This is a genomic window from Roseicyclus salinarum (assembly GCF_029624655.1).
Classification (GTDB): domain Bacteria; phylum Pseudomonadota; class Alphaproteobacteria; order Rhodobacterales; family Rhodobacteraceae; genus Roseibacterium; species Roseibacterium salinarum.
Genome location: NZ_JARRSA010000014.1, coordinates 1 through 97,569, shown reverse-complemented (window position 1 = coordinate 97,569; position 97,569 = coordinate 1). Strand labels below are relative to the sequence as shown.

The window sequence follows — 97,569 nt, the reverse complement described above, 5'->3', positions numbered from 1 at the left end:
ATCGCTGCCGTCAGCGTCGTCTTGCCGTGGTCGACGTGGCCGATCGTGCCGATGTTCACGTGCGGCTTGTTACGTTCAAACTTTGCCTTTGCCATCTGCCCTGGCGCCCTGTCCGTTCGGGGGCCCATCCTGCGCGAACGCTTCGGGCCCGGTTCAACATCGCGGGCGGACTATTGCGCTGGCGCAGAAAAATCAAGCGGTCAGTTGACGACCGGCTCAGGGCAGGGCGCGTCCCCGGTCGGCACGCAGTCCCCGGCCGCCCCGGCGTCGGGCCCGGCATCCGCCGCGGCATCGGCGGACGACGCGCCCTCGGGCAGTTCGGCGGCCTCGTCATCGTCATCTAACTCGGCCAAGGCGGCCTCTGCCGCGTCCGGGTCGATCTCGAACCATTCGGGGTTCTGCAGCATCCACAGCTGGATCCGCCGCGCCGCGTTGCGGGCGAGCACCTGCATCTGCTCCTCGCGCGTTCGCGTGTAGCCCGAGCCCACCAGCATCGTCTCGGCGCTCGCGCCCTCGAAGACCATGATCTGCTCGGGCTCGTCATGAAGCTTGCGGCCCAGCGCGTCGTCCCAGACGTTGACAGACAGCACGAGGACGGACCGCGGGTTCAGCACGACCGGGATGCCCGGCGGCGCCAGCGCGTAGCCATCGACCGCGATGCCGATGTGATAGAGCTTGTCGCCCTCATAGGCGCCGAAGCGGCGGTCGATCTCGGCGACGAGGATCTCCTCCCACTCCTCGGGCGTCGCGTTCCGGCTGGGCGGCACCTGCTGCATGTTGTCGGCGACCACGATGTTGTGGGAAAGCCGGAAGGCGCCCATGTCGGGCAGATCCTCCTCCAGCGGGTCGCCGGCCGCGCATGCGGCGAGGAACCCGGCCATCGCCAGCACCGCGAGGCGCGGGAGGCGGGCGAAGTTGAGGCTTTCTGAATTGGGCCGCGTCGCGTCTGTGCGCATCTGGTCGTCTCCCCGATCCGGTGCGGTACTGCTCCGGTCCCGGATAGCGCAGCAGGGCCACCCTTGCAAACCCGGAGGCCCCATCACGTTTTGGACAGCGTGTCATCGATGCCTATCTGTCCCCCATGGGTGGCCCCGGGGCCGCCGACCGCGATGGAGGCCGACCGCGATGGAGGACCGTCACTTGCCGTCGATGCCCACGCGCACGCGACGCCCGGACGCCGGTGGGGCCAGCGGCGGAGATGCGCATCTCCCGGTTCGCGCCGCGCTTCCCGAACGGCCCATGGGCCTTCTCGAAAGCTACCGCGCTGCGCGGCGGAACCTGCTGGAGATCATCCCTCGCCGCGCGCTGCATCAGCCCGTCCTGTCGGGGCGCACGGGTCCGCAGCGCTGGCACATGCTCATGGATCCGCCCGCCATCCGCCGCGTCCTTCTCGAGGCGGTCGACGGCTACCCCAAATCCGTCGCCACCCGCGCCGTGCTCGAGCCCGCGATCGGCGACAGCCTGTTCCTCGCCGAGGGCGAGGACTGGCGCTGGCAGCGGCGCGCCGCGGCGCCCGCCTTCTCGGCGCGAAGCGTCGAGGCGCTCGCTCCGGTGATGACCCGCGCCGCCGAGGCCGCCTGCGCCCGCCTTGAGGGCGCGACGGGGCGCGCGTCCGACATGGTCGCCCTGATGACGGGCGCGGCCTTCGACGTGATCGCGGACGTGACCTTCTCCGACGATCAGGGCGTGGACCGCGCCGGGGTCGTCGCCGCCCTCGAGGCCTACATCGACCAGGCCGCGCGGATGAGCCTTCTGGACGTCATCGGCATTCCCGCATCCGTCCCCCGCCCGGGGCGGGCGGTCGCGGCGCGCCGGCTGGGCGCCATGAAGGCCGAGGCCGACGCCGCCATCGCCCGCCGCAGGTCTTCGGGACCCGGCGCGACCCCCGACCTTCTCGACCGGCTGATCGCCGCGCAGGACCCCGAAACGGGCCGCCGCATGAACGCGGACACCCTGCGCCAGACGCTCCTGACCTTCATCGTGGCGGGCCACGAGACCACGGCCCTGTCACTGTCCTGGGCGCTTTATCTCTGCGCCTTCGACGAGGGCGTGCAGGCCCGCGCCCGGCACGAGGCGCAGGCCGCGCTCGGAGGACGCGCGGCGGAAGCGCGCGATCTCGACGCCCTGCCGCTGATCCGCGCCATCGTCGAGGAGGCGCTTCGCCTCTATCCGCCCGGCGCCTTTCTGTCGCGCACGGCGCGGATGGCAGACCGTCTCGGTGCCGCGCTGATCCGTCCCGGCGACACGGTCATGATCCCCGTCTGGGCCCTGCATCGCCACCGCCGCCTGTGGGACGCGCCCGACGCTTTCGACCCGTCGCGCTGGCTGGGCGCGGCGCGGCCGGACCGCTGGGGCTACCTTCCCTTCGGCGACGGCCCGCGCATATGCATCGGCCAGCGCTTCGCCCTGCAGGAGGCGACCGTGATCCTCGCGACCCTGCTCGCGCGGTTCCGCTTCACCGCCGTGCCGGGGCGGTCGCCGAGGCCGGTGACGATCCTGACGACACGCCCCGAAGGCGGCGTCTGGCTGGAGGTCGCCCCCGCCTGATCCGGCTTCATCCTTGCCGAAAAACTCTCGGGGGGAGCGCGCGGAACGCGCGCCGGGGGGCAGACAGCCCCCCGTGCGACACAGACTGCGGGGGCGGGCGTCCCCGCTCAGGTGAACCGGTTGTCCCGCGGGAAGCCGCGCGGCGCCATCCGGCCAGACGACGCCCGCTTCGCCGTCCATTCCGCAAGGTCGGCCTCGGTCCGTGTCCGGCCCGCCGGATCGCGCCATGTCAGACCCTCGGCCAGCCGGAACGTCCGGGCATCCGACAGGCCGCCATCCTTGTATTTCTGCAGCCGGACGCCCTTGCCGCGCGCCAGTTCCGGCAACTCGTCCAGCATGAACACGAGCAACTTGCGGTTCTCGCCCACCACGGCGACCGCGTCGTCTCCGGGCGCCACCGCGACACAGGCCTTCGCCGTGACGCCGGGGCGCACGTTCAGGACCTGCCGGCCCGCCCGCGTCTGCGCGACGATCTCGTCCTCCGACACCAGGAAGCCATCCCCGGCGGAACTTGCCACCAGGCGCTTCGCGCCGGGCCGGTGCACGAAAAGGTCGGTGATCTCCACCTCGTTCGGCAGGTCCACCATCAGGCGCACGGGCTCGCCCAGGCCGCGTCCGCCGGGCAGGTTGGAGACCGGAAGCGTGTAGACCCGCCCCTGCGCGCCCGCGATAAGCAGCTTGTCGGTCGTCTCGGCGTGAAACACGAAACGCCCCGCGTCGCCGTCGCGGTATTTCAGCTCCTGGCCGAGGTCGATATGGCCCTTCATGGCCCGTATCCACCCCATCGCCGAGCACACGACCGTCACGGGCTCGCGCTCGATCATCGCCTCGAGCGGGACGTCCTCGGCCTCGGGCGCCTCGGCGATCACGGTCCGGCGGGCCCCGCCCCCGGACCTTGCGCCGAAGGTCTCGCGCACCGCGCGCAACTCCTCGCGGATGCGCTCCCACTGCAGGTCCTCGCCCGCCAGAAGGTCCTCGAGCCCCGCGCGCTCCTCCATCAGGGCGTCGCGCTCGCGCAGCAGCTCCAGCTCCTCCAGCCGCCTGAGCGAGCGCAGGCGCATGTTCAGGATCGCCTCGGCCTGCACCTCGGACAGCTCGCCCTCGCCCTCGGGCGGGCTCGCGTAGTCCTTCTCGGAGGTCGCCCGCACGAAATCCCGGCCCCAGTCCTCGCGCATCAGCGCCGCCTTCGGCGCCTCGTCGTAGCGGATGATGTCGATCACCCGGTCGAGGTTGAGGAAGGCGATGATGAACCCCTCCAGCACCTCGAGCCGGTGGTCGATCTTCTCCATCCGGTGGCGCGATCGCCGCAGCAGGACCTCGCGGCGGTGGTCGAGGAAGGCGCGCAGCACCTCCTTGAGCGAACAGACCTTCGGCGTTCGCCCGTCGATCAGCACGTTCATGTTGAGCGAGAACCGCGTCTCGAGGTCGGAGTTGCGGAACAGCGTGCCCATCAGCACCTGCGGATCGACGTTCTTCGACCGGGGCTCCAGCACGATGCGGATGTCGTCCGCGCTCTCGTCGCGGACATCGGCGAGGATCGGCACCTTCTTGGTCTGGATCAGCTCGGCCAGCTTTTCGATCAGCTTGGACTTCTGCACCTGGTAGGGGATCTCGGTGACGACGATGGCCCAGGTCCCGCGGCCGAGGTCCTCGACCTCCCATGTCGCGCGGACCCGGAAGGCGCCGCGCCCGGTCCGGTAGGCCTCGGCGATGGTCTCGGCGGAATCCACGATCGCCCCTCCGGTCGGGAAATCCGGCCCCTTCACGTAGTTCAGCAGCGTCTCGTCGCGCGCGTCGGGCGTCCGTACCAGGTGGTCGCAGGCGCGCAGCAGCTCGTCGAGGTTGTGCGGCGGAATGTTCGTGGCCATGCCCACGGCGATCCCGCTCGACCCGTTGGCCAGAAGGTTCGGGAACGACGCCGGCAGGACCTCGGGCTCGCGCAGCGTGCCGTCGTAGTTGTCGCGATAGTCGACCGCGTCCTCGTCGAGGCCGTCCATCAGCGCCTCGGCCATCGCGGTCATGCGCGCCTCGGTGTAGCGGGAGGCGGCCGGGTTGTCGCCGTCGATGTTGCCGAAGTTGCCCTGCCCGTCCACGAGCGGATAGCGGATCACGAAATCCTGCGCGAGGCGTGCCATCGCGTCGTAGATCGCGGCGTCGCCATGGGGATGGTAGTTGCCCATCACGTCGCCCGAGATCTTCGCCGACTTCCGATATCCGCCCGTCGAGGACAGCCTGAGCTCGCGCATCGCGTAGAGGATGCGCCGGTGCACCGGCTTGAGCCCGTCGCGCGCGTCCGGCAGCGCGCGGTGCATGATCGTGGACAGCGCGTATTGCAGGTAGCGCGACGCGATCGCCCGCGACAGCGGCTCGGCGGTCAACCGCTCCTCGTCCGGGCGGTCATCTTGTGGGGGATCGGGTTCGCTCATACCACGCATGGTGATACAAGCGGGGGCGAGGGGCGGCAAGGACCCATCATGCGCCGGCCTGCCGATCCGGTCCGGTGCGGCACGAAATCCCCACCTCGCCGAATCGGTCGCGGTCCGGGTAGACCCGGCGGAAAGCAGGAAGGCAGGCGCGAAAGCATGATCCGACTGACGCTGATCCTCGCGGTGGCGATCTTCGCGATCCTCGTGATCGTTCCCGGCGAAGACCCGGCAGAGCCTGCGCGGCCCGACGCCGGAACCGAACGCGCCGTGCGCGCCGCCCTCGACGAAAGCGCACTGCGCGAGACGGATCGCGGCCTCGTCCTCGTCACGGCCGAGGGCGAGGAACTGCGCATCGACCGCGTGGTCGAACCGTCCGACCTCACCGAGAACGACGCCCGCGTGAACCTGCCGCCCGCCCAGACGTCAGGCGGCGCACCCGCCGCCGAGGCGTCGCGGCCAGCGGCCCCGGATGCGCCCGAGGCCGGGGCCGATGCAACCGCCCAACCCGACGCCACCGCCCAACCCGACCCGCCGGCCGCCGCCGCGCCGCTCGGCGCCCTCCTGCGCGTCACGGGCGACCGGGTGAACTTCCGCGCCGGCCCCTCCACCGACGCCGATATCCTCGCGGCGCTCGATTTCGGCTCGGAGGTCGTGCTCGTGGAACGCGCCGCCGACGGCTGGGCCCGCCTGCGCGTCGCGGGAACGGACCTCGAAGGCTACATGTCCGAGGATTTCCTCGAACCCGTCAACTGAGCTTGCCCTGTCCTGTCGCCTGACCTACGCAGGGGCCGCGACAGCACGGGGACAGGACCCATGACCCGCAGCATTCTGATCACCGGCTGCTCCTCTGGCATCGGCCTCGCCGCCGCCGAGGGCCTGCGCGGCCGCGGCTGGCGCGTGATCGCGGCCTGCCGGCGCCCCGAGGACGTCGCAGCGCGCCGGGCGGAGGGGTTCGACAGCGTGCGGATCGACCATGGCGACGCGGAGTGCGTCGACGCGGGCTGGGCCGAGGCGATGGAGATCACCGGCGGCCGCCTCGACGCGTTGTTCAACAACGGCGGCCACGGCATGTCCGGCGCAGCCGAGGACGTTCCCCGCGAGGCGATGGAGCTGGTGTTCCACAGCAACGTATTCGGCGTGCACCAGCTGACCCGGCGCGCGATCCCGGTCATGCTGGCGCAGGGCTCGGGGAGGATCGTCATGCACTCCTCGGTCGTCGGCTACACGACGCTGAAATGGCGCTCGGCCTATGTCGCGTCGAAACACGCGATCGAGGGGCTCGCGAACACGATGCGGGTCGAGCTGCGCGGCACGGGGCTGCATGTGTCGATCCTCAACACCGGCCCCGTCGCCTCCGGGTTCCGCGAGAATTCCGCGCGCCTGTTCGAGCGCTGGATCGACGCAGACGCCTCGCGCCACGCCGAGTTCTACCGCGGCAAGTTCATGGCCCGCCGGACAAGTCCCCGCCCCGACCCTTTCGAGGGCACGGCCGCCGACGTCGTCGCCCGCCTCGTGCACGCGGTCGAGGCGCGCCGCCCCCGAACCCGCTACTACATCACCGCGCCCGCCTACGCCGCCGCGTTTCTCACCCGCGTGCTGCCGGATCGCGCGCAGGACTGGCTGGTGGCGAAGGTCTAGCCTTTGCCGGCCCCGCCCCTAGATCGACCCCCACGAGGAAGGGAAACCCGACATGACGAACGACCCGCTCCTGATAATCGCGGTCCTGGCCTGCCTCGCGGTGCTGGTGATCCTGCTCATGGGCATCAATTCATTCCGTCGCGGCGGAGACTATGCGCGACAGAACTCCAACAAGTTCATGCGCTGGCGGCTGATCGCGCAATTCCTGGCGGTGTTGCTGATCCTCGCCTTCGTCTTCATCCGCCGTCAAACAGGAGGCTGACCCATGGTCGTGCTGAACAAGATCTACACAAGGACCGGCGATCACGGGGAGACCGCGCTCGGCGACGGCAGCCGTGTCGCGAAGCATTCGATGCGCGTGACCTCCTACGGCACGGTGGACGAGCTGAACGCCACGCTGGGCGTCGCGCGGCTCGTGGCGGACGAGGACATCGGCGCCAAGCTCGCCACCATCCAGAACGACCTCTTCGATCTCGGCGCCGACCTGTGCACGCCCAACATGGAGCGTGACGGCGAGCGCGAATACCCGCCACTGCGCATCGTCGCATCGCAGATCGACCGGCTGGAGCGCGAGATCGACGCAATGAATGCGCAGCTCGAGCCCCTGCGCAGCTTCATCCTGCCCGGCGGCTCGGCGCTGGCGGCGCACCTGCATGTCTGCCGGACGGTGGCCCGCCGGGCCGAGCGGCTGGTGGTCGAGCTCGCCACGATGGAATCGGTGAACCCCGAGGCGGTGAAATACCTCAATCGCCTGTCCGACTGGCTCTTCGTCGCTGGCCGCATCGCCAACGACGACGGCCGCGCGGACATCCTGTGGGTCCCCGGCGCCAGCCGCTGACGCCACCGGCCCTCCGCCGCGGCTTCATCCTTGCAAAAAACTCTCGGGGGGCAGCGCGCGGCACGCGTGCGGCGGGGGGCGGACAGCCCCCCGAACTTCCTGGCAGAGGAAGTTTCCCGGCCCGTACTGGCCCGACGCCCCGTCACGCCACGTCAGGTCGCGCCTGCGTGTCGCGGCGTTTGGCGCGGACGGCGTATGGGACTATATTGCTGTCATGAGCCACGTCAGCGGATATCACCCATATTCCCGCGCCGAGTATCTCTCGGACGCCGCGATTCATCTGCTCGGCATCGCTTTCGCGCTGATCGCGGGCCCGATTCTCGTGGCCCTCGCGGCGATCCGCATCGGCGACGCCACGACGATCACCGCCGTCGCGATCTACGCCGCGACGCTACTGGCGATGCTGACCTGCTCGGCGCTCTACAACATGATCCGCGTGCCGCACTGGTCCGACCGTCTGCGGCGCCTCGACCAGTCGGCGATCTACCTCAAGATCGCCGGCACCTACACGCCCTTCGTCGTGCTCTTTCCCGGCTCGCCCGGCTTTCTCGCGGCAATCTGGGGCGTGGCGCTGGCCGGCGCATCGATCATCGTCTTCAGCGCGCGGCGCCGCACCGTGATCGCGCTGGCGCTCTACCTCGGGCTCGGCTGGGCCGGCGTGGTCTGGGGACAGCCGCTGATCTCGGGACTCAGCCCGGCGGGCATGGTGCTTCTGACGACGGGCGGGCTTCTCTACACCGGCGGCGTCGCTTTCCTTCTTTGGCACCGTCTGCCGTTCCACAACACGATCTGGCATGTCTTCGTTCTTGCGGCGACCTGCGTGTGCTACGCCGCCATCGTGGTCGAGCTTCTGGCCGCCATCCCGCCCGCAATGCTGCCCTGACGCAGCGTCGAAGCGACATTTGGCGTCGATTTTGACCTGTCGCGGCTGCCTGCGACGGGCTAACACTCCCCCTGACGCGGGGGCGTGCTATCTGCCCCGGCAGTGACCAGAACAGGAGGGAACGCCATGAAGGTGCTCGTGCCCGTCAAGCGCGTGATCGACTACAACGTGAAGGTCCGCGTGAAGGCGGATGGCTCCGGGGTCGATCTCGCCAACGTCAAGATGTCGATGAACCCCTTCGACGAGATCGCGGTGGAAGAGGCGATCCGCCTGAAGGAAGCCGGCGTCGCCGAAGAGGTCGTCGCGGTCTCCATCGGCGTGAAGCAGGCGCAGGAGACGCTGCGCACGGCGCTCGCCATGGGCGCGGACCGCGCGATCCTGGTCGTCGCGGCGGACGACGTCCACCAGGACATCGAACCGCTGGCCGTCGCCAAGATCCTCGCCAAGGTGATCGAGGAGGAGGCCCCGGGCCTCGTCCTCGCCGGCAAGCAGGCGATCGACAACGACATGAACGCCACCGGCCAGATGCTGTCGGCCCTGCTCGGCTGGAGCCAGGCGACCTTCGCCTCGAAGGTCGCGATCGAGGGCGACCATGCGCTGGTCACGCGCGAGGTCGACGGCGGCCTGCAGACGATCAAGGTGAAAATGCCCGCCATCGTCACCGTCGACCTGCGCCTGAACGAACCGCGCTACGCGTCGCTGCCCAACATCATGAAGGCCAAGAAGAAGCCACTGGATGAAAAGACCGCCGCCGATTTCGGCGTCGACGTCTCGCCGCGGCTGAGCGTGGTCAAGACCTCGGAACCCGAGGCGCGCAAGGCCGGCGTCAAGGTGGGTTCGGTGGACGAACTGATCGAGAAACTGAAGAACGAAGCGGGGGTGATCTGATGGCTGTTCTCCTTCTTGCCGAAGTGACGGGTGGCGAGCTTTCGATGGACGCCACCGCAAAGGCGGTGAGCGCTGCGGCGAAGCTGGGCGAGGTCACGGTGCTGTGCGCCGGGGCGTCCGCGAAAGCTGCAGCGGACGAAGCCGCGACGATAGAAGGCGTGACCCGGGTCCTCTGCGCCGAAGGCGACAGCCTCGGCCACCGCCTGGCCGAGACGACGGCGGACCTGATCGTGAGCCTCGCGGGCGACTACAGCCACATCTGCGCGCCCGCGACAACGGACGCCAAGAACATCATGCCGCGCGTCGCGGCGCTTCTGGACGTCATGGTGATCTCGGACGCTTCGGGCGTCGTCGATGCGGACACGTTCGAGCGGCCGATCTACGCGGGGAACGCGGTTCAGACCGTCAAGTCCTCGGACGCCAAGAAGGTGATCACGTTCCGCACCTCGACCTTCGAAGCCGCAGGCACCGGCAACGCCGCCCCCGTCGAGACGATCGACGCGCCCGCCGCCTCGGAGCTGTCGCAATGGGTCGAGGACAAGGTCGCGGCCTCGGACCGGCCCGAGCTTACGTCGGCCGGGATCGTCGTGTCGGGCGGCCGCGCCCTCGGCTCGGCCGAGCAGTTCGCCCTGATCGAGGGGCTCGCCGACAAGCTGGGCGGCGCCGTCGGCGCGTCCCGCGCGGCGGTCGATTCGGGGTACGCGCCGAACGACTGGCAGGTGGGCCAGACTGGCAAGGTCGTGGCGCCGGACCTCTATGTCGCCGTCGGGATCTCGGGCGCGATCCAGCACCTTGCCGGGATGAAGGACAGCAAGGTGATCGTCGCGATCAACAAGGACGAGGAAGCGCCGATCTTCCAGGTCGCGGATTATGGCCTGGTGGCCGACCTGTTCGACGCCGTGCCGGAATTGACCGAGAAGCTCGGCTGAACGGTCACGGCCTTCCTGCCTTCCAGGGGCGCGCCCGATCGGGCGCGCCCTTTCTTCATGGCGCCCGGGGCGCGCACCTCTTGTTCCGGGTCGAGCAACCATGTCGCCTGTGATATCGTGACCCTTGTCACAGGTGCGAGGCGATCATGTCCGGACCGAGCGAAATGCCCGGCGCGTCACCCGTCCTCCAACGGGAGGTCGTCGTGCGGCAACGGGGCCCTGCGGCGCCCATGCGCTGGGTGGCCGACTGGGCCGACGTGCAGGAACCCGTGCTGCTGCCGCTGTTCCACACGATCCTCGACCGGCTGGCGCCGCCACCGGGCACGCGCCATCTCGATATCGGCTGCGGCACCGGGCTGCTTCTGCGCATCGCGGCGGAATGCGGCCTTCACGTCGCGGGCACGGATCCGGCCGAGGCACTTCTCGACCTTGCCCGTGCGCGGCTTCCGTCGGCGCGGCTGGAGGCCGGGCCAGCGGAGCGCCTGCCTTTCGCGGACCGGAGTTTCGACCTCGTCACGATGCTGCACGCCGCCGATGACGACGCCGATAGCGGACCCGCGCTGGCCGAGGCCCGCCGTGTCGCAGCGCCGGGAGGCGCGATCCTTTTCGCGGTGCGGAAACTGCCTGCGGGCATCGTCAGCGCCATCGCGCCCGCCAGCCACCGCACGACCCCCGCGACCGGCGGGCCGCAGGGCGCCCGCACGTCGCGCCTGGAGACGCTGAGGGCCCTGGCGGCCGAGGCGAAGCTCGTCATCGCCGGCGCGTTCGACGTCGATTGCCGCTGGCACTATCCCGACGAGCAGACCGCATTGCGCGGTCTTGGCGCGTCGCGGGGCGCAATGCGCGCGGCGGAGGCGATCGGGTGGAATGCCGTGGACGCGGCGCACCGCGAGGCGCTGCTGCCGTTCCGGCACGACGACGGGTCCTATCGGATCGCCACCGTCACGCGCTGCCTGATCGCGCGGAGGTAGCGCCCGCGCCGCCCAGACGCGGGACGAGTTCCGCGCAGGCCGCGCCATGCGCCCCGGGTCCGGGCAGGACGCCTGCCGCGGCCTCCTCCCTCGGTGCGAAGAACATCCCGGTCGCGGGACGCGCGGCGCCCCCCCTCGGGTCCGTGACGATGCTGAGCGAGGCTGCATCGGCGGCTGCGTCCTCCAGCATGGCGCGGGTGACGAACAGGGGATCGGCGCCCAGCCCTTTCTCCGGCTCCGCCGTGTCGGGCGTCCTGCGCGATATCCACAACAGGTGGACCGGCGCCGGGGCTTCGGCGAGAAAGGCGCGCATCCGGGCGCGCCATGCCGCCTGCAATTCGTCCCGGAGGATCGCGAAACGGTCGGGCGACATCGTCTTGAGATGGTCGAGCAGGTGCCGCGTGAAATGGAACTCGGTGAAATCGACGTCGCGGTAGATGGTGCGCAGCATCGCACCCGCCTTCACGAAACGGTCGTTGCGGCGGGGATGCACGGCGTAGAAGCGGTTTGTCATGTTCGCGGCGCAGGGCACCTGAAGCACGATGGCGCGCGCCGTCCGGGCGGCGGCCGAGATGGCAGGATCGCGCAGGATGACGTCGAAGCCCGCGCTGGCGACGCCCATGTTCGTGACCGCGTCGCCCAGCCGCCCGGCCAGCAAGGCAGGATAGGGCGCGGGCAGGAAGCGGCCGAAGGTCTCGGTCCCGCCAAGGCACAGGACATGCGGTTTCGACAGGTCGGCGAGAGGGCCGCGAAAGCGCAGAACCGAGCCGGGATAGGTCACTGGCTGGTAGTCGAGCGGCATCGCCCGGCCCTTCTCGAAGCTCATGTGGTCGCTCGCCCTGCCGTGATTCACCTGCAGTCCAGACTTGCCACCGGTTCGTTTCCAAACGGCTAAACGCCCGAATTGACGAAACTTCGAACGAGCTCGGGGACGCCGCCCGTGCGCCGCTTTGGCGCGGGGCGGGACCGCCGGGGGAACGCTTGTGCCGGAAGCGCCGGCGGGCCTATTGTGCGGCGTCAGGGACGAATTGCGCAGACCGGGGCAAAGAGGGCGAACATGGACATCAGGACGATCGGCATCGTCGGGGCCGGCCAGATGGGCAACGGCATCGCGCATGTCTGCGCGCTGGCCGGATACGACGTCGTCATGAGCGACATCTCGCAGGACGCGCTGAACAATGCGCTCGCGCTGATCGACACCAACCTCGGCCGGCAGGTCGGGCGCGGCAAGATCACCGAAGACGAGAAGGCGGCGACGCTGGATCGCATCCGCACGACGCTGCGGCTTGCGGATCTGGGGCCGACCGACCTCATCATCGAGGCCGCGACCGAGCGGGAGACGGTGAAGACGGCCATCTTCGAGGACCTCCTGCCGCATCTGAAGCCCGAGACGATCCTGACCTCCAACACCTCGTCGATCTCGATCACCCGGCTCGCCAGCCGGACGGACCGGCCCGAACGCTTCATGGGGTTCCATTTCATGAACCCCGTGCCGGTGATGCAGCTGGTCGAGCTGATCCGCGGGATCGCGACCGACGAGCCGACCTTCGCCGCGTGCAAGTCGGTGGTGGACCGTCTGGGCAAGACGGCGGCGACTGCCGAGGATTTTCCCGCCTTCATCGTCAACCGCATCCTGATGCCGATGATCAACGAGGCGGTCTACACCCTCTACGAGGGCGTGGGATCGGTGGAGTCGATCGACCAGTCCATGAAGCTGGGCGCAAACCATCCGATGGGGCCGCTGGAACTGGCGGATTTCATCGGGCTCGATACCTGCCTCGCGATCATGAACGTCCTGCATGACGGCCTCGCCGACACGAAATACCGACCCTGTCCGCTGCTGACGAAATACGTCGAGGCGGGCTGGCTGGGGCGCAAGACCGACCGGGGCTTCTACGACTACCGGGGCGAGGTGCCGGTTCCGACGCGCTGAGGCTGCGCTTCCCGGGGGACCGTCACGGACCGTCGGGCGCGTCGCGAAGCGACAGCGTGCGCTCGCGGAGCCAGGCCATGAAGTCGCGGGGCCGCGCCACGCGGCCCTCCCATTCCTCGGGCGGGATCGGCGGGCCGATGATCGGCGCCTGCGGCTTGTCGAAACTGTGCACGACTTCGTGGATCAGGAGGCCCTGGCGCAGCACGGGCGAGATCCGGTTGGCGATCTGGTACCAGCGCGAGTTCGAGCCCGTGAAATAGCACGGCACGATCGTGGCGCCCGAGGTGCGGATCATCTTTGCGGTGAAGACGTTCCACTCGCCCTCGATCGCGGGGCCGAACATGGTGTCCGAGGCCGCAACCGCCCCCGACGGGAACAGCGCGATCAGGCCGCCGCCCTTCAGGTGGTCCATCGCCTCGGCCCGCATCGCCAGCATCTTGGCCTGCGCGTCGGGCTCGTGCGGGAAGGGCACGGGGATCATGAAATTCGCCGCGCTCTCGTCGAGGCCGGTCAGCAGCGCGCGCGTGAGGATGCGGTAGTCGGGCCGCCGCCGCCCGATCAGGTCTGCGAGGATCATCCCGTCGACGAGGCCATGGGGATGGTTCGCGACGAGGACGACCGGCCCCTCGGCGGGAATGCGGTCGAGCTGGTGCTTCGGCGTCCGGAGGTCGATGCCCATGACGCGCATCGTGGCCGGCCAGAAGTCCTGTCCCTTGACCTCGCCGAGGCGTTCGAACTGGCGCACCCGGCGGATGATCGTGATCTTGCCGGTCAGCCACTCGATCGCCTTGATCGTGCCGCGCAGCCATGGGTTCGGGAAGGTGTTGGCATAGGTCAGCGACCGGCGGTCGTAGACCCGCTGCGCCGCGTTCGGCAACAAGGCCGGACGCGCTCTCGATACGTTCCGTTGGCTGGTATCCGTCACGCGCCTTCGTCCCATGCCGTCGGTCCTTGGCGTCCCGGGGCGCCTCAGGTCGCTTCCCCGAACCGGTCGGCCACCAGCGCTTCGAGTGCGTCGGCCAGGGTTTGCGCGTCCGGGCCCGAGGTTTCGACCTCAATAGTGGTTCCCAGGGAGGCTGCCAACATCAAAAGGCCCATGATCGAGTCGCCGGCGGCGCTCAGCCCGTCGCGGCGCACGACCGCCTCCGCCTCGTGATCCTCGACCACTTCGACGAAGCGCGCGGCGGCACGGGCGTGCAGGCCCTTCACGTTGACGATGTCCAGGCTGCGCGTCACGCTGGCGTCCTCGGTCATTCCGGCGCTCCGTCGAAACTGTTGATGTAGCGGCGCCCGGCCTCGGCGGCGCGCGCCACGGCGTCCTGCACGTCGAGATGGCGGCACTTCGCGAGCTTGATCATCATGGGCAGGTTCACACCGGTCAGGATCAGGCGGTTCGAGGGACGGCAGGCGCGCAGGCTGAGGTTCGAGGGCGAGCCGCCATACATGTCGGTCACCACGACTACCCCGCTGCCGTCGTCCACGGCGTCCGCGGCCTCGCAGATCTCGGCGGTGCGCGCGGCGCGGTCGTCCTCCGCGCCCACGGGGATCGCGATCATGGCCGGCTGCGGCCCGACCACATGTTCGGTCGCGCGTTTCAGTTCCGCTGCGAGCCCCCCATGGGCGACGATGACGATGCCGATCACCTTTCCAGGCCTTCCGATCCCATGAGCCGGGCCGCCCCTTCCGTCAGTTGCGGCCGGGGCCCGGGTCGTCCCCGGGTGCTGCGGGGACGCGACGCTGTTCCACTTCCCTGTGCCTCTTAGACACCTGCCAACCTGCCTCTGCAAGGTAGGTCGCCACCTTTTCGGTCAATGCGACCGAGCGGTGCTTGCCGCCGGTACAGCCGAAGGCGACGGTCAGGTGGCTCTTGCCTTCGTCGCGGAACGCGGGAAGCAGAAGGTCCAGCATCCCCGTGATCTGCGCCTCGAACGGGGCGAGGCGGGGGTCCTCCTCGATGTGGGCGCGCACGGCCTCGTCTCGGCCGTCGAAGGGGCGCAGCGACGGCTCCCAGTGCGGGTTGCGCAGGAAGCGGCAGTCGAAGACGAGGTCGGCGCCCGTGGGCAGGCCGCGCCGGTAGGAGAACGACACGACGCTGATCGAGAGCTTCGCGTCCCCGCCCGGCGCGAACAGCCGCGTGATCTCGGCGCGCAGCTCGTGCGGGGTGAGGTTGGAGGTGTCCAGAAGGACCGACGCGCGGTGCCTGAGCGGGCCGAGCAGGTCGAGTTCGCGCGCAATGCCGTTCGCGGGATCGTCGTCCGGGGCGAGCGGATGGCGCCGGCGGGTCTCGGAATAGCGCCGCTGCAGAGTGTGCGCGTCGCAGTCGAGATAGAGAAGATCGGCCTCGAGGCCGGGCGTGGCGACGAGGCGCTCGTATTCGGCAATCAGGCGGGTCGCCGAGAAGTCCCTGTTGCGCGCGTCGGTGCCCAGCGCCATCGGCCGTTCGGGGGGCGGCCCCTCGAGAAGCCGCGGCAGGAGGCTGAGCGGGAGGTTGTCGATCGCCTCGAAGCCGACATCCTCGAGCGCGTTGATCGCCGTCGTCCGCCCCGCACCGGAGGGCCCGGTGACGAAGATGATCCGCGCGGCGGGCCCCGGCCCGGCAGGCGGTTTCGTGGCTTGGGCGTCCTTCCGTGTCATGGCGCGCTGGCGATCCTTCCTCCGGGCTCCGACCGGCCGTGCCTTATCATGTGGACGAGGGCCTCCGCGAGGGCCGGGTGCCCGGCGCCGAGGATCAGCGGCCTTTCGGCTGCGCCCGTCGTGATCACGCGCCGCGGCGGAAGGCGCTCGGGTTCCGCGCGGTCCAGATCGACGGCGATGGCGAGCGGCGCGCGCCCGCAGACGGCCCCGGCCCGCAATAGCCCGACGCCCCTGCTTTCGATGAGGTCCGTCGCGGTGTCGGGACGCTCGACAAAGGGGGCGTCGCCGGTGTCGATCCACAGCCCGTCATCGGCGATCAGCACCGCGCCGCGATCGAGAAGCCGAAGCGCGAGACACGACTTTCCGCTGCCAGCCGCGCCGCGGATGACGATGCCCTGCCCTTCGACCGCGACGCCCGTGGCATGAAGCTGAAGCCGCCGCCCATCGGCGGCGAGGGCCCAGTCGGACAGCGGGACGGAGGTGGGCGCAGTCATGGCAGGACCTCGCGGACCCGCGTCAGATCGGTAGGCCGACGACGAAACGCGCGCCGAGCGGCTCGGAAATGGCATCGAGGTCGGTGGGGCGGATGTTCTCGGCCCAGATCACGCCGCCATGCGCCTCCACGATCTGCTTGGAGATGGCGAGGCCAAGGCCGGAATGGTTGCCGAACTGCTTCACCGGCCGCTCCGAGTAGAAGCGGTTGAATACCTTGGTCAGCGCCTCCTCCGGGATGCCCGGACCGGTGTCCTCGACCACGATCAGGACGCGGTTCTCTCGGCGGCGGGTCCACAGACGCACCGCGTCGCCCTCCTCGCAGAACGAGATCGCGTTCGACAGGAGGTTCACGAAGACCTGCGCCAGCCGCCCCTCGAGGCCGGAGATGCGGATCGGCTCGGAGGGAAGGTCAGTGATCAGCTCCACGCCCTTCTTGCGCGCCTCCTCGCCGTGATACTGCGAGATGTTGGTCAGCGTACGGACGAGGTCGAATTCCTCTTCCTCCTCCTTCACCAGCTCGCTGTCGAGACGCGAGGCGTTGGAGATGTCCGAAACCAGCCGGTCGAGACGCTGCACGTCGTGCTCGATCACCTCCAGCAGGCGGTTGCGCTGGTCGTCGTTGCGGGCGACGCGCATCGTGCCCACGGCGGAGCGCAGCGAGGCGAGCGGGTTCTTGATCTCGTGGCTGACGTCGGCCGCGAACTGCTCGTTGGCGTCGATCCTGTCGTAGAGCGCCGAGACCATTCCGCGGAGCGCCCCCGAGAGCCGCCCGATCTCGTCGGGTCGCCCGGTGAGGTCGGGGATGCGCACGCGCGTCGGGCTCATCTTGCGTGCGTTCTTGTCGCGCCCGAGCTCGGCCGCAGCGGCAAGGTCGCTGAGCGGGTTGGCGATGGTCGAGGCCAGCACGAGGCTGAGGCCGATCGACACCAGAAGGGCGACGACGAACATCTGCAGGAGCTGCTCGCGCTCCGAGCGCACCAGCTGGTCGATCTCGCCGGCGGCCGTGGTCACGACGAGGACGCCGAGCGTGCCGCCCGGCCCCTCGATCGGGGTGCCGGCGGCGAAGGCGGCCCCCGAGCTGCCGTTGCTCCGGCGGATCACCGTGACGCCCTCGAGCGCGGGTTCGACCAGCACGCGGGCCATCGCCTCGGGGGACAGCCCCGATAGCTCGGCCCGGTCGGCCCCCACGAGGTTGGACAGGACGCCCCAGACGCCGTTGAGGAAATTCGTGATCAGCAGGGTCTCGTCCTCGCCCGGCGCAAGCCCGCGCACGGGCCGCGGGGGACCGCGCTGCGTGTCCAGCGTCGAGGCGACGAGCGTTCCGGAGGGATCGTATACGAAGACGTCCACCCCCGGCACGAGGCCGATCCGGCCAAGCACCGCAGCCGGGTCGATGCCGTCGCCGGTGAGCAGGTCGGCCGGAGCGCTTCGCGGCAGGCTCGCCTCGAAGATGTCGGCGATGTGGTGCGCCTCGACGGCCAGCGACCGCTCACGCTGTTCCACGAGGCTGTCGCGGAACGGGTTGAGATACATCACGCCCGCCACCAGCACGACGATGGCCAGCAGGTTGAACATGATGATCTTGCGCGCCAGCGGAGAGCGGTTGAGCGCGATCATCGACCGCCGCTGCCGCGCGGCGCGCAGCTCGGACTCGACGGAACCGGCGGGCCTGTCCCAATCCTCGCCGAGGACGATGTCGGCCCGGTCGCGCGCGCGCCGGTTGGTCATGGAAAGATCGGCCGGCACCTGCGTCGAACCCTATTCCTCGTTGTAGCGATAACCGATCCCGTAGAGCGTCTCGATCGCCGAGAAGTCGTCGTCCACGGCGCGCATCTTCTTGCGCAGACGCTTGATATGGCTGTCGATGGTGCGATCGTCGACATAAACCTGCTCGTCGTAGGCGACGTCCATCAGCTGGTCCCGGCTCTTGACGAAGCCCGGACGCTGCGCGAGCGCCTGCAGCAGCAGGAATTCGGTCACGGTCAGCGACACGTCGCGCCCCTTCCACGTCACCGCGTGGCGCAGCGGGTCCATCGAAAGGTTGCCGCGCTGCATCACCGCGCTTTCCTCGGGCGTGCCGGCGGCGTCCGAGGCGATCGCCTCCTGCCGGCGGAGGATGGAGCGGATGCGCTCGACCAGAAGGCGCTGCGAGAACGGCTTGCGGACGTAGTCGTCTGCGCCCATGCGCAGGCCCATGAGCTCGTCGATCTCGTCATCCTTCGAGGTCAGGAAGATCACCGGGAGCTTCGACTTCTGGCGCAGGCGCTGAAGCAGGTCCATCCCGTCCATGCGCGGCATCTTGATGTCGAACACACCAAGATCGGGGAGGCGGCGGTTGAAGGCGTCGAGCGCCGACTGGCCGTCATTGTAGGTTTCGACATCGAAGCCTTCGGCTTCGAGCGTCATGGACACGGACGTCAGGATGTTCCTGTCGTCGTCGACGAGTGCAATCCTCGGCATCGCTGTTTCCTTGTACTGCCCGAATATCTTGTTTTTTCGGGCATTGTCGGTTTTCCAGGTTCAAGAATCAATCTCAAACTGTCGAATCGCGCGGCATGACAGCTTAAAACTTGGTTCGTGTTGCCTTAACATCGAATGAAGCCGAGCCCCGGCAGGCCTTCAAATGACCCAAGGGCCGCCACGATCCCGCCTCGATCCCGACACTTTTCCGCCGTTTTTCCGGCGCGAGGCCCCGGGTGGCGCGAAATAAAATTTCGCAATGGTTGCGCTAACTGTGCGAAAGCATCCTGTTCATCCGCAAAACCGCCATGTTATACGGCCAGTCGATGCCTGCCGGAGGTTATCGGCCGGCGGACATGACCCCAGGCGGTGACGGCCGCGATACGGCCCAGGAGCGACAAGCATGACGGATGGACGTGTGAACCCGGCGCATACGCTGGAAACTCAGGGCATGACCGGTCTTGGAAGCGTTCACTACAACCTTCTGGAACCCGCCCTGATCGAGGCCGCCATCCGGCGCGGCGAAGGCAGGCTGGGACAGGGCGGGACGCTTCTGGTGTCCACCGGGACGTTCACCGGCCGCTCGCCCAAGGACAAGTTCATCGTGCGCAGCCCCTCGGTCGAGGGCGACATCTGGTGGGACAACAACGCCGCCATGGCCGAAGACGCCTTCGACCGTCTCCATGCCGACATGCTGGAGCACATGAAGGACGGCGAGTACTTCGTGCAGGACCTCTACGGCGGCGCCGATGCCGAACATCGCCTGGACGTGCGCGTGGTGAGCGAGCTGGCGTGGCACAACCTGTTCATCCGCCACCTGCTGCGCCGCCCCTCCCGCGCGGAGCTCGACACGTTCGTGCCCGAGTTCACCATCATCAACTGCCCCAGCTTCAAGGCCGACCCCGAGCGGCACGGCTGCCGCACCGACACGGTGATCGCGCTGAATCTCGACAAGAAGCTGATCCTGATCGCCAACACCGAATACGCCGGCGAGAACAAGAAGTCGGTCTTCACGCTGCTGAACTACATCCTGCCCGGCAAGGGCGTGATGGCAATGCATTGCTCGGCCAACCACGCCACCGGCGACGAGGGCGACTCGGCCGTGTTCTTCGGCCTGTCGGGCACCGGCAAGACGACGCTTTCGGCGGACCCGGCCCGGACGCTGGTCGGCGACGACGAGCACGGCTGGGCGGGCAACGGCATCTTCAACTTCGAGGGCGGCTGCTACGCCAAGACGATCAACCTCCGCGAGGAGGCCGAACCCGAGATCTACGCCACGACGCGCACCTTCGGGACCGTGATCGAGAACATGGTCTTCGATCCCGAGACCCTGGAACTGGACTTCGACGACGACAGCCTGACGGCGAACACGCGGTGCGCCTACCCGCTGGAGCAGATCCCCAACGCCTCGGCGACGGGCCTCGCCGGGCACCCCCGCAACGTCGTGATGCTGACCTGCGACGCGTTCGGTGTCCTTCCGCCCATCGCGCGGCTGACGCCGGCGCAGGCGATGTATCACTTCCTGTCGGGCTTCACCTCGAAGGTCGCGGGCACCGAGCGCGGCGTGACCGAGCCCGAGCCCACCTTCTCCACCTGCTTCGGCGCGCCCTTCATGCCGCGCCGTCCCGAGGTCTACGGCAATCTGCTGCGCGAGAAGATCGCGCATCACGGCGCGACCTGCTGGCTGGTGAACACCGGCTGGACCGGCGGCGCCTACGGCACCGGCAAGCGGATGCCCATCGCCGCGACGCGCGCCCTTCTGACCGCGGCGCTGGACGGCTCGTTGAACGCGGGACAGTTCCGCAAGGATGCGCATTTCGGCTTCGACGTTCCGGTCAGCTGCCACGGCGTGGACGACGGCCTTCTCGATCCGCGCCGGACCTGGGAGGACAAGGACGCCTACGATCGCCAGGCGCGCAAGCTCGTGAACATGTTCGCCGAGAATTTCGCCCGCTACGTCCCCTATATCGCGGACGACGTGAAGGATGCCGCCATCGGGTGACGGACGGTTCACGTCCCGGGGGGGCGCGGCGGGCGCGCCTTTCGTCATGACCGCGGGGGGCGGCGCATTTGCCGGAGACGGCGGGCCTGCTACACTGACCGGCGCGTGCCTTCCCGGCGAACCGGAATGCCCCATGCGACACGTCCTGCTGCAAGTCCTGACCCTTTGCGCCGCGCTGGTCATGCCGCCCGGCGTCACGGCCGCGCGTTCGCAGGACGTGGCGGACGGCGGGCTGGTCCGGATCGATCCCGACCTGATCGCAGAGCTGGTCTTCGGCATCTACTGCGCTGAGGATCCCGTTCGCACCGAGGACGCCCCCGAAACGGCGTCGGGCGTCATCAACATCGTCCCCGACCTGCCGCGCATCCGCTTCGCCCAAAACGTGGTGCCAGCCGCGCTCGACGTGGGCTTCGGCGTGCTCAGCCGCGCACCCGACGGCATGACGCACGACCCCGTGACGATCACCGTGACGCATCCCCCCTTTCCCGGAAGCGGCATCGAGGTGGAGCGCTGGACCACGCGGCTGGGCGACGGCGACTTCAATCTCACCGGCTTTTCCTTCGACGTGCCGCAGGAACTTGTGACCGGCACATGGACCTTCAGCGCCCATGCCGGCGCGTCGGAACTGTTCCACGTCGTGTTCGAGGTCGTGCCGCCGGACATGGCCGCGCCGGTGCTGGCGGAATGCCAGACGGGCTTCACCTCCTGAGACGTCAGCCCATCAGCCCGCGGCGCACGAGGTTCGCGCCCGCGACGGCCAGAACGACCAGCGTGACCTTGCGGAACACGTCCGGGTTGAGGCGGTCGGACATGCGGAAGCCCAGCTGCATTCCAAGGAAGGCCGGGATCAGCAACGCCGCCGAGAACGGCAGCGTGACGACGTTCAGGACCCCCGACTGGACGTGACCCGCAAGCAGGCTCACCGACCCGAGGCCGTAGACGACGCCCTGCACCAGGAACTGCTTCGCCTTGGGCGTGTCGAGCGCGATGAGATAGAGAACCGTCGGCGGTCCCCACGTCCCCGTCAGCCCGCCGAGCGAGCCCGCGAAAAGGGCCACCACCCACTCCGAGAAGCGCCGGCGGTGCGGCGGGATGTGGAACCGGACGCCAAAAAGCTGGATCAGCGACAGAAGCACCACGGGCACGCCGAGGATCAGGTAGAACGTCCGCTCGGGCACCACGTTGATGAACTGCGCGACGATCACGATGGCAAGGCAGACGATGAGGATGTAGCGCCAGTATTCCACGACCGCCGCCTTCACCTCGGGCAGTCCGAAGCGCAGAGCCTGAAGAAGGTTCGACATCACGATGGGCAGGATGATGCCCGCCACCGCGATGAGCGGGTCGATGAACAGCGACAGCCCCGAGATCATGATGAGCGGCATCGCGAAGCCGACCGCGCCCTTGACGAAACCGGCGGCAAGCGTGACCCCGCAGGCGGCCGCGAAGGCCCAGAGCGGCATGAGTGCAAGACTGTCCTGAAGCATGTTCGTCCCCTTCGCCGAGGTTCATATCCCGGCGCGAGGGACGCTGCAGCGCAAAAATGATCGCGACATTTTCGTGCGCGACGTAACAACTCAGGGCATTTTTGTTGCTCTGCACCTGCGAAGGCACTAAGTCCTCGCCCAGATGCGACAGACGACTTCGAGCGAAGGAGACCGACCATGCCCCGTGACGGACAGCCGCTCCAGGAGAGCCCCGTGATCCTGCCGGACCTGCTGGCGCTGACCGGTGCCGCCGTGGCCCCCGCCGAGACCCTGCTCGCACGCGCAACCGACCGGGTGCGCGCGGAAGTCAGCGAGGATGGCCGCGTCTCGGGCCGCCTGCTCGAGATGAACCAGACGGCGGCGCACGGGCTTGCGTGGCTCGCCACCTACGTCGAGGCGCTGCGCCAGATGCAGGGCTGGGCCGAGCGGCTGGAGAAGGAGGGCACATTCGGTGAGGTCGAACAGCTGATCCAGCAGATCGCCTTCGGGGAATACCTGTCGCAGATCCAGGGCGGCCTGCCCATGAGCCAGGGCGAGATCCTGCGGCTGCAGGACATGGGCCTGACGCAGGAGGACGAGCGCGCCCTGACGACGGCCGAGGTCATGACCCTGATGCGGTCGGGCAACACGCAGGCCGCGCGCAGCCGCCTCGTGGAGCTGATGCAGGAGCGCTCCGCCGAGATCACCGTCGGGCGCACCGGCCTTGACGACGAGTTGGAGATGATCCGCGAGCAGTTCCGCCGCTACTCGGTCGATCGCGTTATCCCCCACGCGCACGAGTGGCACCTCAAGGACGAGCTGATCCCGATGGAGATCATCGAGGAGCTTTCCGAGATGGGCGTCTTCGGCCTGACGATCCCCGAGGAATACGGCGGCCTCGGCATGTCGAAGGCGTCGATGTGCGTCGTCTCGGAAGAGCTGTCGCGCGGCTACATCGGCGTCGGATCGCTCGGGACGCGCTCGGAGATCGCGGCCGAGCTGATCATCGCGGGCGGCACCGAGGAGCAGAAGCAGAAGTGGCTTCCCGGCCTCGCCAGCGGCGAGATCCTTCCGACCGCCGTGTTCACCGAGCCCAACACCGGATCGGACCTCGGCGCGTTGAGGACGCGGGCCGTCCGCGACGCGGACGGCGACTGGATCGTGAACGGCAACAAGACCTGGATCACCCATGCCGCCCGCACCCATGTGATGACTGTGCTGGCCCGGACCGTTCCCGACACGACCGACTACACGGGCCTGTCGATGTTCCTTGCCGAGAAGACGCCCGGCACCGACGAGGCGCCTTGGCAGGACGCGGGCATCTCGGGCGGCGAGATCGAGGTGCTCGGCTACCGGGGCATGAAGGAATACACGGTCAATTTCGACGATTTCAAGGTGAAGGGCGAGAACCTTCTGGGCGGCGAGGAAGGCCAGGGCTTCAAGCAGCTGATGCATACCTTCGAAAGCGCCCGTATCCAGACGGCGGCGCGCGCCATCGGCGTGGCGCAGTCCGCGCTGGACGAGGGCCTCAGGTATGCCGGCGACCGCAAGCAGTTCGGCAAGGCCCTGATCGAGTTTCCCCGCGTGTCCGGCAAGCTTGCCATGATGGCCGTCGAGATCATGGTGGCCCGCCAGCTCACCTATTTCTCCGCGTGGGAGAAGGATAACGACCGCCGCTGCGACCTCGAGGCCGGGATGGCGAAGCTGCTGGGGGCCCGCGTCGCATGGGCCTGCGCGGACAACGCCCTGCAGATCCACGGCGGCAACGGCTTCGCGCTGGAATACGCGATCTCCCGCATCCTGTGCGACGCGCGCATCCTCAACATCTTCGAAGGCGCGGCCGAGATCCAGGCGCAGGTGATCGCGCGCAGGCTGCTGGGCTGACCGGTCCGCGCGACGGGACCGGTTGATCCCGCCGGAAGGGGCCCCATCTGTGCTGCATTCCCCTGAAGGAGGCTGCGCATGACGAAGCTCGTCGTTCTGACCGGTATCACCGGCTTCATCGCCAAGCGCATCGCGCTGGACCTGCTGGAAGCGGGCTACGAGGTGCGCGGATCGCTGCGCAAGCTCTCGCGGGCCGACGAGGTGCGCGACGCGCTTCGCCCCCGCCTGAGCGATGCGGCCGCGCTCGACCGGCTCGGCTTCGTGGAACTCGACCTTGGCCGGGACGACGGCTGGACCGAGGCCATGGCCGGCGCGGACGCGCTTCTGCACACGGCCTCGCCCTTTCCGATGGTCCAGCCGAAGAACGAGGACGACATCGTCCGCCCCGCCGTCGACGGGACGCTTCGCGCGCTCAGGGCCGCGCAGGCGGCGGGCGTCACGCGCGTGGTGCTGACCTCCTCGGTCGTCGCCATCGAGGCCACGGACAAGCGCGGCGCCTACACCGAACAGGACTGGAGCGACACCGACCACCCCAAGGCCAGCGCCTATTACAGGTCCAAGACGCTGGCAGAACGCGCGGCGTGGGACTTCGCGGCCGCGCATCCCGAAATGCAGCTGACCACGATCAACCCCGCGCTGGTCCTCGGCGAGCCGCTCGACCGGCACTACGGCACGTCGCTGTCGCTGATCGAGCGCATTCTCGCGGCGAAGGACCCGATGCAACCCGACATCGGGTTCGGTGTGGTGGACGTGGCGGACATCTCGGCGATGCACGTCGCGGCGCTTGAACGGCCCGAAAGCATCGGCCACCGCTTCATCGGGTCGAACGGCACCATGACGATGCCGCGCATCGCCCAGCATCTCGCCGCGCGCCACCCCGACCGAAGGATCGCCACGCGGGTCGCGCCCAAGGCGCTTCTGCGGCTCATGGCGCCCTTCGACCGCTCCATCCGCAGCGCCCTGCCCTCGGTCGGCGCGGCGCCGCAGTTCGACAACGCAAGGGCGCGCGAGATCCTCGGGATCTCCTTCGCCGCTCCGCTTGCGGCCATCGACCGCGCGGCCGACGCGGTGATTGCGCAACGCTGACCGGCCCGCAATGCGCGCGTTCCTGGCCATTCCGATGCCCGAGGACACGGCCACGGCCATGCTCGAGGTCCAGTCGCGCCTGCCCACCGGCCGCCCCGTCCCCGAGGACAATCTGCACCTGACCCTCGCCTTCCTCGGCGAGGTCGGCGAGGAGGTTCTGGCCGACATGGACGAGACGCTATCTGCCACGCGCCTGCCGGTCGCCGAAATCGCCTTCGGCGGCCTCGACACCTTCGCCGAGATGGAGCGGGGCCTCGCCTTCGTGTCCGTCCTGCACGACGACGGGCTCGCCGCGCTTCAGGCCAAGGTCGAACGCATCGCGCGCATGGCAGGGGCGGCGCTGCCCCGACGGCGCTTTCGCCCGCATGTCACGCTGATGCGTTCCAACCGGCAGCCAGGCGGCCCGGCGCGCGACCGCATGGCCGCGGCGCTGGGGATGCCGGTCGACATTCCCGGCTTCACGGCGACCGAACTGGTGCTCTACCGCTCGACGCTGCAGCCGGGCGGCGCGCTGCACGAACCCCTGGAAAGCTATCCGCTGTCGCCCTTCTGAGCGACCCGCGCGATCAGGTCGACGAGCCTTGCGCGCGCCGGTGGCAGCGGACGCTCGCCAAGCGAGGGCGCAAGGTGGTTTTCGAGGAAATGGCCCGTTGTGCGCAGCGCGGCGACCAGTTCGTCGGCGCTGCTGCCGGACATGCCCGCAAGGCAGGGCGGAAACGGCAGGAGCCTGTCGGCATAGTCGCCCGCGCCCGCCCGCGACACGGCCCGGCCCGTCCTTGGCGAGATGTAGGCGAGATCCTGCGTCGAGCCGGTGACGGCGCAGTGATCGAGGCTGAGGCCGAAGCCCATCTCGGACAGCAGCGCCAGTTCCCAGCCGAGATACGCCTCGGCCCAGCGCTCGGCGCCCAGACCGTCGAGGACCGCGAGGGTCCTGGCATGGAGCGCGGGATAGGGCGCGCGTTCCGGCAGGCAGAAGGACAGGAGCGCGCAGACCGCCCCGAGACCCGCAAGCGCCGTGCGGTCGCCCATCACCTCGGCCGCCCGCGACGCCACAGGCTCGACCCGGAAGCTGCCGATATGCTCCGACAGCCGCGCGCGCCACGTCACGTCCAGCTGGGTGCCGGGCTGCAGGACGGGCGCCATCTTCCGCGACGCGCCGCCGGGCACGACGCCGACATGACGCCCGTGCCCCTCGGTGAAGACCTCGAGGATCGCGGCATTCTCGCCGTGGCGCCGAACCGCCAGCAGGATCCCGTCCTCGCGCCATTCCATGCGCGGACTATCGGCAAGCCGCCTTGGCTTGTCCATGCGCAGGGTGCGTGGCAGGCTTCGGCCATGTTTCCCGTCCTGCCCCTTCATGCGCGCCGGCAGGCGCTGGCGGTCGCGGTCGCCGCCGCGCTCTCGCTGGCGGCGCAGTGGGTCTACCTGATGCAGTATCGCGGGACCGGGCCGGTCGAGACGCTGATCGACATGTCGCGCTTCTTCACCATTCTCACGACGTTCCTCGTCTTCGTGGCCTTCGTCACGATTGCGCTTGTGAAGAAGCGTAGCCTGGGCGCGCCGCTTCTGGCCGCGCTGACGCTGTCGGCGGTCGTCACGGGCGTCGTCTACCACGTCATGCTGTCAGCCATGTGGAACCCCACCGGCATCGGCCTTGCGGCGGACTGGGGCCTGCACACGGTCGTGCCCGCCGCGGTCCTCTTGTGGTGGCTGTGGCACGCGCCCAAGACCGGGCTGATCTGGGCCGATCTACCGGCCTTCGTGCTCTGGCCCTCGGTCTACGGCGCCTACGCGCTCGGCCTGGGCACGATCGACGGCGTCTATCCCTACCCGTTCATGGACCCCACCATCGCCGGCCCCTGGCCGGTGGCGGCGACGCTCGCGACGCTTCTGGGCGCGATGCTGGCCGGCGGCCTCGTGATGATCGCGATCGGTCGCTTCGCGGACCGCTAGGCTCACTCGAGGCCGGGCTCGTCCAGAAGGTGCCGCCCCGCACGGTCTTCGACCTCGATCACCCAGAGATCGGGGTCGAAATCGCGCTGGCGGGCGATGGCGGCATCGACCGCTCGCTCCTCGCCCTCGGCCAGCACCATCCAGGCGCGCGCGCCCGTCACCGGATCGAAACTCCGCTGGAAGGCGCAGGCCGTTCCGTCGAGCGGCGACTGCTTCACGAGGACCGCGCCCGCCGTCGCGTCGCCCCGCGCCACCACGAAGGCCGGGATGTCGGCAAGGCGCAACCGGGCGAGGTAGGCCTGCACCCAGAACTCCGCGGTCAGGCGCGCCACCGCGTTCAGTTCCCGTCGCGGAAGTTCAGCCCCATCTCCGAATAGCGCTCGGCCTCCTCCAGCCAGTTCGGCCGGACCTTCACCTGCAGGAACAGGTGCACCCGCCGGTCGAGGAAGCGCTCCAGCTCCTCGCGGGCGGCCTTCGACACCGCCTTGATGGTCTCGCCTCCCTTGCCCAGGATGATGCCCTTGTGCCCGTCGCGCGCCACGTAGACCACCTGGTCGATCCGGGCCGAGCCGTCCTTGCGCTCCTCCCAGTTCTCGGTTTCGACGGTCAGCTGGTAGGGCAGTTCCTGGTGCAGCCGCAGCGTCAGCTTCTCGCGCGTCATCTCGGCGGCGATCATGCGCATCGGCAGGTCGGCGATCTGGTCCTCCGGGTAGAGCCAGGGCCCCTCCGGCACCGCGCCGGCAAGCCATGCGCGCAGGTCGTCGACGCCATAGCCCTTCTCGGCCGAGATCAGGAAGGTCTTCTCGAAGGCAAAGCCCTCGTTCATCTCCTCGGTCAGCGCCAGCAGTCGCGGCGCCTCGACGCGGTCGATCTTGTTGATGGCGAGCGCCACGCGGCGCCCCTTCGCCTTCTCGTCCAGGGCCTCGAGGATCGCCCTGACGCCCTCGGTCAGACCGCGATGCGCCTCGATCAGAAGGACGACGACATCTGCGTCCGCCGCCCCGCCCCATGCCGCGGCCACCATCGCCCGGTCGAGCCGCCTGCGCGGCTGGAACAGGCCGGGGGTATCCACGAAGACCAGCTGCGCCTCGCCCTCCATCGCGACGCCCCGGATGCGCGTGCGGGTCGTCTGCACCTTGTGCGTGACGATCGAGACCTTCGCGCCGACCATGCGGTTCAGAAGGGTCGACTTGCCCGCGTTGGGCTCTCCGATCAGGGCGACGAAACCGGCGCGGGTGGTCATGGCGATGGGCCTCAGGATTCTGCGGTTCCCGTTGCATAGGCCTCCGCGCGCCGCAATGCCAGAGGGGCGGTCTCGCATGGCGACGTGGCGAGCCCTTGAAACATGCAGGACCCGGGCGATCGCCCGCCAAGGCGACACGCGGCCCCGCCAGACTGCCCGGGGGCTCACTGAACTGTTGCGCGCAGGGCGTGATCGGGAGTAGTCGATCGCACCACACATGCGAGGACGAGGACAATGACGGCAAAGGTGTTCATCGACGGCGAGGTCGGCACGACGGGTCTCCAGATCCGCGGGCGTCTCGAAGGCCGCGAGGACATCACGCTCATCTCGCTGCCCGAGCAGAGCCGCAAGTCGCGCCTCGCGCGGATCGGCGCGTTCGGCGAGGCCGACATCGCCATCCTGTGCCTGCCCGACGCCGCCGTGCACGAGATCGCCCCCGATCTGCGGCACATGCCCGTGCGCGTCATCGACGCCTCCACCGCGCACCGGACGGACCCGGACTGGGCCTTCGGCTTCGCCGAGATGGCGCCGGGCCAGCGCGCGCGCATCGCGGAGGCCAAGTGCGTCTCGAACCCGGGATGCTATTCGACCGGCGCCATCGCCCTGATCCGCCCCCTGGTCGACGCCGGCCTGATCGCGCCGGACCACCCGCTCACCATCAACGCGGTGTCGGGCTACAGCGGCGGCGGCAAGTCGATGATCGCCGAGTTCGAAAGCGGCGCCGTCTCGGGGGGCTTCGTCTACGCCACCGGCCAGACGCACAAGCACCTGCCCGAAATCGTGACCCATGCGCGGCTGGCACGGCGTCCGATCTTCGTGCCCCAGGTCGGTCAGTTCGCGCAGGGCATGATCGTGCAGGTGCCGCTGCACCTCGCCCCCGGCGGCCCCGCGGCGGCCCTCGCCGCGCTCGGAGCGCATTACGAGGGCGCGCGCTTCGTCGAGGTGGTCGAGCGCGCCGACCTCGGCGAGCGGATCGACCCGCAGCGCCTGAACGGCACGAACCGGATGCAGCTGACCGTCGACGGCGACGCGGCCACCGGCGCCACGGTCCTGATCGCGGTTCTCGACAATCTCGGCAAGGGCGCGTCGGGCGCCGCCGTCCAGAACCTCGACATCATGCTTGGCCTCGACGAGGGCGCGGGCCTCTAGCCGCGCCTGCGCCCGCAGCTTCATCTTTCCAGAAATACGCGGGGGTCCGGGGGCAAAGCCCCCGGCCGGTTGCCGTGCGCAGCACGGCGAAACCCCTCCGGCTAGGCGCCGAGCCGTTGCAGCAGCATTCGCGCGGCCGCCTGTTCCGCCAGCCGCTTCACCCGCGCCTCCGCGCGCGCGGTCTCGCCGCTGGCCATCCGCGCCTCCACGGTGAAGACCGGCGCGTGGTCGGGACCGGTCCGGCCGACCTCGACATAGGCGGGCGGGGTCTGGCCGCGGGCCTGCGCCCATTCCTGAAGAGCCGTCTTGGCGTCGCGCGCATCCGCCTCCACGCGCTCCACGCGCGCGCCCCAGAGGTTCAGCACCATCTGCCGCGCCGCCTCCAGCCCGCCGTCGAGGTAGACGGCGGCGATCACCGCCTCCATCGCGTCGCCCAGCAGCGCCTGCTTGCGGCGCCCGCCCGTCGCCATCTCGGACTTCCCAAGGCGCAGCACCGCCCCCAGGTCCACCGTGCGCGCGACGTCGGCGCAGGTCTCCTTGCGGACCAGCGCATTGAAGCGCGGCGCAAGCTGCCCCTCGCGCGCCGCCGCGTCCTGCGACAGGAGCGTCTCGGCCATCACGAGGCCGAGGACCCTGTCGCCGAGAAATTCCAGCCTCTGGTTGTCGGGCCGCGTCGGCGAGGACAGCGAGGAATGCGTCAGCGCGCGTCGCAGGAGGTCGATATCCGAGAACCGGTAGCCAAGCCGGTCGCAGAACGCGTCGAGCTCCCTCGCGACCGCCACGCCGTCACTCGATGGCTTCGAAGAACCGGTCGGCGCGCCAGGTCCAGAAGTAGACCATGCGCTGCCCGGCGGACGAGAAGATCACGCGGTCCGCGCGGCCCAGAAGGTTCTCCATGGGCACGAAGCCGACACCGCCGATCGACTGCGGAAAGCGCGAGTCGACCGAGTTGTCGCGGTTGTCGCCCATGACGAAGAAGGTGCCTTCGGGCACGACGTATTCGGGCGTGTTGTCGCCGCGGCTGCCGTCGTCGATGTTCAGGATCGAATGCGTCACGCCGCCGGGAAGCGTCTCGATCGCGCGCTCCTTGATGCAGTCGGCGCCTTCACCGACCGGCGCATTCGAGCAGCGCGGCAGGTGCCCCACCGGACCCTGGCGCTCGTAGGCCTCGACGAAGGGCTCCTGCGGCGTCACCTGCGCGGCCACCCCGTTGAGGTACAGCACGCCCTCCCGCACCTGCACCCGGTCGCCGGGCAGGCCGATCACGCGCTTGATGAAGTCCTGACCGTTCACCGGGTGGCGGAACACGACCACGTCGCCGCGCTCGGGCTCCGAACCGAAGATGCGGCCCGAGAAGGGGCACATCGAGAAGGGGCAGGAATGCTGCGAGTAGCCGTAGGCCATCTTGTTGACGAACAGGAAATCCCCGATCAGGAGCGTGTCCTTCATCGAGCCCGACGGAATCCAGAACGGCTGGAAGAAGAGGGTGCGGAAGACGCCCGCGATCAAGAGCGCGTAGACCACGGTCTTGACCGTTTCCCACACGCCGTCCTTCTTGGCCTTCGCTGCCATCGCGGTCCCGCCTTCGTTGCCTGCCCTTGCGTGCCGGTCCCGGCGCGCGCCCGGGGTTCATGGGCCGGGGCGTTCCATGTGTCAAGCGACGCTCAGGTCAGCCGGCGGGACGGGGCCCCTCCGGCATCGGGGCGCTCCGCGGCCTCCTCGTCGGGCGAGGCCTCGATCACGACGAAGGCCTGCGCCCAGGGGTGGTCGTCGGTCAGGCTGACGTGGATCGTGGCCGTGAAGCCCTCGGGCGTCATCTCGGCCAACCGTTCGCGGGCCCAGCCGGTCACCTCCATGACGGGCTGGCCGGTCGGCAGGTTCGTCACCGCCATGTCCTTCCAGGCGATTCCCATCCGCAGGCCCGTGCCCAGCGCCTTTGAGCACGCCTCCTTCGCGGCCCAGCGCTTCGCGTAGGTCGCGGCAGGGTCCTTCATGCGCTCGGCGCGCCTGCGCTCGGTGTCGGTGAAGACGCGCGCGCGGAAGCGGTCTCCGAAACGGTCGAGCGCGCTCCGGATCCGCTCGATGTTGGCGAGGTCCGTCCCGATTCCGAGAATCATCGTGGCCGCGCCCCGCCTGCCGCGCCGCCGCCCGCGGTCCCGGTCACGGCGCGGGGGGCGCGCATACGGGTGGTGGCAGGCGGAAGGGCCGCTGAGGTCGCTTCGCGGGGGGCGGCGTCGGGATTGCGCAAGAAAGCCTCCGGGTCTGGCGGCGGGCAGCCGTTCGCCCCCGCCATGCTCCATTTGACGAGCGATCGCAACGCCGTGCCAGCGGACGAGATGCCTCAGGTCCGCGCGGCGTCCATGGCGCGGCGCATCGTGCCGATGGCCTCGGGCAGCCCCACGAACAGCGCCTCGCCCATAAGGAAATGCCCGATGTTGAGCTCGGCCACCTCCGGCAGCGCGGCGATCGGGCCGACCGTGTCGTAGGTCAGGCCGTGCCCCATGTGCACCTCGAGGCCGAGATCGGCGGCGCGGCGCGCGCCGTCGATCAGGCGCTCGAGCTCGCGGGCGCGCCCCTCGAGATCGCCCTCGGCGTGAAGGTCGCAATAGGCGCCGGTATGCAGTTCGATCACCGGCGCTCCGACGCGGTGCGCGGCGCCGATCTGCGCGGGATCGGCGGCGATGAACAGGGACACGCGGATACCGGCATCGCGAAGCGGGGCGACGAACTGCGCGAGGCGCGCCTCGTCCCCCGCCACGTCGAGGCCGCCCTCGGTCGTGCGTTCCTCGCGCCGCTCGGGCACGATGCAGGCCGCGTGCGGCATCCGGCCCAGCGCGATCCCCTGCATCTCGTCGGTCGCCGCCATCTCGAAGTTCAGCGGGATCGAGATCGCGGCCATGATCGCCTCGACGTCGGCGTCGCGGATGTGGCGGCGGTCCTCGCGCAGGTGCGCGGTGATGCCGTCGGCGCCCGCGGCTTCGGCCACCTGCGCGGCGCGGACGGGATCGGGCAATGTGCCGCCCCGCGCGTTCCGCAGCGTCGCCACATGGTCGATGTTCACCCCGAGCCTGAGCCTGTCAGCCATTGCCGTCTCCGATGCCGTCCGTGTTCAGTCTGCCGCGCCCGCCTGCCGGCGCAGCTTGTCCATCTTCTTGCGAAGCCTGGCCGCGCGCCGTTTCTGGTAGGCGCGGATCACCGGGACGCTGAGGGCGTAGCACACCATCCCGCACAGGATGCCGGGCACGATGCCGCCCACCAGCCACGGCAGGAACACGTCCCGGTGGAAGATGGCAAGCTCGTGCCAGTCCGCCCTCTCGGGCGTGAAGACCGCGAGAAGGTTGTGCCACAGGTCGCCCGCGGCGCCCGAGAACTTCATGAAGACCGATTCGTCCACCTCGCCGCGCGGCGAGGTCCCCATGATGAAATGCCCCGTCTGCAACGAGATGACGGCGATCGGGACGTAGGTCAGCGGGTTGCCGATGAAGGTCGCCAGCAGCGCTGCGAGGATCGAGCCGCGCATGATCTTCGCCAGCAGCGCGGCCGCGAAGAAGTGCAGGCCGAACAGCGGCGAGAACACCACGAAAGCGCCCGCGAAAATGCCGCGCGCGATCTGTTCGGGCGTGCCGGGAAGCCGGCGCAGGCGGTACTGGACATACTGGAAGGCGCGCGCCCACCCCCCCCGAGGCCAGAGGGCCTGGGCGACGATCTGCAACCAAGGTCGTTGGTCCCTTCGCTTGAAGACCACCGCCAGCCCTTCCAACTTGGCGCTCCCCGCCGGCAAGGGTTTCCCCATGGCTCATGCGACGCGGCTGCCGTCACTCCGGTCCCGTCAGGGGCGCCGGTCCAGGTTGCGGAACCGCTGCACGGCGGCGACGTCGCTGTCGGCTTCGACAGCCATCACCACGGCATGAAGATGTTCCGCATCGCGCACGTCCACGTCGATCAGAAGCCTGTAGAAATCCGGCTTCCGGTCCATGAAGTGCAGGTCCGAGATATTGGCGTTCTGCTCGCCGATCAATGTGCAGATTCGACCCAACACGCCCTTTTCGTTCGACATGGTGACGTCGATCGTCACGTTGTGGACCGGCGCGTGGCGCCCCTCGGTCCAATGCAGGTCGATCCAGCGCTCGGGCGTGGCGTCGTAGGCGGCGAGCGCCTCGCAGTCGATCGCGTGCACGATAGGCCCCTTGCCGGGGTAGGTGATGCCGACGATCCGCTCGCCGGGGACCGCCTGGCAGCATTGCGCGCGCCGCGTCACCGCGCCGGGCGGCAGGCCGATCACCGCGCGGCGGGAATCGACCTCGCCATGGTCGCGGCCCTGGGCAAGCTCGGGATAGAGCGCGGCGACCACCGCCCGCGCGGACAGTTCCGCCGAGCCGATCCGCGCGAGGACTTCCTCGCCGTTCTCGAGGTTGAGCATCTTGGCCGCCGTCGCCAGCGCCTTGTCGGTCGCCTTCTTGCCGAGATGCTCGAAGGCCACCCGCGCAAGCTCCCGGCCGAGCCTGATGTAGCGCTCGCGGTCGACCTCGCGCAGGTTGCGCCGGATCGCGGCCTTGGCGCGGCCGGTCACGGCGATGTCCAGCCATGTCGCCTGAGGCGTCTGCCCCTCGGCGGTCAGGATCTCGACCGACTGGCCGTTCTTGAGCCGTGTCCAGAGCGGCACGCGTAACCCGTCCAGCCGCGCGCCGACGCAGGAATGGCCGATACGGGTATGGATCGAATAGGCGAAGTCGATGGGCGTCGCACCCTTGGGCAGCTTCACCACGTCACCCTTCGGCGTGAAGCAGAACACCTGGTCGGAATACATCTCGAGCTTCACATGCTCGAGGAACTCGTCGTGATCCTCGGCATTCTCGAAGCGTTCCGTAAGGCTTTCCAGCCACTTGGCCGGATCGACGGCAAAGGGGTTCTGGGTGCGCACGCCGTCGCGGTAGGCCCAGTGCGCGGCGACGCCGGCCTCGGCGACCTCGTGCATCTGGCGCGTGCGGATCTGAACCTCCACCTGCTTGCCGTCGCGGCCCGAGACCGTCGTGTGAATCGAGCGGTAGCCGTTCGATTTCGGCTGGCTGATGTAGTCCTTGAAACGGCCTGGCACGGCGCGCCAGCGCTGGTGGATCGCGCCGAGGACGCGGTAGCAGTCGTCCTCGCTCTCGGTGATGACGCGGAAGCCGTAGATGTCCGAAAGCCTCGAGAACGAAAGCTGCTTCTCCTGCATCTTGCGCCAGATCGAGAACGGCTTCTTGGCCCGGCCGAAGACGTCGGCCTTCACGCCGTGCTTCTCCAGCACGGTCTCGATATCCTCGGTGATCTTCGGGATGACGTCGCCCGTCTCGCGCTGCAGCGTGATGAAACGGCGGATGATCGAGGCGCGGGCATCGGGGTTCAGGACGCGGAAGGACAGGTCCTCCAGCTCCTCGCGCATCCACTGCATCCCCATCCGCCCGGCCAGCGGCGCGTAGATGTCCATCGTTTCGTGCGCCTTCTTCGCCTGCTTCTCGGGCGGCATGTGGCGGATGGTGCGCATGTTGTGGAGACGGTCGGCAAGCTTGACGAGGATCACCCGGAGATCCTTGGACATCGCCATGAACAGCTTGCGGAAGTTTTCGGCCTGCTTGGTCTCGCGGCTGGAAAGCTCGAGGTTGGTAAGCTTGGTCACGCCGTCCACCAGCTCGGCGACGTCGCGGCCGAACTCGTCCGATATCTCGGTGTAGGTGCCCTTGGTGTCCTCGATCGTGTCGTGCAGAAGCGCGGTCATGATCGTGGCGTCGTCCAGCCGCTGCTCGGTCAGGATGGCGGCGACGGCTACGGGATGCGTGAAGTAGGGCTCGCCAGAATGACGCTTCTGCCCGTCGTGCATCCGGCGGGCATAGTCGTAGGCGCCGCGGATCAGCGCCTCGTTCGTCTTGGGGTTGTAGTTCCTGACCAGGCTCAGCAGGTCGTCGGCGTCTATCATGTCTCGGGCATCCGGAGGGGGGCGACCCCCTGTGTCGGCCGGGCGCCCGGCCGGGTCATTTCTGGGGCTGGGCTTCCATCATGGCACGCAGAAGCTGCTCGTCGTCCATCGTGTCCGCAACCGGACGATCGCGGTCGCGCTCGACCCCCTGAAGGAGGGCCATCGCGTCCTCTTCGGGTTCATCCACCTCGATCTGGGTCTGGTGGCTTTCGATCAGGCGCTCGCGGAGGTCCTCGGCGCCCTGAGTCTCATCCGCGATCTCGCGCAGCGCGACGACGGGGTTCTTGTCGTTGTCGCGGTCGACTGTCAGCGGCGACCCGGACGTGATCTCGCGTGCGCGGTGCGCAGCAAGCATCACCAGCTCGAATCGGTTCGGCACCTTGTCGACGCAGTCTTCAACGGTCACGCGGGCCATGACAGTCCTCCGGAACGGGATCGGGTATATCGAGACCGCAGCACATAAGGGTTCACGCCCGCGAAGACAAGGCCGTTCCGCCCGCATTCCAAGGCCGCGAGACGCCGGCGCGCGGGTCAGCCGGCAGGGTCCAGCGGCTCCACGCCCTCCAGCGCGGACGCGGGCAGCGCGGCGAGAATCGCCGAGACGCTGTCGCCCGTGACCGGATGGCGCCAGTCGGGGGCGACGTCGGCCAGCGGCGCGAGGACGAAGGCGCGTTCGGCAAGGCGCGGATGCGGCAGGATCAGGCGGTCGGGCGTCATCGCCGCGGCCGCGTCGCCCGACAGGCCGGACCAGCGTTCGAATTCCACACGATCGGGCAACACCTTGTCGCCGAGAGCGAGAAGATCGAGGTCCATGATCCGGGCCTCCCAGCGCAGGGACCGCTGCCGCCCGAACGCCGCCTCGATCCCGTGCAGGATGGCCAGCAGGTCCTCCGCCGCGCCGCCCCAGTCAAGCGCCGCGGCCGCGTTCACAAAGGGCGGACCGGCCCCGGGCGGGAAGGCGGGCGTCCGCCAGAGCCTGCTCCGGCGGAGCGCGGTCCGCGTCCGATCCTCCAGAAGATCCATCGCCCTCGACACCGCGGCGGCCGGCATCAGCCCCCCCGCGGGCAGGTTCGAGCCCAGCGCTACCAGCGCCAGAGAGGTGGGTTTTTCGCCTGCAGGGTATTTGTAACCTTGCACCTTTTCCCCAAACATTTAACCTTGACACAAATTCGCCGTTTTCTGCCTTGGCTCACTCCCTAGGTTTTTTTTCGCGGCGACGCCATATTGGTCATGGGATTGACGGATGTTTTACCGGGACGAAAGGCTGGCGCTGTTCATTGACGGCTCCAACCTCTACGCGGCGGCGAAGGCGCTGGCTTTCGACATCGACTACAAGCTCCTGCGCCAGGAATTCATGCAGCGTGGCAAGCTGCTTCGGGCCTTCTACTACACCGCGCTTCTGGAAAACGACGATTACTCGCCCATCCGTCCCCTCGTGGACTGGCTTCATTACAATGGCTTTTCCATGGTCACCAAGCCGGCGAAGGAGTTCACCGACTCCAGTGGCCGCCGCAAGGTGAAGGGAAACATGGACATCGAACTGACCGTCGATGCCATGGAGATGGCCCAATACGTCGATCACATCGTCCTGTTCTCGGGCGACGGCGATTTCCGGCCGCTGGTCGAGGCGTTGCAGCGCAGGGGCGTGCGCGTCTCGGTCGTGTCCACAATCCGGTCGCAGCCGCCGATGATCGCCGACGACCTGCGCCGCCAGGCCGACAACTTCATCGAGCTCGACGACCTCAGGGACGTGATCGGCCGCCCCCCGCGCGAACCCCGGACGGAGCGCGTTCGCGACGACGCCTCGGTCGAGGACTGACGCGGCCCCCGGCGCGGACGTCACAGCCGCCGGAACACCGAGACCTGAAACTTCTGCTCCCTGCCCATCGGGGTGACGTGGACGTGCCGTTCGGACGCCACGGGCAGAAAGGGCAACCTGTCGGCGATCTCGAGGGACAAGGCCTCGGGGGAATAGCGCGCGACCGGCAGCCCCGAGCACGTCTCGGGCCCATCCTCGGCGAAGGTGGCGAGGATCGCGTGCCCGCCCGTCTCGAGAGCCTGCTTCATCCTCGACAGGTAGTCCGCGCGCGCGCCCGGATCGGTGAGGAAGTGGAACACCGCCCTGTCATGCCAGAGCGCGTAGGCCCTGTCGGGCTGCCAGCGGGTGACGTCGGCCTCGATCCAGCGGACGCGGTCCGCGGCCTCGGCGAGCCGCTTGCGGGAGATGGCGAGGGCCTCGCCCGACACGTCGAGCACGGTCGCGCGGCCGTAGCCCCGCGCCAGAAGGCCGTCGACAAGGCGCGAGGCGCCGCCGCCGACGTCGATGACCTCCTGCTCGGGCGCGGCGAACCGCGTGACCAGCCGAAGCGACACTTCGGGCGTCGCCTCGAACCACGTCAGGGCCTGCTCGTCACGGACGGCGTAGACGGCGTCCCAATGCGGCTTGCCGCCTGTCACCCCCCGCCCTCCATGGCCGCGCGCGCGTTCACCTGATTGTGGATGTCGATGACCTCCTCGGGCCATGTCGACTTGATGTAGCTCAGGACCGCCACGATCTCGTCCTCGCTCAGGCGGTCGCCGAATCCCATCATGTCGCTTTCGTAGTCGCCGCCCACCATTGCCGCCGTGCCTTGCGCGGTGATTGCGATCAGTAGGGCGTCGGGATGGTGCCAGGTGTGCCCGGTCTCGTCATGGGGCGGGGCCGGCAGACGGCCGTTGCCCATCCGCACCTGCCAGTCCGCCTGCCCCTCGAGGTCGGCGCCATGGCAGTCGGCGCATTCCGCGGCGTAGATCCCGGCGCCGAGGGTCACGGTCTGCTCGTCCTGCCAGCGCAGGATCTGCCCCGGCAGCCGGTCCTGCGCTTCCGCCTGCCAGACCCAGACGCCAAGTCCGCCCGCGGCCAGCACCGCGGCACCGGCGATGATCTTCTTGCTTCTCGTCATCAAGTGTTCCCAGCTCTGTTTCCCGCATCCACATCGCACCTTCCCCCTGCTGGAACGCAAGAGGCGGACTGGACGCATCGTCGCGAAGGCCTTACGTCTCGTGTCACGCCGAACGGACACTTCAGCACCCGAGCGCCGCCCATGACCAAGCCGCCCCTGACCATCCATCTGGCCGCACCGCGCGGATTCTGCGCCGGCGTGGACCGCGCGATCAAGATCGTGGAGATGGCGCTCGAGAAATGGGGCGCTCCGGTCTACGTGCGTCACGAGATCGTGCACAACAAGTTCGTGGTCGACGATCTGAGGGCCAAGGGCGCCGTCTTCGTCGAGGAGCTGGACGAATGCCCGGTGGACCGTCCGGTCATCTTCTCGGCGCACGGTGTGCCGAGGGCCGTCCCGGCCGAAGCCGCGCGGCGCGAGATGGTCTATGTGGACGCCACCTGCCCGCTGGTGTCCAAGGTCCATATCGAGGCCGCCCGGCATCACGAGAACGGCCTGCAGTTGATAATGATCGGCCACGCGGGCCATCCCGAGACCATCGGCACGATGGGTCAGCTGCCCGAGGGCGAGGTCCTGCTGGTCGAAACCGTCGAGGACGTCGCGACGGTCGAGGTGCGCGACCCCGACAGGCTTGCCTTCGTGACCCAGACGACCCTCAGCGTGGACGACACCGCCGATGTCGTCGCCGCACTGAAGGCGCGTTTCCCCACGATCGTTGGCCCCCACAAGGAAGACATCTGCTACGCGACCACGAACCGGCAGGAAGCGGTCAAGGCGATGGCGCCCAAGGCCGACGCGATGCTGGTGGTCGGCGCGCCGAACTCGTCCAATTCGCGGCGGCTCGTGGAAGTGGGCGCGCGCGCCGGATGCGCCTATGCCCAGCTAGTGCAACGCGCCTCCGACATCGACTGGCGCGCGCTTCAGGGCATCGCCTCTCTCGGGATCACGGCGGGCGCGAGCGCGCCGGAGCTTCTGGTGAACGAGGTGATCGACGCCTTCCGCGACCGCTACGACGTGACCGTGGAACTTGTCGAGACCGCGAAGGAAAACGTGGAGTTCAAGGTCCCGCGCGTCCTGCGCGTGCCCGCCTGACCCCCGGGCGGCCCGGGCGCCTCGTCGCGCCGGGGGACCGCAGGACGCCGCATCACGCGCCAGACGGGACCGATCGCCTTTCCGCGGGCCGTGCCCGCCGCCTGCCGGAGACCGCGAGCATGCCAAGCCTTCAATTCCTGCTGACGGCCTTCGTCGTGGTGATCGCGCCGGGGACTGGCGTGGTCTACACGCTCGCCATCGGCCTTGGGCGCGGGCGCAGGGCGTCGGTCTGGGCCGCGCTGGGATGCACCCTGGGGATCGTCCCGCATCTTCTGGCCGCCACGCTGGGCCTCGCGGCCGTCCTTCACGCGTCGGCCGTCGCGTTCAACGTCGTGAAATTCGCCGGCGTGGCCTACCTTCTCTGGCTCGCCTGGAGCGCGCTGCAGGGCGGCGGCGCGATGCGGGTGGAGCCAAGGCGCGAGGACGAGGCGGGCTGGGTCACGGCGCGGCGCGGCGCGCTGATCAACATCCTGAACCCCAAGCTTTCGATCTTTTTCCTGTCGCTCCTGACGCCGTTCCTGTCGGGCGAGCCCGCCACCGTGACGCGCGAGACGCTGTTGCTGGGCGGCGTCTTCATGGCGATGACCTTCGCCGTCTTCGTCCTCTACGGTCTTTTCGCCGCCACGGCGCGCGACTGGCTTCTGGCCAGCGACCGGGCCATGCGCTGGCTGAACCGGGGATTCGCCGCGGCCTTCGCGGCGCTGGCCGGGCGGCTCGCGCTGGAACGCGCCTGAGGGGGCCTTGCCGCCCCGCGCGCGCCGGGGCAGACAGGGGCCATGACACGCATTCCCGCAGCCCCGCTTCTGCTTGGCCTTGCCGGCCTGATCCCGTTCCTGTGGGGCGCGGCGACGTCCCTTTCGCCGTCGCTTGCGGCCGCGGCGTCGGGCCTCCTGCCCGGCAGGTTCATCGGCGGCGTCGTCCTGCAGATCTACGGCATGATCATCCTGTCGTTCATGGCCGGCGTGATCTGGGGCTACGGCACCCGCGCCGAGGCAGGCCGCGCGGGCCTGTTCTACGCGCTGTCGGTGCTGCCGCCGATCTGGGCCTTCTTCGCCGCCAGCGGCGCGACGGGCCCCTCCCTCGCCGCGCTGATCGCGGGGTTCGTGGCGCTGCTGTCGATCGATCTGACCGCCGTGCGCGCGGGCCTTGCCCCGGCGTGGTGGATGTCGCTTCGCCTGCTGCTGACGGCGGTGGTGGCGATCTGCCTGGCGCTGGGCTTCGTGGGGGCGTGATGGGGGCCAGGTTTCATGCGGCAAGGACACGCGGCGCCCGTCCCGGCCGGGACGCAAGGCGCGCAGGCGGCGTCGATGCCCTCATCGCGACGGCGTGCCGTCATGCCTGAGCTCTTCGCATTCACGGACGGGGCCTGTTCGGGCAATCCTGGCCCCGGCGGCTGGGGCGCCCTGCTTCAGGCAAAGGACGGCGACACCGTCCTGAAGGAGCGCGAGCTGAAGGGCGGTGAGGCCGCGACCACCAACAACCGGATGGAGCTTCTGGCAGCCATCGGGGCGCTCGAGGCGCTGGAACGACCGTCGCGCATCACCGTCGTCACCGACAGCGCCTATGTGAAGGGCGGTATCACCGCGTGGCTTCACAGCTGGAAACGCAACGGCTGGAAGACGATGGCGAAGAAACCCGTCAAGAACGAGGACCTGTGGCGCAGGCTCGACGAGGCGGCGGCGCGCCATGACGTGACGTGGGAGTGGGTCAAGGGCCATGCCGGCCACCCCGAGAACGAGCGCGCCGACGCGCTCGCCCGCGAGGGGATGAAACCGTTCAAATGACAGCCTCCCTCGCCCTCGACTACGCGGCGGCATTCGTCTTCGCCCTGACCGGCGCGCTGGCCGCGTCGCGCGCGCAGCTCGACATCATCGGCTTCTTCTTCCTCGCGGGGCTGACCGCGGTTGGCGGGGGCACCCTGCGCGACCTGTTCCTCGGGCGCGAAACTGTCTTCTGGGTCGCGGACCCAACGCCGCTCGCCATCGCCTGCACCGCGGCATTGATCGTGTTCTTCACCGCGCATCTGCTTGAAAGCCGGCTGAAGGTTCTTGTCTGGCTGGACGCGGTGGCCCTCGCAATCGCCGTCGCGGCGGGGGTGAGCGTGGCGGCCGAGCTTGGCCAGTTGGCCCCCATCGTGCTGGTCATGGGCGTCGTCACGGGCACCTTCGGTGGGCTGATGCGCGACGTCGTGGCCAACGAGGTGCCGCTGGTCCTGAAGCAGGGCGAGCTTTACGTCACCGCGGCGCTTGCGGGGGCGGGGGCCGCGGTCGCCGCACCGCTCCTGAGCGGGGCGGACGTGGCGCCTGTCCTCGCCTGCATCGCCGTGACCTTCGCGCTGCGGGCGGGATCGCTCGCCTTCGGATGGCGCCTGCCGGTCTACCGGGCGCGGCCGCCGCGCAGCTGACGCCTCAGTCGAAGGTCCCCGTGACCCGGCCGAGCAGCATGAAGGCGCGCGCGGTCCGCGTGTCGGCGAGGCGCGCGATCTCCTCGTCCGAGGCGTGCTTCTCGAACTCCATGAAGGTCCGGTCGAAGTGGCGCAGGAAATGGTGCGCCGCGTCGCGGAACACCGGGTCCTTCTTCATCCGCCCCGCCGCCAGCACCAGCGAGGACCGGTCGTAGACCCCGCCAAGGGCCGCCACCGCGCGGCCGCGCTCGCCCAGCGCGAACCGCCGCCAGACCTCTGGCCGGGCGCGGTCGGGGCTGAGGTCGTCCATGTAGATCCCGTCCTGCGACAGAAGCGTAAGGACATCCTGGCTGGCGCGCACCAGCCGCTCCGTCGAGGGATCCTCGAGCGCGCGGCGCAGGGTGCGGAAGCCGTCCTTGTCGTGCTCGTTCTCGGGGAAGTTCATTGCCTTGATGAAGTCGGCGACCGAGATCGGCTCGCGCTGTTCGGGCGCTGCGAAGGCGAGCGTGGCCTGCGGCACCTCTGGATCGGGCGCGGTGACCACGACCGCCGCGCGCGTCTCGGGCGGGGCGAGCGCCCGCAGCGAGGTGAAGGTCGCGGGCTGCCCGTCCTCCTCGGTCGCGACCTGGGCCGCCACGAGGTCCTCGAGCCTGCGCATAAGGTCTGGCTTGAGGTCCAGCGTCGCGGTCTGCTGCTGCTCGACGAAGGCCACGCGCATCGCGTCCACCGACGCCTGAAGCCGCGCCGCCTCCTGCCGGAGCGCGCGCGCGGTCCGCGCGGCCACGGCGGCAACCCAGATCAGGGCCACGGGCAGGAGGACCGCCAGCACGGCGAGGATCGCGCGCGCGAACCCGCCCGTGCCGCCGCCGTCCTCCCCGAAGCCGAAGGCGATCACGGTCACGAGCCAGACCACGGTCAGCGCCGCGGCCACGATCTCGATCGTGGTCACGCGAGGCTCGGGCGCCGTCCGCGCGTAAAGGCCAAGCTCGAGCGGCGAGGGCTTGCGGTCTTCGGGCATCGGCGGCGGGGCCTTCCGTCCTTGAGGCGCGGCAGAGCGGGCTCAGACGTAGGAGATGCTGACGATCTCGTAGTCCTTCGCGCCGCCGGGCGTGCGCACCTCGACGCTATCGCCCTCCTCCTTGCCGATCAAGGCGCGGGCCAGCGGCGAGTTGATGTTCAGCCTGCCAGCCTCGATGTTGGCCTCGGCCTCGCCGACGATCTGGAACGTCTTCTCGGCGTCGTCTTCGTCCACCAGCACGACCGTCGCGCCGAACTTGATCGGGCCCGACAGCGTCTTGGGATCGATGACGTGCGCGAGGCCGATCATGCCCTCGAGCTCCTTGATGCGGCCCTCGATGAAGGACTGCTTCTCCTTGGCGGAATGATACTCGGCGTTCTCGGACAGGTCGCCATGCTCGCGCGCCTCCGAGATCGCCCGGATGATGGCCGGCCGCTCGACGGACTTGAGCGTCTTCAACTCCTCGTTCAGGGCCTTGTGGCCCGCGGGGGTCATCGGGATCTTTTCCATGTCAGCCTGTCGTAAAAAAGGACACGACCGCGCGAGCGCGGCCTTGAGACGCAGACGGTAAGCACGAAATCGGGCCGGTTCAACCGGCTTTGGGCAGCCTTGCGAAAAAGGTGGCGGACCGGGCCTCGTCCGCCTGTCCCGGCAGCACGGCGGCCGGCGTCGCGCCCATGCGGGTCGGGGCCTCGGGTTCGCCGTCCACGCCACAGGCGGAAAGCACGGCAACCGTGGCCAGCGCCGTGATCCCGCGTGCGAGCCGTGCCGCGCCTGATGCGTCCGTCGTCATGCCAGCTTCTCCTTCCAGCGGGCGATCTGGGCCCGCACCTGTTCGGGCGCCGTGCCTCCGTAGGAGGTGCGCGACGCGACCGAGTTCCGCACGCCGAGCACGTCGAAGACACCCCCGGTGATCCGCGGCTCGACCGACGCCATGTCCTCGAGCGTGAGGTCCGGCAGGTCGCAGCCGCGCTTTTCGGCCATGGCGACCAACGTTCCGGTCACATGATGCGCGTCGCGGAACGGCATGTCCAGTTCGCGCACCAGCCAGTCGGCGAGGTCGGTCGCGGTGGAAAAGCCCGACGCGGCCGCCGCCTCGAGGGCGGGCACGTTGGCCTGCATGTCACGGATCATCCCCTCCATCGCGGCCAGCGCGAGCATGAGGTTGTCGGCGGCGTCGAAGACCTGTTCCTTGTCCTCCTGCATGTCCTTCGAATAGGCGAGCGGCAGGCCCTTCATCACCGTCATCAGCGCCACGTTCGCCCCGAAGATGCGCCCGATCTTGGCACGGATCAGCTCGGCCGCGTCGGGGTTCTTCTTCTGCGGCATGATCGAGGAGCCGGTGGAAAACCGGTCCGACAGCGCCACGAAACGGAACTGCGCCGAGGTCCAGATCACCAGCTCTTCCGCGATCCGCGACAGGTGCATCGCGCAGATCGAGGCGGCGGCGAGGAACTCCAGCGCGAAGTCTCGGTCCGAAACGGCATCGAGCGAATTGGCGCAAGGCCGGTCGAACCCGAGCGCCTGCGCCGTCATCTCCCGGTCGATGGGAAAGGACGTGCCCGCCAGCGCAGCGGCGCCCAGCGGGCTTTCGTTCATCCGAGCCCGCGCGTCGCGGAAGCGCGCGGCGTCGCGCCCGAACATCTCGACATAGGCCATCATGTGGTGGCCCCACGTCACAGGCTGCGCCGTCTGGAGATGCGTGAAGCCCGGCATGACCCAGTCGGCCCCGGCCTCGGCCTGCGAAAGAAGCGCGCGCTGAAGCGCCTCCAGACCGGTCACGGCCGCATCGGTCTGCCCGCGCACCCAGAGGCGGAAGTCCGTCGCGACCTGATCGTTGCGCGAGCGCGCGGTGTGCAGCCGTCCGGCAGGCTCACCCACGATCTCCTTCAGGCGTGCCTCGACGTTCATGTGGATGTCTTCCAGCGCCGAGGAATAGACGAAGCGTTCCTCCTCGATCTCTGACAACACCGTGAGAAGCCCTTCCCGGATGGCCTCGGCATCGTTATTCGTGAGGATGCCCGTGGCCGCCAGCATGGCGGCATGGGCGCGGGAGCCCTCGATATCCTGGCGCGCCATGCGGCGGTCGAACCCGATCGAGGCGTTGATCGCCTCCATGATCGCGTCCGGTCCGGCGGCGAAGCGCCCGCCCCACATCGTGTTGGAACCCGTTTCGGTCATGTCGCGCTGCCTTTCGGAGGAAAATCGATGGTCCGCATGGTGTTGGCGTCCGTCCTCTACCTCGCGCTCGCAACCGGTGCAAATGCGCAGGATCTCGACGGCCTTCTGACCGGCGAGATGCGCGGTCTCGTGATCCACGCGGAACCCCGCCCCGCCTCGGACCTGCCGTTTCTGCGGGTGGACGGGGACGAAGGCTCACTTGCCGATTATCGCGGGCGGATGGTGCTGCTGAACTTCTGGGCCACATGGTGCGCGCCCTGCCGCGAGGAAATGCCGTCGCTTCAGAACCTGCAGGCGCGGCTGGGCGGCGAGGATTTCTCGGTCGTCACGCTCGCCACGGGGTTCAACCAGCCCCAGGCGATCCAGCGCTTCTTCGAGGAGACGGGCGTCAGCGACCTTCAGCAATACCGCGACATCAACCAGCAGATCGCGCGCGAGATGGGGGTCTTCGGCCTTCCGATCACCGTCATCCTCGACCCTGAGGGACGGGAAATCGCGCGCCTTCGCGGCGACGCGCACTGGGACAGCCCCGAGGCCGTGGCGGTGATCGAGGCCCTGCTCGCGGGGTCCTGAGGCGCCTCAGGCCATCGCCGCGACCTCGGCGTGGCGCGGACAGGCGACGAGATGGTCGTTGACCACGCCGGTGGCCTCCATCCACGCGTAGACGATCGTCGGCCCGCAGAAGCGGAAGCCGGCGGCGCGAAGGTCCTTCGACATCCGCGTTGACAGGGCCGTGGACGGCGGCACCTCGGCGAGTGAGGCCCAGCGGTTCTGCAACGGCGCGCCATCGACGTAGCGCCAGACGAAGGCGGCGAAGCCCTCGCGCTCCTCGATCTTCAGGAAGGCCTGGGCGTTGCCGATCGCCGCCTCGATCTTGCCGCGGTGACGCACGATGCCGCTGTCGCCCAGAAGCCGTGCGACGTCGGCCTCGTCCCAGCGCGCGATCCGTTCGGGGTCGAAGCCTTCGAAGGCCGCGCGGAACGCCTCGCGCTTGCGCAGGATGGTGATCCACGACAGCCCGGCCTGGAACCCGTCCAGAACCAGCTTTTCCCACAGCGCGCGGCCGTCGCGCTCGGGCACGCCCCATTCGGTGTCGTGATAGGCGACATAGAGCGGGTCGGTCCCGCACCAGCCGCAGCGCTCCTCCCAGTTCCGGTCCATGCTGCCCGCCCTTTCGACAATTGGAGCAAAAAGCGTATTTTCACAGATCCTTAAAGGCTTCGCCGCCATGAAGTCCACCGATCGCGGCGGAGCGGAGGATGGTGCGTTGGACGCAACACGGCATGACGGGCATGACGGGCATGACGGGCAGGACAAGGCAGGACACCCCGAACCCGGACTGGGAAGCCCTCTCGAGGTCGCCGTGGCCGAGCGTGATCGCGGCACCCTCGCCATGGTCGAGCGGGCGCTCGCGCGGGGCGACGCGGTGCTGGCCTACCAGCCCGTCGTCCGCGCCGACGGGACGGGCGTCGCCTTCTACGAGGGTCTGATCCGTATCTTCGACGAAACGGGCCGGATCATTCCCGCGGGCGACTTCATGGCCGCGGTCGAGGAGCGGGACGTCGGCCGCCGGATCGACTGCGCCTCGCTTCTCGCGGGGCTTCGTGCTCTGCGCGACGATCCGGGCCTTCGCCTGTCGATCAACATGTCCGCGCGCTCGGTGGGCTATCCGAAATGGATGGACATCCTGCACCGCTTCGTGCGCCGCCACCCCGAGGCGATCGAACGGCTGATCCTCGAGATCACGGAAACCTCCGTCATGCAGATGCCCGAGATCGTGCAGGTCTTCATGCGGGACCTTCAGGACAAGGGCGTGACCTTCGCGCTGGACGATTTCGGCGCTGGCTACACGGCGTTCCGCCACCTCAAGCAGTTCTGCTTCGACATCCTGAAAATCGACGGCCAGTTCTCGCGCGCCGTGCACGAGGACGCCGACAACCAGGTCCTGACCGAGGCGCTGATCTCGCTCGCCCGGCACTTCGACATGCTGGTGGTCTCGGAGGCTGTCGAAACCCGCGGCGAGGCCGAATGGCTCACCCGCGCCGGCGTCGACTGCATGCAGGGCTACTACTTCGCGGCGCCGTCGCTTTCGCAGCCGCGCGTCGCCGAGGGCGACGGCGAAAGGAAGATGCGCCAGGCCTGATCACGGCCCCGCCCCGGCACGGCGTCCCGGACCCGGCAAGGGCGCCACGGGTCGCGAGCCTCCGCGCATGAGACACCCTGTCCATTGTGTCGCACCGCCTGCCCCGCGTATCACCGGGGCGAGTGCCAGCCAGCCCATTCGCCCATTGCGGGCGTGCCCCAGACGGGGCACGGATGGCAGGCAGGGATCGACAGAAGGGAAAGGGACCCAATGACCAACGTCGTCATCGCCAGCGCAGCACGCACGCCCGTCGGAAGCTTCCTCGGCTCCTTCGCGAACACGCCGGCGCACGAGCTCGGACGCATCGTCATCGAAGCCTTGGTGGAACGCGCGGGCGTGGACAAGGCCGACGTCTCGGAGACGATTCTCGGGCAGGTCCTGACCGCCGCGCAGGGCCAGAACCCGGCGCGTCAGGCGCACATCAATGCAGGCCTCCCGCAGGAAAGCGCGGCCTGGAGCATCAACCAGGTCTGCGGCTCGGGCCTGCGCGCCGTGGCGCTTGGCGCGCAGCACATCATGCTGGGCGACGCCTCGATCGTCGTCGCCGGCGGGCAGGAGAACATGTCCATGAGCCCCCACGCCGCCAACCTGCGGCAGGGCCACAAGATGGGCGACCTGAAATACATCGACACGATGATCCGCGACGGACTGTGGGACGCCTTCAACGGCTACCACATGGGCCAGACGGCCGAGAACGTCGCCGAGAAGTGGCAGATCAGCCGCGAGCAGCAGGACGAGTTCGCCGTCGCCTCGCAGAACAAGGCCGAGGCCGCGCAGAAGGAAGGCCGCTTCGCCGACGAGATCACCCCGGTCACCATCAAGACCCGCAAGGGCGACACCGTCGTCGATTCGGACGAGTACATCCGCCACGGCGCGACGATCGAGGCGATGCAGAAGCTTCGGCCCGCCTTCACCAAGGACGGCTCGGTCACCGCCGCCAACGCCAGCGGCCTGAACGACGGCGCGGCAGGCACGCTGCTGATGTCGGCGGACGAGGCCGAGAAGCGCGGCATCGAACCGCTCGCGCGCATCGCGTCCTACGCGACGGCGGGCCTCGATCCGTCGATCATGGGCGTCGGACCCATCCACGCGTCGCGCAAGGCGCTGGCGAAAGCCGGCTGGAAGGTCGAGGACCTTGACCTCGTCGAGGCGAACGAGGCCTTCGCGGCACAGGCCTGCGCCGTCAACAAGGACATGGGCTGGGATCCGGCGATCGTGAACGTGAACGGCGGGGCGATCGCCATCGGCCACCCGATCGGCGCCTCCGGGGCGCGCGTGCTCAACACGCTGCTGTTCGAGATGCAGCGCCGCGGCGCGAAGCGGGGCCTCGCCACGCTGTGCATCGGCGGCGGCATGGGCGTCGCGCTCTGCGTCGAGCGTCCCTGAGACGGCGCTTGCGGTGGGCCGTCCGGCCCGCCGCACACCCGGTGCTGCAGCGCGCGCCCGGCACACCCCGCGGATGACGTGCGGCGTGCACCGCGCATCGGCGGACAGGGCGCCACTCGGGTTCCTCGCAACGAAAGCGGCACGCGCGCCTCGCTTGACGCTCAAGGGGAAAGCTGATCTTCCTCGGGAAATAAAATTGCGCTTGGCGCGCTGAAAACGAAACAGACAGACAAGACTGACATCAAAGCGGAGGAGACAGATGGCAAGAGTAGCGCTCGTCACAGGCGGCACGCGAGGCATCGGCGAAGCGATTTCCAAGGCGCTGAAGGCCGAAGGCTACGAAGTGGCCGCGACCTACGCGGGGAACGACGAAAAGGCCGCGAAGTTCACCGAGGAAACCGGCATCAAGACCTACAAGTGGAACGTCGCCGACTACGACTCCTCGAAAGAGGGCATCGCGAAGGTCGAGGCCGATCTGGGCCCCATCGACGTGATCGTGGCGAATGCCGGCATCACCCGTGACGCCCCGTTCCACAAGATGACGCCCGAGCAGTGGCACGAGGTCATCGACACCAACCTCACCGGTGTCTTCAACACCGTGCACCCGGTCTGGCCCGGAATGCGCGAGCGCAAGTTCGGCCGCATCATCGTCATCTCGTCGATCAACGGACAGAAGGGCCAGTTTGCGCAGGTGAACTATGCCGCGACCAAGGCCGGCGATCTTGGCATCATCAAGTCCCTCGCCCAGGAGGGCGCGCGCGCGGGCATCACCGCCAACGCGGTCTGCCCGGGGTATATCGCGACCGAGATGGTGATGGCCGTGCCCGAGAAGGTGCGCGAATCGATCATCAACATGATCCCGGCAGGTCGCCTCGGCGAACCCGAGGAAATCGCGCGCTGCGTCGTGTTCCTCGCGTCGGAGGACTCGGGTTTCATCAACGGATCGACGATCTCGGCGAACGGCGCGCAGTTCTTCGTCTGAGAAACCGCGACCGGAAAAGACACGAAAGGCCGGGGCGCGCGGTGCCCCGGCCTTTTTCGCGGAAACCTGCGACGGGTCAGGCCCGCGCGGCGCGGCCGGCCGTCGCGCGGCCGAACATCCGGGCGAAGAGGCCGGCAACGTAATGCGCGCGATCTTTATGGGCGCGCGAAATGACGGCGCGCACCTTGGTATCGGCGGAATAATCGAACATGGATCAGGTCCTTTGACTGACGGGTCTGTCTCCCTTGACCTGAATATGGGTCAGCAACGCTGACATTACCAATACCCATGGTGAAACCCCGCCCTTCGCCTGTCGCAACGCTTGGAAGGGGCGGCGCACGCGACCGTCCCCTGCGGGACAGGCCGTTTCCGATCATGTCGATGTGGGGGGTGCCCTTGAGCCGAGGCCGTGTGTTGCGGGGCGCGCGCCTGCGGCCTCGGCAGTTTCAGGGCTGCGCCTCAGTGCTCGAGGCGCGAAATTTCTTCCTTGAGGCGAAGTTTTTCCTTCTTCAGCTCACGCACTGCAAGGTCGTCGATGCCAGGGCTACGCTGCGCGTCCTCCACACGTTGGGAGAGGTTCGCGTGTTTCTTCTTCAATTCCTGAAGATGGGCGCCTAGCGACATCGTGAGTCCTCCTTGGTTTGTGACGTTAGTGCATCAAGGCAACCATGGATTGCGAGTCGTGTCACGCAATTCACGCGAAAGGATATTTCAAATGCGGAATATCGCTCGCGTCAGGGCCAGGCGATCGGCATCCCGTCGCGCAGGATGCCGTTCAACTCCTTCGTGAAGCTCTCGCCATCGCTGAGATGGCTTTCGCCTTCATGTACAAGAAGTGCAGGAAGCAGGCGGAACGGGGCCCGCCCGCCCTTGCGCGCCCGAAGCAGGACGCGGCCGGCGGGACGGCCCGGACGCGATTGAAGCGGCAGGACCGAGATGGAGCCGAACCCGCCCAGAACGCCCAGCAGGTCCGGCAGGCGTTCGGCGGTCTGGATCATCGTGAGCCATCCCTTCGGCGCGAGCCGCGCAAAAGCGGCCTCGGTCCAGGCGGCAAGCGGCGTCTCCTCGCGGAGGGCGGCCTCGCGCCCGGCATCGTCGGCGGCGGTGCCGTCGCCGGGCCGGAAATACGGCGGATTGGCGATGACGTGTCCGAAGGCGCGCTGCTTCAGCTCGCGCGGGAGCGCCGCCAGATCCGCCGTCACGACATCGAGGTCCACACCGCCCTCCGTGGCGTTCCGGCGCGCGAGCTCGGCATAGGCGGCCTGCCGCTCGACGCCGGTGAGGCGCACGTCCGGCACGCGCACGCCAAGGCACAGGCTCGCCACCCCGACGCCGCACCCAAGCTCGAGCACACTGTCGCCAGCGCGCGCCGGACAGGCCGCCGCAAGAAGAACCGGGTCCGTTCCCGCGCGATAGCCGCGCCGAAGCTGCCAGGCGTGGACGCGGCCGCCCAGAAAGGCGTCGCGGGTCAGATCGTCGTGCGGCAGGGTGACACTCATTCCGACACGGGGAGGTCGTTGTCGCGAAGGACGGCGCGGGCGCGGAATGCATCGGCGCGGCGCACCAGAAGGCGGCGCGGCAAAATGCCGATCGACCCCTCGAGGGCGCTCATATGGACGTCCAACTCGAAGACCTCTATATCCTCGCCGGACAACAGGGCCGAGGCGAAGGCGATCACGGTCAGGTCGTTGCTGCGCAGCACCTCGAGCATGAACCGGCATTTAGGGGGACCGCGCCCGATTGTCGAGGCGAGGGCCGGGTGTCGAGACAGGAAGGAAAGCCGCGCCATGAGCCTCGATGAAGCCGCCACCAAGCCGCACGAACGCCTGCAGGCCGCGCTGAGCGCCGATCTCGAGGCCGTGGGCGCGCTGATCCGCGACCGGATGGCGTCGCGCCACGCGCCGCGCATCCCCGAAGTGACCGCGCACCTCGTCGATGCCGGCGGAAAGCGCATCCGCCCGATGCTGACCCTCGCCGCCGCCCGGCTTTGCGGCTACGCGGGCGAGGACCACAGGAAGCTCGCCGCGACGGTCGAGTTCATCCATACCGCGACGCTGCTGCACGACGACGTCGTGGACGAAAGCGCACGCCGCCGCGGACGGCCCACGGCCAACCTCCTGTGGGACAACAAGTCGAGCGTGCTGGTCGGCGACTACCTGTTCGCTCGGTCCTTCCAGCTGATGGTCGAGACCCGGAGCCTGCGGGTCCTAGACATCCTGTCGAACGCCGCCGCGACGATCGCCGAGGGCGAGGTGCTGCAGCTGTCCGCGGCCATGAACCTCGCCACGACCGAGGACATCTACCTGCAGGTCATCCGCGGCAAGACCGCCGCGCTGTTCGAGGCGGCCTGCGAGGTCGGCGGCGTGATCGCGGGGCAGGACGACGACGTGGTGCAGGCGCTGGCGCGTTACGGAGACGGCCTTGGCGTCGCGTTCCAGATGGCGGACGACCTGCTGGACTGGGGCGGGGCCGCGGGCGAGATCGGCAAGAATACGGGCGACGATTTCCGCGAGCGGAAACTGACGCTGCCGGTGATCCGCGCCGTCGCGCGCGCCGACGCCTCGGAACGCGCCTTCTGGGTGCGCACCATCGAGAAGGGCGACCAGCGCGATGGCGATCTGGAGCAGGCCATGGTCATCCTGCGCCGGCACGGCACGCTGGAGGAGACGCGGGCGGAAGCGCGCCGCCATGCCGCCAACGCCAAGGACGCGCTGTCGCACGTTCCGGCGCACGAGCTTACCGGGATGCTTTCGGACCTCGCCGATTATGTGGTCGCGCGCCTGACCTGACGCCGCTCAGGGCGCGTCCCGCAGCACGGGCGCCGCGGCGACCCACCAGTCCGGCCTCTCGCCGCGAAGCCGCGCGGCCGCTTCGCGCGCCTCGGCCTCCCCAGTGAAAAGCCCGAAGCAGGTGCCGCCAGACCCGCTCATCCGCGCAAGGCGGCAGCCGCCCCCGCGCGAGAGGGCTTCGAGCACGTCCGAAACCTGCGGCACGAGGCTGCAGGCGGCATCCTCCAGGTCGTTGCGCGTATCCCGAAGCCACCCGATCAGCCCTTCGGCATCGGTCCATGCGGGCACGGGCATCGGCGCGTTGTCGACGGCAGGCAGCGCCTTGAAGACGGGTCCCGTGGGCACCTCGACGCCTGGATTGACAAGGACGAGCCAGAGACCGGGCATGGGTGGCACGGGGTCCAGAACCTCGCCGATGCCCCGCATCCGTGCGGGCCTGCTGGCCAGGCAGACGGGAATGTCGGCCCCGATCGCGAGCTGGTCTGCCAGAGACGGCGCCGGCATCCCCCACAACACGGCAAGGCCGCGCATCGCGGCGCCCGCATCGGCCGAACCGCCGCCGATACCACCGGCATGAGGGAGGTGCTTGTCGAGAAGGATGGCCGCGCCACGCCCGCTTCGGAACGCGTCCGCGGCGCGCCAGACGAGGTTGCTGGCATCGGCCGGGACGCCCCGCGCACGAGGCCCGCTGACCGAGAAACGAAGCTCGGGCGCCGGCGCGATGTCGAGCCAGTCACCCGTGCCGGCGAAGACGACGAGCGAGTCGAGCAGGTGATAGCCGTCGTCGCGGCGCCCGGTGACGTGCAGCGCCAGGTTGACCTTCGCGGGCGCGAAAATCCTCACTGCGTCTCGCCCACGCCGCCTTCCTGTTCCAGCACCTGGTCGAGGCCGATCTCCAGCTTGAGGCGAATGCGCTCCGCATCCTCGTCGGCCGGTTCGAGGCTGAGCGCGCGCTCCCACTGGAAACGGGCCTCGCGCCGGCGGTCTACCATCCAGTAGACGTCGCCGAGGTGGTCGTTGATGATCGGGTCGGTCGGCAACAGCTCGACCGCGCGCTCCATCGGCTCCACCGCCTCGTCGAACCGCCCGAGGCGGTAGAAGACCCAGGCAAGCGAGTCGACGATGTAGCCGCTGTCGGGCCGCGCGGCGACGGCCTCCTCGATCATGCCGAGCGCCTCGTCGAGATTGCGGCGCTGCTCCACCAACGAATAGCCGAGGAAGTTCAGGACCTCGGGCTGGCCCGGGTTCAGGTCCAGCGCGCGGCGGAAATCGGCCTCGGCGGGCGGCCAGTCGCCGACCTCGTGATGGCAGATCGCGCGGGCGTAATACATGAACCAGTATCGCGGCTGCGACGCGTCCACGAGATCGAGCGCGGCGGTATAGCTTTCGATGGCGCTTGCGCATTGCTCGTTGCGGCGCTGCATGTCGCCCAGCGCCGCGTGAACGGAGGCGAGGTCCGGACGCTCCCGGGACAGCGCGCCCAGCGACGCGAGCGCCTCCTCGGTCGCGCCCTGCTGCTCAAGCGCCTCGGCGCGGCCCATCTGCGCCTCGACATACTGGTCGTCACCCGGCGGCACGAGCGCGTAGGTTTCGGCCGCGAGGTCATAGTGCTCGCTGTCCGCCAGAAGCAGCGCGGCAAGGATCAGCGCGTCGCTGTGCGCGGGCGAGATGCCGTGCGCCGCGCGCGCATAGATCAGCGGCAGGCTGCCGGAATTGTCGCTGCCGAAGGCCTGCGCCACGGTGAAGAACACCTCGGCGATGCCCTCCTGGGCGTTGGTCACGAAGCTGTATGGGCCCTCGGCGCCGGCGCCGATCCGGGCCTGAAGCGCCAGAAGCGCGGGGTCGGGGACGCGCTGCGTGTAGCCGTCCAGAAGGTCAAGCGCCTCGGCGCGGCGATCAAGCTGCACGAGGATCTCGGCGCGGGCCCGCACGATGCGCTCGGTCTGGCTGATGCGGCCCGCGCTTTCGCCCGAAAGGATGTCGTCGGCGGCCTCGAAATCGCCCACCGCGGCGCGGGCGAGGCCCAGATGCAGCCACGCAAGTTCGGCGAGGCCGGGCTCAGTGGTCAGCGCCATGAAGGCCTGTTCCGCGCGGTCCATGTTCCCCTCGCCCAGCGCGATCCAGCCGCGCGCGAGGTCGTCGACGAAAGGCCCGCCGCCGCGCCCGGCCTCGACGGCCTCTCGCGCTCCCTCAAGGTCGCCCGCGCGCAAGGTCTCCACGAAGGTCACGAGGCCGGCAAGCTCCTGCCCGTTGGCGTCTTCGGGAAGGTCGGCGGCGATGGCGGCCGCGGCGTCCCAGCGCCCGAGCGCGGCATTCGCGAAGATCGCGTTCGAGATGAGGATCGGGTTTCCGGGGTCGGCGCGAAGGGCGCGCTCGAAATACTCGGCGGCCTCCCTGTGATCGCCCTCGAGCGAGGCCAACCGCGCCGCGAGGTAGGCCCCGGCGAGCCCGGCGTCCTGCTGCGCCGCTGCGGGCGCGGCCGACGCCAGCAGGGCGGCAAGCGCCGCTGCGCAACCAAGTCGGCGGAAAATGGGCATCTGAACCTCCCCTTCGCTCGTGACGGACACTAGGGCGCGAGGACCCTCAGGGCAACGCGGGCAGACGGCGGCGGCGCACTTTGCCGGTCACGCTTTCGCGCGGTCCGCCGCAAGGTGCGCGCCGGAGCGTCACATATTGGGATAGTTTGGCCCATCCCCCCCCTGAGGCACGGTCCACTTGATGTTCTGCGAGGGATCCTTGATGTCGCAGGTCTTGCAGTGGACGCAGTTCTGGAAGTTGATCACGAACCGCGGATCCTTGCCCTCTTCGCGCACCACCTCGTAGACGCCGGCGGGGCAGTAGCGTTCCGCGGGCTCGGCGTATTCCGGCAGGTTGACCGCGATCGGCACGCTGTCGTCCAGAAGCTTCAGGTGCGACGGCTGGTGTTCCTCGTGGTTGGTCATCGAGAAGCTGACATTGGTCAGCCGGTCGAAGCTAAGGACGCCGTCGGGCCTGGGATAGTCGATTGGCTTGAACTTCCTGGCCTTGCCGGTCGCTTCCGCGTCGGACTTGCCGTGCTTCATGGTGCCGAAGACGGACGCGCCGAAAAGGCTGTTGGTCCACATGTCCATGCCGCCGAGGACGACACCGCCCGTGAGCCCGTATTTCGACCACAGCGGCTTGACGTTGCGCACGGGCTTGAGGTCGCGCGCGATCGGGCCGTCCTTGTGGAGGTAGTCGTCGTAGGCCACGAGCTCGTCGCCCGAACGTCCCGCGGCGATGGCGGCGTGGGCGGCCTCGGCGGCCTGCATTCCCGACAGCATCGCGTTGTGGTTGCCCTTGATGCGCGGCACGTTCACGAGGCCGACGCCGCAGCCAAGGATCGCGGCGCCGGGCGCCACGGCCTTCGGCATCGACTGCCACCCGCCCTCGGCGATGGCGCGCGCGCCATAGGCGATGCGCTTTCCACCCTTCAGAAGCTCCGCCACCATCGGGTGATGCTTGAAGCGCTGGAATTCCATGTAGGGGTATAGATACGGGTTCTCGTAGTTCAGGTGCACCACGAAGCCGACATAGACCTGGTTGTTGTCGAGGTGGTAGATGAACGATCCGCCGCCCGCGTTCTTGCCCAGCGGCCAGCCCATGGTGTGCACGACCTTGCCCGGCTTGTGCTTCGCGGGGTCGATCTCCCAGATCTCCTTCATGCCGAGGCCGAACTTCTGCGGGTCGCGACCCGCCTGAAGATCGTATTTCGCCATGACTTCCTTGGTCAGCGAACCGCGCACGCCCTCGCCGAGGAAGACATACTTGCCGTGAAGCTCCATGCCCGGCTCGTAGCCGTCGCCCGGCGTGCCGTCGGGGTTCAGGCCGAATTCGCCCGCGACCACGCCCTTCACCTCGCCGTTCTCGCCATAGACGATCTCGGAGCAGGACATGCCGGGGAAGACTTCGACGCCAAGCTCCTCGGCCTGCCCGGCCATCCAGCGGCAGACGTTGCCCATCGAGACGATGTAGTTGCCGTGGTTGTTCATCAGCCCTGGCATCACCCAGTTGGGGATGCGCACGCCACCGCCCTCGCCGAGGACGTAGAAGCGATCCTCGCGCACCGGAACGTCGATGGGCGCGCCCTTCTGCTTCCAGTCGGGGATCAGAAGGTCCAGGCCCACGGGATCCAGCACGGCGCCCGACAGGATGTGCGCGCCGACCTCCGATCCCTTCTCGAGGACGACGACGCTCAGGTCGGGGTCGAGCTGCTTCAGGCGGATCGCCGCCGACAGGCCCGCGGGCCCCGCGCCGACGATGACCACGTCGTATTCCATGCTTTCGCGTTCGATCTCGGACATGCCGTTCCTCCAGCTTTCGCTCCGCAGGACAAGCCCTGCGGATCGCCGCGATGGCGTGACGCGCAACAAAGTTTCGCGTTTGCGTATTGAAGCATGGGGCGCGGGTCAATCGTGACGCGGATGCAACTTGTCGCAGAGACGCCCCGTCAAAGGGACATTTGGGAACGGCTGCCGGATGCGCTAGGTCCCGCGAAGGGACGTTTTCGGAAAGGGGAAGCCCATGAGCCTGCTACGCCTGACCTACCTCGCGCTCATCATCGTCGGCACGATCCTGCCGTGGAGCTACTTCTACGCGTGGTTCTCGGAAAACGGCTGGTCGCTCGCCGCGATGATCGACGCCTGGTACGTCAACGACGCCACCAGCGGCCTCGTCTACGACCTGACCATCGCCGCGGCGGCGCTCACGATCTGGGCCGTCGTGGAGATCTTCCGCGGCAACCTGTGGTTCGTGCTGGTGATCCCGGCGACGTTCGGGATCGGGGTCAGCTGCGGCCTGCCGCTTGCGCTCTATCTCAAGGCCAAGCCGTAGGGCGGGCCGGCGCCCGCCCCGCGGCCGGTTCCGCCTCAGGGCAGCAGGATCGTCTGGCCCGTGGTCTTCCGCGCCTCGAGCGCGCGATGCGCGGCGGCCACGTCCTGCAGCGGGAACCGCTGGTCGATGCGGACCTTCACCGCGCCCGCCGTCACCTTGCCGAACAGGTCGCGCGCCATCTCCTGGCACGTCTCGTGGTCGGCGATGTGCGTGAAGAGCGTCGGGCGCGTGATCTTCAGCGACCCCTTCTGCCCGAGGATGCCGACGCTGAACGGGGGCACCGCGCCCGAGGCGTTGCCGAACGAGATCATCATGCCGAGCGGCTTGAGCGAATCGAGCGAGCCCTCGAACGTGTCCTTGCCGACCGCGTCCATCACGACGTCGACGCCGCGTCCGTCCGTCAGCTCCTTCACGCGGGCCGCCCAGTCCTCGGTGCGGTAGTTGATGCAGTCGGTTGCGCCATGCTCCAGCGCAAGCTGGCATTTCTCGTCCGTGCCGGCGGTGCCGATCAGGCGGATGCCCTCGCTTCGGGCCCATTGGCACGCGAAGAGGCCGACACCCCCCGCGGCGGCGTGGAACAGCACCGTGTCGCCCTTGGCGATCGGTGTCGTGCGCCGGAAAAGATATTGCGTCGTCAGGCCTTTCAGCATCATCGCCGCGCCCTCCTCGAAGGAGATCGCGTCGGGAAGCGGGCAGACCTGCGCGGCGTTCATGACGCGCGCTTCGGTGTAGGCTCCGGGCGGCGCGGCGGCATAGGCGGCGCGGTCGCCCGCCTTGAGGTGCGTGACGCCCTCGCCCACCGCCTCGACCACGCCCGCCGCCTCCATGCCCAGCGCGTGAGGCATCTCAAGCGGATACATCCCCATCCTCTGGTAGACGTCGATGAAGTTCAGCCCGCAGGCCGCGTGCCGGATGCGGATCTGACCGGGACCCGGATCGCCGACCTCGCGGTCCACGATGCGGAACTTCTCGGGGCCGCCCGGTTCCTCGATGATCGCCGTTTTCGCCATGTCGTCCTCGCGCAAGATTCAGTTTCGCGCAGCCTAGCGGGCGCAGGGCTGCCGTCCAGCCTCTTTGAAATGCCGGTCTGGGGTGCTACCTGCGCGCGACGGGAATCGCGGGACCGAAGGCCTATGGACCACTTTCTTTACAGGAACGGCGTGCTCCACGCCGAGGACGTTGCGATCCCCGAGATCGCCGCGGCGGTCGGGACGCCCTTCTACGTCTATTCCTGCGCGACCCTGACCCGTCACTTCCGTCTCTTCGAGGAGGCGCTTTCGGGCCTCGACCATCTTGTCTGCTTCGCGGTGAAATCGAACTCGAACGTGGCCGTCCTGGCCCACCTGGCGTCCCTCGGGGCCGGCATGGACGTGGTGTCCGGGGGGGAATACCTGCGCGCCAGGGCCGCCGGGGTGCCGGGCGAGCGGATCGTCTTTTCGGGCGTCGGCAAGACCGCGGACGAGATGCGCATGGCGCTTGAGGGCGGCATCCGCCAGTTCAACGTCGAAAGCGAGCCCGAGCTCGAGCGCCTGTCGACAGTCGCCACGGGGCTCGGCGCGACGGCGCCGATCACCGTGCGCGTGAACCCCGATGTCGATGCCCGCACCCACGAGAAGATCGCGACGGGCAAGTCCGAGAACAAGTTCGGCATCCCGATCGCCCGCGCGCGCGAGGTCTATGCACGCGCCGCCAGCCTGCCGGGGATCGAGGTCGTGGGCATCGACGTGCATATCGGCAGCCAGCTGACGGACCTGGAGCCCTTCGAGATCGCCTATTCCAAGGTCGCCGACCTGACGCGGCAGCTTCGCGAGGACGGGCACGACATCCGCAGGCTCGACCTCGGCGGGGGCCTCGGCATCCCCTACGAGCGGTCGAACACCGCGCCCCCCCTGCCGGTGGAATACGGCGAGGTGATCCGGCGCACCGTCGGCGATCTGGGCGTGGAGGTCGAGATCGAACCGGGGCGCCTGATCTCGGGCAACGCAGGGCTGCTGGTGACGTCGGTCGTCTACGTCAAGAATGGCGACGGGCGCGACTTTCTGATCCTCGACGCGGCCATGAACGACCTGATCCGCCCCGCGATGTATGGCGCTTGGCACGACATCGTCCCGGTGGTCGAGCCCGTGCCGGGCGTCGAACAGGCGCCCTACGACATCGTGGGTCCGGTCTGCGAGACGGGCGACACCTTCGCGAAGCAGCGCCAGATGCCGCCCCTGTCCGAGGGAGACATCGTCGCCTTCCGGTCTGCCGGCGCCTATGGCGCGGTCATGGCCGGCGAATACAACACGCGCCCGCTCATCCCCGAGGTTCTGGTGAAGGAAGATCAATTCGCCGTCATCCGGGCCCGGCCATCGTTTGACGAGATCATAAAGCGCGATACTGTTCCCGAATGGGTATGAGCCCATCTCGCCCGGGCCACCGGCCCCGAAAGGGAGCATGACCGAGAAACGCTCCGCGCACCAGGCGGCCCTCGACCGCCTGATCTGGCCCCTGCGCCTCACACGCCTCGGCATGGTGGCCGAGCGCGCGGCGCGCGCCTTCTGGCCGTCGTGGTCCGTCGTCTTCGTGTTCTTCGCCGCGCTCGCCTTCGGCCTGGCGCAGGCCGTGAGCCGGCCGGTCCTGTGGGCCGTCGCCGCACTCGCGCTCGCGGTCTTCGCGTGGTGCCTGCTCGGCGGTATCAGGCGCTTCCGGCTTCCCGGCAGGCAGGACGCGCTCGAGCGGCTCGACCGGACGATGCCCGGACGTCCGATTACGGCGCTTCTGGATACCGTCGCGGTCGGCGGCTCGGACCCGGCCACGCGCTCGGTCTGGGAAGCGCACGTCGCGCGCATGGCCGCACAGGCGGCGCGCGCCCGCGCGCCCGAACCGGACCTGCGCCTGTCGTCCCGCGACCCCTTCGCGTTGCGCTACGTCGCGGCGACGGCGCTGGCGATGGCGCTTCTGTTCGGCACGCTGGACAGGGTCACGGACGTGGGCGACGCCGTCGCGTTCGGCCCCGGCGCAGCCTCTGCGTCCGGTCCCTCCTGGGAGGGCTGGGTGGAGCCGCCGATCTATACCGGGCTTCCGTCGCTTTACCTCAACGACATCAGGGACGCCGCGTTCGAGGCCCCAGAAGGCAGCCGGATCAGCCTGCGCTTCTACGGCGACCCGGCCGACATCACCGTCGAATCAGGACTGGGCGAACCGCCTCCCGGCGACGCGGGCGGCGCCGCGCGGACGCTGGTGCTGGAGCGGTCCGGCGCGCTGACCGTGCACGCCCCGTCCGGCACGCGCAGCTGGGAGATCTCGGTCCTTGCCGACGGGCCGCCCGAGGTCGCGCTGGAGGGCACGCTGGAAGGCGAGCCCCCGGGACAGATGCAGATGACATTCAGCGGCCGTGACGATTACGGCGTTGCGTCCGGCACGGCCAGCTTCCGCCTCGACCCCGGCGCCGCCGACCGCCGCTACGGCCTTGCCGTTGACCCCGAGCCGCGCGAGGCGCTGGTGCTCGACCTGCCGCTTCCCTTCCGGGGCAGCCGCGAGGACTTCACCGAAGTTCTGGTCGAGGACCTCGCCGCGCATCCCTTCGCCAACCTGCCTGTCTCGCTGACGCTGACCGTCACCGACGAGGCTGGCCAGATCGGCACCGTAAGCTACGACATACCGCGCCTTCCGGGCCGCCGCTTCTTCGACCCGATGGCCAACGCCGTCGTGGAACTGCGCCGCGACATCCTTTGGAGCCGCGGGAACGCCGGCAGGACCGCGGACCTCCTGCGCGCGCTGACGCACATCCCCGAGGGCGACCTCGACGAAGGTGTCTACCTGCAGCTTCGCAGTGCGATCCGCAGGCTTGAGTCCGGCATCGACGCGATTTCGACCGAGACCCGCGACCAGGTTGCAGAAATCCTCTGGAACGTCGCGCTGGAGCTGGAGGACGGCGACCTCGACGACGCGCTGGAGCGTCTGCGCCGCGCGCAGGAACGGCTGTCGGAGGCGATGCGCCAGGGCGCGAGCGACGAGGAGATCTCGGAGCTGATGCAGGAATTGCGCGAGGCGATGAACGACTACATGCGCCAGCTCGCGCAGAACGCCGAGCCGGGCGACGACACCGACCAGCCGGACCGGGGCGAGCGCACCGAGATGTCGATGGCCGATCTCGACGAGATGCTGCGGCGCATCGAGGAGCTGATGCAGCAGGGCCGCACGGCCGAGGCGCAGGAGATGCTGAACGCCCTGCAGCAGATGATGGAAAACATGGAGATCACGCAAGGCGAGGGCGGCGATGGCCCGCAGACGCCCGGCCAGGAAGCGATGGAAGGCCTGCAGGACACGCTGCGCGAGCAGCAGGAGCTGTCCGACGACAGTTTCCAGGATCTGCAGGAACAGTTCGGTGGTCAGCAAAGCCGCCAGCAGCAGGGTCAGCCCGGGCAGCCGGGGCAGCGTCAGGGCCAGACCGGCGACACTCCGCAACAGCCGGGACAGGGCGATCCGGGCCAGGAGCCGGGCGAGATGCCGGGACCGCCCGGCACCGAGTTCGGCGAAGGCGAGGGTGGCGAGAACGGTCAGATGTCGCTTGCCGAACGGCAGGAGGCGCTGCGCCGTCAGCTCGAGGATCAGCAGCGACGCCTTCCCGGCGCCGGGACCGAGGACGGCGACGAGGCTCTGCGCCAGCTCGACGAGGCCGGGCGCGCCATGGACGAGGCCGCCGACGCGCTCGAGAACGGCGACATCGCCGGCGCGCTGGACCTGCAGTCGGACGCGATGGAGGCGATGCGCGAGGGCATGACGTCGCTTGGGCGCGCGCTGGCGCGCGAAGAGGGCCGCGAGCCCGGTCAGGGTCAGGCCGAGGGCGAGATGCCCACCGACCGGCCGCTTCAGGACCCGCTGGGCCGGCAGGCCGGCAACGCGGGCTCCTTCGGATCGGACGAGGACATCGAGGCGCGTGAAGAGGCCTTCCGCAGGGCACGCGAGCTGCTCGACGAATTGCGCCGCCGCTCTGCCGAACAGGACCGCCCCGACGTCGAGCTGGAGTACCTGCGCCGTCTTCTCGACCAGTTCTGAAGGCGGGTGGGCCCCGGCGTCACGCGGCCGGGCCTTCCGCGCTCTAGTCTTCCGCGCTCGTCTCCCCGGCGGCGACGATCTCGCGGGCCAGATCGTCCAGCCAGAACCGCGCCCGGTCCACCTGTTCGGTAAACGCCTCGAGGGCCGGCGCCACCGCGGGAACCTGCTCGGCCAGCGGCCCCGCGTTCAGGTAGGCGTAGAACAGCCCGGCGGCGACGGCGAGCGTCACGAGGAACCCGATGCGGAAGCCGCGACGCTTGCGCGTCGCCTCGGTGGGCGCCTCGTCTTCGTGGTCTTCGTCGCGCATCTGCTGCGTGTCCGAGGCGCGCAGCGTCGAGTTTATCTCTTCGATGTCTGGCAGGAGGTCCCGGCGCGAGGCATTGGCCTGCGCGGCATTGGCCGCCCCGATCGCGAAGGCGTCCTGCGCATTGGCAAGTTCCGCGCGGCGGCGGGCCCGGCTGGTTTCCTGCGGTTCCTCGTGAAGCGGCATCTCGGACTGGGTCTCGACCGGCGCGGCCTCGGCCTCGCGCAGACGAGCCTCGCGCGCCGCCTCCTCCCGCAGGATGTCGCGGACCGCAGGGTCGATGGGCCGCCGTCCTGTCGGGGCCTCTTCGGGCGCCTCTTCGGCCTCCTCGTGGTCGGCGGCGTCGTTCGAGGGCACGACCCGCGTCGCGGTCTCCGTGTCGGGCGGGATCGGCGCCGCTGGCGGCCCCTCGGGCTCGAGCTCAGGTTCGGGTTCAGGCTCGGGTTCAGGCTCCGGCTGCCACGGGGTGGCCGTCTCGCCGACGTCCTCGTCCGCTTCCGCACCGCCGCGCAGGCCGTCGTCCTGCGGCATGTCCTCGGTCCCCTGTGGCGCGGAGGCCTCGTCGGCCGCCTCCGACGGCATGCCGGCTTCGGCCATGCGGCCGGGCTGGAACCACGTTGTCGAACAGTCCGAACACTGGACGTCTCGGCCCTCGGGAGGGATCATCGCGTCGTCCACTTCGTAACGTGCGCCGCAATTGGGGCATGTCAGCCGCATGAATATCCCTGTCCCCCAGCGCATACGCGCCGGGCCAAGCCGGTGGTTGATCCTGACAACGCTTGTATCAACAGGGTGATTTTATTCCAAGAGTCGCGATTCGTTCCGCCGATCTGCGCGCGGGACCGAGGCGCGATTGCAACCGTGCGCCATAAGGTGCAAGACGCTTCCCACGGCGAAACGCGCCGTAAAGGGCCAGCGAGCGAGGGGCCGCAGACGTGATCTCGATGCAGGACGCCGCGTATGGATACGGGTCCGGGCCGCTTCTTTCGGGCCTGACACTGGAGCTTGCGCCGGGGTCGTTCCACTTCCTGACCGGACCGTCCGGCGCCGGAAAGACCACTTTCCTCAAGCTCTGCTACGCCGAGCTTCTGCCCACGGCAGGACAGGTCACGCTTCTCGGCCATGACGCGGGCGCGATCACCCGCGACAGCGTCGCCGACCTCAGGGCGCGGATCGGCGTGGTGCACCAGGATTGCCAGTTCCTCGACCACCTGCCGACCGACGAGAACATCGCGCTTCCGCTTACCGTGACGGGCCGCGCGACGCCCGCGCACCGCAACGACATCGAGGAACTCGTGTCTTGGGTGGGCCTGTCGGCGCGGTCGCGCGCGCTGCCGCCCGAGCTGTCGGGGGGCGAGCGGCAGCGGGCCGCCCTCGCCCGCGCGGTGATCATGGACCCCGACGTGATCCTCGCCGACGAGCCCACGGGCAACGTGGACTGGGACATGTCGCTGAGGCTTCTGCAGCTTCTGGTGGAGCTGAACCGCATGGGAAAGACCGTGGTCATCGCCACGCATGACCTTGCGCTGATCCGCGCCGCGAAAAGCCAGGTCCAGGCGCGCGTCCTGCGCATCAAGGACGGCCACGTCGCCATTGCGGGGGCCGACCTGTGAGCGTTCTGGGCGATGCCATCGCGCTTCTGCGCGGCGACGTGCAGGCGGACCGGGTCGTGCCGCGCACGGGGCAGGCCGCGCGCCTCTCGCTTCTGACGTCGGCGGCGATGGCGTTTCTCGCGGTGTTCGCGCTGGCGCTGTCGCTGGCCTCGGGACGTCTCGCCGACCGCTGGTCATCAGCGCTGGCGCAGTCCTCGACGATCCGCATTTCCGCGCCCGCGGCCGAACTGGAGGCGCAGACGCGCGCCGTTCTGTCCGTCCTCGAGCAGACGCCCGGCATCGCGGCGGCGCGAACCGTGACCGACGAGGAACAGCGCGCGCTTCTGACACCGTGGTTCGGGCCTGAACTGCCGGTGGAGGACCTGCCGATCCCGCGCCTGATCGAGGTGGTCGAGACGCCCGAGGGCTACGACGCCGACGGCCTGCGGCAGCGCCTCGCCGCCGAGGCGCCCGGCGCGGTCGTGGACGACCATACGCGCTGGCGCAGGCCACTGGTCGAGGCGGCTGGCGGCCTGAGGCTTCTTGGCTGGGCGTCGCTCGCGCTGATCGCGGCGGCTACAGGCGCCATGGTCACGCTGGCCGCGCAGGCCGCCCTTTCTGCGAACGAGCAGGTGATCCGCGTCCTGCGGCTCGTCGGCGCGCGCGACGCCTACATCGCGCGCGCCTTCGTGCGCCGCTTCACGCTCAGGGCGCTGTCCGGCGCGGCGGCGGGCACGGCGGCCGGCATGATCGGCGTGGCGTTCCTGCCGCGGGCCGACGAAACCGCGTCGTTCCTGACCGGCCTCGGCTTTTCCGGGGCGGGGTGGCTGTGGCCGCTCGCGATCCCGCCGCTCGCGGCGCTCGTGGCCTTCGGCGCGACACGCGTCGCGGCCTTCCGCACGCTCAGGGGGCTGCAATGATCCAATGGCTCAGGTCGCTGGCCTTCGTGGCCCAGATGTACGCGATGATGGCGGTGATGGCGCTGTGGTTCACGCCCTGGGCCATCGTCGACCGCCGCGGCGCCTTCGCCGGGGTGCGCACCTATTGCCGCTGGGTGCGCTGGACGGCCGGCTGGATGGTCGGGCTGAAGACCGACGTGCGCGGAACGCCTCCGACGGGCGAGGTCCTCGTGGCGTCCAAGCACCAGAGCTTCCTCGACATCATCATGATCGTCTCGGTCCTGCCGCGGCCGAAGTTCATCATGAAGAAGCAGCTGAAATGGGCGCCGATCCTTGGGTGGTACGCGCTGAGGATCGGCTGCGTTCCGGTCGACCGGGGCAAGCGCGCGCAGGCGATCCAGCAGATGAAGGCGGGCGTGAAGGCCGGCGTGCAGGAGCCGGGGCAACTGATCATCTATCCGCAGGGGACCCGCGTCGCGCCCGGCGTGAAGGCGTCCTACAAGATCGGCACCGCGATCCTCTACGAGCAGACCGGACAGCCCTGCGTCCCGGCCGCGACGAACGTGGGCGTGTTCTGGCCGCGCACCGGCATCTACCGCAAGCCCGGTGTCGCCGTGGTGGAGTTCCTCGACCCGATCGAGCCCGGCCGCACGACGACGGACTTCATGCAGGACCTCGAGGCCCGGATCGAGACGGCGTCCGACCGGTTGATGAAGGAGGCCGGATTCCATGCGCACGATTGACGACATCGAGACGCTGCAGGCGCTCTACGACGCGCCAGCAGTCAATTCGCTGAAGAAGGTGACGCCTCGGATCACGCCGCTTTACCGGCGCTGGATCGAGACGTCGCGCTTCTGCATCCTGACGACCGTGGGCCCCGAGGGCACGGATGCCACGCCGCGCGGCGACGACGGGCCGGTGGTGCGGATCGTGGACAAAACGACGCTGTGGCTTCCGGACTGGCGGGGCAACAACCGTCTCGACAGCCTGCGCAACATCGTGCGGGACAGCCGCGTGTCGCTTCTGTTCATGGTTCCGGGATCGAACAACGTCGTGCGCGTCAACGGCACGGCCGTCCTGACCGACGACGAGGCCGTCACGGCACAGTTCGACCAGCAAGGCAAGCACCCGCGCAGCGTCACGGTGATCACGGTCGGCGAGATGTATTTCCAGTGCGCCAAGGCGCTCATGCGCTCGGGGCTGTGGTCCCGTGACGACGCCGCCGGGTTGCCGACGGCCGGCCAGTTCGTGAAGGAGCAGGTCGCGGACTTCGACGCCGACACCTACGACACCGGCTACGAGGACTACGCCCGCCCGCGCATGTGGTAGGCCCCGCGTCGTCCCGGCAGGGTCGTCGAGGGGACCCCTCAGACCCAGCCGAAGGCCGACAGGGATACGTCGGCGTCGTGGTCGCGGCCATAGGCGACAAGGCCCAGCGACCTGATCTCGGCAGGGCGGGGCCGTGACGGCAACAGACGCCCCGACGCCGCGAAATCCGCCCAGTCGAGCGTCACGTCCCGCCACTGCGAAGACGTCTCGAACCGCGCCTGGTAGTATTGCCACGGAAGCCGGGTGCGGGTCGTGCGCAGGTGGATGAAGTAGGCCTCGCCGTTGCCCCGGACCCTGATGCGCAGGCCGCGCGCGCCATCGGGGGCGCCGTCGATCTCGGTCCGGGTCTGGATGAAGCCGCCGCGGTTGCGGGTCGAGACGTGGCCACGCAACCTGAGCGCGCCGTCTTCGAGCGTGGCCGACCCCTCCGAGACGCCACCCATGACGGTGTCCGCGAGGTAGGTCCAGCTGGCATCCGTGACCGGGATCATGTCTCGCGGCGCTCCCCGTGTTGCGTCGGGCACCCCCGTGAGGAGGAAGGCCGCGCCGCCGGCAAGGGCCGCGCGGCGCGCGATCACGCCGCGAGGCCCTTGGACCCCATGTTCAGGAACTTCCTGCGGCGCGACGCGACAAGCTTCGTTCGGTCGGCGTCCTTCAGATCGGCCAGCATCGAGCGCACGGCCTTGCCGACCTCGGAAATGGCGGCCTCGCGGTCGCGCTGCGCTCCGCCGAGCGGCTCCTTGATCACCAGGTCGCAGACGCCAAGCTTGTGCAGGTCCTGCGCGGTGAGCCTGAGCGCCTCGGCCGCCTCGCGCATCTTCTCGGCGTCCTTCCAGAGGATCGAGGCGCAGCCCTCGGGCGAGATCACCGAGTAGACCGAGTGTTCCAGCATCGCGAGACGGTCGGCGGTGGCGAAGGCAACCGCGCCGCCCGAGCCGCCCTCGCCGATGATGACCGAGATCAGCGGCACGCCGATCTGCAGGCATTTCTCGGTCGAGCGTGCGATGGCCTCGGACTGCCCGCGCTCCTCGGCGCCCTTGCCGGGATAGGCGCCGGGCGTATCGACAAGCGTCACCACCGGAAGTCCGAACCTGTCGGCAAGGTCCATCAGGCGCACGGCCTTGCGGTAGCCCTCGGGACGGGCCATGCCGAAGTTCCGCTCGATCCGGGTCCGGGTGTCATGGCCCTTCTCGTGGCCGATCACCACGACCGGCACGTCGTCGAACCGCGCCAGCCCGCCCATCACCGCATGATCGTCGGCGAAGTTCCGGTCCCCGGCCAGCGGCGTGAACTCGGTGAACAGCGCGTCGATGTAGTCCGAGCAATGCGGCCGCTGGGGATGTCGCGCCACCTGGCATTTCCGCCACGGCGACAGGTTCCGGTAGAGGTCGCGGAGCATGTCCGCCGCCTTCTTGTCGAGGGCGGAGGCCTCCTGTTCGACGTCCATTTCCTTGTTGCGCCGGGCAAGGGCACGAAGCTCTTCCGCCTTGCCCTCGATCTCGGCCAGCGGTTTCTCGAAATCGAGATAATTCGTCATCGCGTCGCGCACCCTCGCTCATCCGGCAGGCAGTATATGAAGGCGCGCGCGACGGGATGCAACTGACGCGTCGCCGCCGGCCGCCACGGCGGGCTAGCCGGCCGCGATCATCTCGGACTGCCGCACGATCACCTCGGCCTGCTTGATCGAGGCGATGTCCACGAGGCGGCCCTTGTAGACGGTCGCCCCCGCGCCGCTCGCCTTGGCCTCCTCCATCGCGGCAAGGATCTCGCGCGCCTCGCTCACGGCCTCCTCCGAGGGGGTGAAGACCTCGTTGGCGAGCGCGACCTGCCTTGGGTGGATCGCCCATTTGCCGACCATCCCCAGCGTCGCCGAGCGGCGCGCCTGCGCGCGGAACCCCTCGTCGTCGGAAAAGTCGCCGAAGGGCCCGTCGACGGGCAGGACGCCGTGGGTCCGGCAGGCCGCGACGATGGCCGCCTGCGCCCAGTGCCAGGGGTCGGAATAGTGCCGCTGGCCCGCGTGATGCATGTAGTAGTTTTCCTGCGTCCCGCCGATGCCGGTGGTCTGCATGCCCATCGAGGCCGCGAAGTCCGCCGCGCCAAGGCTCATGGCCTGCAGCCGGGACGAGGCGGCGGCGATCTCCTCGACATAGGCGATGCCCGCGGCGCTTTCGATGATGACCTCGAAGCCGATGCGCTTCTGCCGCCCCATCGCCGCCTCGATGGACGATACCAGCGCATCGACCGCATAGATGTCCGAGGCGCAGCCGACCTTGGGGATCATGATGATGTCGAGCCGTTCGGAGGCCTGCTCGAGCAGGTCCACCACGTCGCGATACCACCACGGGCTGTCGAGCCCGTTGATCCGCACGCTCAGCGTCTTGCGGCCCCAGTCGACGGCGCCGATGGCCTCGATCACGTTGGCGCGCGCCGCCGCCTTGTCGTCTGGGGCGACCGAATCCTCGAGGTCGAGGTTGATCACGTCGGCCTCGGACCCCGCCATCTTCTCGAAGATCGAGGGCCGCGAGCCGGGGCCGAAAAGCTGGCAGCGGTTCGGGCGGGCGACGGGTTGCGGCTGGATGCGGAAGCTCATGCGGATTCCTTCGCGAAAGTATGTTTCGTATTTTGCTCCCCACGGGATAGATTGCTGCGCCGGCGAACGCAAGCGCTGCATCGCGGCATCAGCGGCGGCGGTTCTTCCGTCGGCGATGCGCGACCTCGGTCGGGATCAGGATCAGGGCGGCAGACGCCCCCATGATCGCGTCGAGACCCGGCGAGCCGAAGCTCCACCCGAACATCACCCGCACCATGAAGACGACGACCACTGCGCCGAGCGCGATGAAGATCGAGGGCAGCACGCCGTTGTGGCTGAACCCCCACTTCTCGAACAGGTAGCCGACGATGCCCGCGATCATCATCGATCCGAAGAAGGCGAAGATCCCCATGTCACCCCTCCCCGATGCGCGTTCCGGCTGCGAGGCGCGCGCCGCGCAGCCAGTCCGCCGCGTCCATCGGCGGTTTTCCCTCGGGTTGGAGGCGCGTGATCTCGACGGCGCCCTCGCCCGCCGCCACCGTCAGCCCCTCCAGCACGGTTCCGGGCGCACCAACGCCCTCTGCGGCCCGCGCCCCAAGAAGCTTCACGCGCTTGCCGCCGATCAGCGTCCACGCGCCGGGAAAGGGCGACAGGCCGCGGATCGTCCGCGCGATCCCCTCCGCGGGCTGCGTCCAGTCCACGCGCGCCTCGGCCTTGTCGATCTTGTGCGCATAGGTGACGCCCTCGTCCGGCTGGGCCTCGGGGGCAAGCGCGCCCATCCGCTCCAGCGCCGCGAAGATGGCCTCCGCGCCCAGCGCGGACAGCCTGTCGTGAAGCTGACCGGCCGTTTCCTCGGCGCCGATGGCAAGCTCACGGCGCAGAAGGACGGGCCCGGTGTCGAGGCCGGCCTCCATCTGCATGATGCAAACGCCGGTCGTGTCGTCGCCGGCCATGATCGCGCGCTGGATCGGGGCCGCCCCGCGCCAGCGCGGCAGGAGGCTGGCGTGGATGTTGAGGCAGCCGAGGCGCGGCGCGTCCAGCACCGCCTGCGGCAGGATCAGGCCGTAGGCGACCACCACGCCCACGTCCGCGTCCAGCGCCGCGAATTCGGCCTGCGCCTCGGGCGGCTTCAGGCTGGCGGGGTGGCGCACAGGCAGGCCCAGCGCCTCGGCGCGGGCCTGCACGGGGCTTGGCCGCTCCTTCTTGCCGCGGCCCGCGGGCCGCGGCGGCTGGCAGTAGACGCAGGCGATCTCGTGCCCCGCCGCAACCAGCGCGTCGAGAACCGGCACCGAGAAGTCCGGCGTTCCCATGAAGACCACGCGCATCAGGCGCGTTTCCTTGCGCGGCGCAGAAGGATCTCGCGCCGCGTCCGGGACAGCCGATCGAATAACATGCGCCCCTCGAGGTGGTCGATCTGATGCTGGACGGACGTCGACCAGCCCGCCTCGAAGGTGCGCCGCACGCGGCCCCCGTCTTGGTCGGTGAAGGCGACGACGACCGGGGCCGGCCGCTCGATCCGGGCGCTGACGCCGGGCAGGTTCGGGCTCGCCTCTTCCCAGCCGAAGGTCTCCGGGCCCGCCGAAACGATCTCGGGATCGGCCATGCGCACGGCCTGCCCCCGCTCGGCGCCGCAATCGACGATGGCCAGGCGCAGCGAAACGCCGATCTGCGGCGCGGCGAGGCCGAGGCCCGGCATTGCTTCCATCGTGTCGATCATGTCGTCCCAGATCGCCCGGATCTCGTCGGTGATCGGACCCACGGGACCGGCCGGCGTCCTCAGGCGGCGGTCCGGCCAGGGCACGAAGGACCTAACCGGCATAGTCCGCCTCGAGCGATGCCCTCTGTTCAGGGGGCACGCGGTCGAAGGTCACGATGCCGTCGAGATGGTCGTATTCGTGTTGCGCGCAAATCGACGCGGCCCCCTCGAGCCGGGCCTCGCGCCACGAGCCGGCGGGCGTCTGCCAGCGCAGGACGATCCACCGCGCGCGCGGCACCTCGGCGGTCACGCCGGGAATGGACAGGCAGCCCTCGGGGCCGGTCAGGCTCTCGTCCGCGCGGTCCAGGATCTCGGGGTTGATGCAGACGAACGGGTCGGGCGCGCCGTCCTTCCACGTCACGTCCATGACGAAAAGGCGGATCGGACGGCCGACCTGCGGCGCGGCGAGGCCACGCCCCGGAGCCGCATACATCGTCTCGAGCATATCCTGCGCGAACGTCGCCACCCCGGAGGGATCGCCGACCGGTTCGCAGCGCAGCGACAGCACCGGATCGGGCCAGCGGCGGATTTCCAGAAGGCTCACGCGCGTTCCTTCTCGCGGGCGCGGTCGCGCTTCAGCTTGACCATCCTGCGGGTGATCAGCTGGCGCTTCAGCGGCGAGAGATAGTCGATGAAGAGCTTGCCGTTCAGGTGGTCGATCTCGTGCTGCACACAGGTCGCCCAGAGGCCCGCGAAGGTCTCTTCGGCAGGGTTCCCGTCGCGGTCCATCCAGCGCACCGTCACCTCGGCGGGTCGGGTCACGTCGGCGAAGTTCTCGGGGATCGACAGGCACCCTTCCTCATAGACCGACGTCTCGTCCGAGGCGGCGACGACCTCGGGGTTGAACATGGCCAGCGGTCGCGGGGTCGCCCCCTCCTCCTTTTCGCAGTCGAGCACGATCAGCCGGCTCGAGACGCCGACCTGCGGCGCGGCGAGGCCGATGCCGGGCGCGTCGTACATCGTCTCGAGCATGTCGTCGGCGAGCCGGCGCAGGCCGTCCGACAGGTCGGGAACCGCGTCCGCGACCTTTTTCAGGCGCGGGTCGGGATGGATCAGGATGGGCATCTTCATGAGCCTGATTTAGCGACAGCTCCGCCCTCCCGCAAGACGAGCGGGTGCGCGGCGCCGGCCGGGCTTGCGGCCGCCCGGCAAACCGCTACGTTCTGCCCGAAGTACACAAACGGAAAGACTGGCATGTTCGACGAGAAGCTCGAGCGGCGCGGAACCCATTGCACAAAGTGGGACCGCCTACAGGAAAATTGCGGCGTGGATCCCGACGAGGGGATCGCAATGTGGGTCGCGGACTCGGATTTTCGAACCGCCCCGCCCGTTCTGAGCGCGCTTCAGGCGATGGTCGATCACGGCGCGTTCGGCTACGGCTGCGACGACGCGGGCTACCGTACGGCGGTCGGCTGGTGGCAGCAGACACGCCACCGCTGGGCGATCGACCCCGACTGGATCGTCACGACCCAGGGCCTCGGGCACGCCATCGGCATGGTCTGCGAGACCTTCACGCAGCCCGGTGACGGCGTCTGCTTCTTCACGCCGGTCTACCACGAGTTCCGCAACAAGACACTGCGGGCCGAGCGCCGTCCCGTCGAGATTCCGCTGGCGCGCGAGGGCGATCGCTACGTCCTCGACTTCGACGCCGCCGACGCGGCCATGGACCCGTCGGTCAAGGTCCTGCTGTTCTGCGCGCCGCAGAACCCCTCGGGCCGGGTCTGGACCGCGGACGAGATGCGGGCCGTCGCCGAATTCGCGGCGCGACACGACCTGATCCTCGTCTCCGACGAGGTTCACGGCGACCTGGTGTTTCCCGGATCGCGGCATGTGCCGATGGGCGTCGCCGCGCCGGAACACTCCGACCGCCTCATCGCCATGAGCGCGTCATCCAAGACGTTCAACCTGCCGGGCCTTCGCACGGGCTACGCGATCATCCCTGACAACACCCTGCGCGCGGCCTACATGCGGCGCCTCTCGATGCTGGAATACGCGCCGGCCACCGTCGGCGTGACCGCGACGCAGGCGGCCTACAGCCCAGAGGGCGCGGCTTGGGTCGACGACCTCGTGGATTATCTGGATGGCAACCGCAGGGTCTTCGACGCGGGCATCGACGCGATTCCCGGCCTGCATTCCATGCCGCTCCAGTCGACATTCCTCGCCTGGGTGGACTTCGCCGGCACCGGCATGACGCCGGAGGAGATCGCGGCGCGCATCCGCGACGAGGCCAAGATCGGCGTGAGCCCAGGCCCGGGGTTCGGCGCTGGCGGCGAGTTGTTCAACCGCTTCAACCTCGCCACGCACCGCAGCGTCGTCGAAGAGGCCGTGGCGCGGATGCAGCAGGCGTTCTCAGACCTGCAGTGACCGGTCCAGCGCGGCGGTCAACTCGTCCGCCGCGCCCTGCCCCAGGATCCATCCCTCGACAGCGTCGCCCTCCCGCAGGAGCGCGTCGAGGCGCGCGGGCGGCAACCGCGACAGCGCCGCGGCGACGATCCTGACCTGCGCGCGGTCCGCGATCTCGCCGTCCAGCCGCCGCGCCGCGATCGCGTCGGCAAAAAGACCGGGATAGCACTCGGCAAGCACGACGGGCGTATCGGGCGGCTCGAACGGGGCGACGGACACCGCCGCGCCGAACCGGTCGCGCAACGCCTCGAGGCGGGCGATCCCGAGAAGCGCCTGCGACCCGACGGACCCCGCCCCCATCAGCTGGAAGCACGTCTTGGCGCGCGGGATCAGGGTCTCGATCCGGCGGCGCTCGGCGAAGGGGAAGGCCGTGTAGGCGGGCTTGCGGAACGGCAGGCCGGGAACCTCGCGCCCGACCGGGTGGCCCCAGAACGGCCCGGCATCGTCGAACAGCGCGTTGAGGCGCGCGGCGACGTCGAAGCGGTTGCTGCGGTTGCGGTCGTCGTCCTCGACCATCCGCGCGAGATTCGCCCAAAGACCCAGCGCCGCGTCCCCGCCCGTCAGCGCGCGCGCGAAGCCTGCCGGATAGGCGAAGGGAAAGTCGAACGCCGCAAGCACCCTGCGTCCGGCCGCAAGCTCGTCCCCGAGGAGGTCCGCAAGTCCGTGCATCGCCTCGGCGCGGGTCCGGCTGTAGAGTACCTCCTCGCGGCCGTTGCGCGCTATTCCGAGGAAGATCGCGTCCTTCGCCGGGCGCGCGGGCGACGGCACGGACCGGGCGGACCAGTCCACGACCACGACGGTGTCGAAGCGCCTCACGCCTTCAGCCTCGCTTCGGCGATCCGCAGGTCCTCGGGCGTGTTGACGTTGAAGAAGGCATCGGCGTCGTCGAACCGGACCGTCTGCGCGCCCACGGCGCGCGTCCAGTCGCGGACCTTCCGCGTGCCTTGGAACAGCGCCGCGTCCAGCGCCCCGGCCAGATCGACGGACCAGAGCCCGGTCGTCGGATGTGCGCCGTCCGCTGTTTCGGCGAAGGCCGCGCGCGCGCCCGCCGCCGCCAGCCTCCGCGCAAGGTCGTCTGGAAGGAAGGGCGTGTCCACCGCTACCGTCAGAACACGGGCGGCGCCCTGCGAGCCCGCCCATCGCATCGCGGCGAGAATTCCCGACAACGGCCCCAGACCGGGCCGCGCATCGGGCAGAAGGGGCAGGCCGAGCCGCTCCAGCCCAGGCGCCTCGGCCGCGTTCAGCGCGATGCGCGACACCTGCGGCGCAAGCCTCTCGACGACATGCGCGGCGAGCGGCCGCCCCGCAAGCGGCACCAGCGCCTTGCCGCCGCCGATGCGCCGTCCCGCACCGGCCGCGAGGATGACCGCGAGAGGTCGCGCGTCGTCCCCGTTCCCGCCATCCTCCCCCTCGCAGGCCATCGTCCCCCGATCCTTCGCGACTGCTGATGCACGTCATCGCGCAACGGCGTTTGCATCCCGGCACGTCCCGGTCTAACCGAGGTGCCGGCCCTTCGAAAGAACCCACTGATGCACGCCGAGACCACACCCTTGCAGGCCCTCTGGCAGGGCGCCCGGGATTCCGCCCCCTTCACCATCGTCGTGGTGCCCTTCGCGGTGCTTTTCGGCGTGGTCGGCACGGAGGCGGGCCTGAACCTTGCGCAGGTGATGGGGTTCTCGTTCCTCGTGATCGCGGGCGCCTCGCAGTTCGCGGCGCTTCAGCTGATGACGGACAACGCGCCGGTGCTGATCGTCGTGGCCTCGGCGCTGGCGGTGAACCTGCGCATGGCGATGTATTCCGCGGCCCTTGCCCCGCATCTCGGCGCGGCGCCGGTCTGGCAACGGGCGCTGATCGCCTACATGAACGTCGATCAGACCTACGCGCTTGCCGCGCAGCGCTACGAGCGCGCGCCGCCCCTGACGGTGCCGGCCAAGGTCGCCTTCTTCTTCGGCACCTGCATTCCCATCGTTCCCTTGTGGTATGCGGGCACCCTGTCGGGCGCCCTTCTGGGAAGCACGATCCCGTCCGAATGGGGCCTAGACTTCGCGGTCCCGATCACCTTTCTCGCGCTCACGGCGCCCGCGTTGCGCACCGGCGCCCATGTCACGGCGGCGGTCACGTCGGTGACGGTGATGCTGCTCCTGGCCGGATTGCCGTGGAACCTCGGGCTGCTGGTGGCGGGCCTTGCCGGCATGGCCGCCGGCGCCGAGGTCGAGCGCCGCATGACCCGCCGCGCAAGGGAGGCCACGACATGAGCTACACGGACGCGCAGATCTGGGGGGTCGTGGCGCTGCTGGGTGCGGGAACCTTCCTGATCCGGTTTTCCTTCCTCGGCCTCGTGGGCGACAGGCCGTTGCCGGAATGGCTTTTGCGGCACCTGCGCTACACAGCGGTCGCGATCCTGCCGGCGCTCGTCGCTCCGCTCGTGCTCTGGCCCCCGGCCACGGACGGGCAGCCCGAGGCCTCGCGCCTCGCCGCCGCCGCCGCGACGCTGGGCGTGGGCTATGCCACGAAGAACCCGATCTGGGGGATCCTCGCGGGGTTCGCGACCTTCCTGGGTGTCGGCCTGATCGCCTGATCCGCCTCAGACCGGAAGCGCGGTGGTCCGGAACACGGTCTTGAGCGCGAAACTGGACTGCATCTGCGCGACGTGCGGCAGCCGTGCGAGATGGCGGCGATGGATCTGCGCGAAATCCTCGGAATCTTGCGCGACGACCTTCAGAAGATAATCGGCACTTCCCGCCATGAGGTGACATTCCAGAACGTCCGGCACGCGCGCCACGGCCTTCTCGAATGCGTCCAGGATCTCGTCCGACTGTCCAGTCAGCCGGATCTCGACGAAGACGGTGGCGATGCGCCCGACGGCGCGCGGATTCAGGAGCGCGACGTAGTCCCGGATCACGCCCGACGCCTCCAGCCGCTGCACCCGCCTGTGGCAGGCGGACGGCGACAGGTGCACCTTTTCGCTCAGCTCGGCATGGGTCATGCGCCCGTGTTTCTGCAAGCTGCGCAGAATGGCGCGGTCCATGTCGTCGAGCTGCGGATTGACGAGGGATTCTTTCATTTATCGGCCCATATGCGGGAAATATTCCCGCCATTGTGACCCTCTGCGCCTGAAAGATCAAAGCAATAGATACGCGGAAGGGGCATCCTCCACCATAGAGAGGCAAGGGAGAGAACACATGAAGATCGGTTGCCCGAAGGAGATCAAGGCGCAGGAATACCGCGTCGGCCTGACACCCGCCGCCGCGCGCGAGGCCATCGTTCATGGCCACGACGTGCTGGTGGAAACCGGCGCGGGGCTCGGCGCGGGCTTCGAGGACGAGGACTACCGCAGCGCCGGGGCGCGCATCGCAGCCAGCGCCGACGAGGTCTTCGCCGAGGCGGACATGATCGTGAAGGTGAAGGAGCCACAGAGCGTCGAGCGCAAGCGCCTCCGCAAGGGGCAGGTCCTGTTCACCTACCTGCACCTCGCCCCCGATCCCGAGCAGACGCGCGACCTTCTGGACAGCGGCGTCACCGCGATCGCCTATGAAACCGTCACGGACGCGGCGGGCGGCCTGCCGCTTCTGGCGCCGATGTCGGAGGTCGCGGGGCGTCTCGCGCCGCAGGTCGGCGCATGGGCGCTGCAGAAGGCCAATGGCGGGCGCGGCGTCCTCATGGGCGGCGTGCCGGGCGTGGGCCCCGCCGAGGTCGTCGTGATCGGCGGCGGCGTGGTCGGCACGCAGGCCGCACGCATCGCCTCGGGCATGGGGGCCGACGTGACGGTGCTGGACCGTTCGCTGCCGCGGCTTCGATACCTCGACGACGTCTATCGCGGCGCCTTCAGGACGCGCTACGCCAGCGCCGACACGACCGCGCAGCTTGTCGCGACGGCAGACCTCGTGATCGGTGCCGTCCTAATCCCCGGCGCGGCCGCACCGAAGCTCGTCAGCAGGGCGCAGCTGTCCTCGATGAAGCGCGGCGCGGTGATCGTGGACGTCGCCATCGACCAGGGCGGATGTTTCGAGACGTCGCACGCGACCACGCACGAAGATCCGATCTACGAGGTCGACGGGGTCGTTCACTACTGCGTCGCCAACATGCCCGGCGCGGTGGCGCGCAGTTCGACCATCGCGCTCGGCAACGCCACGATGCCGTTCATGATCGCGCTGGCCGACAAGGGCTGGCGCGAGGCCTGCCGGCAGGACGCGCATCTGCTCGCCGGGCTGAACACGCATGACGGCAGGCTGACGAACTACGCCGTCGGCCACGCGCTGGGGATTGACGTGACCTCGCCCTCGCTCATCGTGAAGGGCTGAGGGCTCAGGCCGGCGTCCACCTGATGGAGAAGCCGATGGAGGGGACCTGTTCGCTTGGTCCCTTCCCGGTCCTCGCGACCTCGATCATGGCGGGCGACATGAACCGGGCGCGATCTCAGCGGAAGTCGCGGACCGGGCGCCGCCGCCATCGTGCCTGCCTCCGATCAGGACTTCTTCAGCGCGTCGCGGATCTCCATCAGGATATCGAGCTCGGTCGGCCCTTTCGGTTCTTCCGCCGCGGGCTTGGGCGGCTCGGCATAGCGTTCCTTGATCCGGTTGACCGACCGCACCAGCAGGAAGACCACGAAGGCCACGATCAGGAAGTTGATCAGCGCCATGACGAAGTTGCCTATGGCGAAGACCGGCGCGCCGGCCTCCTGCGCCGCGGCGATCGACGCGTAGCTTTCCCCGTCGAGCGCGTAGAACCACCCCGAGAAGTCGATTCCGCCCGTGAAGATCGCGATCACCGGGTTGATGAGGTCGCCGACGAGCGATGTCACGATGGCGGTGAAGGCCGCGCCGACGATGATGCCAACGGCCATGTCCATGACGTTGCCACGAGCGATGAAGTCCCTGAATTCCTTGATCATTGCCCTCTACCAGTCTGTCATCGCCCGCGCCGGACCGGCGAGCGTCGTCGCAAGTCAAGCGCGGGCGCGCCGTCTTTGCAAGCGGGCGCCGGTGGCGCCTCAGCCCGGAAGCCTGCCGGTCAGGGTATAGCGCAGGACGTCGACCACCTGCTCGGGCTCCTCGGCGACGACGAGCGCGGCGGCGTGCACCTCCTTCAGCGCGTGCTGGTGGTCGGGCATCGACAGCACGATCAGAGGCTTTCCCAGCGCCGCGGCGTAGCCCGCGTCGAAGGCGGCGTTCCATTGCTTGTACTTCTCGCCGAAGCGGACGACGACGATGTCGGCCATCTCGATCCCGTTGCGCGTGCGGATCGCGTTCAGCTTCGCGCCCTTGTGGTCGTGCCAGAACTTCCGATCCTCCGCGCCGAGGATCGCGACGCCGCAATCGTCGCTTGCCGCGTGATCCGTCACCGGGCCGGAAAACTCCACGTCGAGGTCTTCGGAGCCCGCGGTGATCCGCTCGCGCCAGTCGGTGTGGATCTCGCCCGAGAGATATACGTTCAACGTCATGTCTTCCGCTCCTTGCCGTCCATGTGCGGGCCCGACGGTAACGCGTCGACCGTCCCGGGCAAGTCGCTTTGCGAACCCAGCAAGCGTATGACATCCTCGTCCGTCACCTCGCCGAAATCGCGGTAATGGGCGCCGACGGCGTAGAAAGGGTCGGGCACGCGCAGGCAGATGACGCGGTCCGCTTCGGCCTCCAGGGCTGGAACGATGTCGGCCGGGGCGACCGGCACGGCGACCCAGACCTCGCGCACGCCCGCCTTGCGCATCGCCTCGACGGCCACCCGCACGGTGGCGCCCGTGGCGATGCCGTCATCGACGAGGATCGCCGTCCGCCCCTTCAGCGGGACTGGATCGCGGCCCGCGAGATAGCAGCGGCGGCGCTCGGCGATCTGGTCCAGAAGCTGCGCGATCTCGTCCTCGAAATCCGCCTCGGACAGGCCCGAAAGCGACAGGACCTGCCTGTTCCAGAGCGTCTGCGGCGAAGCGCCGTCGACCAGCGCCCCCGCCGCAAGCTCGCGCTGGCCCGGCAGACCGATCTTCTTCACGAAGACGAGGTCGAGGGGGGCGCCGAGGGCATCGGCCACGATGCGACCGAGGGGCACGCCCCCCCGCGGAAGCGCGAGTACGACCGGGTCGGGGGGCGCAGCCGCCACGACGGCTTCGGCCAGAGGCCGCGCGGCGGCTTCGCGGGTATCGAACATGGGCGGCCCCTTCCCCTAGGACGGTTTTCCCCGAAACCCGGCTGGAAGGGGACGGGTTCCGCGCCGCAGCTCCTCAGCCGCGCAGGACGCCGCCCGTCGCCTTCGAGACCTTGTCCACGATCTTCGCCGCGACCGCCTCGATCTCCTCCTCGGTCAGCGTCCGGTCGAAGGGCTGAAGCCGCACGCTCAGCGCGATCGACTTCTTGCCTTCGCCAAGGCTGCCGCCGACGAATTCGTCGAAGACCTGAACCCCGGCGATCAGGGACTTGTCCGCCCCCTGCGCCGCGTTGACCAATGCCCCGGCCTCGACCCCGGCATCGACGACGAAGGCGAAGTCGCGGTCCACGGCCTGGAAGTCCGACAGCGTGGCGGCGCCCCGGCTTGCGCTGGTGTCCTTGGGCATGGGGATCTCGGCGGGGAACAGCGTGAAGGCCATGGCAGGCCCCTTCACGTCCATCGCCCTGAGGATGCGCGGGTGCAATTCGCCGAAGACGCCAAGGACCTTCTTCGGCCCGAGACAGATCATGCCGTGACGCCCCGGATGCCACCAGCCGGGGCCGCCCCGCAGGATCTGCGCCTTCGCGGGCGCGCCCATCGCCGACAGGACCGCCTCGGCGTCGGCCTTGACGTCGAAGACATCGACGGGACGGCGCGCGCCATGCGGGTCGCGGGGGCCCGAATGGCCGACCAGAAGGCCCACGGCCTCGACGTGCTGCTCGCCCGGCTCGCCGCCGTGGAACGCGTGCCCGACCTCGAACAGGGCAAGGTCGGACATGCCGCGCGCCTGGTTGCGCGCCGCCGCCTGCAGGAGGCCGGGAAGAAGCGCGGGGCGCATGTGGCTCAGTTCCGACGAGATCGGGTTCTCGAGGCGCGTGGCCGCGTCCCCGCCCCCGAACAGCGCGGCCGAAGCTTCGTCGATGAAGCTGTAGGTCACGCATTCGTTGTAGCCGAGCGTCGCCATCGTCCGGCGCGCGGCGCGCTCTCGCTTCTGGCCCGCGGTCAGGACCGGCGCGGGCACGCCCGGCTTCGGCCGGCGCATCGGCTTCGGCTCCAGTCGGGTAAGGGAGGCGACGCGCGCTACTTCTTCTACAAGATCCGGTTCGCCCTGAACGTCGCGACGCCACGACGGGACCCAGACCTCGAGCACGTCGCCCGCGCCCGTCGCCGAGAAGCCCAGCGCGGTCAGGATGCGCACCTGTTCGGTCTTGGGGATCTCCATCCCCACGAGGCTGATGACCCGCGCGGTGTCGAGCGGATAGCTCCGCGCGGTCTTCACCGGCGCACCTGCCTCGACGACGTCCGAGGCCTCGCCGCCGCACAGCTCCAGCACCATGCGCGTCGCGGCTTCGAGGCCGGGAAGCGTGTATTCGGGGTCCACCCCCCGCTCGAAGCGGTAGCGTGCGTCGGAATTGATCTTGAGATCGCGGCCCGTGTAGGCGGTATGGACCGGGTCCCACCACGCGCTTTCGAGGAAGACGTCGACCGTCTCCTCGGTGCAGCCCGAGGCCTCGCCGCCCATGATGCCCGCGATGCTTTCGACGCCGTTGTCGTCGGAGATCAGCGTGTGGCCCGGCGCGAAGGTGTAGGTCCGGTCGTCCAGCGCCTCGAGCGTCTCGCCACCCCGCGCACGGTGCACGCGGACGGTCCCGTGCACCTTGCCGGCGTCGAAGACGTGCAGCGGACGGTTCATGTCGTAGGTGAAGAAGTTGGTGATGTCGACGAGCGCCGAAATCGGCCTCAACCCGATGGCGCGCAGGCGGTCCTGAAGCCATGCGGGGCTCGGGCCGTTCTTCACCCCACGGATCAGGCGGCCGGCGAAATGCGGCGCGACGTCGAGCGTGTCCTCGTCGATGCGCACCTCGACGGGGCACGGGAAGGCGCCCGGCACCGGCTCCACGTTGCGCGTCTTGAGCGTCCCGAGACCCCGCGCGGCCAGATCGCGCGCGATGCCGTGGACGCCAAGCGCGTCCTGCCGGTTCGGCGTGATCGCGATCTCGATCACCGGATCGACCTTGGCGGGGTCGTTCACTGCAAGCCAGTCCACGAAGCTTTGCCCGACATCGCCCGAGGGCAGCTCGATGATGCCGGAATGCTCGTCGGACAGCTCCATCTCGCGTTCCGAGGCCATCATCCCGTAGCTCTCGATCCCGCGGATCTTGCCCACGCCGATGGTCGTGTCGATGCCGGGGACGTAGACGCCGGGCTTTGCCACGACGACGGTGATCCCCGCCCGTGCGTTCGGCGCGCCGCAGATGATCTGCTTCACGCCCTCGTCGGTTTCGACCTGGCAGACGCGGAGCCGGTCGGCATCGGGATGCTTCTCGGCGCTGACCACCTTGCCGATTGTGAAATCACGCAGCCGCGCGCCGCGATCCTCGACGTCCTCGACCTCGAGGCCGAGGTCGGTCAGCGTCTCCACGATCTCCTCGACCGACGCATCGGTCTCAAGGTGATCCTTCAGCCAGGACAGGGTGAATTTCATGCGTGCAGGCTCCGTCGCGCGGTTCAGCGCGTTCTAGCGTCTCTGTGCGCGGTGTCCACCCGGGGAAATGGCGCGGCCCCGTCGGCCGAGGCGCATCATCGCGGCCATGCCACCGCGGCGAAGCGGCCTCGACGTGAGAAGGCGCTCACATCCCCGCGTGGACCGTCGGCACCTCCAGCGCGCTGAAGCCGTAGTGCCTGAGCCAGCGCAGGTCGCTGTCGAAGAACGCGCGCAGGTCGGGGATGCCGTATTTCAGCATCGCGATCCGGTCGATGCCCATGCCGAAGGCGAAGCCCTGCCATTCGGACGGGTCCACGCCCGCTGCCGACAGCACCTTGGGATGCACCATCCCCGAGCCCAGAACCTCGAGCCAGCCGTCGCCCTCGCCGACCTTCACGGTGCCGCCCTCGAAGGAACACTGGATGTCGACCTCGGCCGAGGGTTCCGTGAACGGGAAGTGCGAGGCGCGGAAACGGGTCCTGACCTTCGTGCCGAAATAGGCCGAGAAGAATTCCTCCAGCGTCCATTTCAGGTTCGCCATCGAGATGTCGCGGTCGATGGCCAGGCCTTCGACCTGGTGGAACATCGGCGTGTGGGTCTGATCGTAGTCGGCGCGGTAGACCCGGCCGGGCGCGATCACGCGGCAGGGCGCGCCATAGGCTTCCATGTGCCGGATCTGCACCGGAGAGGTATGGGTGCGCAGGACGTGGGGCGGGCGGTCGTCGCCCTCGGCGCGGTGCATGTAGAAGGTGTCCATCTCGGCGCGCGCGGGGTGGTGGCCGGGGATGTTCAGCGCGTCGAAGTTGTACCAGTCGGTCTCGACCTGCGGGCCTTCGGCGACGGCGAAGCCCATGTCGGCGAAGATCGCCGTGACTTCCTCGGTCACCTGGCTGACGGGGTGGATCGTGCCGGCGCGGCGGTGGCGGGCGGGCAGTGTGACGTCGAGCCATTCGGCCCTGAGCCGCTCGTCGAGGGCGGCGTCGCCAAGCGCGGCCTTCTTCGCCGAGATCGCCGCGTTGACCTCGTCCTTGAGCGCGTTCAGCGCCGGGCCCGCGACCTGACGCTCCTCCGGGGTCATCTTGCCCAGCTCGCGCATCCTGAGGCTGATCTCGCCCTTCTTGCCCAGCGCGGCGACGCGAAGCTCCTCGAGCGCGGCCTCGTCCCCGGCCTGCCCGATCCGGCCGAGCCAGTCCGATTTCAGCTGATCCAAACCGTCCATGATCCGCGCACTCCGCCGTTTTCGGGTCCGGCGCTTCCCCTACCACGCGCCGCCCGGATTGCAAGGCGGGCCGGACCCCGCAAAAGGAAAGGCCCCCGCGCGGAGATGTCCGGCGGGGGCCCGAATTCAGCCTGCGAAGCGATGGCTCAGAGCGCGGCCTTCGCCTGCGCGACGATCGCGCCGAAGGCGTCGGGCTCGTGCACGGCGAGATCGGCGAGGACCTTGCGGTCGACCTCGATCCCGGCCTTCGCCAGACCGCTGATGAAGCGCGAATACGTCAGCGCCTCGTCATGGGCGCGAACCGCCGCGTTGATCCGCTGGATCCACAGGGCGCGGAACTGGCGCTTGCGGTTCTTGCGGTCGCGGGTGGCGTACTGGTTCGCCTTGTCGACGGCCTGCGTGGCGGTGCGGAAGTTCCGCGAGCGCGCGCCGTAATAGCCTTTGGCCGCGTCAAGAACCTTCTTGTGGCGGCGATGGGTGACGGTTCCACCTTTGGTGCGGGACATGGTTCAGGCCTCCTCAGCGGTCGTAGGGCATGTAGGACTTGACGATCTTCGCGTCGGGCGCCGACAGCGTCGTCGTTCCCCGCGCGGTGCGGATGAACTTGGTCGTCCGCTTGATCATCCCGTGCCGCTTGCCGGCCTGCGCCGCCACCACCTTGCCGGTGCCGGTCACCTTGAAGCGCTTCTTGGCGCTCGACTTGGTCTTCATCTTCGGCATTTCCGTCTCCTGTTCTTGATAGAGCGGTTCGGGCGCGACTCGGCATGCCGTTCTGGCCGGTCGCACCGTTGGAGCGGGTCGCTTACATCCTAAGCGTCACACTGGCAAGCCGTCAGTTCAGCACCCGCGCCGCCACAAGGATGAAGCTGTCGGGCACGTCGGTCCATGTCAGCCCGCCTTCCGTGCGCAGGTGGACATGAACGAACAGCCCCGCCGCCACGGCCAGCCCGACGAGGCCGGGAACGGACCAGCGCCGCTCGCTCCAGCGGGCCACGACCGAGGCGATCGAGACCCCGAGGACCAGCGTCGCGGCGACGATCAGGATGTCGGCGCCGATCGCCATCGCGCCCTCACTCGGGATCGGTGGCGTAGATCAGGCGTTCGGCACAGGGCGCGACGCGCAGGATGTTGGTGGAGCCCTGCACGTTGAAGGGAACGCCCGCGACGACGATGATCTGGTCTTCCTCGGTCGCGTAGCCGCCCGAGCGCGCGGCCCTCGCGGCGTTGACGACCGCGCCCTTGAAGCGGACCTGCTCCTCGGTGACGATGTTGACGATGCCCCATGTCAGGCACATCCGCCGCGCCACCCCGATCAGCGGCGTCAGCGCGAGGATCGGCACACCCGGACGCTCGCGCGCCACCAGCGCGGCGGTCTTGCCCGACTGCGTGAAGCAGCAGATCGCCTTGATGTCGACCGTCTCGGCGATCTCGCGGGCGGCGGAGACGATGGCGTCCGCCGTCGAGTTGCGCTTCACGGCGCGGCTTGCCTGCATGATGTCGCGGTAGTTGCTGTCGCTTTCGACCTCGACCGCGACGTTGTGCATCGTCGTCACTGCTTCGATCGGGTAGCTGCCGGCGGCGCTTTCGGCGCTCAGCATCACCGCGTCCGCACCCTCGTAGAGCGCGGTCGCGACGTCCGATACCTCGGCGCGCGTTGGCATCGGGCTTTCGATCATGCTTTCCAGCATCTGCGTGGCGACGATGACGGGCTTGGCCGCCGCGCGGCACTTGCGCACCAGCCGCTTCTGGATCGGCGGCACGGCGTGGACCGGAAGCTCGACACCCAGATCGCCGCGCGCGACCATGATCCCGTCGGAGGCGTCGAGGATCTCCTCGAAGGCCTGGACGGCGGCGGGCTTCTCGATCTTGGAGAGGATCGCGGCGCGGCCCTTGGCCAGCCCGCGCGCCTCGTGCACGTCCGCCGCGCGCTGCACGAAGGACAGCGCCAGCCAGTCGACGCCCAGATCGCAGACGAATTCCAGGTCCTTGCGGTCCTTTTCGGACAGTGCGGCCAGCGGCAGGACCACGTCGGGCACGTTCACGCCCTTGCGGTTCGAGATCGGCCCGCCCGCCAGCACGGTGCACTCGGCGAAATCCGGGCCGCACTCGTCGACGCGAAGGCGCACCTTGCCGTCGTTGACCAGAAGCCTCGATCCGGGCTCGATCGCCTCGAAGATCTCCTTGTGCGGCAGCTGCACGCGCTGCGCGTCGCCCGGCGTCGGGTCGAGGTCGAAGCGGAAACGCGCGCCGTTCTCCAGCTCGTAGCCCTCGCCGTTGGCGAAGGTCCCGCAGCGCAGTTTCGGCCCCTGCAGGTCGGCGAGGATGGCGATCGGGCTGCCGGTGTCCTTCTCGACCTGACGGATGGCGGCATGGCGGGCGCGGATCTCGTCATGGCCGCCATGGCTCATGTTCAGCCGGAACACGTCGGCCCCGGCATCGAACAGTTTCCGGATCATGTCGTAGCCGTCCGAGGCCGGCCCCAACGTGGCGACGATCTTCACATGTCTTGCGCGTTTCATGGGTCCGCTCGCTTTCGTGACCTTGTCCCTGTTGTCCGGTTGCGGCGCGGCCGTGCGGACCCTGCGGCCTGAGTTGCCACGTCCGTTACCGCTCACACCGGGGTTGTGCCCGTATTGGCGCATTCCCGGCGACAGGACAACCGCGCAATGCCGCGCAGCCGCGACCGGACCCGTCCACGCACGGCTTTCCATCCCGTCACGCCTCGCTTATGGCATCGCGTCGAACGAAGGGGATGCCACGGGACCATGACGCCGCCCGATCCTGCCGATGCCGTCTGTCACGTCGAAGGCGCGGACCGCCCGTCGCGCTGGGTGGTGACGTGCGACCACGCCTCGAACCGCGTGCCCCTAGAGGTCGCGGGCGGGGACCTCGGCCTTCCGCCCGAGGACATGGAACGCCACATCGCCTATGACGTCGGGGCCGCCGGCGTGGCGCGGGCTCTGGCGCGCGCGCTCGACGCCCCGGCGATCCTGTCGGATTTTTCACGGCTGGTGATCGACCCCAACCGGGGCGAGGACGATCCCACGCTCCTGATGAAGGTCTACGACGGCTCGATCATTCCCGCCAACCGCCACGCGGACGCGGCCGAGGTCGAGCGCCGCCTGCGCCTTTACCACCGGCCCTACCACAAGGCGATCGAGGGCCTTATCGCGGCGCGCGAGAACCCGGTGATCGTCGCCGTGCATTCCTTCACGCCGCAATTCGTCGGCAGGCCGCCGCGCCCGTGGCATGTGGGTGTGCTCTATGCCGGCGACACGCGGCTTGCGCTGCCGCTTCTGGCGCGGCTGAACGCCGAGGCGGACCTGTGCGTCGGCGACAACCAGCCCTATTCGGGCCACCTGCCGGGCGACGCCCTGGACCGGCACGGCGTGCGGACAGGCCTGCCGCACGTCCTGATCGAGGTTCGCAACGACCTGATCGCGACAGGCGCGCAGCAGGCGGCATGGGGCGCCCGCCTCGCGCCGATGCTTGACGCGGCGCTGAGGATTGCCGACCTCTGAGCAAGCACCAACCGGAGGATCCGACATGGACGAACAGACGAAGCTGGAACTCGAGGCCGCCGCTTTCCGCCGGCTCCTCCGCCATCTCGACGAACGCCGGGACGTGCAGAACATCGACATGATGAACCTTGCCGGGTTCTGCCGGAACTGCCTTGGGCGCTGGTATCAGGAAGCCGCGGCGGAGCGGGGCGTCGAGATGGACAAGGAGGCCGCCCGCGAGGTCGTCTACGGGATGCCCTATTCGGAGTGGAAGGCGAAATTCCAGTCCGAGGCGACCGACGACCAGAAGGCCGCCTTCGGGAAATCGCACCCCGGTCACTGAGGCATCGCGGCCCGGACGCGCCGGCCTCAGCGCGCTCAGGCGGCCTGCTCGGCGGCGGCGCTGCGCAGGAACGCGGGCTTGCCAGGTTCGCTCAACCCCGGCGCATGGGCATAACCGCCTGTGTCGAAGTCGAGGATCTGTTCAGGCGCGTCGAGCCGCTTCTCGACGATGAAGCGGGCCATCGCGCCGCGCGCCTTCTTGGCGAAGAAGCTGACGATGCGCGGGCCGTCGGACTTCTCCTCGAGAAAGACGGGGGTCACGACATCGAGGTCCAGCGCCTTCGCGTCCACGGCCGAGAAGTATTCCACCGAGGCGCAATTCACGAGCGTGCGCGCACCGACCGCCCGCGCCTCTTCGTTCAGCGTCCGCGCGATCCTGTCGCCCCACCAGTCATACAGCGACCGGCCCCGATCGGTCTTCAGGCGGCTGCCCATTTCGAGGCGGTAGGCCTCGATCCCGTCGAGGGGCCGCAAAAGCCCGTAGAGACCGGACAGGATGCGCAGGCGCTCCTGCGCGTACCGCATCGCGTCTGCATCGAGGCTCGCGGCCTCGAGCCCGGCATAGGTGTCGCCCGCGAACGCGAGCGCCGCGGGACGGCGGTCGCCCTCGCCGAAGCGGGCGAACCGCTCGGCGTTCAGCTTGGCGAGATCATGCGAGATCCCCATGAGCTTCGTGAGCTCGTCCGTGGAAAGACCCCGGGCGACACGGGCCAGCACCTCGGCGTCGGGCTGGAAGCGCGGCTCGGTCATCTCCGTCTCGCGTTCGGTCCAGTCGAGACGCTTCGCCGGGGAAATCACGGTCAGCATAGGGCATTCCTCCTCGTCGGTCGGGGCGGTGTTGCATGCGGTAGCGGGCACCTAGCCCGCTTCGCGCAGAACGTCCAGAAAGGCGTCGGCGAAACGGTCCGCGCGCCTGTCGCCGAGCAGTCTTTCGACGGTTTCGCGGTCGGTCGGGCGCAAGTCAGCCAGTTTCGCAAGCTGCGAGGACGAGCATGACAGCGGCTTGTCGAGCCCCGTCTCCCCCCGCGCGAGGTCGGCCTGTATCGACAGGAGCCGGTCGTAGACCGCGCCGGCGTCGCGCCCGGCAAGCTTGCGGCGCGCGGGATGGGCGGGCGCGGCCGCCTCGCCCGTGATCACGGCGAGAAACTGCGCGCCGTAGCGCTCCAGCTTTGTCGCGCCGACACCCGAGATGCGGGCCAACTCGTCCATGCTCTGGGGCCGCGTTTCGGCCATCTCGATCAGGGTCCTGTCGGTGAAGATGACGTAGGCCGGCACGCGCCCCGCCTCGGCCAGCGCGCGGCGCTTGGCCTTGAGCGCGGACAGAAGCGGGGCGTCCTCGTCCGAGACCAGCGCCCTGGCGGCGGGACGCCGCGCCGCGCCACGGGCGAGCGTGTCCTTGCGCAGCGTGATCGCGGTCTCGCCCCGAAGGACCGGGCGCGCGGCCTCGGTCACGCGCAGCGCGCCGTGTCGCTCGGGGTCGGGACGCACGAGGTCGTGGCCCATCATCTGGCGGAACACGGCCTGCCAGCCCTTGCGGTCGAACTCGGTGCCGACGCCGAAGGTCGGCAGCCGGTCGTGCCCGCGGGCCCGCACCTTCTCGGTGTCGGTGCCGGTCAGGATGTCCACGAGATGTCCGGCACCGAAATACTCGCCCGTGCGCAGGATCGCGCTCAGGGCTTTCTGGACGGCGGTCGTGGCGTCGAATGTCTCGGGCGGGGCGGCGCAGAGATCGCAGTTGCCGCAGGGCTCGGACGTCTCGCCGAAGTAGCCCAGCAGCTTCTGGCGGCGGCAGGACGTGGCCTCGGCCAGACCCAGAAGCGCGTTCAGGCGCGCATGGTCGGCGGCCTTGCGTTCGGGCGGAGCGAGGCCCTCGTCGATCTGCCCGCGGCGAAAGCGGATGTCGTCCGGCCCGTAGAGCGTGAGGGTGTCGGCCGGCGCCCCGTCACGGCCGGCGCGCCCGATCTCCTGGTAATAGGCCTCGATCGACTTGGGCAGGTCGGCCTGCGCGACCCAGCGGATGTCGGGCTTGTCCACGCCCATGCCGAAGGCGACCGTGGCCACCACGATCAGCCCGTCGTCGGTGGCGAAGCGATGCTCGACGTGCCGCCGCGCCTCGGCGTCCATGCCGCCGTGATAGGCTACGGCGTTGTGACCTGCCTCGCGCAGGGCCTGCGCCAGCGTCTCGGTCTTGGCGCGCGTGCCGCAATAGACGATGCCGGACTGGCCCTTGCGCGCGGCGGCGTAGCTGAGGATCTGCTGCCTCGGCTGGTTCTTCACCTCGAAGGCGAGGCCGAGGTTCGGCCGGTCGAAGCCGCGCAGGAACGTCTCGGGCGGCGCGCCGTCGAAAAGGCGGTTCACGATCTCGTCGCGCGTCTCGGCGTCGGCGGTGGCCGTGAAGGCCGCGAGCGGCACGTTCAGCGTGCGCCGCAGCTCTCCGATTCTCAGGTAATCCGGCCGGAAGTCATGGCCCCACTGGCTGACGCAATGCGCCTCGTCCACGGCGATCAGCGAGACGCCGGCGCGGCGCAGCATCCGTTCGGTCCCCGACGAGGAGAGGCGTTCGGGCGCGATATAGAGCAGCTTCAGCCGCCCCTCCTCCAGCGCCTGCCAGACCTCGTCCGTCTCCTCGGGCGTGTTGCCCGAGGTCAGGCCCCCCGCGGTCACACCGGCCTCGCGCAGCCCGCGCACCTGGTCGCGCATCAGAGCTATGAGCGGCGAGATCACGACCGTCACCCCCTCGCGCATCAGCGCGGGCAACTGGAAGCACAGGGATTTTCCGCCGCCCGTCGGCATGATGGCAAGCACGTTGCGCCCCGCCGCGACCGAGGCGACGATTTCCGCCTGGCCCGGACGGAACCCTTCGAATCCGAAAACGGAGGACAGAAGCGCCGATGGGTCGGGGCGTGTCTCAAGCATGGGAACGGGGCCTGCAGGGTTTTATTTGATTTTGCGCGATTGATCCTCAGGGTCCCATATTGAGGAATCGTAAACAAGACCCACGACATCTCGTCGCGAGATCAATCGCCGGGCGGCGGCCCCTCGACGGGGCCGATGGGGCCAAGCTCGCCCAGCGGCGAGGCGACGGGTTCGGCCACGATGCCGCCAAAGCGCGCCTCCCCGACGCGCACCGGACGCCCGTCCAGAAGCCCGAGATAGCCGCGCGCCTCGTGAAAGGCGGGCTCGCCCGCGCGGCGCCACGCGAAGCCCCCGGATACCGAGGTGTTGGCGAATTCGAGGCGATAGCCGTCGACGTCCGTGATCCGCTCGCGGCAGAGCGCGCAGATGTACCAAGGATACCGGGTCATGGCGGGAAGGGCGGTGCCGCAAGCCGGGCAGTGATGCGCGGCGGCGCTCAAGGCGCGGCCGCCCCGCGGGGCCCGTGCCGGCGGCGCGTCATGGCGCCCTCAGGATCGTGATGCGCGTGCCGCCATAGGCGCGCTCGTCCAGCCTTTCGAAGCCCGGCGGCGGCAGCGGCGCGGCGGACTCCTCCCACACGACCAGCGCGCCGGGCGCGATCCATCCCCCCGCGACGGCCGAGGCAAGCGCCGTCTCGCCGAGGCCCTGGCCATAGGGCGGGTCGAGAAAGACAAGGTCGAACGGCGCGCCGCGCCCCTCGCCGAGATCGGTGGCGTCGCGCCGGAAGATCTTCGTCGCGCCCTGCGCCCCGCAGCGACCGACATTCTCGCGCAGAAGCGCCCGGGCGGCCGTGCCTTTGTCGACGAAGGTGACATGCGAGGCCCCGCGCGACAGCGCCTCGAGGCCCAGCGCGCCGGTGCCTGCGAACAGGTCGAGGACCCGCGACCCGGTCACCGGGTCCCCCAGCTTTCCGTTCAGCAGGAGATTGAACAGGCTCTCGCGGACGCGGTCCGTGGTCGGGCGCAGATGCGCCCCGGCGTCGCCCGCGCCGACATCGGCCAACGTCCTGCCGCGCCAACGCCCCGCCACGATCCTCATGGGCGAAGCAGCGCCTTGAGGTCCGTCTGCGGGTCGGCGACCGCGGCAGGGTCGGGGGACATGCCGCCCTCGATCAGGCGCTTGCCGACCATGTAGGCGCGCGGATCGTTCATCGCGTCCACCGAAAGAAGCGTCGGGCCGGCGTAGTACCAGTGCGACCGCCCCGCGCCCGCCTGCCGCACGACGACATCGGTGTATCCCGCGTTCAGGCCTGCGATCTGCAGCTTCACGTCGTACTGGTCCGACCAGAACCATGGATGCGGCACGTAGTCCTCGTCCGCGCCGAGGATGTTGCGCGCCACGGCCTCGGCCTGGTCGATGGCGTTCTGCACGCTCTCCAGCCGGATGCGCGCGCCGCGGAAGGGCAGGCTGGCGCAGTCGCCGGCGGCCCAGATCGCCGGGTCGCTCGTGCGGCCCGTCGCGTCCACCCGGACGCCGTTCTCGACCTCGATGCCGGCGGCCTCCGCCAGGGCCGTGGCGGGCGTGACCCCGATGCCCGCGATCACGAGGTCGCAGGGATGCGCGCTCGCGTCCGAAAGGATCGCGCCGCCGACGCGCCCCCCGACACCCTCGAGCCGGGTCAGCCCGACCCCCTCGCGAAGATCGACGCCGTGGGACGCGTGCAGCTCGCGGAACCACGCCGAGGTCTCGGGACAGGCGACGCGGGCGAGGATGCGGGGGGCGGCCTCGATCAGCGTGACCTCCAGCCCCTTCTTGCGGCAGACGGCAGCGGCCTCGAGCCCGATGTAGCCGCCCCCCACGATCAGCGCGCGCGCGCCCGGCACGATCCCCGGCGCCATCTCGTCCACGTCCTTCAGGGTGCGCACGACATGCACGCCGTCCAGCTCGCCGCCGATGCCGGCGGGCAGCCTGCGCGGCACCGAGCCCGTGGCCAGCACGAGCGCGTCGTACGGCACCGCACGCCCCCCGGCGATCACCTTGCGTTCGGCGCGGTCGATGGCCTGCACGGTGGTGTCGAGCGTCAGGTCGATACCGTTCTCGGCGTAATAGCTTTCGGGCCTGAGAAAGAGCCGCTCGAGCGCCATATCGCCCAGCAGGTAGGCCTTGGACAGCGGCGGGCGCTGGTAGGGCGGGACGTGCTCCTCGCCGATCAGGGTGATCCGCCCGTCGAACCCCTCGGCCCTGAGCTTCGCCACGCAGGAGGCGCCCGCCTGCCCCGCACCGATCACGACGATCTTTTCCATGCCACCACTCCTTCACTGGCGCTGGGCGCCCCGACACCTATATCCACGACAAAACGAAACGCAATTGCATGAGGGACTGCACATGACACTGGAGATCGGCACGAAATTCCCCGACGCGGGCCTCGTCACGCTTGGCGAGGACGGTCCGAAGACCGTCGCGCTTCAGGAGTACGTCGCGGGCCGAAAGGTCGTGGTGTTCGGCCTGCCCGGCGCCTTCACCGGCCCGTGCAGCACGTCTCACCTGCCTAGCTTCATCCGCACCGCGGGAGACTTCCGCGCGAAGGGCATCGACGAGATCATCTGCATCGCCGTCAACGACCCCTTCGTGCTGAAGGCCTGGGGCGAGGCGACGGGCGCAACGGAGGCGGGCATCACCTTGCTGGGCGATGCCGACGGCGCGCTGACAAGGACGCTCGGCATGGACTTCACGGCGCCGCCGATCGGGCTTTACGGGCGCTCGAACCGCTACGCCGTGGTGCTGGACGACGGCGTCGTCACCCATGCCAACATCGACGAGCCGAACACCTGCGACATCTCGCGGGGCGAACAGCTTCTCGAAACGCTCTGACGACGGGACGCGCACCATGATCAAGATCGGCGACCGCCTGCCCGAGGCGACGTTTCCCGTGCTGACGCCCGAGGGCCCGGCCACTGTCACCCTGTCCGAAAGGACCTCCGGCCGGCGCGTGGTCGTCATCGGCGTGCCGGGCGCCTTCACGCCGACCTGCGACGGGCGTCACCTGCCCAGCTTCGTGCGGACGAAACCCGACTTCGACGCGAAGGGCATCGACGAGATCATCTGCGTCTCGGTCAACGACGCGCACGTGATGCGGCTCTGGGGCGAGACGAGCGGCGCCACGGACGCCGGGATCACGCTTCTGGCGGACGCCGACGCATCCTTCACCAAGGCGCTGGGGCTGAACTTCGACAATGCGGCCGTGGGCTTCTACGACCGGTCGCGGCGCTACGCGCTCGTGGCCGAGGACGGCGTCGTCACCCATCTCCAGCTCGAGAAGCCCGGCGAATGCGCGGTCTCGACGGGCGAGGCGCTGCTCGAGGTCATCTGAGAGCCGGCGAAAGACCTTTCGGGCCGCGGACCGCGCGTTCGCCGCCCGCCCCCCTCAGCTCGCGATGCGGTCCATCTTCGAGGCCAGCGCGACGTCGAGATTGGACAGCCCCCCCACGTCATGGGTGGCCAGCGTCACCTCGACCGTCTTGTAGACGTTGAACCATTCGGGGTGGTGGTTCATGTGCTCGGCCACCATCGCGACCCGCGCCATCCAGCCGAACGCCTCGTTGAAATCGCCGAACGTGAAGGTCTTGGTGATCGCGTCGCGCCCCTCGGCCTCGGACCAGCCATGTGCGCGAAGCGCCTCGAGCGCCTTCGTCCGGTCCTCGCCTTCCAGCTTGTGCGGCTGCGTCATTCCTGTTCCTCCACCTGCGCATTCCTGAACGGCCCCCACGACGTGAGAACCTCGATCTCCTGGTCGACCGCTTCACGCTCGGCCCGGAGGTATTGCTCGATGGCGCGGGCGAACCCCTCGTCGCGGACCCAGTGCAGCGACTGGGTGGCCACCGGCAGATAGCCGCGCGCCAGCTTGTGCTCGCCCTGCGCGCCAGCCTCGACGCGGCCCAGGCCCCGCGCGATGGCGAAGTCGATGGCCTGATAGTAGCACAGCTCGAAATGCAGGCAGGGGTGATCCTCGATGCAGCCCCAGTAGCGGCCGTAAAGGACGTCGCGCCCGATGAAGTTCAGCGCGCCCGCCACCGGCTGCCCGTCGCGATGCGCCAGGACCAGCAGCGCGTCGTCGCGCAGCGTCTCCTGCACCTCGTCGAAGAAGCGCCGCGTGAGATAGGGCATCCCCCACTTCCGCGCGCCCGTGTCCTGGTAGAAGACCCAGAACGCGTCCCAGTGCTCGGGCCGGATCGCGTCGCCGGTCAGCATCTCGATCTCGCCGCCGAAGGACTGCGCACGCTCGCGTTCCTTGCGGATGTTCTTGCGCTTGCGCGAGCTCAGCGCGGCGAGGAACCCGTCGAAGTCCTCGTAGCCGTCATTGAACCAGTGGAACTGCTGGCTCCAGCGGCGCATCAGGCCCATGGCCTCGCCCTCGCGGGCCTCGGTCTCGGTGCAGAAGGTGACGTGCAGCGACGATACGCCGTTGTCCTCGGCGAGACGCACGGCGCCCTGCACCAGCGCGGCGCGCCCGGTCTCCTCCCATCCGGGCCTCGTCAGGAAGCGCCGCCCCGTGGCCGGCGTGAAGGGCACGGCCATCTGCAACTTGGGATAGTATCGCCCGCCGGCGCGCTCGTAGGCATGGGCCCAGTTGTGGTCGAAGATGTATTCGCCCTGGCTGTGACCCTTTGCATAGAGCGGCGCGCAGGCGATGACCTGTCCGCCCATGCGCGCCACGAGGTGGCGCGGCTGCCAGCCGGTGCCCGTCCCAACCGAGCGCGACGTCTCGAGCGCGCGCAGGAAGCGGTGCGTGGTGAAGGGGTCGTTCGGGGGCCCGCCATCCGCCGCCTCGGGACAGGCGCAGGCATCCCACTCCGCCGCATCGATGTCGGCGAGGCTGTTCAGGACCTCGATTTCGATCTGTGCACTTCCGTCCACGTCTGCCTCCGGTCCGGGGCTGCCGCCTGGAACACGCTTCTAGGTGGTGCGTCCCGGCCCGAGGTCAATCCCGGCCCAGCGCGCCGGATCCTGCCCGGGAACGTCCGGAAGATAGCCCTCGAAGGTGATGTTGTCGGCGACGCGGCGCGCCTCCGCCTCGACCTGCGGCGACCTGACGGTCCAGCAAAGCACCGGAACGCCCTGCGCCTTCAAGTCCGCCACGCGCGGACTGCCGAGGTCGGTCCTGTCATGGCTGATGAAGCGCGCGCCCGCCTTGCCGAACGCGGCGATCGAGCGCAGCGCGGCGCAGCGTTCCGCCGAAAGCCGCGGCCATTGCGACGGGATGAACCCGCAGGTGACGAGGCCGCGCGGAAGTTCCGGCGCGATGTCCTTCATCGCGGCGACGACGAAGGGATTGAAACTCATTACCGCGACCGGACCGCCATAGCCGCTCAGGTCGGCGGCGACGGCCCGCTCCAGCCCGCCCGGTCCCTCGGCAAGCGCGCCGCTCTGGTCCTTGATCTCGACCAGAAGCGGCACGCGCCCCGCCACCAGCGCGAGGATGTCGGCCAGCGTCGGCACCCGGTCCTCGCTGTCCCTGAGAACGAGGTCCGACAGGTCGCGCGCGGTGCGCCCGTTCACGGGCCCGCTGGCGTGTGTCAGACGCTCCAGCGTGTCGTCGTGGAACACGATCGCCCGCCCGTCCGAGGACAGCTGCACATCGATCTCGACGCCGTAGCCGGCCCCGGCCGCGCGCCGGACGGCGCTGCGGCTGTTCTCGGGGATGCCGTTCGCGGCGTCGTGCAGGCCACGATGCGCGATCGGCGTGTCGAGAAACGCGGGCGGCAGGATCATGCGCAGCGCGCTGGCATCAGGGGCGAACCTGGAAGACGCCCTCGATCTCGACCGCGACGCCGAACGGCAGCGATGCCGCGCTGACGGCCGAGCGGCTGTGCCGGCCCGCGTCGCCCAGCGCTTCCACGAGGAAGTCCGACGCGCCGTTCACCACCTTGGGCTGGTCCCCGAAATCGGCGGTCGAGTTCACGAACCCGGTCAGCTTCACCACCCGCACGAGCCGGTCCAGATCGCCGCCGCAGGCCGCGCGCACCTGCGCCAGAAGGCTGATCGCGCAAAGCCGCGCGGCGGAAGCGCCCGCCTCGACGTCCATGTCCGCACCCAGCTTGCCGGTCAGGAACTTTCCGTCCCGCATCGCGACCTGGCCCGAGACGTAGACGATGTCGCCCACGGTGACATGCGGCACATAGTTGGCCGCCGGCGCAGGCGCGTCGGGAAGGCTCACCCCAAGCTCGGCCAGACGTGCTTCGATCTTTCCACTCATGTCGTTCTTCCCTCCACTTGGCGGCAGTCCCGCGTCGCGGCGGACGCTATCCGCCCGGTGGCGAAAGGGAAAGAGCCCGCGCGCGCGCCGCTGCGCCGGTGCGCCGATGCGCCGCCGCACCGGGTCGATGGCACTTTCGGCATCTTGCCCTTTCCCCCCGCTGCCCCGGCTATTACGCTGCACGGGACTTCCACGCTGCCGGGAATGCCGCCTTGCCCTTCGCCCACCTTCTTCCGCGCCCCGCCGCGCGCCGCCGGACCCGCGCGGCCGGCTGCGTCGCGGCCCTTCTTTGCCTCGTCCTGTCCGCCTGCGGTCCGGCGCCGCTTCCGCCCGGCGACCGCATCGCGGATGCGAGCGAAGAGCAGAATCGCGCCACCCACCGCTTCAACGTCGCGCTCGACCGCGGCATCGTCGACCCGGCGGCGGAGTTCTACGGCGCCGCGGTCCCTCGACCGGTCCGGCGCGGCATCGGCAACTTCGCCTCCAATCTCAACCAGCCGGGCTACGTTCTGAACAACCTGCTGCAGGCCCGCATCGACGACGCCGCGCGCAACACCCTGCGGTTCGCGATCAATTCCACCATTGGGCTCGCGGGGCTTCTCGATCCCGCCACCGCCTTGGGTCTCCCCGCAGAAGAGACGGACTTCGGCGAGACCATGCACATCTACGGTCTGGGCGAAGGGGACTACCACGTCCTGCCGGTCTTCGGGCCCTCGACCACGCGGGATTCGGTGGGCCTCGTGGTCGACCTCGTCATGAACCCGCTGCGCCATGTGGCCGAGCCCCCGCAGTCCACCTATCTTCTCGGCACCCGCGCGCTCGCAGGCTTCGGTAACCGTTACACCTACGACGACACGATCGACGACGTGCTCTACAATTCCGCCGACAGCTACGCCCAGCTGCGATCGCTCTACCTTCAGAACCGCCGATTCGAGCTCGGGGGCGGCGCAGCTTCCACCCGGCCGCTCTCCGGCGCGGGCGACGCGGCCGGTCAGGACCCATACGTGGATCCCTACCTCGACCCCTACGGCCAATGATGCGGCACCGCCCGCAGGAGACCCGCGAAATGACGACCGACGGCACCGCAGGCACGATGGCACAGGTCCGGATCGCACGGCGCCGCCTCCTGGCCGGGGCCGCGGCCGCCGGTTTCGCGCTCGCTCTCCCGCACGGCGCCCGCGCCCAGAGCCCGGAGGCCGCGGCCGCGCTCGTGAACCGGGTCGTCGCCGAGGTGCAATCGGTCATCGACAGCGGCCGCAGCGAGGCGGCGATGATCCGCGAGTTCGGACGGATCTTCCGCACCTACGGCGACGTGCCCACCATCGCGGCGTCGGTGCTCGGGCCGCCGGCCCGCACCGCCAGCGCCGGCCAGATGCGCGCCTTCGCCTCCGCCTTCGAAGGCTACATGGCGCGCAAGTACGGGCGGCGCTTCCGCGAATTCATCGGCGGGCGGATCACCGTGACCGGCGCGCGATCCACCTCGCGCTACGTCGAGGTCGCCTCGCGCGTGACGGTCCCCGGCGAGGCGCCCTACGACATCTCATGGAGGGTCTGGGACCGCAGCGGCCAGGACCGTTTCATCGATGTCCTGATCGAGGGCGTAAGCCTCGTGATCTCCGAGCGCTCCGAGATCGGCGCGATGCTCGACGCGCGCGGCGGAGACATCGACCGGCTCACGCGCGACCTCGCGGCGACGGGCTGAGCCCGACACCGGACTTCATCCTTGCCTTAAACTCTGGGGGTCCGGGGGCAAAGCCCCC

General features: G+C 69.2%; 113 protein-coding genes. 45 read left to right on the top strand and 68 right to left on the bottom strand.

Features of this window, described 5'->3' with window-relative positions:
- Positions 1–95: GTP-binding protein (locus P6F26_RS11505; protein WP_018590913.1), on the bottom strand; the 95-nt coding region annotated here is incomplete at its 3' end.
- A 105-nt stretch (positions 96–200) separates the two neighbouring features.
- Complete coding sequence (locus P6F26_RS11500) at positions 201–956, bottom strand: hypothetical protein (RefSeq protein ID WP_278028832.1); 756 nt, start codon at positions 954–956, stop codon at positions 201–203.
- A 283-nt stretch (positions 957–1,239) separates the two neighbouring features.
- On the opposite strand from P6F26_RS11500, the gene P6F26_RS11495 reads away from it, so the two are divergent.
- Positions 1,240–2,547, top strand: coding sequence for a cytochrome P450 (locus tag P6F26_RS11495; RefSeq protein ID WP_278028831.1), 1,308 nt, complete (start codon positions 1,240–1,242; stop codon positions 2,545–2,547).
- 107 nt (positions 2,548–2,654) lie between these two features.
- Here the strand turns inward: P6F26_RS11495 and P6F26_RS11490 are convergent, their stop codons facing one another.
- Positions 2,655–4,973 (bottom strand): DNA topoisomerase IV subunit A, encoded by a 2,319-nt coding sequence (locus P6F26_RS11490; RefSeq protein ID WP_278028830.1) that lies wholly within the window; start codon positions 4,971–4,973, stop codon positions 2,655–2,657.
- A gap of 156 nt (positions 4,974–5,129) precedes the next feature.
- On the opposite strand from P6F26_RS11490, the gene P6F26_RS11485 reads away from it, so the two are divergent.
- From P6F26_RS11485 to P6F26_RS11450, 8 genes are all read left to right on the top strand, one after another.
- Entirely contained in the window at positions 5,130–5,726 is a 597-nt protein-coding gene (locus tag P6F26_RS11485) for an SH3 domain-containing protein (RefSeq protein ID WP_278028829.1), read from the top strand.
- 60 nt (positions 5,727–5,786) lie between these two features.
- The gene (locus P6F26_RS11480; protein ID WP_278028828.1) at positions 5,787–6,611 is read left to right on the top strand and encodes an SDR family NAD(P)-dependent oxidoreductase; all 825 of its coding nucleotides are present in this window, start codon (positions 5,787–5,789) and stop codon (positions 6,609–6,611) included.
- 52 nt (positions 6,612–6,663) lie between these two features.
- The gene (locus P6F26_RS11475) at positions 6,664–6,873 is read left to right on the top strand and encodes a twin transmembrane helix small protein (protein WP_278028827.1); all 210 of its coding nucleotides are present in this window, start codon (positions 6,664–6,666) and stop codon (positions 6,871–6,873) included.
- Positions 6,874–6,876: 3 nt separating this feature from the next.
- A complete protein-coding gene (locus P6F26_RS11470) occupies positions 6,877–7,449 on the top strand; it encodes a cob(I)yrinic acid a,c-diamide adenosyltransferase (RefSeq protein ID WP_278028826.1) in 573 nt (190 codons plus the stop codon).
- A 214-nt stretch (positions 7,450–7,663) separates the two neighbouring features.
- A complete protein-coding gene (gene trhA, locus P6F26_RS11465; protein WP_278028825.1) occupies positions 7,664–8,332 on the top strand; it encodes a PAQR family membrane homeostasis protein TrhA in 669 nt (222 codons plus the stop codon).
- Between the two features lie 126 nt (positions 8,333–8,458).
- Complete coding sequence (locus P6F26_RS11460; RefSeq protein ID WP_278028824.1) at positions 8,459–9,220, top strand: electron transfer flavoprotein subunit beta/FixA family protein; 762 nt, start codon at positions 8,459–8,461, stop codon at positions 9,218–9,220.
- Positions 9,220–10,149, top strand: a complete 930-nt coding sequence (locus tag P6F26_RS11455) for an electron transfer flavoprotein subunit alpha/FixB family protein (RefSeq protein ID WP_278028823.1) — start codon at positions 9,220–9,222, stop codon at positions 10,147–10,149. The genes P6F26_RS11460 and P6F26_RS11455 overlap by 1 nt, the downstream gene beginning before the upstream one ends.
- 203 nt (positions 10,150–10,352) lie before the next feature.
- Entirely contained in the window at positions 10,353–11,120 is a 768-nt protein-coding gene (locus P6F26_RS11450) for a class I SAM-dependent methyltransferase (RefSeq protein ID WP_278028822.1), read from the top strand.
- Here P6F26_RS11450 and P6F26_RS11445 read toward each other — a convergent pair.
- On the bottom strand, positions 11,092–11,946 hold the full coding sequence (locus P6F26_RS11445; RefSeq protein WP_278028821.1) for a DUF6473 family protein: 855 nt from the start codon (positions 11,944–11,946) through the stop codon (positions 11,092–11,094). The genes P6F26_RS11450 and P6F26_RS11445 overlap by 29 nt on opposite strands.
- 231 nt (positions 11,947–12,177) lie before the next feature.
- Between P6F26_RS11445 and P6F26_RS11440 the strand changes: the two genes are divergently transcribed.
- Positions 12,178–13,053: a 3-hydroxybutyryl-CoA dehydrogenase gene (locus P6F26_RS11440; protein ID WP_278028820.1), complete on the top strand. Its 876-nt coding sequence runs from the start codon at positions 12,178–12,180 to the stop codon at positions 13,051–13,053.
- Between the two features lie 22 nt (positions 13,054–13,075).
- Here P6F26_RS11440 and P6F26_RS11435 read toward each other — a convergent pair whose 3' ends face one another.
- From P6F26_RS11435 to P6F26_RS11405, 7 genes are read right to left on the bottom strand one after another with little or no spacing between them, the layout of a single operon-like run.
- The gene (locus P6F26_RS11435) at positions 13,076–13,993 is read right to left on the bottom strand and encodes a lysophospholipid acyltransferase family protein (protein WP_278028819.1); all 918 of its coding nucleotides are present in this window, start codon (positions 13,991–13,993) and stop codon (positions 13,076–13,078) included.
- A gap of 29 nt (positions 13,994–14,022) precedes the next feature.
- Complete coding sequence (locus tag P6F26_RS11430; RefSeq protein WP_278028818.1) at positions 14,023–14,307, bottom strand: HPr family phosphocarrier protein; 285 nt, start codon at positions 14,305–14,307, stop codon at positions 14,023–14,025.
- Positions 14,304–14,696 (bottom strand): PTS sugar transporter subunit IIA, encoded by a 393-nt coding sequence (locus P6F26_RS11425; protein ID WP_278028817.1) that lies wholly within the window; start codon positions 14,694–14,696, stop codon positions 14,304–14,306. Before P6F26_RS11425 ends, P6F26_RS11430 begins: the two co-directional genes overlap by 4 nt.
- A 43-nt stretch (positions 14,697–14,739) precedes the next feature.
- A complete protein-coding gene (rapZ, locus tag P6F26_RS11420) occupies positions 14,740–15,687 on the bottom strand; it encodes an RNase adapter RapZ (RefSeq protein ID WP_278028816.1) in 948 nt (315 codons plus the stop codon).
- On the bottom strand, positions 15,684–16,181 hold the full coding sequence (locus tag P6F26_RS11415; protein ID WP_278028815.1) for an HPr kinase/phosphorylase: 498 nt from the start codon (positions 16,179–16,181) through the stop codon (positions 15,684–15,686). Before P6F26_RS11415 ends, rapZ begins: the two co-directional genes overlap by 4 nt.
- Before the next feature lie 22 nt (positions 16,182–16,203).
- Entirely contained in the window at positions 16,204–17,910 is a 1,707-nt protein-coding gene (locus P6F26_RS11410; protein ID WP_278028814.1) for a sensor histidine kinase, read from the bottom strand.
- Between the two features lie 30 nt (positions 17,911–17,940).
- Positions 17,941–18,642: a response regulator transcription factor gene (locus tag P6F26_RS11405; RefSeq protein WP_278028813.1), complete on the bottom strand. Its 702-nt coding sequence runs from the start codon at positions 18,640–18,642 to the stop codon at positions 17,941–17,943.
- Between the two features lie 403 nt (positions 18,643–19,045).
- On the opposite strand from P6F26_RS11405, the gene P6F26_RS11400 reads away from it, so the two are divergent.
- Entirely contained in the window at positions 19,046–20,644 is a 1,599-nt protein-coding gene (locus P6F26_RS11400) for a phosphoenolpyruvate carboxykinase (RefSeq protein WP_278028812.1), read from the top strand.
- 133 nt (positions 20,645–20,777) lie between these two features.
- Positions 20,778–21,353, top strand: a complete 576-nt coding sequence (locus tag P6F26_RS11395) for a DUF3859 domain-containing protein (protein ID WP_278028811.1) — start codon at positions 20,778–20,780, stop codon at positions 21,351–21,353.
- A 4-nt stretch (positions 21,354–21,357) separates the two neighbouring features.
- On the opposite strand, the gene P6F26_RS11390 is transcribed toward P6F26_RS11395, so the two are convergent.
- Complete coding sequence (locus P6F26_RS11390) at positions 21,358–22,131, bottom strand: sulfite exporter TauE/SafE family protein (RefSeq protein ID WP_278028810.1); 774 nt, start codon at positions 22,129–22,131, stop codon at positions 21,358–21,360.
- Positions 22,132–22,308: 177 nt separating this feature from the next.
- Here P6F26_RS11390 and P6F26_RS11385 point away from each other — a divergent pair, with 177 nt between their 5' ends.
- From P6F26_RS11385 to thpR, 3 genes are all read left to right on the top strand, one after another.
- Positions 22,309–23,994 carry an acyl-CoA dehydrogenase family protein gene (locus P6F26_RS11385; RefSeq protein WP_278028809.1) on the top strand — a complete coding sequence of 562 codons (1,686 nt, stop codon included), beginning with the start codon at positions 22,309–22,311 and terminating at the stop codon, positions 23,992–23,994.
- A gap of 78 nt (positions 23,995–24,072) precedes the next feature.
- A complete protein-coding gene (locus P6F26_RS11380) occupies positions 24,073–25,080 on the top strand; it encodes an NAD-dependent epimerase/dehydratase family protein (RefSeq protein ID WP_278028808.1) in 1,008 nt (335 codons plus the stop codon).
- A 10-nt stretch (positions 25,081–25,090) separates the two neighbouring features.
- A complete protein-coding gene (gene thpR / locus P6F26_RS11375) occupies positions 25,091–25,633 on the top strand; it encodes an RNA 2',3'-cyclic phosphodiesterase (protein WP_278028807.1) in 543 nt (180 codons plus the stop codon).
- On the opposite strand, the gene recO is transcribed toward thpR, so the two are convergent.
- Positions 25,612–26,352, bottom strand: a complete 741-nt coding sequence (gene recO, locus P6F26_RS11370; protein ID WP_278028806.1) for a DNA repair protein RecO — start codon at positions 26,350–26,352, stop codon at positions 25,612–25,614. The genes thpR and recO overlap by 22 nt on opposite strands.
- 63 nt (positions 26,353–26,415) lie before the next feature.
- Here recO and P6F26_RS11365 point away from each other — a divergent pair, with 63 nt between their 5' ends.
- The gene (locus P6F26_RS11365; protein ID WP_278028805.1) at positions 26,416–27,033 is read left to right on the top strand and encodes a Pr6Pr family membrane protein; all 618 of its coding nucleotides are present in this window, start codon (positions 26,416–26,418) and stop codon (positions 27,031–27,033) included.
- Between the two features lie 2 nt (positions 27,034–27,035).
- On the opposite strand, the gene P6F26_RS11360 is transcribed toward P6F26_RS11365, so the two are convergent.
- Positions 27,036–27,365, bottom strand: a complete 330-nt coding sequence (locus P6F26_RS11360; protein ID WP_278028804.1) for a DUF1491 family protein — start codon at positions 27,363–27,365, stop codon at positions 27,036–27,038.
- A 5-nt stretch (positions 27,366–27,370) separates the two neighbouring features.
- Entirely contained in the window at positions 27,371–28,276 is a 906-nt protein-coding gene (era, locus tag P6F26_RS11355) for a GTPase Era (protein WP_278028803.1), read from the bottom strand.
- Between the two features lie 234 nt (positions 28,277–28,510).
- Between era and argC the strand changes: the two genes are divergently transcribed.
- Positions 28,511–29,425 (top strand): N-acetyl-gamma-glutamyl-phosphate reductase, encoded by a 915-nt coding sequence (gene argC / locus P6F26_RS11350; protein WP_278028802.1) that lies wholly within the window; start codon positions 28,511–28,513, stop codon positions 29,423–29,425.
- A 101-nt stretch (positions 29,426–29,526) separates the two neighbouring features.
- Here argC and rnc read toward each other — a convergent pair whose 3' ends face one another.
- The 8 genes from rnc to folK all read right to left on the bottom strand — a co-directional run bounded on the left by rnc (position 29,527) and on the right by folK (position 36,515).
- Complete coding sequence (gene rnc, locus P6F26_RS11345) at positions 29,527–30,207, bottom strand: ribonuclease III (RefSeq protein WP_278028801.1); 681 nt, start codon at positions 30,205–30,207, stop codon at positions 29,527–29,529.
- Between the two features lie 4 nt (positions 30,208–30,211).
- Positions 30,212–30,997 (bottom strand): signal peptidase I, encoded by a 786-nt coding sequence (gene lepB / locus P6F26_RS11340; RefSeq protein ID WP_278028800.1) that lies wholly within the window; start codon positions 30,995–30,997, stop codon positions 30,212–30,214.
- Positions 30,998–31,089: 92 nt separating this feature from the next.
- Positions 31,090–31,542 carry a holo-ACP synthase gene (gene acpS, locus P6F26_RS11335; RefSeq protein ID WP_278028799.1) on the bottom strand — a complete coding sequence of 151 codons (453 nt, stop codon included), beginning with the start codon at positions 31,540–31,542 and terminating at the stop codon, positions 31,090–31,092.
- A gap of 224 nt (positions 31,543–31,766) precedes the next feature.
- Entirely contained in the window at positions 31,767–32,510 is a 744-nt protein-coding gene (locus P6F26_RS11330; RefSeq protein WP_278028798.1) for a pyridoxine 5'-phosphate synthase, read from the bottom strand.
- A 24-nt stretch (positions 32,511–32,534) separates the two neighbouring features.
- Positions 32,535–33,137: a DUF2062 domain-containing protein gene (locus tag P6F26_RS11325; RefSeq protein ID WP_430736741.1), complete on the bottom strand. Its 603-nt coding sequence runs from the start codon at positions 33,135–33,137 to the stop codon at positions 32,535–32,537.
- A gap of 117 nt (positions 33,138–33,254) precedes the next feature.
- Positions 33,255–35,378, bottom strand: a complete 2,124-nt coding sequence (locus P6F26_RS11320; RefSeq protein WP_278028797.1) for a RelA/SpoT family protein — start codon at positions 35,376–35,378, stop codon at positions 33,255–33,257.
- 55 nt (positions 35,379–35,433) lie between these two features.
- Positions 35,434–35,793 (bottom strand): DNA-directed RNA polymerase subunit omega, encoded by a 360-nt coding sequence (gene rpoZ, locus P6F26_RS11315; RefSeq protein WP_278028796.1) that lies wholly within the window; start codon positions 35,791–35,793, stop codon positions 35,434–35,436.
- A 116-nt stretch (positions 35,794–35,909) separates the two neighbouring features.
- Complete coding sequence (gene folK, locus P6F26_RS11310) at positions 35,910–36,515, bottom strand: 2-amino-4-hydroxy-6-hydroxymethyldihydropteridine diphosphokinase (protein WP_278028795.1); 606 nt, start codon at positions 36,513–36,515, stop codon at positions 35,910–35,912.
- A gap of 106 nt (positions 36,516–36,621) precedes the next feature.
- On the opposite strand from folK, the gene P6F26_RS11305 reads away from it, so the two are divergent.
- On the top strand, positions 36,622–37,197 hold the full coding sequence (locus P6F26_RS11305) for a LabA-like NYN domain-containing protein (RefSeq protein ID WP_278028794.1): 576 nt from the start codon (positions 36,622–36,624) through the stop codon (positions 37,195–37,197).
- A 20-nt stretch (positions 37,198–37,217) separates the two neighbouring features.
- Here the strand turns inward: P6F26_RS11305 and P6F26_RS11300 are convergent, their stop codons facing one another.
- Positions 37,218–37,835: a class I SAM-dependent methyltransferase gene (locus P6F26_RS11300; RefSeq protein WP_278028793.1), complete on the bottom strand. Its 618-nt coding sequence runs from the start codon at positions 37,833–37,835 to the stop codon at positions 37,218–37,220.
- A complete protein-coding gene (locus P6F26_RS11295) occupies positions 37,832–38,320 on the bottom strand; it encodes a c-type cytochrome (protein WP_278028792.1) in 489 nt (162 codons plus the stop codon). Before P6F26_RS11295 ends, P6F26_RS11300 begins: the two co-directional genes overlap by 4 nt.
- Positions 38,321–38,461: 141 nt before the next feature.
- Between P6F26_RS11295 and ispH the strand changes: the two genes are divergently transcribed.
- The 5 genes from ispH to P6F26_RS11270 all read left to right on the top strand — a co-directional run bounded on the left by ispH (position 38,462) and on the right by P6F26_RS11270 (position 41,816).
- The gene (ispH, locus tag P6F26_RS11290; RefSeq protein ID WP_278028791.1) at positions 38,462–39,412 is read left to right on the top strand and encodes a 4-hydroxy-3-methylbut-2-enyl diphosphate reductase; all 951 of its coding nucleotides are present in this window, start codon (positions 38,462–38,464) and stop codon (positions 39,410–39,412) included.
- A gap of 119 nt (positions 39,413–39,531) precedes the next feature.
- A complete protein-coding gene (locus P6F26_RS11285) occupies positions 39,532–40,146 on the top strand; it encodes a LysE family translocator (protein ID WP_278028790.1) in 615 nt (204 codons plus the stop codon).
- Between the two features lie 42 nt (positions 40,147–40,188).
- On the top strand, positions 40,189–40,644 hold the full coding sequence (locus P6F26_RS11280; RefSeq protein WP_278028789.1) for a DUF3429 domain-containing protein: 456 nt from the start codon (positions 40,189–40,191) through the stop codon (positions 40,642–40,644).
- Between the two features lie 102 nt (positions 40,645–40,746).
- The gene (gene rnhA, locus P6F26_RS11275) at positions 40,747–41,196 is read left to right on the top strand and encodes a ribonuclease HI (RefSeq protein WP_278028788.1); all 450 of its coding nucleotides are present in this window, start codon (positions 40,747–40,749) and stop codon (positions 41,194–41,196) included.
- Positions 41,193–41,816 (top strand): trimeric intracellular cation channel family protein, encoded by a 624-nt coding sequence (locus tag P6F26_RS11270; protein WP_278028787.1) that lies wholly within the window; start codon positions 41,193–41,195, stop codon positions 41,814–41,816. Before rnhA ends, P6F26_RS11270 begins: the two co-directional genes overlap by 4 nt.
- A gap of 4 nt (positions 41,817–41,820) precedes the next feature.
- Here P6F26_RS11270 and P6F26_RS11265 read toward each other — a convergent pair whose 3' ends face one another.
- The 4 genes from P6F26_RS11265 to argH all read right to left on the bottom strand — a co-directional run bounded on the left by P6F26_RS11265 (position 41,821) and on the right by argH (position 45,015).
- Positions 41,821–42,834: a hypothetical protein gene (locus P6F26_RS11265; protein ID WP_278028786.1), complete on the bottom strand. Its 1,014-nt coding sequence runs from the start codon at positions 42,832–42,834 to the stop codon at positions 41,821–41,823.
- A 42-nt stretch (positions 42,835–42,876) separates the two neighbouring features.
- The gene (gene greA, locus P6F26_RS11260) at positions 42,877–43,344 is read right to left on the bottom strand and encodes a transcription elongation factor GreA (protein ID WP_278028785.1); all 468 of its coding nucleotides are present in this window, start codon (positions 43,342–43,344) and stop codon (positions 42,877–42,879) included.
- A 79-nt stretch (positions 43,345–43,423) separates the two neighbouring features.
- A complete protein-coding gene (locus P6F26_RS11255; protein ID WP_278028784.1) occupies positions 43,424–43,627 on the bottom strand; it encodes a hypothetical protein in 204 nt (67 codons plus the stop codon).
- A complete protein-coding gene (gene argH, locus P6F26_RS11250; RefSeq protein ID WP_278028783.1) occupies positions 43,624–45,015 on the bottom strand; it encodes an argininosuccinate lyase in 1,392 nt (463 codons plus the stop codon). Before argH ends, P6F26_RS11255 begins: the two co-directional genes overlap by 4 nt.
- A gap of 27 nt (positions 45,016–45,042) precedes the next feature.
- Here argH and P6F26_RS11245 point away from each other — a divergent pair, with 27 nt between their 5' ends.
- Entirely contained in the window at positions 45,043–45,588 is a 546-nt protein-coding gene (locus tag P6F26_RS11245) for a TlpA family protein disulfide reductase (RefSeq protein WP_278028782.1), read from the top strand.
- A 6-nt stretch (positions 45,589–45,594) separates the two neighbouring features.
- Here P6F26_RS11245 and P6F26_RS11240 read toward each other — a convergent pair whose 3' ends face one another.
- Positions 45,595–46,176 carry a DNA-3-methyladenine glycosylase I gene (locus P6F26_RS11240; RefSeq protein ID WP_278028781.1) on the bottom strand — a complete coding sequence of 194 codons (582 nt, stop codon included), beginning with the start codon at positions 46,174–46,176 and terminating at the stop codon, positions 45,595–45,597.
- A 178-nt stretch (positions 46,177–46,354) separates the two neighbouring features.
- On the opposite strand from P6F26_RS11240, the gene P6F26_RS11235 reads away from it, so the two are divergent.
- The 3 genes from P6F26_RS11235 (at position 46,355) to phbB (ending at position 49,526) form a co-directional block, all read left to right on the top strand.
- Positions 46,355–47,158: an EAL domain-containing protein gene (locus tag P6F26_RS11235; RefSeq protein WP_278028835.1), complete on the top strand. Its 804-nt coding sequence runs from the start codon at positions 46,355–46,357 to the stop codon at positions 47,156–47,158.
- A gap of 210 nt (positions 47,159–47,368) precedes the next feature.
- Positions 47,369–48,544 carry an acetyl-CoA C-acetyltransferase gene (locus P6F26_RS11230; protein WP_278028780.1) on the top strand — a complete coding sequence of 392 codons (1,176 nt, stop codon included), beginning with the start codon at positions 47,369–47,371 and terminating at the stop codon, positions 48,542–48,544.
- Between the two features lie 259 nt (positions 48,545–48,803).
- On the top strand, positions 48,804–49,526 hold the full coding sequence (gene phbB, locus P6F26_RS11225) for an acetoacetyl-CoA reductase (RefSeq protein WP_278028779.1): 723 nt from the start codon (positions 48,804–48,806) through the stop codon (positions 49,524–49,526).
- A 76-nt stretch (positions 49,527–49,602) separates the two neighbouring features.
- Here the strand turns inward: phbB and P6F26_RS11220 are convergent, their stop codons facing one another.
- The 4 genes from P6F26_RS11220 to P6F26_RS11205 all read right to left on the bottom strand — a co-directional run bounded on the left by P6F26_RS11220 (position 49,603) and on the right by P6F26_RS11205 (position 51,237).
- Positions 49,603–49,737: a hypothetical protein gene (locus tag P6F26_RS11220; protein WP_278028778.1), complete on the bottom strand. Its 135-nt coding sequence runs from the start codon at positions 49,735–49,737 to the stop codon at positions 49,603–49,605.
- 248 nt (positions 49,738–49,985) lie between these two features.
- Positions 49,986–50,150: a YdcH family protein gene (locus P6F26_RS11215; RefSeq protein WP_278028777.1), complete on the bottom strand. Its 165-nt coding sequence runs from the start codon at positions 50,148–50,150 to the stop codon at positions 49,986–49,988.
- A gap of 110 nt (positions 50,151–50,260) precedes the next feature.
- A complete protein-coding gene (locus P6F26_RS11210; RefSeq protein WP_278028776.1) occupies positions 50,261–51,025 on the bottom strand; it encodes a tRNA1(Val) (adenine(37)-N6)-methyltransferase in 765 nt (254 codons plus the stop codon).
- Entirely contained in the window at positions 51,022–51,237 is a 216-nt protein-coding gene (locus P6F26_RS11205; protein ID WP_278028775.1) for a putative signal transducing protein, read from the bottom strand. Before P6F26_RS11205 ends, P6F26_RS11210 begins: the two co-directional genes overlap by 4 nt.
- A 76-nt stretch (positions 51,238–51,313) precedes the next feature.
- Here P6F26_RS11205 and P6F26_RS11200 point away from each other — a divergent pair, with 76 nt between their 5' ends.
- Positions 51,314–52,315 carry a polyprenyl synthetase family protein gene (locus tag P6F26_RS11200; RefSeq protein ID WP_278028774.1) on the top strand — a complete coding sequence of 334 codons (1,002 nt, stop codon included), beginning with the start codon at positions 51,314–51,316 and terminating at the stop codon, positions 52,313–52,315.
- 6 nt (positions 52,316–52,321) lie between these two features.
- Here the strand turns inward: P6F26_RS11200 and P6F26_RS11195 are convergent, their stop codons facing one another.
- The 3 genes from P6F26_RS11195 to P6F26_RS11185 form a co-directional block, all read right to left on the bottom strand.
- Positions 52,322–53,158 carry a 4-(cytidine 5'-diphospho)-2-C-methyl-D-erythritol kinase gene (locus P6F26_RS11195; protein ID WP_278028773.1) on the bottom strand — a complete coding sequence of 279 codons (837 nt, stop codon included), beginning with the start codon at positions 53,156–53,158 and terminating at the stop codon, positions 52,322–52,324.
- Positions 53,155–54,852: a tetratricopeptide repeat protein gene (locus tag P6F26_RS11190; RefSeq protein ID WP_278028772.1), complete on the bottom strand. Its 1,698-nt coding sequence runs from the start codon at positions 54,850–54,852 to the stop codon at positions 53,155–53,157. The genes P6F26_RS11195 and P6F26_RS11190 overlap by 4 nt, the downstream gene beginning before the upstream one ends.
- A gap of 129 nt (positions 54,853–54,981) precedes the next feature.
- Positions 54,982–56,637 (bottom strand): electron transfer flavoprotein-ubiquinone oxidoreductase, encoded by a 1,656-nt coding sequence (locus tag P6F26_RS11185; protein ID WP_278028771.1) that lies wholly within the window; start codon positions 56,635–56,637, stop codon positions 54,982–54,984.
- Positions 56,638–56,857: 220 nt separating this feature from the next.
- On the opposite strand from P6F26_RS11185, the gene P6F26_RS11180 reads away from it, so the two are divergent.
- The gene (locus P6F26_RS11180; protein ID WP_278028770.1) at positions 56,858–57,166 is read left to right on the top strand and encodes a DUF2834 domain-containing protein; all 309 of its coding nucleotides are present in this window, start codon (positions 56,858–56,860) and stop codon (positions 57,164–57,166) included.
- A gap of 35 nt (positions 57,167–57,201) precedes the next feature.
- Here P6F26_RS11180 and P6F26_RS11175 read toward each other — a convergent pair whose 3' ends face one another.
- A complete protein-coding gene (locus P6F26_RS11175; RefSeq protein WP_278028769.1) occupies positions 57,202–58,176 on the bottom strand; it encodes a quinone oxidoreductase family protein in 975 nt (324 codons plus the stop codon).
- A gap of 123 nt (positions 58,177–58,299) precedes the next feature.
- Between P6F26_RS11175 and lysA the strand changes: the two genes are divergently transcribed.
- Both lysA and P6F26_RS11165 read left to right on the top strand, forming a co-directional pair.
- On the top strand, positions 58,300–59,565 hold the full coding sequence (gene lysA / locus P6F26_RS11170; protein ID WP_278028768.1) for a diaminopimelate decarboxylase: 1,266 nt from the start codon (positions 58,300–58,302) through the stop codon (positions 59,563–59,565).
- Between the two features lie 37 nt (positions 59,566–59,602).
- Entirely contained in the window at positions 59,603–62,206 is a 2,604-nt protein-coding gene (locus P6F26_RS11165) for a DUF4175 domain-containing protein (RefSeq protein ID WP_278028767.1), read from the top strand.
- Positions 62,207–62,249: 43 nt separating this feature from the next.
- Here the strand turns inward: P6F26_RS11165 and P6F26_RS11160 are convergent, their stop codons facing one another.
- Positions 62,250–63,227 carry a zinc-ribbon domain-containing protein gene (locus P6F26_RS11160; RefSeq protein ID WP_278028766.1) on the bottom strand — a complete coding sequence of 326 codons (978 nt, stop codon included), beginning with the start codon at positions 63,225–63,227 and terminating at the stop codon, positions 62,250–62,252.
- 218 nt (positions 63,228–63,445) lie between these two features.
- Between P6F26_RS11160 and P6F26_RS11155 the strand changes: the two genes are divergently transcribed.
- The 4 genes from P6F26_RS11155 to P6F26_RS11140 are packed head-to-tail and all read left to right on the top strand — an operon-like array spanning position 63,446 to position 66,330.
- Entirely contained in the window at positions 63,446–64,123 is a 678-nt protein-coding gene (locus tag P6F26_RS11155; RefSeq protein WP_278028765.1) for a cell division ATP-binding protein FtsE, read from the top strand.
- Positions 64,120–65,022, top strand: coding sequence for a cell division protein FtsX (locus tag P6F26_RS11150; protein WP_278028764.1), 903 nt, complete (start codon positions 64,120–64,122; stop codon positions 65,020–65,022). Before P6F26_RS11155 ends, P6F26_RS11150 begins: the two co-directional genes overlap by 4 nt.
- Entirely contained in the window at positions 65,019–65,744 is a 726-nt protein-coding gene (locus P6F26_RS11145) for a lysophospholipid acyltransferase family protein (RefSeq protein WP_278028763.1), read from the top strand. The genes P6F26_RS11150 and P6F26_RS11145 overlap by 4 nt, the downstream gene beginning before the upstream one ends.
- Positions 65,731–66,330, top strand: coding sequence for a pyridoxamine 5'-phosphate oxidase family protein (locus P6F26_RS11140; RefSeq protein WP_278028762.1), 600 nt, complete (start codon positions 65,731–65,733; stop codon positions 66,328–66,330). Before P6F26_RS11145 ends, P6F26_RS11140 begins: the two co-directional genes overlap by 14 nt.
- 38 nt (positions 66,331–66,368) lie before the next feature.
- Here the strand turns inward: P6F26_RS11140 and P6F26_RS11135 are convergent, their stop codons facing one another.
- The 8 genes from P6F26_RS11135 to def (P6F26_RS11100) form a co-directional block, all read right to left on the bottom strand.
- Positions 66,369–66,821: a CIA30 family protein gene (locus P6F26_RS11135; RefSeq protein WP_278028761.1), complete on the bottom strand. Its 453-nt coding sequence runs from the start codon at positions 66,819–66,821 to the stop codon at positions 66,369–66,371.
- Between the two features lie 83 nt (positions 66,822–66,904).
- Positions 66,905–67,867: an acetyl-CoA carboxylase carboxyltransferase subunit alpha gene (locus tag P6F26_RS11130; RefSeq protein ID WP_278028760.1), complete on the bottom strand. Its 963-nt coding sequence runs from the start codon at positions 67,865–67,867 to the stop codon at positions 66,905–66,907.
- A gap of 93 nt (positions 67,868–67,960) precedes the next feature.
- Positions 67,961–68,920, bottom strand: a complete 960-nt coding sequence (locus P6F26_RS11125; RefSeq protein ID WP_278028759.1) for an L-malyl-CoA/beta-methylmalyl-CoA lyase — start codon at positions 68,918–68,920, stop codon at positions 67,961–67,963.
- 88 nt (positions 68,921–69,008) lie between these two features.
- Positions 69,009–69,272, bottom strand: a complete 264-nt coding sequence (locus P6F26_RS11120; RefSeq protein ID WP_278028758.1) for a hypothetical protein — start codon at positions 69,270–69,272, stop codon at positions 69,009–69,011.
- 1 nt (position 69,273) lies between these two features.
- On the bottom strand, positions 69,274–70,185 hold the full coding sequence (gene fmt, locus P6F26_RS11115; RefSeq protein ID WP_278028757.1) for a methionyl-tRNA formyltransferase: 912 nt from the start codon (positions 70,183–70,185) through the stop codon (positions 69,274–69,276).
- Positions 70,185–70,679 carry a peptide deformylase gene (locus tag P6F26_RS11110; protein ID WP_278028756.1) on the bottom strand — a complete coding sequence of 165 codons (495 nt, stop codon included), beginning with the start codon at positions 70,677–70,679 and terminating at the stop codon, positions 70,185–70,187. The genes fmt and P6F26_RS11110 overlap by 1 nt, the downstream gene beginning before the upstream one ends.
- Positions 70,669–71,160 carry a peptide deformylase gene (def, locus tag P6F26_RS11105; RefSeq protein ID WP_278028755.1) on the bottom strand — a complete coding sequence of 164 codons (492 nt, stop codon included), beginning with the start codon at positions 71,158–71,160 and terminating at the stop codon, positions 70,669–70,671. Before def (P6F26_RS11105) ends, P6F26_RS11110 begins: the two co-directional genes overlap by 11 nt.
- Positions 71,157–71,687 (bottom strand): peptide deformylase, encoded by a 531-nt coding sequence (gene def, locus P6F26_RS11100; RefSeq protein ID WP_278028754.1) that lies wholly within the window; start codon positions 71,685–71,687, stop codon positions 71,157–71,159. Before def (P6F26_RS11100) ends, def (P6F26_RS11105) begins: the two co-directional genes overlap by 4 nt.
- 123 nt (positions 71,688–71,810) lie before the next feature.
- On the opposite strand from def (P6F26_RS11100), the gene P6F26_RS11095 reads away from it, so the two are divergent.
- Positions 71,811–72,980 (top strand): MalY/PatB family protein, encoded by a 1,170-nt coding sequence (locus P6F26_RS11095; protein ID WP_278028753.1) that lies wholly within the window; start codon positions 71,811–71,813, stop codon positions 72,978–72,980.
- Here the strand turns inward: P6F26_RS11095 and P6F26_RS11090 are convergent.
- Both P6F26_RS11090 and mobA read right to left on the bottom strand, forming a co-directional pair.
- The gene (locus P6F26_RS11090; RefSeq protein ID WP_278028752.1) at positions 72,966–73,835 is read right to left on the bottom strand and encodes a hypothetical protein; all 870 of its coding nucleotides are present in this window, start codon (positions 73,833–73,835) and stop codon (positions 72,966–72,968) included. The two genes, P6F26_RS11095 and P6F26_RS11090, sit on opposite strands and share 15 nt — an antisense overlap.
- Positions 73,832–74,440: a molybdenum cofactor guanylyltransferase MobA gene (gene mobA / locus P6F26_RS11085; protein WP_278028751.1), complete on the bottom strand. Its 609-nt coding sequence runs from the start codon at positions 74,438–74,440 to the stop codon at positions 73,832–73,834. The genes P6F26_RS11090 and mobA overlap by 4 nt, the downstream gene beginning before the upstream one ends.
- A 108-nt stretch (positions 74,441–74,548) precedes the next feature.
- Here mobA and P6F26_RS11080 point away from each other — a divergent pair, with 108 nt between their 5' ends.
- A complete protein-coding gene (locus P6F26_RS11080; protein WP_278028750.1) occupies positions 74,549–75,274 on the top strand; it encodes an AzlC family ABC transporter permease in 726 nt (241 codons plus the stop codon).
- Positions 75,271–75,597, top strand: coding sequence for an AzlD domain-containing protein (locus P6F26_RS11075; RefSeq protein WP_278028749.1), 327 nt, complete (start codon positions 75,271–75,273; stop codon positions 75,595–75,597). Before P6F26_RS11080 ends, P6F26_RS11075 begins: the two co-directional genes overlap by 4 nt.
- Positions 75,598–75,603: 6 nt before the next feature.
- On the opposite strand, the gene P6F26_RS11070 is transcribed toward P6F26_RS11075, so the two are convergent.
- On the bottom strand, positions 75,604–76,083 hold the full coding sequence (locus P6F26_RS11070) for an Lrp/AsnC family transcriptional regulator (RefSeq protein WP_278028748.1): 480 nt from the start codon (positions 76,081–76,083) through the stop codon (positions 75,604–75,606).
- 118 nt (positions 76,084–76,201) lie between these two features.
- Between P6F26_RS11070 and ald the strand changes: the two genes are divergently transcribed.
- Positions 76,202–77,320, top strand: coding sequence for an alanine dehydrogenase (gene ald, locus P6F26_RS11065; protein WP_278028747.1), 1,119 nt, complete (start codon positions 76,202–76,204; stop codon positions 77,318–77,320).
- A gap of 164 nt (positions 77,321–77,484) precedes the next feature.
- Here ald and mscL read toward each other — a convergent pair whose 3' ends face one another.
- The 9 genes from mscL to pyk form a co-directional block, all read right to left on the bottom strand.
- The gene (gene mscL / locus P6F26_RS11060) at positions 77,485–77,910 is read right to left on the bottom strand and encodes a large conductance mechanosensitive channel protein MscL (RefSeq protein WP_278028746.1); all 426 of its coding nucleotides are present in this window, start codon (positions 77,908–77,910) and stop codon (positions 77,485–77,487) included.
- Positions 77,911–78,009: 99 nt separating this feature from the next.
- Positions 78,010–78,459, bottom strand: a complete 450-nt coding sequence (locus P6F26_RS11055) for a YtoQ family protein (protein ID WP_278028745.1) — start codon at positions 78,457–78,459, stop codon at positions 78,010–78,012.
- Entirely contained in the window at positions 78,456–79,157 is a 702-nt protein-coding gene (locus tag P6F26_RS11050; protein WP_278028744.1) for a phosphoribosyltransferase, read from the bottom strand. Before P6F26_RS11050 ends, P6F26_RS11055 begins: the two co-directional genes overlap by 4 nt.
- A 73-nt stretch (positions 79,158–79,230) precedes the next feature.
- A complete protein-coding gene (gene pheT, locus P6F26_RS11045; RefSeq protein WP_278028743.1) occupies positions 79,231–81,639 on the bottom strand; it encodes a phenylalanine--tRNA ligase subunit beta in 2,409 nt (802 codons plus the stop codon).
- 145 nt (positions 81,640–81,784) lie between these two features.
- Positions 81,785–82,849 carry a phenylalanine--tRNA ligase subunit alpha gene (gene pheS / locus P6F26_RS11040; protein ID WP_278028834.1) on the bottom strand — a complete coding sequence of 355 codons (1,065 nt, stop codon included), beginning with the start codon at positions 82,847–82,849 and terminating at the stop codon, positions 81,785–81,787.
- 155 nt (positions 82,850–83,004) lie between these two features.
- On the bottom strand, positions 83,005–83,364 hold the full coding sequence (gene rplT, locus P6F26_RS11035; RefSeq protein ID WP_278028742.1) for a 50S ribosomal protein L20: 360 nt from the start codon (positions 83,362–83,364) through the stop codon (positions 83,005–83,007).
- Positions 83,365–83,377: 13 nt separating this feature from the next.
- The gene (gene rpmI / locus P6F26_RS11030; RefSeq protein ID WP_278028741.1) at positions 83,378–83,578 is read right to left on the bottom strand and encodes a 50S ribosomal protein L35; all 201 of its coding nucleotides are present in this window, start codon (positions 83,576–83,578) and stop codon (positions 83,378–83,380) included.
- Between the two features lie 112 nt (positions 83,579–83,690).
- Positions 83,691–83,921 (bottom strand): hypothetical protein, encoded by a 231-nt coding sequence (locus P6F26_RS11025; RefSeq protein ID WP_278028740.1) that lies wholly within the window; start codon positions 83,919–83,921, stop codon positions 83,691–83,693.
- Positions 83,922–83,928: 7 nt separating this feature from the next.
- On the bottom strand, positions 83,929–85,377 hold the full coding sequence (pyk, locus tag P6F26_RS11020; protein WP_278028739.1) for a pyruvate kinase: 1,449 nt from the start codon (positions 85,375–85,377) through the stop codon (positions 83,929–83,931).
- Positions 85,378–85,623: 246 nt separating this feature from the next.
- Here pyk and P6F26_RS11015 point away from each other — a divergent pair, with 246 nt between their 5' ends.
- Positions 85,624–86,379 carry an N-formylglutamate amidohydrolase gene (locus tag P6F26_RS11015; protein ID WP_278028738.1) on the top strand — a complete coding sequence of 252 codons (756 nt, stop codon included), beginning with the start codon at positions 85,624–85,626 and terminating at the stop codon, positions 86,377–86,379.
- 25 nt (positions 86,380–86,404) lie between these two features.
- Entirely contained in the window at positions 86,405–86,701 is a 297-nt protein-coding gene (locus P6F26_RS11010) for a DUF1244 domain-containing protein (protein ID WP_278028737.1), read from the top strand.
- 35 nt (positions 86,702–86,736) lie between these two features.
- Here P6F26_RS11010 and yaaA read toward each other — a convergent pair whose 3' ends face one another.
- From yaaA to P6F26_RS10985, 5 genes are all read right to left on the bottom strand, one after another.
- Positions 86,737–87,507, bottom strand: a complete 771-nt coding sequence (yaaA, locus tag P6F26_RS11005; RefSeq protein WP_278028736.1) for a peroxide stress protein YaaA — start codon at positions 87,505–87,507, stop codon at positions 86,737–86,739.
- Positions 87,508–87,558: 51 nt separating this feature from the next.
- Positions 87,559–89,616 (bottom strand): DNA helicase RecQ, encoded by a 2,058-nt coding sequence (recQ, locus tag P6F26_RS11000; protein WP_278028735.1) that lies wholly within the window; start codon positions 89,614–89,616, stop codon positions 87,559–87,561.
- 101 nt (positions 89,617–89,717) lie between these two features.
- The gene (locus P6F26_RS10995) at positions 89,718–90,005 is read right to left on the bottom strand and encodes a hypothetical protein (RefSeq protein ID WP_278028734.1); all 288 of its coding nucleotides are present in this window, start codon (positions 90,003–90,005) and stop codon (positions 89,718–89,720) included.
- A gap of 88 nt (positions 90,006–90,093) precedes the next feature.
- Positions 90,094–90,654: a 16S rRNA (guanine(966)-N(2))-methyltransferase RsmD gene (rsmD, locus tag P6F26_RS10990; RefSeq protein WP_278028733.1), complete on the bottom strand. Its 561-nt coding sequence runs from the start codon at positions 90,652–90,654 to the stop codon at positions 90,094–90,096.
- Positions 90,651–91,859, bottom strand: a complete 1,209-nt coding sequence (locus P6F26_RS10985; RefSeq protein ID WP_278028732.1) for an NAD(P)/FAD-dependent oxidoreductase — start codon at positions 91,857–91,859, stop codon at positions 90,651–90,653. The genes rsmD and P6F26_RS10985 overlap by 4 nt, the downstream gene beginning before the upstream one ends.
- Before the next feature lie 82 nt (positions 91,860–91,941).
- On the opposite strand from P6F26_RS10985, the gene P6F26_RS10980 reads away from it, so the two are divergent.
- Both P6F26_RS10980 and P6F26_RS10975 read left to right on the top strand, forming a co-directional pair.
- Positions 91,942–92,427 (top strand): peroxiredoxin, encoded by a 486-nt coding sequence (locus P6F26_RS10980; protein WP_278028731.1) that lies wholly within the window; start codon positions 91,942–91,944, stop codon positions 92,425–92,427.
- Between the two features lie 16 nt (positions 92,428–92,443).
- Complete coding sequence (locus P6F26_RS10975; RefSeq protein ID WP_278028730.1) at positions 92,444–92,926, top strand: peroxiredoxin; 483 nt, start codon at positions 92,444–92,446, stop codon at positions 92,924–92,926.
- 54 nt (positions 92,927–92,980) lie between these two features.
- Here P6F26_RS10975 and P6F26_RS10970 read toward each other — a convergent pair whose 3' ends face one another.
- From P6F26_RS10970 to P6F26_RS10955, 4 genes are read right to left on the bottom strand one after another with little or no spacing between them, the layout of a single operon-like run.
- Positions 92,981–93,283: a 4a-hydroxytetrahydrobiopterin dehydratase gene (locus P6F26_RS10970; RefSeq protein ID WP_278028729.1), complete on the bottom strand. Its 303-nt coding sequence runs from the start codon at positions 93,281–93,283 to the stop codon at positions 92,981–92,983.
- Entirely contained in the window at positions 93,280–94,470 is a 1,191-nt protein-coding gene (locus P6F26_RS10965; RefSeq protein WP_278028728.1) for a GNAT family N-acetyltransferase, read from the bottom strand. The genes P6F26_RS10970 and P6F26_RS10965 overlap by 4 nt, the downstream gene beginning before the upstream one ends.
- 39 nt (positions 94,471–94,509) lie before the next feature.
- The gene (locus P6F26_RS10960) at positions 94,510–95,331 is read right to left on the bottom strand and encodes a glycerophosphodiester phosphodiesterase family protein (protein WP_278028833.1); all 822 of its coding nucleotides are present in this window, start codon (positions 95,329–95,331) and stop codon (positions 94,510–94,512) included.
- A gap of 10 nt (positions 95,332–95,341) precedes the next feature.
- Positions 95,342–95,809, bottom strand: coding sequence for a RidA family protein (locus P6F26_RS10955; RefSeq protein WP_278028727.1), 468 nt, complete (start codon positions 95,807–95,809; stop codon positions 95,342–95,344).
- A 212-nt stretch (positions 95,810–96,021) separates the two neighbouring features.
- Here P6F26_RS10955 and P6F26_RS10950 point away from each other — a divergent pair, with 212 nt between their 5' ends.
- Positions 96,022–96,846: an MlaA family lipoprotein gene (locus P6F26_RS10950; RefSeq protein WP_278028726.1), complete on the top strand. Its 825-nt coding sequence runs from the start codon at positions 96,022–96,024 to the stop codon at positions 96,844–96,846.
- 29 nt (positions 96,847–96,875) lie between these two features.
- Positions 96,876–97,511: an MlaC/ttg2D family ABC transporter substrate-binding protein gene (locus P6F26_RS10945; RefSeq protein ID WP_278028725.1), complete on the top strand. Its 636-nt coding sequence runs from the start codon at positions 96,876–96,878 to the stop codon at positions 97,509–97,511.
- The last annotated feature ends 58 nt before the right edge of the window (positions 97,512–97,569 follow it).

Bases quoted from the DNA above. Each gene is read 5' to 3' on its own strand.
- P6F26_RS11140 (WP_278028762.1), top strand. From the start codon at position 65,731: ATGCGCACGATTGACGACATCGAGACGCTGCAGGCGCTCTACGACGCG.
- rpoZ (WP_278028796.1), bottom strand. From the start codon at position 35,793: ATGGCCCGCGTGACCGTTGAAGACTGCGTCGACAAGGTGCCGAACCGA.
- mobA (WP_278028751.1), bottom strand. From the start codon at position 74,440: ATGGCCTGCGAGGGGGAGGATGGCGGGAACGGGGACGACGCGCGACCT.
- ald (WP_278028747.1), top strand. From the start codon at position 76,202: ATGAAGATCGGTTGCCCGAAGGAGATCAAGGCGCAGGAATACCGCGTC.
- P6F26_RS11430 (WP_278028818.1), bottom strand. From the start codon at position 14,307: ATGACCGAGGACGCCAGCGTGACGCGCAGCCTGGACATCGTCAACGTG.
- rpmI (WP_278028741.1), bottom strand. From the start codon at position 83,578: ATGCCGAAGATGAAGACCAAGTCGAGCGCCAAGAAGCGCTTCAAGGTG.
- P6F26_RS11400 (WP_278028812.1), top strand. From the start codon at position 19,046: ATGACGGATGGACGTGTGAACCCGGCGCATACGCTGGAAACTCAGGGC.
- P6F26_RS11120 (WP_278028758.1), bottom strand. From the start codon at position 69,272: ATGGGGATCTTCGCCTTCTTCGGATCGATGATGATCGCGGGCATCGTC.
- P6F26_RS11135 (WP_278028761.1), bottom strand. From the start codon at position 66,821: ATGATCCCGGTCACGGATGCCAGCTGGACCTACCTCGCGGACACCGTC.
- P6F26_RS11390 (WP_278028810.1), bottom strand. From the start codon at position 22,131: ATGCTTCAGGACAGTCTTGCACTCATGCCGCTCTGGGCCTTCGCGGCC.
- pyk (WP_278028739.1), bottom strand. From the start codon at position 85,377: ATGAAACGCGCAAGACATGTGAAGATCGTCGCCACGTTGGGGCCGGCC.
- P6F26_RS11130 (WP_278028760.1), bottom strand. From the start codon at position 67,867: ATGACGAATTATCTCGATTTCGAGAAACCGCTGGCCGAGATCGAGGGC.
- P6F26_RS11255 (WP_278028784.1), bottom strand. From the start codon at position 43,627: ATGACGACGGACGCATCAGGCGCGGCACGGCTCGCACGCGGGATCACG.
- P6F26_RS11280 (WP_278028789.1), top strand. From the start codon at position 40,189: ATGACACGCATTCCCGCAGCCCCGCTTCTGCTTGGCCTTGCCGGCCTG.
- P6F26_RS11245 (WP_278028782.1), top strand. From the start codon at position 45,043: ATGGTCCGCATGGTGTTGGCGTCCGTCCTCTACCTCGCGCTCGCAACC.
- rapZ (WP_278028816.1), bottom strand. From the start codon at position 15,687: ATGACACGGAAGGACGCCCAAGCCACGAAACCGCCTGCCGGGCCGGGG.
- P6F26_RS11025 (WP_278028740.1), bottom strand. From the start codon at position 83,921: ATGGCGATCGGCGCCGACATCCTGATCGTCGCCGCGACGCTGGTCCTC.
- lepB (WP_278028800.1), bottom strand. From the start codon at position 30,997: ATGGCAGCGAAGGCCAAGAAGGACGGCGTGTGGGAAACGGTCAAGACC.
- P6F26_RS11265 (WP_278028786.1), bottom strand. From the start codon at position 42,834: ATGCCCGAAGACCGCAAGCCCTCGCCGCTCGAGCTTGGCCTTTACGCG.
- argC (WP_278028802.1), top strand. From the start codon at position 28,511: ATGACGGCAAAGGTGTTCATCGACGGCGAGGTCGGCACGACGGGTCTC.
- P6F26_RS11440 (WP_278028820.1), top strand. From the start codon at position 12,178: ATGGACATCAGGACGATCGGCATCGTCGGGGCCGGCCAGATGGGCAAC.
- P6F26_RS11410 (WP_278028814.1), bottom strand. From the start codon at position 17,910: ATGACCAACCGGCGCGCGCGCGACCGGGCCGACATCGTCCTCGGCGAG.
- P6F26_RS11285 (WP_278028790.1), top strand. From the start codon at position 39,532: ATGCCAAGCCTTCAATTCCTGCTGACGGCCTTCGTCGTGGTGATCGCG.
- P6F26_RS11165 (WP_278028767.1), top strand. From the start codon at position 59,603: ATGACCGAGAAACGCTCCGCGCACCAGGCGGCCCTCGACCGCCTGATC.
- pheT (WP_278028743.1), bottom strand. From the start codon at position 81,639: ATGAAATTCACCCTGTCCTGGCTGAAGGATCACCTTGAGACCGATGCG.
- P6F26_RS10945 (WP_278028725.1), top strand. From the start codon at position 96,876: ATGACGACCGACGGCACCGCAGGCACGATGGCACAGGTCCGGATCGCA.
- rnhA (WP_278028788.1), top strand. From the start codon at position 40,747: ATGCCTGAGCTCTTCGCATTCACGGACGGGGCCTGTTCGGGCAATCCT.
- def (WP_278028754.1), bottom strand. From the start codon at position 71,687: ATGAAGATGCCCATCCTGATCCATCCCGACCCGCGCCTGAAAAAGGTC.
- P6F26_RS10995 (WP_278028734.1), bottom strand. From the start codon at position 90,005: ATGACCCGGTATCCTTGGTACATCTGCGCGCTCTGCCGCGAGCGGATC.
- P6F26_RS11230 (WP_278028780.1), top strand. From the start codon at position 47,369: ATGACCAACGTCGTCATCGCCAGCGCAGCACGCACGCCCGTCGGAAGC.
- P6F26_RS10975 (WP_278028730.1), top strand. From the start codon at position 92,444: ATGATCAAGATCGGCGACCGCCTGCCCGAGGCGACGTTTCCCGTGCTG.
- recQ (WP_278028735.1), bottom strand. From the start codon at position 89,616: ATGCTTGAGACACGCCCCGACCCATCGGCGCTTCTGTCCTCCGTTTTC.
- P6F26_RS11485 (WP_278028829.1), top strand. From the start codon at position 5,130: ATGATCCGACTGACGCTGATCCTCGCGGTGGCGATCTTCGCGATCCTC.
- P6F26_RS11125 (WP_278028759.1), bottom strand. From the start codon at position 68,920: ATGAGCTTCCGCATCCAGCCGCAACCCGTCGCCCGCCCGAACCGCTGC.
- P6F26_RS11405 (WP_278028813.1), bottom strand. From the start codon at position 18,642: ATGCCGAGGATTGCACTCGTCGACGACGACAGGAACATCCTGACGTCC.
- P6F26_RS11415 (WP_278028815.1), bottom strand. From the start codon at position 16,181: ATGACTGCGCCCACCTCCGTCCCGCTGTCCGACTGGGCCCTCGCCGCC.
- thpR (WP_278028807.1), top strand. From the start codon at position 25,091: ATGCGCGCGTTCCTGGCCATTCCGATGCCCGAGGACACGGCCACGGCC.
- yaaA (WP_278028736.1), bottom strand. From the start codon at position 87,507: ATGCTGACCGTGATTTCCCCGGCGAAGCGTCTCGACTGGACCGAACGC.
- P6F26_RS11385 (WP_278028809.1), top strand. From the start codon at position 22,309: ATGCCCCGTGACGGACAGCCGCTCCAGGAGAGCCCCGTGATCCTGCCG.
- P6F26_RS11305 (WP_278028794.1), top strand. From the start codon at position 36,622: ATGTTTTACCGGGACGAAAGGCTGGCGCTGTTCATTGACGGCTCCAAC.
- P6F26_RS11175 (WP_278028769.1), bottom strand. From the start codon at position 58,176: ATGGCGAAAACGGCGATCATCGAGGAACCGGGCGGCCCCGAGAAGTTC.
- P6F26_RS11110 (WP_278028756.1), bottom strand. From the start codon at position 70,679: ATGCCGGTTAGGTCCTTCGTGCCCTGGCCGGACCGCCGCCTGAGGACG.
- P6F26_RS11480 (WP_278028828.1), top strand. From the start codon at position 5,787: ATGACCCGCAGCATTCTGATCACCGGCTGCTCCTCTGGCATCGGCCTC.
- P6F26_RS11365 (WP_278028805.1), top strand. From the start codon at position 26,416: ATGTTTCCCGTCCTGCCCCTTCATGCGCGCCGGCAGGCGCTGGCGGTC.
- P6F26_RS11180 (WP_278028770.1), top strand. From the start codon at position 56,858: ATGAGCCTGCTACGCCTGACCTACCTCGCGCTCATCATCGTCGGCACG.
- P6F26_RS11395 (WP_278028811.1), top strand. From the start codon at position 20,778: ATGCGACACGTCCTGCTGCAAGTCCTGACCCTTTGCGCCGCGCTGGTC.
- recO (WP_278028806.1), bottom strand. From the start codon at position 26,352: ATGGAATGGCGCGAGGACGGGATCCTGCTGGCGGTTCGGCGCCACGGC.
- P6F26_RS11015 (WP_278028738.1), top strand. From the start codon at position 85,624: ATGACGCCGCCCGATCCTGCCGATGCCGTCTGTCACGTCGAAGGCGCG.
- P6F26_RS11435 (WP_278028819.1), bottom strand. From the start codon at position 13,993: ATGGGACGAAGGCGCGTGACGGATACCAGCCAACGGAACGTATCGAGA.
- phbB (WP_278028779.1), top strand. From the start codon at position 48,804: ATGGCAAGAGTAGCGCTCGTCACAGGCGGCACGCGAGGCATCGGCGAA.
- P6F26_RS11445 (WP_278028821.1), bottom strand. From the start codon at position 11,946: ATGAGCTTCGAGAAGGGCCGGGCGATGCCGCTCGACTACCAGCCAGTG.
- P6F26_RS11010 (WP_278028737.1), top strand. From the start codon at position 86,405: ATGGACGAACAGACGAAGCTGGAACTCGAGGCCGCCGCTTTCCGCCGG.
- P6F26_RS11330 (WP_278028798.1), bottom strand. From the start codon at position 32,510: ATGGCTGACAGGCTCAGGCTCGGGGTGAACATCGACCATGTGGCGACG.
- P6F26_RS11215 (WP_278028777.1), bottom strand. From the start codon at position 50,150: ATGTCGCTAGGCGCCCATCTTCAGGAATTGAAGAAGAAACACGCGAAC.
- P6F26_RS11460 (WP_278028824.1), top strand. From the start codon at position 8,459: ATGAAGGTGCTCGTGCCCGTCAAGCGCGTGATCGACTACAACGTGAAG.
- P6F26_RS11475 (WP_278028827.1), top strand. From the start codon at position 6,664: ATGACGAACGACCCGCTCCTGATAATCGCGGTCCTGGCCTGCCTCGCG.
- P6F26_RS11190 (WP_278028772.1), bottom strand. From the start codon at position 54,852: ATGCCCATTTTCCGCCGACTTGGTTGCGCAGCGGCGCTTGCCGCCCTG.
- P6F26_RS11050 (WP_278028744.1), bottom strand. From the start codon at position 79,157: ATGTTCGATACCCGCGAAGCCGCCGCGCGGCCTCTGGCCGAAGCCGTC.
- P6F26_RS11185 (WP_278028771.1), bottom strand. From the start codon at position 56,637: ATGTCCGAGATCGAACGCGAAAGCATGGAATACGACGTGGTCATCGTC.
- P6F26_RS11145 (WP_278028763.1), top strand. From the start codon at position 65,019: ATGATCCAATGGCTCAGGTCGCTGGCCTTCGTGGCCCAGATGTACGCG.
- mscL (WP_278028746.1), bottom strand. From the start codon at position 77,910: ATGATCAAGGAATTCAGGGACTTCATCGCTCGTGGCAACGTCATGGAC.
- P6F26_RS11075 (WP_278028749.1), top strand. From the start codon at position 75,271: ATGAGCTACACGGACGCGCAGATCTGGGGGGTCGTGGCGCTGCTGGGT.
- P6F26_RS11080 (WP_278028750.1), top strand. From the start codon at position 74,549: ATGCACGCCGAGACCACACCCTTGCAGGCCCTCTGGCAGGGCGCCCGG.
- rplT (WP_278028742.1), bottom strand. From the start codon at position 83,364: ATGTCCCGCACCAAAGGTGGAACCGTCACCCATCGCCGCCACAAGAAG.
- P6F26_RS11295 (WP_278028792.1), bottom strand. From the start codon at position 38,320: ATGACGAGAAGCAAGAAGATCATCGCCGGTGCCGCGGTGCTGGCCGCG.
- rsmD (WP_278028733.1), bottom strand. From the start codon at position 90,654: ATGAGGATCGTGGCGGGGCGTTGGCGCGGCAGGACGTTGGCCGATGTC.
- P6F26_RS11210 (WP_278028776.1), bottom strand. From the start codon at position 51,025: ATGAGTGTCACCCTGCCGCACGACGATCTGACCCGCGACGCCTTTCTG.
- trhA (WP_278028825.1), top strand. From the start codon at position 7,664: ATGAGCCACGTCAGCGGATATCACCCATATTCCCGCGCCGAGTATCTC.
- P6F26_RS11055 (WP_278028745.1), bottom strand. From the start codon at position 78,459: ATGACGTTGAACGTATATCTCTCGGGCGAGATCCACACCGACTGGCGC.
- P6F26_RS11490 (WP_278028830.1), bottom strand. From the start codon at position 4,973: ATGAGCGAACCCGATCCCCCACAAGATGACCGCCCGGACGAGGAGCGG.
- fmt (WP_278028757.1), bottom strand. From the start codon at position 70,185: ATGCGCGTGGTCTTCATGGGAACGCCGGACTTCTCGGTGCCGGTTCTC.
- P6F26_RS11495 (WP_278028831.1), top strand. From the start codon at position 1,240: ATGGGCCTTCTCGAAAGCTACCGCGCTGCGCGGCGGAACCTGCTGGAG.
- P6F26_RS10985 (WP_278028732.1), bottom strand. From the start codon at position 91,859: ATGGAAAAGATCGTCGTGATCGGTGCGGGGCAGGCGGGCGCCTCCTGC.
- acpS (WP_278028799.1), bottom strand. From the start codon at position 31,542: ATGATTCTCGGAATCGGGACGGACCTCGCCAACATCGAGCGGATCCGG.
- P6F26_RS11200 (WP_278028774.1), top strand. From the start codon at position 51,314: ATGAGCCTCGATGAAGCCGCCACCAAGCCGCACGAACGCCTGCAGGCC.
- P6F26_RS11220 (WP_278028778.1), bottom strand. From the start codon at position 49,737: ATGTTCGATTATTCCGCCGATACCAAGGTGCGCGCCGTCATTTCGCGC.
- P6F26_RS11455 (WP_278028823.1), top strand. From the start codon at position 9,220: ATGGCTGTTCTCCTTCTTGCCGAAGTGACGGGTGGCGAGCTTTCGATG.
- P6F26_RS11205 (WP_278028775.1), bottom strand. From the start codon at position 51,237: ATGCTCGAGGTGCTGCGCAGCAACGACCTGACCGTGATCGCCTTCGCC.
- P6F26_RS10955 (WP_278028727.1), bottom strand. From the start codon at position 95,809: ATGAGTGGAAAGATCGAAGCACGTCTGGCCGAGCTTGGGGTGAGCCTT.
- P6F26_RS10970 (WP_278028729.1), bottom strand. From the start codon at position 93,283: ATGACGCAGCCGCACAAGCTGGAAGGCGAGGACCGGACGAAGGCGCTC.
- P6F26_RS11240 (WP_278028781.1), bottom strand. From the start codon at position 46,176: ATGGACCGGAACTGGGAGGAGCGCTGCGGCTGGTGCGGGACCGACCCG.
- P6F26_RS11160 (WP_278028766.1), bottom strand. From the start codon at position 63,227: ATGCGGCTGACATGCCCCAATTGCGGCGCACGTTACGAAGTGGACGAC.
- P6F26_RS11380 (WP_278028808.1), top strand. From the start codon at position 24,073: ATGACGAAGCTCGTCGTTCTGACCGGTATCACCGGCTTCATCGCCAAG.
- greA (WP_278028785.1), bottom strand. From the start codon at position 43,344: ATGGAAAAGATCCCGATGACCCCCGCGGGCCACAAGGCCCTGAACGAG.
- P6F26_RS11320 (WP_278028797.1), bottom strand. From the start codon at position 35,378: ATGATAGACGCCGACGACCTGCTGAGCCTGGTCAGGAACTACAACCCC.
- P6F26_RS11070 (WP_278028748.1), bottom strand. From the start codon at position 76,083: ATGAAAGAATCCCTCGTCAATCCGCAGCTCGACGACATGGACCGCGCC.
- P6F26_RS11500 (WP_278028832.1), bottom strand. From the start codon at position 956: ATGCGCACAGACGCGACGCGGCCCAATTCAGAAAGCCTCAACTTCGCC.
- P6F26_RS11095 (WP_278028753.1), top strand. From the start codon at position 71,811: ATGTTCGACGAGAAGCTCGAGCGGCGCGGAACCCATTGCACAAAGTGG.
- era (WP_278028803.1), bottom strand. From the start codon at position 28,276: ATGACCACCCGCGCCGGTTTCGTCGCCCTGATCGGAGAGCCCAACGCG.
- P6F26_RS11470 (WP_278028826.1), top strand. From the start codon at position 6,877: ATGGTCGTGCTGAACAAGATCTACACAAGGACCGGCGATCACGGGGAG.
- ispH (WP_278028791.1), top strand. From the start codon at position 38,462: ATGACCAAGCCGCCCCTGACCATCCATCTGGCCGCACCGCGCGGATTC.
- argH (WP_278028783.1), bottom strand. From the start codon at position 45,015: ATGACCGAAACGGGTTCCAACACGATGTGGGGCGGGCGCTTCGCCGCC.
- P6F26_RS10980 (WP_278028731.1), top strand. From the start codon at position 91,942: ATGACACTGGAGATCGGCACGAAATTCCCCGACGCGGGCCTCGTCACG.
- P6F26_RS11270 (WP_278028787.1), top strand. From the start codon at position 41,193: ATGACAGCCTCCCTCGCCCTCGACTACGCGGCGGCATTCGTCTTCGCC.
- lysA (WP_278028768.1), top strand. From the start codon at position 58,300: ATGGACCACTTTCTTTACAGGAACGGCGTGCTCCACGCCGAGGACGTT.